General features: G+C 59.3%; 69 protein-coding genes and 1 tRNA gene. 51 read left to right on the top strand and 19 right to left on the bottom strand.

Annotated features, from left to right (window positions below; translation table 11 throughout):
- Window positions 1-125: 125 nt before the first annotated feature.
- Window positions 126-851, bottom strand: a complete 726-nt coding sequence (gene hutC, locus WDZ78_RS03985; RefSeq protein ID WP_020009240.1) for a histidine utilization repressor — start codon at window positions 849-851, stop codon at window positions 126-128.
- Between the two features lie 51 nt (window positions 852-902).
- Entirely contained in the window at window positions 903-2249 is a 1347-nt protein-coding gene (locus WDZ78_RS03980) for a formimidoylglutamate deiminase (protein ID WP_425672380.1), read from the bottom strand.
- 114 nt (window positions 2250-2363) lie between these two features.
- Here WDZ78_RS03980 and hutI point away from each other — a divergent pair, with 114 nt between their 5' ends.
- The 5 genes from hutI to WDZ78_RS03955 all read left to right on the top strand — a co-directional run bounded on the left by hutI (window position 2364) and on the right by WDZ78_RS03955 (window position 8283).
- Window positions 2364-3623, top strand: coding sequence for an imidazolonepropionase (hutI, locus tag WDZ78_RS03975; protein ID WP_425672379.1), 1260 nt, complete (start codon window positions 2364-2366; stop codon window positions 3621-3623).
- The gene (hutH, locus tag WDZ78_RS03970; RefSeq protein WP_425672378.1) at window positions 3620-5164 is read left to right on the top strand and encodes a histidine ammonia-lyase; all 1545 of its coding nucleotides are present in this window, start codon (window positions 3620-3622) and stop codon (window positions 5162-5164) included. Before hutI ends, hutH begins: the two co-directional genes overlap by 4 nt.
- Window position 5165: 1 nt before the next feature.
- Window positions 5166-5966, top strand: coding sequence for an N-formylglutamate deformylase (gene hutG / locus WDZ78_RS03965; protein WP_425672377.1), 801 nt, complete (start codon window positions 5166-5168; stop codon window positions 5964-5966).
- Between the two features lie 11 nt (window positions 5967-5977).
- Window positions 5978-7651 (top strand): urocanate hydratase, encoded by a 1674-nt coding sequence (hutU, locus tag WDZ78_RS03960; protein WP_020009235.1) that lies wholly within the window; start codon window positions 5978-5980, stop codon window positions 7649-7651.
- A gap of 62 nt (window positions 7652-7713) precedes the next feature.
- Window positions 7714-8283: a HutD/Ves family protein gene (locus WDZ78_RS03955; protein ID WP_425672376.1), complete on the top strand. Its 570-nt coding sequence runs from the start codon at window positions 7714-7716 to the stop codon at window positions 8281-8283.
- 58 nt (window positions 8284-8341) lie between these two features.
- On the opposite strand, the gene WDZ78_RS03950 is transcribed toward WDZ78_RS03955, so the two are convergent.
- The 4 genes from WDZ78_RS03950 to WDZ78_RS03935 all read right to left on the bottom strand — a co-directional run bounded on the left by WDZ78_RS03950 (window position 8342) and on the right by WDZ78_RS03935 (window position 13178).
- Window positions 8342-9820, bottom strand: coding sequence for a M81 family metallopeptidase (locus tag WDZ78_RS03950; RefSeq protein ID WP_425672375.1), 1479 nt, complete (start codon window positions 9818-9820; stop codon window positions 8342-8344).
- 71 nt (window positions 9821-9891) lie between these two features.
- Window positions 9892-10980, bottom strand: coding sequence for a D-TA family PLP-dependent enzyme (locus WDZ78_RS03945; RefSeq protein ID WP_425672397.1), 1089 nt, complete (start codon window positions 10978-10980; stop codon window positions 9892-9894).
- 31 nt (window positions 10981-11011) lie between these two features.
- The gene (locus WDZ78_RS03940; RefSeq protein ID WP_425672374.1) at window positions 11012-11407 is read right to left on the bottom strand and encodes a RidA family protein; all 396 of its coding nucleotides are present in this window, start codon (window positions 11405-11407) and stop codon (window positions 11012-11014) included.
- Window positions 11408-11792: 385 nt separating this feature from the next.
- Complete coding sequence (locus WDZ78_RS03935; protein ID WP_425672373.1) at window positions 11793-13178, bottom strand: FAD/NAD(P)-binding protein; 1386 nt, start codon at window positions 13176-13178, stop codon at window positions 11793-11795.
- Window positions 13179-13611: 433 nt separating this feature from the next.
- Here WDZ78_RS03935 and repA point away from each other — a divergent pair, with 433 nt between their 5' ends.
- From repA to WDZ78_RS03905, 6 genes are all read left to right on the top strand, one after another.
- On the top strand, window positions 13612-14826 hold the full coding sequence (gene repA, locus WDZ78_RS03930; protein WP_026363408.1) for a plasmid partitioning protein RepA: 1215 nt from the start codon (window positions 13612-13614) through the stop codon (window positions 14824-14826).
- Window positions 14823-15836 carry a plasmid partitioning protein RepB gene (gene repB / locus WDZ78_RS03925; protein ID WP_425672372.1) on the top strand — a complete coding sequence of 338 codons (1014 nt, stop codon included), beginning with the start codon at window positions 14823-14825 and terminating at the stop codon, window positions 15834-15836. The genes repA and repB overlap by 4 nt, the downstream gene beginning before the upstream one ends.
- Before the next feature lie 185 nt (window positions 15837-16021).
- Window positions 16022-17299 carry a plasmid replication protein RepC gene (gene repC / locus WDZ78_RS03920; RefSeq protein ID WP_425672396.1) on the top strand — a complete coding sequence of 426 codons (1278 nt, stop codon included), beginning with the start codon at window positions 16022-16024 and terminating at the stop codon, window positions 17297-17299.
- A gap of 456 nt (window positions 17300-17755) precedes the next feature.
- Window positions 17756-17968, top strand: a complete 213-nt coding sequence (locus WDZ78_RS03915) for a hypothetical protein (protein ID WP_026363407.1) — start codon at window positions 17756-17758, stop codon at window positions 17966-17968.
- Window positions 17969-18033: 65 nt separating this feature from the next.
- Entirely contained in the window at window positions 18034-18318 is a 285-nt protein-coding gene (locus WDZ78_RS03910) for a hypothetical protein (RefSeq protein ID WP_026363406.1), read from the top strand.
- Window positions 18319-18369: 51 nt separating this feature from the next.
- Window positions 18370-19569: a low temperature requirement protein A gene (locus tag WDZ78_RS03905; protein WP_425672371.1), complete on the top strand. Its 1200-nt coding sequence runs from the start codon at window positions 18370-18372 to the stop codon at window positions 19567-19569.
- Between the two features lie 7 nt (window positions 19570-19576).
- Here the strand turns inward: WDZ78_RS03905 and WDZ78_RS03900 are convergent, their stop codons facing one another.
- Window positions 19577-21046, bottom strand: coding sequence for a glycosyl transferase family protein (locus WDZ78_RS03900; RefSeq protein WP_425672370.1), 1470 nt, complete (start codon window positions 21044-21046; stop codon window positions 19577-19579).
- A gap of 147 nt (window positions 21047-21193) precedes the next feature.
- Between WDZ78_RS03900 and WDZ78_RS03895 the strand changes: the two genes are divergently transcribed.
- Entirely contained in the window at window positions 21194-23302 is a 2109-nt protein-coding gene (locus WDZ78_RS03895) for a TonB-dependent receptor domain-containing protein (RefSeq protein WP_425672369.1), read from the top strand.
- 158 nt (window positions 23303-23460) lie between these two features.
- On the top strand, window positions 23461-23916 hold the full coding sequence (gene soxR / locus WDZ78_RS03890) for a redox-sensitive transcriptional activator SoxR (RefSeq protein WP_425672368.1): 456 nt from the start codon (window positions 23461-23463) through the stop codon (window positions 23914-23916).
- Window positions 23917-23945: 29 nt separating this feature from the next.
- On the opposite strand, the gene amyA is transcribed toward soxR, so the two are convergent.
- From amyA to WDZ78_RS03860, 6 genes are all read right to left on the bottom strand, one after another.
- Entirely contained in the window at window positions 23946-25433 is a 1488-nt protein-coding gene (gene amyA, locus WDZ78_RS03885) for an alpha-amylase (protein ID WP_425672367.1), read from the bottom strand.
- Window positions 25434-25544: 111 nt separating this feature from the next.
- Window positions 25545-27278, bottom strand: a complete 1734-nt coding sequence (locus WDZ78_RS03880; RefSeq protein WP_425672366.1) for an acetyl/propionyl/methylcrotonyl-CoA carboxylase subunit alpha — start codon at window positions 27276-27278, stop codon at window positions 25545-25547.
- Between the two features lie 17 nt (window positions 27279-27295).
- Window positions 27296-28891, bottom strand: a complete 1596-nt coding sequence (locus WDZ78_RS03875; RefSeq protein WP_425672395.1) for a 5-oxoprolinase/urea amidolyase family protein — start codon at window positions 28889-28891, stop codon at window positions 27296-27298.
- Between the two features lie 7 nt (window positions 28892-28898).
- Window positions 28899-29708, bottom strand: coding sequence for a putative hydro-lyase (locus WDZ78_RS03870; protein ID WP_425672365.1), 810 nt, complete (start codon window positions 29706-29708; stop codon window positions 28899-28901).
- 11 nt (window positions 29709-29719) lie between these two features.
- Window positions 29720-30487: a LamB/YcsF family protein gene (locus tag WDZ78_RS03865; RefSeq protein WP_425672364.1), complete on the bottom strand. Its 768-nt coding sequence runs from the start codon at window positions 30485-30487 to the stop codon at window positions 29720-29722.
- 19 nt (window positions 30488-30506) lie between these two features.
- Window positions 30507-31748, bottom strand: coding sequence for an NRAMP family divalent metal transporter (locus WDZ78_RS03860; RefSeq protein WP_425672363.1), 1242 nt, complete (start codon window positions 31746-31748; stop codon window positions 30507-30509).
- A gap of 266 nt (window positions 31749-32014) precedes the next feature.
- Between WDZ78_RS03860 and WDZ78_RS03855 the strand changes: the two genes are divergently transcribed.
- The 19 genes from WDZ78_RS03855 to glpK all read left to right on the top strand — a co-directional run bounded on the left by WDZ78_RS03855 (window position 32015) and on the right by glpK (window position 55466).
- Window positions 32015-32680, top strand: a complete 666-nt coding sequence (locus WDZ78_RS03855) for a GntR family transcriptional regulator (protein WP_020009214.1) — start codon at window positions 32015-32017, stop codon at window positions 32678-32680.
- Window positions 32681-32782: 102 nt separating this feature from the next.
- The gene (locus WDZ78_RS03850) at window positions 32783-33370 is read left to right on the top strand and encodes an ANTAR domain-containing response regulator (RefSeq protein WP_034500932.1); all 588 of its coding nucleotides are present in this window, start codon (window positions 32783-32785) and stop codon (window positions 33368-33370) included.
- Between the two features lie 35 nt (window positions 33371-33405).
- Window positions 33406-34701 (top strand): CmpA/NrtA family ABC transporter substrate-binding protein, encoded by a 1296-nt coding sequence (locus tag WDZ78_RS03845; protein WP_425672362.1) that lies wholly within the window; start codon window positions 33406-33408, stop codon window positions 34699-34701.
- A gap of 378 nt (window positions 34702-35079) precedes the next feature.
- Window positions 35080-36372: a CmpA/NrtA family ABC transporter substrate-binding protein gene (locus tag WDZ78_RS03840; protein ID WP_425672361.1), complete on the top strand. Its 1293-nt coding sequence runs from the start codon at window positions 35080-35082 to the stop codon at window positions 36370-36372.
- Window positions 36373-36485: 113 nt separating this feature from the next.
- Complete coding sequence (ntrB, locus tag WDZ78_RS03835) at window positions 36486-37379, top strand: nitrate ABC transporter permease (RefSeq protein WP_425672360.1); 894 nt, start codon at window positions 36486-36488, stop codon at window positions 37377-37379.
- Window positions 37380-37392: 13 nt separating this feature from the next.
- Window positions 37393-38190 (top strand): ABC transporter ATP-binding protein, encoded by a 798-nt coding sequence (locus tag WDZ78_RS03830; protein ID WP_035225183.1) that lies wholly within the window; start codon window positions 37393-37395, stop codon window positions 38188-38190.
- A gap of 5 nt (window positions 38191-38195) precedes the next feature.
- A complete protein-coding gene (nirB, locus tag WDZ78_RS03825) occupies window positions 38196-40643 on the top strand; it encodes a nitrite reductase large subunit NirB (RefSeq protein WP_425672359.1) in 2448 nt (815 codons plus the stop codon).
- Window positions 40644-40648: 5 nt separating this feature from the next.
- Entirely contained in the window at window positions 40649-40984 is a 336-nt protein-coding gene (nirD, locus tag WDZ78_RS03820) for a nitrite reductase small subunit NirD (protein WP_003505867.1), read from the top strand.
- A 211-nt stretch (window positions 40985-41195) separates the two neighbouring features.
- A complete protein-coding gene (locus tag WDZ78_RS03815) occupies window positions 41196-43844 on the top strand; it encodes a molybdopterin-dependent oxidoreductase (protein WP_425672358.1) in 2649 nt (882 codons plus the stop codon).
- Window positions 43816-45294, top strand: a complete 1479-nt coding sequence (gene cysG / locus WDZ78_RS03810) for a siroheme synthase CysG (RefSeq protein WP_020009206.1) — start codon at window positions 43816-43818, stop codon at window positions 45292-45294. The genes WDZ78_RS03815 and cysG overlap by 29 nt, the downstream gene beginning before the upstream one ends.
- Before the next feature lie 119 nt (window positions 45295-45413).
- Complete coding sequence (locus tag WDZ78_RS03805) at window positions 45414-46187, top strand: DeoR/GlpR family DNA-binding transcription regulator (protein WP_003505873.1); 774 nt, start codon at window positions 45414-45416, stop codon at window positions 46185-46187.
- Between the two features lie 107 nt (window positions 46188-46294).
- Window positions 46295-47818 carry a glycerol-3-phosphate dehydrogenase gene (locus tag WDZ78_RS03800; RefSeq protein ID WP_425672357.1) on the top strand — a complete coding sequence of 508 codons (1524 nt, stop codon included), beginning with the start codon at window positions 46295-46297 and terminating at the stop codon, window positions 47816-47818.
- Window positions 47819-47855: 37 nt separating this feature from the next.
- Complete coding sequence (locus WDZ78_RS03795) at window positions 47856-48926, top strand: ABC transporter ATP-binding protein (RefSeq protein WP_425672356.1); 1071 nt, start codon at window positions 47856-47858, stop codon at window positions 48924-48926.
- 12 nt (window positions 48927-48938) lie between these two features.
- Window positions 48939-50009, top strand: coding sequence for an ABC transporter ATP-binding protein (locus tag WDZ78_RS03790; protein WP_020009203.1), 1071 nt, complete (start codon window positions 48939-48941; stop codon window positions 50007-50009).
- Window positions 50010-50011: 2 nt separating this feature from the next.
- On the top strand, window positions 50012-50878 hold the full coding sequence (locus WDZ78_RS03785; protein WP_020009202.1) for a carbohydrate ABC transporter permease: 867 nt from the start codon (window positions 50012-50014) through the stop codon (window positions 50876-50878).
- 3 nt (window positions 50879-50881) lie between these two features.
- Window positions 50882-51805: a carbohydrate ABC transporter permease gene (locus WDZ78_RS03780; RefSeq protein WP_425672355.1), complete on the top strand. Its 924-nt coding sequence runs from the start codon at window positions 50882-50884 to the stop codon at window positions 51803-51805.
- Window positions 51806-51807: 2 nt separating this feature from the next.
- The gene (locus tag WDZ78_RS03775) at window positions 51808-52101 is read left to right on the top strand and encodes a DUF2160 domain-containing protein (protein ID WP_281038686.1); all 294 of its coding nucleotides are present in this window, start codon (window positions 51808-51810) and stop codon (window positions 52099-52101) included.
- Window positions 52102-52176: 75 nt separating this feature from the next.
- Window positions 52177-53898 carry an extracellular solute-binding protein gene (locus WDZ78_RS03770; RefSeq protein WP_020009199.1) on the top strand — a complete coding sequence of 574 codons (1722 nt, stop codon included), beginning with the start codon at window positions 52177-52179 and terminating at the stop codon, window positions 53896-53898.
- A gap of 68 nt (window positions 53899-53966) precedes the next feature.
- The gene (glpK, locus tag WDZ78_RS03765) at window positions 53967-55466 is read left to right on the top strand and encodes a glycerol kinase GlpK (RefSeq protein WP_425672354.1); all 1500 of its coding nucleotides are present in this window, start codon (window positions 53967-53969) and stop codon (window positions 55464-55466) included.
- Between the two features lie 55 nt (window positions 55467-55521).
- On the opposite strand, the gene WDZ78_RS03760 is transcribed toward glpK, so the two are convergent.
- Complete coding sequence (locus tag WDZ78_RS03760; RefSeq protein WP_425672353.1) at window positions 55522-56382, bottom strand: LysR family transcriptional regulator; 861 nt, start codon at window positions 56380-56382, stop codon at window positions 55522-55524.
- Between the two features lie 98 nt (window positions 56383-56480).
- Between WDZ78_RS03760 and WDZ78_RS03755 the strand changes: the two genes are divergently transcribed.
- Entirely contained in the window at window positions 56481-57500 is a 1020-nt protein-coding gene (locus WDZ78_RS03755) for a bile acid:sodium symporter family protein (RefSeq protein ID WP_425672352.1), read from the top strand.
- Window positions 57501-57563: 63 nt separating this feature from the next.
- On the opposite strand, the gene hspL is transcribed toward WDZ78_RS03755, so the two are convergent.
- Window positions 57564-58046: a heat shock protein HspL gene (gene hspL / locus WDZ78_RS03750; protein ID WP_020009195.1), complete on the bottom strand. Its 483-nt coding sequence runs from the start codon at window positions 58044-58046 to the stop codon at window positions 57564-57566.
- Between the two features lie 161 nt (window positions 58047-58207).
- Here hspL and WDZ78_RS03745 point away from each other — a divergent pair, with 161 nt between their 5' ends.
- Both WDZ78_RS03745 and WDZ78_RS03740 read left to right on the top strand, forming a co-directional pair.
- Entirely contained in the window at window positions 58208-58453 is a 246-nt protein-coding gene (locus tag WDZ78_RS03745; protein ID WP_020810333.1) for a hypothetical protein, read from the top strand.
- Window positions 58425-59366 (top strand): alpha/beta fold hydrolase, encoded by a 942-nt coding sequence (locus WDZ78_RS03740; RefSeq protein ID WP_425672351.1) that lies wholly within the window; start codon window positions 58425-58427, stop codon window positions 59364-59366. Before WDZ78_RS03745 ends, WDZ78_RS03740 begins: the two co-directional genes overlap by 29 nt.
- A gap of 20 nt (window positions 59367-59386) precedes the next feature.
- Here WDZ78_RS03740 and hisN read toward each other — a convergent pair whose 3' ends face one another.
- Window positions 59387-60163: a histidinol-phosphatase gene (gene hisN / locus WDZ78_RS03735; RefSeq protein WP_020009193.1), complete on the bottom strand. Its 777-nt coding sequence runs from the start codon at window positions 60161-60163 to the stop codon at window positions 59387-59389.
- A 319-nt stretch (window positions 60164-60482) separates the two neighbouring features.
- The gene (locus tag WDZ78_RS03730) at window positions 60483-61367 is read right to left on the bottom strand and encodes an N-formylglutamate amidohydrolase (protein ID WP_020009192.1); all 885 of its coding nucleotides are present in this window, start codon (window positions 61365-61367) and stop codon (window positions 60483-60485) included.
- Between the two features lie 181 nt (window positions 61368-61548).
- Here WDZ78_RS03730 and cpdR point away from each other — a divergent pair, with 181 nt between their 5' ends.
- From cpdR to WDZ78_RS03670, 12 genes are all read left to right on the top strand, one after another.
- Window positions 61549-61911 (top strand): cell cycle two-component system response regulator CpdR, encoded by a 363-nt coding sequence (cpdR, locus tag WDZ78_RS03725; protein WP_003497910.1) that lies wholly within the window; start codon window positions 61549-61551, stop codon window positions 61909-61911.
- An 81-nt stretch (window positions 61912-61992) separates the two neighbouring features.
- Window positions 61993-62067, top strand: a tRNA-Val gene (locus WDZ78_RS03720).
- Window positions 62068-62383: 316 nt separating this feature from the next.
- Complete coding sequence (locus WDZ78_RS03715; RefSeq protein WP_020009191.1) at window positions 62384-63397, top strand: substrate-binding domain-containing protein; 1014 nt, start codon at window positions 62384-62386, stop codon at window positions 63395-63397.
- Between the two features lie 70 nt (window positions 63398-63467).
- Window positions 63468-64988, top strand: coding sequence for a sugar ABC transporter ATP-binding protein (locus WDZ78_RS03710; protein ID WP_020009190.1), 1521 nt, complete (start codon window positions 63468-63470; stop codon window positions 64986-64988).
- Window positions 64989-65000: 12 nt separating this feature from the next.
- Window positions 65001-66002, top strand: a complete 1002-nt coding sequence (locus WDZ78_RS03705) for an ABC transporter permease (protein ID WP_003505919.1) — start codon at window positions 65001-65003, stop codon at window positions 66000-66002.
- A 41-nt stretch (window positions 66003-66043) separates the two neighbouring features.
- On the top strand, window positions 66044-67018 hold the full coding sequence (locus tag WDZ78_RS03700; RefSeq protein WP_020009189.1) for a sugar-binding transcriptional regulator: 975 nt from the start codon (window positions 66044-66046) through the stop codon (window positions 67016-67018).
- Entirely contained in the window at window positions 67015-68013 is a 999-nt protein-coding gene (locus WDZ78_RS03695) for an aldo/keto reductase (RefSeq protein WP_020009188.1), read from the top strand. The genes WDZ78_RS03700 and WDZ78_RS03695 overlap by 4 nt, the downstream gene beginning before the upstream one ends.
- A gap of 119 nt (window positions 68014-68132) precedes the next feature.
- A complete protein-coding gene (locus WDZ78_RS03690; protein WP_020009187.1) occupies window positions 68133-69857 on the top strand; it encodes a glycerol-3-phosphate dehydrogenase/oxidase in 1725 nt (574 codons plus the stop codon).
- A 2-nt stretch (window positions 69858-69859) separates the two neighbouring features.
- Entirely contained in the window at window positions 69860-70702 is an 843-nt protein-coding gene (locus tag WDZ78_RS03685; RefSeq protein ID WP_026363399.1) for a class I fructose-bisphosphate aldolase, read from the top strand.
- A complete protein-coding gene (locus tag WDZ78_RS03680) occupies window positions 70695-72194 on the top strand; it encodes an FGGY-family carbohydrate kinase (protein WP_026363398.1) in 1500 nt (499 codons plus the stop codon). The genes WDZ78_RS03685 and WDZ78_RS03680 overlap by 8 nt, the downstream gene beginning before the upstream one ends.
- Window positions 72195-72473: 279 nt before the next feature.
- Window positions 72474-74678: a methyl-accepting chemotaxis protein gene (locus tag WDZ78_RS03675; RefSeq protein WP_425672350.1), complete on the top strand. Its 2205-nt coding sequence runs from the start codon at window positions 72474-72476 to the stop codon at window positions 74676-74678.
- Window positions 74679-74792: 114 nt separating this feature from the next.
- Window positions 74793-75698, top strand: coding sequence for a LysR substrate-binding domain-containing protein (locus WDZ78_RS03670; RefSeq protein ID WP_003505935.1), 906 nt, complete (start codon window positions 74793-74795; stop codon window positions 75696-75698).
- Window positions 75699-75761: 63 nt separating this feature from the next.
- On the opposite strand, the gene WDZ78_RS03665 is transcribed toward WDZ78_RS03670, so the two are convergent.
- Both WDZ78_RS03665 and WDZ78_RS03660 read right to left on the bottom strand, forming a co-directional pair.
- Window positions 75762-76454 (bottom strand): SDR family NAD(P)-dependent oxidoreductase, encoded by a 693-nt coding sequence (locus WDZ78_RS03665; protein WP_026363397.1) that lies wholly within the window; start codon window positions 76452-76454, stop codon window positions 75762-75764.
- A 10-nt stretch (window positions 76455-76464) separates the two neighbouring features.
- Window positions 76465-77667 (bottom strand): pyridoxal phosphate-dependent aminotransferase, encoded by a 1203-nt coding sequence (locus tag WDZ78_RS03660; protein ID WP_425672349.1) that lies wholly within the window; start codon window positions 77665-77667, stop codon window positions 76465-76467.
- Between the two features lie 426 nt (window positions 77668-78093).
- Between WDZ78_RS03660 and WDZ78_RS03655 the strand changes: the two genes are divergently transcribed.
- Genes WDZ78_RS03655 through WDZ78_RS03640 form a run of 4 tightly spaced genes read left to right on the top strand, consistent with a single transcriptional unit; the run spans window position 78094 to window position 82042 of the window.
- Window positions 78094-79026, top strand: coding sequence for an ABC transporter permease (locus WDZ78_RS03655; protein WP_425672348.1), 933 nt, complete (start codon window positions 78094-78096; stop codon window positions 79024-79026).
- Window positions 79023-79826 carry an ABC transporter permease gene (locus WDZ78_RS03650; protein WP_425672347.1) on the top strand — a complete coding sequence of 268 codons (804 nt, stop codon included), beginning with the start codon at window positions 79023-79025 and terminating at the stop codon, window positions 79824-79826. Before WDZ78_RS03655 ends, WDZ78_RS03650 begins: the two co-directional genes overlap by 4 nt.
- A gap of 25 nt (window positions 79827-79851) precedes the next feature.
- Window positions 79852-80928, top strand: coding sequence for an ABC transporter substrate-binding protein (locus WDZ78_RS03645; RefSeq protein WP_425672346.1), 1077 nt, complete (start codon window positions 79852-79854; stop codon window positions 80926-80928).
- 10 nt (window positions 80929-80938) lie between these two features.
- Window positions 80939-82042, top strand: a complete 1104-nt coding sequence (locus WDZ78_RS03640) for an ABC transporter ATP-binding protein (protein ID WP_425672345.1) — start codon at window positions 80939-80941, stop codon at window positions 82040-82042.
- Window positions 82043-82102: the final 60 nt, after the last annotated feature.

The raw sequence follows: 82102 nt of genomic DNA, 5'->3' as shown, positions 1-82102 counted from the left end.
GAGATTTATCGTACAGATTAACGGATTTTAACGACTTTCGGCCATGCGAACGGAAAGCAGGACAAGTCTCTCCCTGTATAGGGTTTCCATTTCGCGATTAAAGGATGCGGGCGACCTTGCGGATATCAGTCGGAAGACGGGCTGAAACGGGCCACAAGGGCATGCGCATTGCCGGGATAGGTGAAGCGCACATAGGTCACGGCGCCGGAATTGCTCCAGGTACGACGTTCGACCACCAGGCAGGCCTGCCTGTCGGAGATGCCGAGCAGGCGTGCGATCTCTTTCGACGGCGCCTCGGCGCTGATCCGATGTTCGGCAGTGCTCCACGGGACATGGCCGAGCAGCCAGGGCCCCGGCGCAATTTCGGTAAAGTCGGTTTCAGCCGCTTCCGGCACCGCCGTCAGACTGATGAGACGCTGCTCGACACAGAATTCGCGCGCACCGGCGAAATGGATGCAGAGAATCTCGAGCAATGACGTGCCGACGGAAACGTCGAGGCGCTCACGATCCCCGCTTTTGGCGCTGCGCCCTTTGCGCTCCAGGATCTTGAAGCCATATTCGAGGCCAAGGGATTCGACTTCCGCCCCGATGTCATGAATTTGCAGGACTGCAGACTGGATCTGCGGCTGGCGAACGAAACTGCCGGATTTCTTGCGGCGCTCAATCAAGCCGGCCTTGGCGAGCTGGCCCATGACCTTGTTCACCGTCATGCGCGAACAGTGATACTGATCGGCGAGGTCTACCTCGAAAGGCAGCCGGTGGCCCGGCGGCCATTCTCCTGAAACGATCCGGCCCTCGATGTCGCTGAGGATGCGCTGGTGCAGGGTTTGCCCGGCCGATGCTTTCGTCACGTCCGCAATGCCTTTCCCTACTGGCTTTTTCCCGTTTCTGCCGAGCCCATATCAGCTATCGAGAAGTTCGGCCATGACCTTGTTGAAGCGATCGGATATTTCACGGCGGTGGATATGCCGGCCGGCTTGCACGCGCTTTTTGCCGCGCATCCAAACGGAATCGACGCCAACACCACCGGCAAATATCCATTGATCGAGAATCTGGGATATCGGAAGATAAGAAACGGCGGAAACATCAAGAGCGACAAAATCCGCACTTTTCCCGCTTTCCAGACCATTTGGCGACGCCAGAGCCCTGCCGCCGCCTTCGAGCGCCTGCCGGAAGAGTTTTTCTCCCGTGGAATGGCCGGCATCGGCAATGACATTACGCGCCCGACGCGAGAGGCGCTGTGAATATTCGAGGGTTCGCAGTTCTTCCGGCACGGAAATCAGAATGTTGGAATCGGATCCGACGCCGTAATGGCCGTTTTCACCGAGAAAAGCCGGAGCCGGGAAGATGCCGTCGCCAAGATTGGCTTCGGTGATCGGGCAGAGACCGGCAACGGCGCCGCGTTTCGCCATATGCCGCGTTTCGTTTTCCGTCATATGTGTCGCATGGATAAGGCACCAGCGATCATCGACCGGCGCGTTTTCAAGCAGCCATTCCACCGGTCTCGCACCGGAAAAGGCAAGTGAATCGTCCACTTCCTTCGTTTGTTCCGCCACATGAATATGGATTGGCCCACCCTTTGCCAGCGGCTCGATGGCTGCCAGCTCGTCGCCGGTTACGGCACGCAGGCTGTGTGGCGCGATGCCGAGGGCCGCACCCGGCAATTTGTCCAGCACGGCCTGTGCGCCCTGCATCAGCGTTCCATAACTGTCGAGCGAATGGATGAAGCGTTTCTGTCCATCGATCGGAGCCTGGCCGCCAAAACCGGAATGGGCATAAAAGACCGGCAGCAAGGTGAGGCCGATGCCCGTCTGCGACGCGGCCGCGCCGATGCGTTCGGCCATTTCGGCGATATTGCCGTAATGCGAACCATCCCTGTCATTATGCAGATAGTGAAATTCGCCGACCCGGCCGAAACCGGCCTCCAGCATTTCCATATAGAGCTGGGCGGCAACGGCCTCGATATGGTCAGGCGTCATGGAGAGTGCGAATTTATACATGACAGTGCGCCAGCTCCAGAAACTGTCGTCACCCGGGCCGCGGATTTCGGCAAGCCCCGCCATGGCCCGCTGAAAGGCGTGGCTGTGGAGATTGGGCATGGCTGGAACGATGACGGCGTGACGCTCATCCTGCGGCTGCGGGGAGACGCCGGTTTCGACGGATGAAATAATGCCGTCATCGCAGATGATGCGAACATCCTTCGCCCATCCGTCCCCCAAAAGCGCTGCGCCCGCGTGAATTGCCGTCATGCCACCCTCTCCTTTGGTTCTGTCCGGCAAGGCCATTTCAAACACGAAAATGCAGCTTGCCAAGCCAATTATTATGTATATACATTTAACTCACAAAGGAAAGGCGAAAAGCAAATGCCAGGGAACAAATCTGCAAACGGAACGGCGACGGGGAACGCCACGGCTTTGTGGCGCAACGCCCGGCTGGCAACCTTCAATGCCGACATGGATGGCATCGGCGCCGTCGAAAACGCCGCGATTGCCGTGCGTAACGGCCGCATCGCCTTTGCCGGTCCTGAAAACGACCTGCCCGCCGATCTGGCGACAGCCGATGAGACCACCGATTGCGGCGGTCGCTGGATCACCCCTGCCCTGATCGACTGCCATACACATCTTGTCTTCGGCGGCAATCGCGCCATGGAATTCGAGATGCGGTTGAATGGCGCGACCTATGAGGAGATCGCCAAAGCGGGCGGCGGCATCGTTTCTTCGGTGCGCGATACGCGTGCGCTTTCGGAAGAGGTTCTGGTGGCGCAGGCGCTTCCGCGCCTTGACACCCTTCTTTCCGAAGGCGTTTCCACAGTCGAAATCAAATCCGGTTACGGTCTCGACATCGAAACCGAACTGAAGATGCTGCGTGTCGCGCGCAGGCTTGAGACATTACGGGCGGTGCGCATCGTCACCAGCTATCTCGCCGCCCATGCCACACCTGCAGACTATAAGGGCCGTAACGCCGATTATATTAGCGACGTTGTTCTGCCCGGGCTGGAAAAAGCCCATGCGGAAGGACTGGCGGATGCGGTTGACGGCTTCTGCGAAGGCATCGCCTTTTCCGTCGAGGAGATCGATCGGGTTTTCAAGGTTGCAAAACAGTATGGCCTTCCGGTCAAGCTGCATGCCGAGCAGCTTTCCAACCTCGGCGGTTCCGAGCTTGCGGCATCCTATAATGCGCTTTCGGCCGATCACCTCGAATATCTTGATGAGGCCGGCGCGAAGGCGCTGGCGGAAGCAGGAACCGTGGCCGTGCTTCTTCCCGGCGCCTTTTATGCGCTGCGCGAAAAGCAGCTGCCACCGGTACAGGCGCTGCGCGATGCCGGAGCCAACATTGCGCTCGCAACGGACTGCAACCCCGGAACATCGCCGCTCACCTCCCTGCTGCTGACCATGAATATGGGCGCCACGCTTTTCCGCATGACCGTGGAAGAGTGCCTGACGGCGACGACACGCAATGCGGCAAAGGCGCTCGGCCTGCTTGCGGAAACCGGCACGCTGGAGGCCGGAAAATCCGCTGATTTCGCCATCTGGGATATCGAGCGCCCGGCCGAGCTTGTCTATCGCATCGGTTTTAATCCGCTCCACGCCCGTATTTTCAAGGGACAGAAGGTTTCCTCATGACCATAAAAGCCATCACCCTTCATCCAGGCGCCGTGACGCTTGCCGAGCTTTCCACCATCTACTGGGAAAACGGCACGGCAAAGCTCGACCGCAGCTTCGATGCGGGCATTGAAAAGGCAGCGGCTCGCATCGCGGAGATTGCTGCCGGCAATGCGCCGGTCTACGGCATCAATACCGGTTTCGGCAAGCTTGCTTCCATCAAGATCGACGCGGCCGATGTGGCAACGCTGCAGCGCAATCTCATCCTGTCGCATTGCTGCGGGGTCGGCGCAGCGCTTCCTGAAAATATCGTGCGGCTGATCATGGCGCTGAAGCTGGTTTCGCTCGGCCGCGGCGCATCCGGCGTGCGGCTGGAACTGGTGCGGCTGATTGAAGCCATGCTTGAGAAGGGTGTCATTCCCGTCATTCCCGAAAAGGGTTCTGTCGGCGCTTCCGGCGATCTCGCGCCGCTTGCCCATATGGCAGCGGTGATGATGGGCGAAGGCGAGGCCTTTTATGAGGGAACGCTTCTGCCCGCCGGCCAAGCGCTTGCGAAAGCCGGATTGACCCCTGTTGTGCTTGCCGCCAAGGAAGGGCTTGCACTTATCAACGGCACACAGACCTCGACCGCGCTGGCGCTCGCCGGTCTTTTCCGCGCCCATCGCGCGGCACAGGCGGCGCTTGTCACCGGCGCGCTTTCCACCGATGCCGCCATGGGGTCGTCTGCCCCTTTCCATCCCGATATTCACAGCCTGCGCGGCCATAAGGGCCAGATCGACGCGGGAGCGGCGCTTCGTAATCTGCTGGAAGGTTCGGAAATCCGGGTCAGCCATATCGAGGGTGACGAGCGGGTGCAGGACCCCTATTGCATTCGCTGCCAGCCGCAGGTGGATGGCGCGTGCCTCGATCTTCTGCGGCAGGTGGCCCGCACGCTGGAAATCGAAGCCAATGCCGTGACCGACAATCCGCTGGTGCTTTCAGACAATTCCGTCGTCTCCGGCGGCAATTTCCACGCCGAACCGGTGGCATTTGCCGCCGATCAGACGGCGCTCGCCATTTGCGAAATCGGCGCGATCGCCCAGCGTCGCGTGGCGCTTCTGGTCGATCCGGCCCTGTCTTATGGGCTGCCGGCCTTTCTTTCCAAGAAGCCTGGGCTGAATTCGGGCCTGATGATCGCCGAAGTCACCTCCGCCGCGCTGATGAGTGAGAACAAGCAGATGGCGCATCCGGCCTCTGTCGATTCGACGCCGACCTCCGCCAATCAGGAAGACCATGTGTCCATGGCCTGCCACGGCGCGCGACGCCTGCTGCCAATGACGGACAATCTTTTCGCCATCCTTGGCATTGAAGCGCTTTCGGCCATTCAGGGTGTGGAGTTGCGCGGTCCGCTGAAAACCAGCCCCGAATTGCAGAAGGTGATTGCCGCGCTGCGCGCCACGATCCCGTCGCTGGAAGAAGACCGTTATATGGCGCCGGACCTGAAGGCGGCGGCGGAACTGATCGCTTCCGGCGCTCTGGTCTCGACGATCTCGGGCGGCATTCTGCCGAAGCTGGAGGTTTGAGATGCGTGTCTTTGACATCAAGGAAGGTTCATCGCCGATCATTCTCGGGCTACCCCACACCGGCACGGATGTGCCGGCGGATATATGGCAACGCCTGAACGACAACGGCAAATTGCTGGCCGATACCGACTGGCATATTCACGATCTCTATGCGGATCTGATCCCGGAAGCGACGACAGTGCGTGCCGCCTTTCATCGGTACGTGATCGACGCCAACCGCGACCCGGCCGGGGTGAGCCTTTATCCGGGCCAGAACACAACAGGGCTTGTTCCGGAGACCGATTTCGACGGGAAACCGATCTGGAATGAAGGGCAGGAGCCCACTCAGGACGATATCGCATACCGTCTGGAAACCTTTCATGCGCCCTATCACGCAGCTCTCGCGGCGGAAATAGAGCGGGTGAAGGCCATCCACGGCATCGCCATTCTCTATGATTGCCATTCGATCCGTTCGCATATTCCCTTCCTGTTTGAAGGCAAGCTGCCGGATTTCAATATCGGCACGGATATGGGCGCAACTTGCGACCCGGCGATCGAAAAAATCGCTGTCGAAGCGACCGCCGCTGCAGAAGGTTACGACAGCATTCTGAACGGTCGTTTCAAGGGCGGCTGGACGACGCGCCATTACGGAAAACCGCAGAACCGCGTGCACGCCATCCAGATGGAGCTGGCGCAGTCCACCCATCTTCAAAGCGAGAAGCCGCCTTTCGCCTATGACATGGACAAGGCCGACCGGCTTCGCTCCCATCTCAAAACCATTCTCACGCGCATGGAAAAATTTGCGCTCGACACGAAACGATAAGGGGAAAACACATGAACAATCCACGCCACAATATTCGTGAAGTCCGCGCACCACAGGGCAATGAACTCAATGCCAAGAGCTGGATGACGGAAGCGCCGCTGCGCATGCTGATGAACAATCTCGACCCCGATGTCGCCGAGCGCCCGCATGAGCTGGTGGTTTATGGCGGCATCGGGCGCGCCGCCCGCACCTGGGACGATTTCGACCGCATCGTCGCGACGCTGAAAGATCTGAACGAGGATGAAACCCTCATCGTGCAGTCGGGCAAGCCGGTCGGTGTATTCCGCACCCACAAGGATGCGCCGCGCGTCCTGATCGCCAATTCCAACCTCGTGCCGCATTGGGCGAACTGGGATCACTTCAACGAACTGGATAAGAAGGGCCTTGCCATGTACGGCCAGATGACGGCCGGTTCGTGGATCTACATCGGTACGCAGGGCATTGTGCAGGGCACCTATGAGACCTTCGTCGAGGCCGGTCGTCAGCACTATGACGGCAACCTGAAGGGCAAATGGATCCTGACCGGCGGTCTCGGCGGCATGGGAGGCGCACAGCCGCTCGCCGCCGTCATGGCGGGCGCCTGCTGCCTTGCCGTCGAATGCGATGAAACCCGCGTCGATTTCCGCCTGCGTACCCGTTATGTCGATGCGAAGGCGCATACGCTCGATGAGGCGCTGGCGCTGATCGACCAATGGACCAAGGCGGGCGAGGCGAAATCCGTCGGCCTGATCGGCAATGCGGCGGAAATCTTTCCGGAACTGGTCCGTCGCGGCGTCCGCCCCGATATTGTTACCGACCAGACCTCGGCGCATGATCCCGTCCATGGTTACCTTCCGGCCGGATGGACGGTTGCCGAATGGCGCGCCAAGCAGGAAAGCGACCCGAAGGCCGTTGCCGCCGCAGCGCGCGCCTCGATGAAGGTGCATGTTCAGGCCATGGTCGATTTCTGGAACGCTGGCGTTCCGACACTCGATTACGGCAACAATATCCGCCAGGTCGCCAAGGATGAGGGGCTGGAAAACGCTTTCGCCTTCCCGGGCTTCGTGCCGGCCTATATCCGCCCGCTGTTTTGCCGCGGCATCGGCCCGTTCCGCTGGGCGGCCCTGTCGGGTGATCCGGAAGACATCTACAAGACCGACGCCAAGGTGAAGGAACTGCTGCCTGACAACAAGCACCTGCACAATTGGCTGGACATGGCGCGCGAGCGCATCGCATTCCAGGGCCTGCCGGCGCGTATTTGCTGGGTCGGCCTTGGCGACCGTCATCGTCTTGGGCTTGCCTTCAATGAAATGGTGAAGAACGGCGAGCTGAAGGCGCCTGTTGTCATTGGCCGCGACCATCTGGATTCCGGCTCCGTCGCCTCGCCCAACCGCGAGACCGAAGCCATGAAGGACGGCTCGGACGCCGTTTCCGACTGGCCGCTCCTCAATGCGCTGCTCAACACCGCATCCGGCGCGACCTGGGTTTCGCTGCATCACGGCGGCGGTGTCGGCATGGGCTTCTCGCAGCATTCCGGCATGGTCATCTGCGCCGATGGCACCGACGATGCGGCCCGCCGACTGGAGCGCGTGCTCTGGAACGACCCGGCGACCGGCGTGATGCGCCATGCCGATGCCGGTTACGACATCGCCGTGGAATGCGCCAGAGAACAGGGCCTGCGCCTGCCCGGCATCCTCGGCAATTGATCCTGCCACGGCCGGAAATGGGGAACACCTTTTCCGGCCGCTTCTCTTAGAAGTGAACGACCATGACCCTGCTGCGCGCGAGCGACTACAAGCGAATGCCCTGGAAAAACGGTGGCGGCGAGACCGTGGAAATCGCCATCTTTCCGCCCGGCTCTTCCGTCGAGGACTTCGACTGGCGTATCAGCATGGCGACGGTCGCAAGCGATGGGCCGTTTTCGATCTTTCCCGGTATAGACCGCACCCTCGCCATTCTTGAGGGAAACGGCATGGCTCTGGAAATTGCGGCCGCCGATCCGCTGCTGCTGACCATGGAGAGTGCGCCCCTGCCCTTTCCGGCCGATGTTCCCGTCAATGCGACCCTACCCGACGGCGCGATCACCGATCTGAACGTCATGACCCGCCGTTCGACCTTTCGCCATGTCGTCATGAGGCGCTCGGGTCTGTTTGCGGGGAAAGCAGACGGAAACACGACGCTTGTCCTGGCGCTCGATCCGCTGATGGTTTCGACCGGTGACAGCAAGGACCGGCTGGGGAAGCTGGATGGTCTGCTGATCGACGGCGGTTTACAGTTCACCATTGAAACAGATCAAAACGAAAGCGCGTTTTTCCTGATCACGCTTGAGCGTCTCTGAAGCCTTTCCAGAAAAAGGCGTCACAGTTCCGTCCCGACAATGCTCAAACCGCTGCCGCTCAATCCAGACCCAGCGGATCAGCCACCCGTGGCCAAAGCTCGAGGCTCGCCTTGCGATAGGGCGTTTTTGCCGGGTCGGTCGGATAGGATGTCGGGGCCGCTATATAAACGATCTCGGAGGCGACCGGCGCAAACCCCGCATGGAAATGGTTGGTCGACTTGACCAGCAGCACATCTTTTTTCGCGAAATCGACGCCAAGATTGGAAAAGATATCCGGCTCATAAGTCTGCGTCCGGCTGGTGATGAGGATGATATCAATCTCCGTGCCCAGCGGCCGCACGACAGCGGCGCGGCCGAGCGTGACGCGGCTGTTGCGGAAACTCTGCCAGCCGGCCTCAGCCGTGCGCATTACCTTTATGCGGAAATCGAGCGGCTCGCCGCCCTCAGGGCTGGATTTGCCGCCGATGCGCAGATCGATCTCGGCACCCTCCCCCGCCGCGTGACAGAAAGACACAGCGATCGGGTCCCAGATCGTCGCGACAGCGAAATTGTCCATGCCGCGCCCCACCATGCGCCGCAGAATATGGGTTGCATCACCGGCGACACCGCCGCCCGGATTATCCCAGATGTCCGATACGACGACCGGCTTCTCCTGATTGTCGCTGCGAATGGCGAGAACCCGGTCGAGACCCGTTTCCGTATCCAGCATCGGCATGGCAGTCAGCTTGCGCATGGCATAGAGTTCGCGGCCGAGCTTTTCGGCCAGCGCGTCACCCTTTGCCCTGTCATTATCGGTGACGACCACGATGCGCGTTCCCATATCCGGTACGTCACCGGCCATGAAACCATGGATGACCGAAATTGACAGGATCCCGTCCCTGCCCTCCATCGCCTTCAACCGGTCGACATAAGAACGCATCGGCTCACGGCTGGTGGGATAAATGGTGATCATGCGGCAATCGAAAGTCGAGATGACCGGTTTGATCTCTCCCCGAAACGTGCGCAGCGCCATTTCCACCACATGTTCGCCGCGCTCTTCGAAATCCGTATGCGGAAACTCCAGAAACGTCGCCATGATGTCGAGATTTTTGACCCGGAGCGCCGTCAGATGGCTGTGGGGATCGAATTCCGCCGCGATCAGCACTTCCGGTCCAACCATCGCACGGATGCGGGAGAGGAAATCGCCTTCCGGATCATCGTAACCCTGCGCCACCATGGCTCCATGCAGGCCCAGAACCACGGCATCGACGGGCATGGCGGCGGCGAGTTCGGCAAGAATAGTATCCCGCAGCGTTTCATAGGTCTGGCGCTGGATAAGGCCCGCCGGTTCCGCCCAGCAGGAGGTTCCCTCGATCACCGTGAACCCTTCCGCCTTGCCGCGACGACGCAGGATCGGTACGGGCGAGGAGCAGAGCGTCGGCGTTTCGGGATGCTCGCCCGGCCCGGCATAAAAAGCCGCGCGAAAAGCGTCCATATCCGTCGGCACGGGTGAAAACGTGTTGGTTTCAGTGGCGAGCGACGCCGTGAAGATGCGCATTTTTCCAGATTCTCGTTGCCGGTCTCTGCATTCTCGCAGCTCCCGATTCCAATTTAATTAGCCGGGTAACCTTACCAGACGGTGCCGCGCGCTGCGACCTTCTCAACGCGCGTTACGACGCCGTTTCGATGAAAAACCATCCTGTCGAAAAGATTGCTGACGACGCACGTATGGTTAGGCACGACCTTGACCACATCACCTATTTCAGGCCGCCCGGAGGCGCAGCCGGACAGATCGACGACAGCGTGTTCTTCCGAAAGCGAGATGATTTTTGCGCCTTCATAACCTTCGATCAGCCCATAGTCGCTGAAACCCAGGAGATCTGAGGTCAAGGCCTTGGATCCGCTGTCCAGCACGGCCCGATCCGCCGTAGGTCTCGAAACCACGGTGGCGAGAACATGCATGGCGAGATCGCCGGCCGTGCAATGTCCCGCGCGCAGCATCGCCCGATCATTATAGACATAGGTGCCGGCCCGATGTTCGGTCGCGGAAGGAACGAGATGGGCGGAGTAAAAATCGGGCGAACCGCCACTGGAACGAACCGGGCAATCGATACCCTTTTGCGCAAGCGACGCCATGGTCTCGCGAAGGAATTTCTCTACCGTCTCGGCCCCGCCAGGCGCCGGATAGGTGAGAACGCCCTTGAATGTCAGACCGGGGGCCGCAACAATCTTTTCCGCAAGCGCCAATGCCGCTTGCGGCGTCTGCACGCCGCAGCGCTTGCCGCCCGTATCGCATTCGACAAGCACGGCAAGCGGCCTTGCCGCATCGAATGTATCGGCGAGACCGGCAATCGTGACCGCGCTGTCGGCAACCACGCTCAGCCCGTCGATGCGCGCATTCAGCGCTTTCAGCCGCGAAAGCTTTGCCGCGCCGAGAATATTGTAGGTGATCAGGATGTCATCAAAACCGGCATCCGCGAAAACTTCCGCCTCGCTGACTTTCTGGCAATTAATACCGATCGCACCGGCCTGAAGCTGCTGTTTTGCGACGGCCGGTATCTTGTGCGTCTTGATATGCGGACGGAACGCCTTGCCGTGTTCATCCAGATAGGACTGCGCCCTGAGGATATTGGCACTGAGCCTGTCCTCGTCAATGACAGGCATTGGCGTCGAAATCGCATTGAGTGGTGTGCCCGCATCAGGCCAGGGATAGGTCATCATCTACTCTCAAAAATAGGCAAATTGGGCTTCAAACCAGCGGCTTATAAGCGATAACGTCCATTTCCACCTTGGCATCGACCATTAGCGGTGATTGCACGGTCGAGCGCGCGGGTGGATGATCGATGAAATATTTCTGGAAAACGGCGTTGAAGCTCGAAAAATCCCGCGCATCATCCAGCCAGACATTGACCTTGACCACATCGGCAAGCGTACAATCCGCCAGCGCCAGAACATCCCTGATATTCGCAACAACCTGCTCGGTCTGCGCCACAATCCCGCCGGTCACGACCTCGCCATCAACAGTTGGCACCTGTCCCGAAACATAAACGAAATCACCGGCGCGAACGGCCTTGGCAAATGGCCGACGCTGCCCGCCAGCCTGACTGTCCGCCGTCTCATACCTTACCAGTTTCTGTTTTTGCATGGGCCCTCGCAAATTATTTTCATAATTTCGGAAATTTTCAGGATTTATAGCTTCTTTTATGATGAACTTCCATAAGCTATGTAAATTATTTAGCAATCCCGGATATTGCCCCGCAAAGACGGCTTTGGTCTTTTACCCCAGTTGACTGCGGGAATGCGCGCCTTGAAGGCAAAAAGCGGTACTTCACAAAAGAACTTTGCTTGCTATCGTACAGACAACCCACGCGGCATTCATCAGCCGTCTCGAATCCGCGAATTCGCGCTTCCAATAAATAGTCAGCATATTATTCAAAGAAAAAGTTTGCCGCGGCTAACATCAAAATAAAGAGACGCCGAGAGTGTCTTTTCTAACGGCACCTCCCGCGACAGCCGATTCTTTGGCCGCATCAGCCCTGCGCAGTAACCCGATCATTCGCGGTCACTCTGTGTGTGATCTCCTGCGCAATCTTCTGCGCCTGCACACGAATATCCGGAACAGCGGTTATCTCCCAGAACCGGCCCGCCGTCAGCGCACCCGCGGCAAAAAGACCGGGCCAGCTTCGTCCATCCGTCCGCAGCAAATGGGAGTGGTCGTCAACTTCGACCCCCAGCCCGAAGGGATCAAGCAAAATAACACCGTCGTCGCGCATGGTCTCAAGAAGGCGTGAATGACCGATGCCTGCTCGCTCCATGCCCGTGCAATTGATGACCCAATCGACCTGCAACTCCTTCAAGATCTGCGTATGCCTGCGGCGATAGTGAACGGCAATCCCCTCCTGCCGTTCCTCTATGGACCGAAGGTAACCGGCATGAATTTCCAGAATGCCTTCCGAAAGCAACTTCTCGAAAGCACCGGAAACCTCAGGCGCGATGCGGTGCCGATGGATATTCCACCAGGGCAAGGCATGCCGAAGAAACCGGCTGCGCTGCGCAGGTGTAAGGCGTTGCCAAAGCAATTGTGTTTTCGGCCGCAAACCATCCATGACGGTGCGCCACGGTGCGCCATCGCTGACCTGTTTGCGTAAAGACTGCAGCAACCGGCTGATCTCCGTCGAGCCATCGGGCAGATCTGGCTCCGTCGGGGGAGCAGGCGGGCTGACATGCGGATGCGGCGCCAGGCCGCGACGGGATAGAACATGGATCGGGCCTTGATGCCCTTTTCCCCGCAGGGTCAGAACCTGGTCTATCATCGTCAGACCCGAACCCAGAATACAGATGCGATCCCCCGCCTTGACTTTGGACAACCATCCCGGCTGCCAGCAGTGGCCGATGATACGTTGTGGCCCCTCTTCCTCCCTCGCGACAGTTTGCACCGGCAAACTCGCCGCGCCGACACCGAGACACAACACGACATTCCGCGCGCGCAGCTGCTCGCCATTCTCCAGAGCAAAAGAAAATCCACCCTTGCCATCCTGGCGACAGGCCGAAGCCTTGGCCCGAACGAAATCCACCCGCGCCCGTTGCTCCCTGCTCCTCAGCAAGCCTGCCAGCCGGTCACGGAGATAAAGACCATAGTCTCCGCGCGAGGCGAACAGCAGAGGATTCTCCGCTATCCCATTTTCCGTCAACCAGTCGACAAAATCATTGGGTCGGTCAGGGAAGACGCTCATTCTCCCGGCTGGCACATTCAGCCGATGATAGGGAAGCTCGGTACGGTAAGCGGTGCCGCGCCCAAAATCCGATTCATCGCCCACGATAGCGATCGAGGCTTCCGCCGGTAGGGACGATAAAAGATGAGCGGCGGTACAGATGGCCGAGAACCCCGACCCAACGAGAGCGACATCATAGGACATTCATTCCTCCAACCTGCGACAGCTTGAACAGCCAGACGACGGGCGTCGAACCCAACGATACTCTAGTCAATGAGTAGAGATTAAACATCCGCGAATGTCCACCCTTCACTTTTTGCCGCGGGATGATGGGATGTGCCGTGTGTCAAAACCAAAAAGTTAGCCGCGGCAAACTTATGCGCGGGCATACATTCCTTGTGTGAAAAGACGCGATCCGCGCCCGTCTGTCTGATCGTCAGGGCGAAGTTAGCCGCGGCTAACCGTCAAACTGTCACAAAAACAAAAGTGATTCTTCCACAATGCCTTAGCGGCACTTTCGCACCTGAGAAAAAAGCCTATTGCACCAAAAAGAGAATCGGCGCTTATATCTCAGTTGCGGAAAAAACCGCCTTTTTCGAAAAAAACCGCTACTGCAATTTCGAGCGAAAGAAGACCGATGACACAGAGTGCCGATCTAAGACGTGCCGCAGGAGCACCCGACCTGACGAGTCTTATACAACAGCATTCGGCTGCGTTGTCAGCCCAATTACAGGCTCATAATGCAAATACATTTTCTCCCCACACCGAAAAGAGCATGCGCCATTTCTCCCCGGCAGAAACTGCGCGGCTGATCGGTATTGGCGAGGCCTATCTTCGCCAGATCGCCGCCGAACGCCCGGAACTCGATGCAGCGCAGGCCTCCGGCCGCCGTTCCTATTCGGTTGAGGATATGGACGAGATCAGAAAATTCCTTGATCAGGGCGCACGCGGCACACGTCGTTATCTGCCACACCGCCGTGATGGTGAAGAGTTGCAGGTCATCGCCGTCATGAACTTCAAGGGCGGTTCTGGAAAAACCACAACGTCTGCGCATCTGGCGCAATATCTGGCGCTGCGCGGTTACCGGGTGCTCGCCATCGATCTCGATCCGCAGGCCAGTCTGTCCGCGCTCTTCGGTCATCAGCCGGAGATCGATGTCGGTCCGAATGAAACCCTCTATGGCGCCATCCGTTATGATGACGAACGCCGGCCGATCGCTGAAATCGTTCGTGGCACCTACATTCCCAATCTCCATATTGTTCCGGGCAATCTGGAACTGATGGAATTCGAACACGACACGCCCCGCGCTCTGATGCGTCGCGCGCCCGGCGATACACTGTTCTTTGCCCGTATCGGCCAGGCGATTGCCCAGGCGCAGAACTTTTATGATGTCGTCGTCATCGATTGCCCGCCGCAGCTTGGTTATCTGACGCTTTCGGCGCTGACCGCAGCCACATCCGTTCTCGTCACCGTACATCCGCAAATGCTGGATGTGATGTCGATGAACCAGTTCCTTGCCATGACCGGCGATCTTCTCGCTGAAATCGGCAGGGCGGGCGCACGTTCTGACTATAACTGGATGCGTTATCTGATTACCCGCTTTGAACCGAGTGACGGTCCGCAGAACCAGATGGTCGCCTTCCTGCGCTCGATTTTCGGTGAAAACGTCCTCATCCACCCGATGCTGAAGAGCACGGCCGTCTCGGATGCCGGACTGACCAACCAGACACTTTTCGAAGTGGAAAGAACCCAGTTTACCCGGTCCACCTATGACCGTGCGCTGGAAGCCATGAACAACGTAAACGCTGAAATCGAAGGACTGATTAAAAAAGCGTGGGGTAGGGCAGCATGAGCAGAAAACAGATATTCGCCAATCTTGGTACTCCGGCCGCCGACAGCAATGAGACCGCATCCGAGCGGTCGCGTCCGCGCATCAGGCCCATTCTTGGCTCTCCGGAACTCGTGACCGATGTTCTGAATTCCCCGGTGGGAATGATCGGCCAGTCGCTCAGCGAGGTATCGGAACGCGCCAAGCGTGCGGAAGAGATCGAAAGGCAGCTCGCAGAAGGTCTCACGATCGTTTCGCTCAATCCTGCCGATATCGATCCTTCCTTCATACCCGATCGCATGCCAGCCTCCGAAGAGGCGGATGCAGGTCTGATTGAAGCCATTCGTGAACAGGGCCAGCAGGTTCCCATTCTGGTGCGCCCGCATCCCGAATTCCCCGGCCGTTATCAGGTCGCCTTTGGTCACCGTCGCCTGCGCGCCGTCTCCAGCCTCGGTATTCCGGTCAACGCCGTCGTACGTGATCTCAGCGATGAGCAGCTCGTCGTTGCCCAGGGACAGGAAAACAACGAGCGTCGGGATCTCACCTATATTGAAAAGGCGCGCTTTGCCCAGAAACTGCAGATACGGTTTCCGCGGGATACGATCATGGCCGCCATGTCGCTGCACAAGGGCGATCTCTCCAACATGCTGTCGGTTGTCGGCCGCATTCCGGAGGATCTTGTCGATCTTATTGGCCCCGCCCCAACTGTCGGCCGTCGTAACTGGATGGACCTCGCCGATCAGCTTTCCTCTTCTCAGGTCAAGGAAGCTGCCCGTGCCTATGTGAGGGATGCCTCGGTTGCTGCCCTGCCATCGGAAGACCGTTTCAAGTCGCTTCTGGATTTCCTGAAGCCCAAGGCGCAGGCAAAAAAAACCGGTGTCTGGTCGTCCGAAACCGGCGGCCGGCTGGCGAAGGTGGTCGAGAGCGACCGCAAGCTGGATATCTCCATCGACAAGAACGAAGCACCGGAATTTGCCGAGTTCGTTCTGGAACATCTTCAAACGCTGTTTGCCGAATACCGGTCCAAGCAGTGAGTTTTAACTCGAACGACTAACAGGAGACGCATCACAAAAGAAAAAAGCCCCCGAACGTTGCCGCGCGGAAGCCTTTCTTTGATTTAAGCACCCGAAGAATCTCATTTCCGCGAATCATAGTCAAGAGTCTTGGCATCGAATTTTTCGGTGAGCGATTTTCTTTTGCCTTGTGAAAGGTGAAAGACATGGACAACACATGTGTAACGACGCCCTTTGGGCGGCGAGCGATGTCGTTTGGCGTCCTCGCGACTCAGTTTGCCGCGCAGAAAAACAAGAAGATCGAAGCGGTCGATAAATGGAAACTCTATCGTTCGGTCTGTGAAGCCCGGCCATTGCTTGGCGTGACCGATCGCTCGCTTGCGGTCCTGAACGCGCTTTTGAGTTTTTATCCCAAGAACGAACTTTCCAGCGAAGCCGGTTTGGTCGTCTTCCCGTCGAATGCGCAATTGTCGCTCCGTGCCCATGGCATGGCCGAACAGACATTGCGCCGGCATCTTTCGGCTCTCGTCGAAGCCGGCCTCATCATTCGCAAGGACAGTCCGAACGGAAAACGATACGCCCGCAAGCACCGGGGAGGGGAAATCAGCGAGGCTTACGGTTTTTCGCTGGCACCGCTTCTTGCCCGCAAAGCGGAAATTGAGGAACTGGCCGAACGTATCGTCAGCGAGCGGCTCGATCTTCAACGGCTTCGTGAAAGCATCAGCCTTTGCCGCCGCGATATCCAGAAACTCTGCGACATGATTGCTGCAAGCGGTCGGGTCGAAACCTTCGAAGGGTTTCAGACACGTTACAACGCCATTGCCCGCTCTCTCGGTCGCAATTCCAAACCCGCAGAACTCAAAGAAATCGCCGGTTTTTTGGCTTCTTTGCGTGCGGAAGTGACCAACTATCTGGAAAATATTGAAAAATCAGAAAATTTGGGCGGCAATGACTGCCAAAATGAGCGCCTCATAAAGAATTCAGAATCCGAATCCATATCTAAACGGCGGGATTTGCACGAGCCGGCAGCCGCTGCACCCGCCAGCACGGCAAGCGCCCAGCCAGCATATGCGGCGCCCGTCAGTGCAAAACCTTCGCCACCATCGCCAAAGCCTATGCTTCATAAGCAATTTTTTGTTCCTGATATTGTTTTGGTTTTGAAGGCTTGCCCTGACATCTCGCTCTATGCCCCAGGCGGAGCGGTTACAGGCTGGCGCGATCTGGAAGTAGCGACATCGGTCATCAAGACCATGTTCAATATCAGCCAGTCCGCCTATCAGGATGCGCTTGCTACATTCGGCCGACAGGGAACGGCAGCCATCCTCGCCTGCCTTCTGCAGAAAGCCGACCAGATAAGTTCGCTGGGCGGGTATCTGCGCAATCTGACCCGTAAGGCGCAGGAAGGCGGCTTCGACATGCAGACAATGCTTCTGGCGCAGTTGAGAGGGCGTAAGGACGCTATGGAGGCGAGCATGCTCTGCTGAGTTAACAGAGCCTGGAAAACGGTCTCAGCTTGCGGAAAAAGCAGACCGAAGTTACATTGACGCCGTTTCCGCAAGAAAAAGAGATTCGCATGAGGCTGCTGACATAAACAGTGCAGCCAAGGGGTTTCTATGGTTAATGCAGGGTAATGAAAACTAACTTCGAATTAGCTTTCGTTTGCGTTTTTCCATGATTGGTTTCAATCGCTTGAGTCAGGGATATTTTTCGTCGGAATTGCGCCGACAAGGGCAGAAAGTGCAATCTATATGCACCGATCACCCCCTCAAAGTGGGCATGTAGCACCGGATAAAAAGCATGTCCGGCTGCTGGAAAACCGGGGATGAAATCCACGGGAATGCACACACAGCGGCAATGGGACTTGGGTGGAGGCGGGCGACGTTGAACTTTCCGCAAGGTCCCGCGTTTGCGCTTCATTGCTTAAACGGATGGCTGAGCCGATGAATTTTCCGGACGATATGGAACTGGCCGTCGCTCTCTATATGGCGGACAACGCTTTGCCCCGGGACAGGGCCATTGAAAAGCTGCTAAGGGCGGAGCTCGAAAACGCTGGCCATCTTCCCGGCGGCCAAGGTCGACCGCCCGAAATCATCGACGGGCAACCGAGCGCGGACTATGTCCAATATAGCTCCTACCTTGATGAGGACACCTGAAAGGGGCGGAACCAAAGCGGGCGAGGGCTGTTTATGGCGCAAACAATTGTGCCAGGATGCGTCCCATGTTTCCAAGATCATTTTTTCTCGCAGCCGCGTTCGCCACCATGACCGGGCCGCCAGTAATTGCCCAACCCCTTGAGGTCAGTACGCTCGAGGTTTCCAGGGCGGATAGCACCACACTTCCGCCAAAGGTCTTGGCCCCGAACTACATCACCGATGTTTCGGGAAAAAAGGTTCGTCTGGTCGGGCCGCGTTTTTATCCCGACAGTGCGCGGTCGCTGGAGTTTCCCGGTCGAAAATTGAATCCGGTCGAAGCGGGCGGCGAAGAGATTTTCTCCCAACGGTGAGGCCATTGGTGAGCGGACGTATCGCGACGACCAACATTTGACGGGGATGGCATGAGAGCCAAGGGCGAGACTTATTCACGCAAGGCGGATGGGGAAAGCTGGATAAGGCAGGAGGGCCAGGATGCCGGAAAGGCCAGTTTCCCCGAACTGTTCTTCGATCTGGTCTTTGTTTTCGCGCTGATCCAGCTCTCCCACGCCCTCGCCAAGGATTTTGGGCCGACGGCCGCGCTTGAAGCGGGCATCCTGATATTATCGCTTTGGTGGTTATGGATACACACCACCTGGATTACAAACCTGCTGAACACGGAAAAGGAACCGGTCAGGATTTTGCTGTTTGTCCTGATGTTCGGTGGCGTTTTGCTCGCCATCGCGCTGCCGGAGGCTTTTGCGGAACAGGGCCTAGTCTTCGCCCTGATCTACAGCGTGATGCAGGTGGGGCGGAGCCTCTTTGCGCTATTTGCTTTCAAGGACGAAGACCGGCAGTCCTTTCTGGTCTTTGTGCGCGTGACAATCTGGCTCGCGGTATCAAGCCTGTTCTGGCTGGCCGGCGGGCTTGTCGATCTGGCGGATCGCATTCTCCTGTGGGGCATCGCGCTTGCAATCGAATATGCCGGCCCCGCCTGCCGTTATGTCGTACCGGGCTTGGCCTCAAGCGACGAGGACAGGCTACATCTTTCCGGCGAGCATCTGGCGGAGCGATGTGCGCTCTTCGTCATCATCTGTCTTGGGGAAACGATCCTCACCACCGGGCGCACGGCCACGGAATATATGAATTCGGGCCTGACATTCATCGTCTTCTGCTCGGCCTTCGTCAGCACCGTGGCGATGTGGTGGATTTATTTCCATCATGGGCAGGAAGAGGCTTCGCGAAAAGCCGAGAACGCCGAAGAAAAAGCGAAGATTGCCCATAATCTTTTTAACTACGGGCATTTGCCTATTGTAGCCGGCATTATTCTGACGGCAGTAGGTGAGGATTTCAGCCTTTCCCATGCGCGAGAGGGCGCAACGATGCGGGAGGCGATCGCCATTCTCGGCGGTCCCGTCCTGTTTCTGTCCGGCAATATCGGCGTCAAGATTGCCGCCGCCTATCAGCGGCCGGTTTCGCATTTTGCCGGCGTGGCGGCGCTCTGCCTGTTTTTGCCGGTGCCGGGTATTCCGCTTTTTGTGCTGCAGCTGGCAAGCACGGGAATTCTCCTGCTCGTCGCCCTCTGGGAATATCTGGCGCTGAAAAAAGCAGGCAGCAATGCCTGACGGCTAATCACCCATTGGCAAGATTACGCGCCCTGTCGTTCCAGAGCCGAAGGCTGCGCGCATAGGCTTCCTCAAAGGGCAGGGTCATATCATTGACCAGCATCAGCGCGATAGCGGCGGTGGAAATGATGATGGTTTCGGCTCTTTCGTCCCTCGCCGCCCCCGTCCAGACCGCCCGCCAATATTCGAAGGTGGTGAACATGGTCGGCATTTCGGCCGGCGGCGCCTCGCGGGCGGGAATGAGGAATTCCACATCCCTGCCCTTTGCAAGGCCAAAAATCCGGGTGGTGCGAAAAGGGGTAAATTGCGCAAAATCCCGCGTATTGCCGAGAATGGCGAGGTTTTCCACCGAAAGCAGCCGCGCCGTGTCCCGGTGAAGTTCCTGATAGGATGGCCGGGCGACGCCGATGATAGTGCTTCGGGCGCGAAGCGGGTTGAGAAGATGGACGACCGTGTTGAGCGGCAGGCGCATCTCCAGAATGCCATGCAGGCCGAGCAGGCTCTGAAATTGTAGAGATAAGCCACCGATCGGCAGATAGGCGATACGTTCTGAGGATGTAGCTTCGGCCGCCTGCGAAAGCGAGTGGCAAAGGGGAATGCCGCAGGCCTGTGCGGCAAGTTCAAGCTTGCCGCCATTTTCGCCCTGACCCACATGGCCGTGCAACAGAACGCTGTATCCCGCCATGGAAACCAGACGGGCGGAATGCAGGAACCACGGCGCATCGCGATGTTTCGGCGACATGTAGGCCGGCCAGTCGAGATCCGCCGCTGCCGGCTGCTGCCGATCTCTTTCGATATGTTGCCACATGGCCTCGATGAAACCGGCAAGTTCGGCTGCGGTCACACCGCGATAATGCATGGTGGCGAGCAGCGCGCCGATCTGTATGGGATCGGCATCGCCCTCGAGAATGATCGACAGCGCATCCATCGCCTCGTCTTGGGCGAGTGGCCGGCTGTTGCCGATGCCCATTGCCGAGGTCGCGATATATTTGGCAAGCCGGTGCCGCGGATCGGAATTGTGTCCGATGCGGGCGAGGCGGTCGGCAATATTTTCCGGTGTCGGCTGGCCTTCGAGAAGAACGCTGGGGCGAAGCGAAAGCGGCGGCGCCTTCATCAATACCGGCTGTTCCCAACCGCTTTTATCGAGGGCGGCCGGCGCCTCCGGTCTGTCCTGCGAATAGTCGATCAGATTTTCGGCCTCCGCCGCCAGCGATCGAATGCGCAGCCGCATATTCTCCGCAAAGGGGGTAGGGCGCAGGCCCTGGCCAGTACGCAAAAAAAGCTGGTCTCCGTATCTCTCCCGGAGCTGCTGCAGGATGCGGCTCATCGAAGATGTCGGCAGTCCCATGCCCGCAGCAGCGCGGCTGACACTGCCTTCCCGCAACAACGCATCAAAAGCGACAAGTAATTTCAGCTGTCCAAGCCTGTCGGGTTTTGTCGTGGAGGCTGGTTCTTCTTTTCTCTTGCCGGTTGTCATTTTGCGATTTTTTTACTCCGCCGCTCATTCGGGGAGCCCTTTTTGCAATTTCTGGAATTTAGAACTGTTCGAAAACAAACGCGTTGCGCCCGCACCCCCTCCTAAATAAGTGGGGTTAAATTCTCAAGTTAAATGCGGGGGCGTAACATGGAATTGAAGTACCGCGGTCAGAACAGAGCTGCGACAATAATAAAGACCGGTGTTTCTGCAGCAATGGCTGGCACGGCTTTGAGCCTTGCTCTGCCGGCATTTGCGCAGCAGGCGTCCGAGGGAACCACGGTTCTTCAGCAGATTGTGGTCACCGCATCCGGCTTCGAGCAGAATGTGAAGGATGCTCCGGCCAGCATAACGGTTGTCACGCGGGAAGATCTGGAAAAGGGCTCCTATCGCGATCTGACCGATGCCCTGCGCGAAGTTCAGGGCGTGTCCGTCACCGGCATTGCCAATGAAAAGGATATTTTCATTCGCGGATTGCCCGGCGCCTACACGCTGGTTCTGGTTGACGGCAAGCGGCAGAGCACACGCGATGCCCGAACCAACGGCAATTCCGGCTTCGAACAGAGTTTCGTGCCGCCGGTATCGGCGATCGAACGCATCGAAGTGGTGCGTGGGCCGATGTCCTCGCTTTACGGTTCGGATGCCATGGGCGGCGTCATCAACATCATCACCCGTAAGGTTGGCGATGTCTGGTCCGGCTCGGTCACCACCGAAGGCACGGTTCAGCAACATTCCAAGTTCGGTAATAGCGGCCAGGTCTCCTGGTATGCAAACGGACCGATCCTGAAGGACCAGCTCGGCCTGCAGGTCTGGGGCAGGGGCTTCACGCGCGGCGAAGACCGTATTCTGAACGGCACCACGGGCGCCAAGGAATATGATTTCAACGGCCGCCTGACATTCACGCCGAATGAAGATCATGACATCTATCTCGAAGGTGGCAAGACGCGGCTGCGTCGCGACGCCGAACCCGGCGAGACGCTCGCAGCGACGGATGCCAACGGCACCTACAACACTAATACGCGTGACCACTGGTCCCTGTCGCATACCGGCCGCTGGGGGCCGACCACATCCGAATTCTCGTTCCAGCAGGAATGGGCGGAGCGCACCAACTTCACCAGAAATATCCGCACGGGCCTCGTGACCGAAAACCCGCGCTCGCCGCAGGTGCGCAACACCGTTCTCGACGGCAAGTTCACCACGCCCTTCGAATTGTTCGGCAACCACACGCTGGTCACAGGCGGACAATATTTCGAGGCGCGGCTGACGGACCAGAACCCGGGACGCCGCACCGGTCGCGACGAGACATTTTCGGCGACGCAATGGGCGCTCTTCCTCGAGGATGAATGGCGCATTGTCGATAATTTCGCGCTGACGGGCGGTCTTCGTCTCGATAATCACGAGAAGTATGGCAATCATTTCAGCCCGCGCCTTTATGGCGTCTGGAGTGCAACCGAAGATCTGACCATCAAGGGCGGCATTTCCACCGGTTTCCGCGCCCCGGAAATCCGCCAGATCGCGCCGGGTTATGCTTATACGACGGGCGGCGGCGGCTGCAGCTATGGTCCGAGCGGCACCTGCGGCGTGATCATCGGTGATCCCAACCTCGAAGCGGAAAAGAGCACGAGCTATGAAGTCGCCGCCCTTTGGGACAATGGCGACGTCGCTCTCGGGGCCACCTATTTCTACACCGATTTCAAGGACAAGATCTCCAACGCGCTGGTGCTTAATCCGGATGGGACGCCGGCCCGCTGGAGCGAAGACCGCAACTATCGTCTCTGGTATAACTACAACATCGACGATGCGGTCATTCAGGGTGTGGAGCTGACGGCGACCTGGTATGCGACGCCGGAACTGACGCTACGCGGCAACTATACCTATACGCATTCCGAACAGAAGACTGGTGACTATGAAGGTTTCCCGCTAGCACGGACACCTGAACATATGGCCAATCTGCGCGGCGACTGGGTGACCCCGATCGATGGTCTGGAAGCCTGGGCCTCGCTGAATTACCACGGATCGGAAATCAATGCCGGCCCGCGCATCGGCACGAACGGCACGCCGGTGACGATCAATGGCAAGGCCGGTCGCAAATATGACGCCTACACCACGCTGGACATCGGGGCGAAATATGCGGTCGCCGAAAATGTCGACCTCAATGCCGCCATCTACAATGTCTTCGACAAGGATGTCGGCACCGATGATTTCAACACCGTCATGGAAGGCCGCCGTTTCTGGATCAGCATGACAGCCAAGTTCTGATCTGGACACAGTCACAGAGATTCAGAGGCGCCCTTGGGCGCCTCTTTTTTTGAACGTTCGTCTATTGACCTCAACTATGGTTGAGGAATTATACCGGCTGCTCTTCACTGTGTTTCCGCGTTTTCCGAGCGGAAATCGTGCCGGAAGCAGGAGCCAGAATGGAAAATACCGTATTCAAACACAGTCTGACGGTCGGTGAGGTTGCCCGTCGCAGCGGCATCGCCGTCTCCACAATCCATTTTTATGAAACGAAAGGATTGATCGAGGGCTGGCGCACCGCCGGTAACCAGCGTCGTTATCATCGTGCTGTTCTGAGACGCATCGCCATCATCCGCATCGCGCAGCGCGCCGGGATACAGCTCAGCACTATCAGGGACGCGATGGCCGATCTGCCGCAGGATCGGGTGGCGACGACGGCCGATTGGCGCAGGTTCTCCCAATCCTGGCGGGAAATGCTCCAGCTTCGCATCAACAACCTGATCATGCTGCGCGATCAGCTGACCGGCTGTATCGGTTGCGGATGCCTTTCGCTGGATGATTGTCCGTTACGCAATCCGAATGATGTTCTGGCCGATGACGGCGCGGGTCCGCGCCGTCTCGTGTCCGCCGAGTGAGCAGAAGTTTCGGGATGGGACGATTGTCCTCACTCGGATTCGGCTGGAACCCAAACGCTGACGCTGCCGCCATTGGTGGGAAAGACGCCCTTGCCGCTCTCATCAAGGGTAATATGTTCTTCCCGGTGCCCCAGAAAGTCGCGCCAGACCGCCCCGGCGTGATCGGGACCGAGATCGATCTGCTTTTCCGCCGGCTCGCCATTCGACATCACCACCACGCAGCCCGGCGCATCGGCGGTACCGTTGCGAATAAAGGCAATGCAGCTCGGGTCGTCGAAAATATCCGTCTGGGCTCCGTTGGCGAAACGGCTTCGGGCCTCGATAAGCGCCGGCAGGCATTCGATGGCGGGAATGATGATCTCGTGTTCGTTGCCGTCATTGCCGGTGTCGGTATAACCAGTGCCGAACAGATCCGGATAAAAGACGCAGGGCACGCCCTCTTCGCGCAGTAGAATGATAGCGTAAGCCAGCGGCTTGAACCAGGGTTCCACCGGTGCTTCCAGCGATTGCAGCGGCTGCGTGTCGTGATTATCGACGAGCGTGACGGCATGGTCGGGAACGGCGGAGACAAGCGAGCCGTCGAAGATGCTGCGCATGTCGAAATCACCACCCTGTTTCGAGGCGTCGTGAAAGCGGTGATGAAGGGCGACGTCGAAAAGCATGAGCTGCTTGTCGACCAGCTCAAGATAGCTTTTCAGCGCCTCGAGATCGGGGTGCCAATATTCCGCCACGACGAACAGATCCGGATCGACCGTTTCGCGCATATGGCCGACCCAATCGCGGAAGAACCAGGCCGGGATGTGTTTTGCGGCGTCCAGACGAAAGCCATCAACCTGTACCTGCTCGGAGAGCCAGCGGCCCCAATATTTGAGTTCCTCGTAAACCGCCCGGTTTCTGAACTCGACATCCGCGCCCATCAGATAGTCGAAATTGCCGTTTTCCTGATCGACTTCCTCATTCCATTCCCCATCGCCATATTCGTTGACGAGGCGGAAAATGCCGTCTTCGGTCGGCTCCTCGATATGGTCGACACCGCTGAAGCACTTCAGGTCCCAGATGAATTTGGAATGTTTGCCGTTGCGGCCGGGAAAGGTGAAGCGTGTATAGGCAAGCGCCTGAAAGTCTTCATCGTCTATTTCGGTGCGGTCTTCGGGATTGACGCGGCGAACCCGTACCTTTTCCTTCTCGTCGGCACCCATCTTGTGATTGAGAACGACATCGTGAATGACACGGATGCCATTCTCCTTCAGCGTCTTGCCCGCATGTTCAAGGGCGGCGCGATCACCATATTTGGTGGCGACGGTGCCCTTCTGGTCAAATTCGCCGAGATCAAAGAGATCGTAGGTGTCATAACCCACCGAATAACCGCCGGCGGCGCCCTTGTAGGCGGGCGGCAGCCAAACGTCGGTGATACCCATTTTCGCAAGGCTTTCGGCCTTTTCCGCCACCTCGCTCCATAATTTCCCTCCGTCCGGATAATACCAATGGAAGAACTGAAGCAAGGTGCGTCCGGCCATATTTCCCTCACGATGGTTAGCAGGTCGCGCCATAAACGGCCCGGCGGCGAAAGGGTTCCGCCGCCGGCGATGCGCGATCTGCAATTGTGAGGCCGATGGCCCGGCCGTATATTAGCCGGCTATGTCGATAAGGGTGGCACCCGCCTGCAGATAGTCGCCTTCCTTGACGATCAGACGGACTTTACCGGCCTTGGGGGCGACAATCTGCGTCTCCATCTTCATGGCTTCCATCACGGCCAGAAGATCGCCTTGCGAAACCGTGTCGCCGTCTTCCACCTTGAAGGACTGCAAGGTGCCGGAAACCGGGGCGAGGATTTCACCTTCCTTTTCCTTGGTGGCGGCGGTGTCCGGAACAGCCGCGCTGCTGCCGCTAACGGCACCGAGACTGGAAAGCAGCAGGCTGGGCAGGCCAACCGATACGCGCTTGCCGTCGATTTCCAGAAAAGTGCGAGTAACGGAAGGGTCGTCGGCCTGTGCCGGTCGTTCCATCGCATCCGGCATGGCGGCGAAATCGGTCTCGATCCAGCGGGTATGAACCTTGAACCCATCCGTGCCGATGAAGTCTTCGGTTTCGATCGCGGCGCGATGAAATGGCAGCACCGTGGCGATGCCTTCGATGCGGAACTCCTTCAGCGCGCGGCGGGCGCGACGCAGGACCTGATCGCGGTCGGCACCGGTGACGATCAGCTTCGCCATCAGCGAGTCGAATACGCCAGGCACGCTGGAGCCGCTGACGACACCGCTATCCACACGAATCCCGGGACCTGAAGGTGCGTCGAAAACCGAGATCGAGCCGGGTGTGGGCAGGAAACCCCGGCCGGGATCTTCGGCATTGATGCGGAACTCCATGGAGTGGCCACGCGGTTCCGGCGTTTCGAGCACCCGTAGCTTGTGGCCTTCGGCAATGCGGAACTGTTCGATGACGAGATCGATGCCTGTGGTTTCCTCGGTAACCGGATGTTCCACCTGCAGGCGCGTATTGACCTCGAGGAAAGAAATCGTGCCGTCGACGCCGAGAAGGAATTCGACGGTGCCGGCGCCGGAATAACCTGCAGCGGCGCAGATCGCCTTGGCGGCCGCGTGGATTTTCTGACGCTGTTCGGCGGACAGGAAGGGGGCAGGGGCTTCTTCGATCAGTTTCTGGTTCCGGCGCTGCAGCGAGCAGTCGCGGGTGCCGAGTACCAGCACATTGCCGTGCTTGTCGGCGAGAACCTGCGCCTCGATATGGCGCGGCCGGTCAAGGAAACGTTCGAGGAAGCACTCGCCGCGGCCGAAAGCGGCTGTCGCCTCGCGCACGGCGGATTCGTAGAGATCGGCGATCTCTTCCATCTTCCACGCAACCTTCAGGCCGCGACCACCGCCGCCATGCGCTGCCTTGATGGCGACGGGCAGGCCGTGTTCTTCGGCAAAGGCGGTGACTTCGGCGGCGGAAGAGACCGGGCCGTCACTGCCCGCAACCAGCGGTGCTCCTACGCCAGTGGCGATGCGCCTCGCCTCGACCTTGTCGCCCAATGCTTCGATAACCTGCGGGTTCGGGCCGATCCAGATCAAGCCGGCATCAAGCACGGCCTGCGCGAATTCAGCACGCTCGGACAGGAAGCCGTAGCCGGGATGCACGGCATCCGCGCCGGCACGTTTGGCAATCGCGATCAGCTTGGTGATATCGAGATAGGTCTCGGCCGGGCGCACGCCTTCCAGCGCATAGGCTTCATCCGCCAGCCGGACGAAAAGCGCATCCTGATCGGGATCGGCATAAACGGCGACCGATTGCAGGCCATAATCGCGACATGCGCGGATGATGCGCACCGCGATCTCGCCGCGATTGGCAATCAGCACTTTTTTCATCGCTCTTCTCCTCGGAATTATGTGTTCTTGGCCGCGATTTCGGCGAATGGGCCGATCGGGCGGAATTTGATTTTGGCGTTGACGGGGATCTGCCCGGCAAGATCGAGATGATATTCCGCCACCGCGCCGATGACGGGATAACCGCCGGTCAGCGGGTGATCGGCAAGGAAGAGAACCGGCTGGCCGCTATGCGGTATCTGGATCGCCCCCGTCGCCGTGCCTTCGCTCGGCAGTTCGGCGCTGTCCTTGCGTTCCACCGGCACTTCGCCGGCGAGGCGGATGCCGACGCGGTTCGACTGCGGTGTGACCTGCCAGAGCTGGCCGGTCAGCGTCTCGATACCCTTCTGCGTGAACCAGTCGGTGCGGGGGCCGAGAACGACGTCCAGTGTCACGACTTCACCGGTTGCCGGCGGTTCGAAGGCTGGAACCTCGTTGATCGATACACTGGAAAGGCCGGACTTCTCACCCTTGAGCGAAAGGACGGCGCCAGCGCCCACCGGCTCGGGACCGACGACAGCCAGCGTGTCCGTCGCGAAACTGCCAAGTACCGGCTCAACATCAAAGCCGCCGCGTACCGCAAGATAACAGCGCATGCCCTTCGGCGGCTGGCCGAAAGTCACGACATCGCCGGGTTCGAGGGATACCGGGCCATCGGTCGTTGCCGCGAAGCTGCCATCCGCGGTGTTAATGGTGACGGGGCAGGGCGCACCGGCAATGCCGATGACAGTGCGGCTCGAACTCCTGAAGGAAAAACCGCCGAGCGTCAGTTCAAGGCACGGCGTATTAACCGGATTGCCGACGATGCGGTTTGCGGCGTTGAACGCACCGCGATCCAAGGCGCCTGAAGCCGATACACCCTGCCCGGTCTGGCCGAAGCGGCCGAGATCCTGGAAAATGGCCGGCATGGGTGCGGCGAGTACCTCGAAATGTGGGTCGTCCCTTGTCGGTTCTTTTTGGGAACTACGCGGTGCCGAGACTGGAATATTGACCGTCTTGCCGGCCTTGTTCACGTCGAAGAAACGCACCCGATAGCCGGGCTGGAAAAGTGCGCCGGGATCGCGGTCAATATCCCACATTTTCACCGGCGTCGTGCCGATGATCTGCCAGCCGCCGGGGCTGTTTTGCGGATAGACGCCGCTGAAGGCTCCAGCCAGTGCTACCGAACCCGCCGGAATGCGGGTGCGCGGGCTTTGACGGCGCGGCACATGCAGGGCCGGATCGCCGCCGACCAGATAACCGAAGCCGGGAGCGAAGCCGCAGAAGGCCACGGTGAATTCGCTTTCGGTATGGCGGCGGATGACCTCCTCGACGCTCATGCCGGTCAGTTCGGCAACATCGGCGAGGTCTTCGCCATTATAATGGACGGGGATTTCGACGAGATTGTCCGAAGGTGCAATTTTCGCCGAGAGATCGCGGCTTGCGAGCTGCGCGGCCAGCATCTCCGCGCCGATCTTTTCGGGGCGGAAACGGATCATCAACGTGCGGGCCGCAGGCACCGTCTCTTCGATGCCCTCGACCGGATCACTCTGAAGCGAGGCGAAAAGCGCCAGCGTTTCATCGAGATCGGCAAGTTCAACAAGAATGGTGGTGAGGCTGACGGGGAGAAAACGCATCATATCCTCACGCGTGATAGGCGGTGTCGGGAATATCGGTGATGAACATGTGCCCCGGCGCATGGGTAATCGCAAAAGGTACACCGGACGCCATGACCGCGGCCTGAGGGGTCACACCACATGCCCAGAAGACCGGGACCTCGCCCGGCTCGATCCGCACCGCATCACCGAAGTCGGGTTTGGCAAGATCGATGATGCCGATCTCTTCCGGCGCGCCAACATGCACGGGCGCGCCATGCACCGCCGGAAAACGTCCCGAAATGGTTGCCGCATCGGCGACACGCGACGCCGGGATCGGTCGCATGGAAACGACCATATTGCCCTTCAGCCGACCGGCCGGACGGCAGGGCCGGTTGGTGAGATACATCGGAACGTTGCTCTTGTCGGTCATGTGGCGGATTTCGATACCCGCTTCGACCATCGGCGTTTCGAAGGTGAAGCTGCAGCCGATCAGGAAGGCGACGAGATCATCGCGCTCCGCCCAGGCGGCAGTGGCATCAGCCGTTTCCTCGGCAAGCTTGCCGTCCCGCCAGATGCGGTAGAGCGGAAGGTCTGTCCTGAGATCGGCGCCGGGAGCCAGAAGCGTGGTGGGCGAGCCGGGATCGGAGACATCAAGCACCGGGCAGGGTTTGGGATTGCGCTGCGCATAAAGCAGGAAATCGAAAGCCCAGTCGCGCGGCAGCACGATCATGTTCGCCTGCGTGAAGCCGGGTGCGATGCCAGAGGTTGGGGCGACGAGGCCGTCGCGATAGATGGCGCGGGCCTTTCGCGCGGTCTCCGCGTCCGTGTGGTTGAGATAGGATGTCGGTATCGTCATCGGCTACCCTTTCAGCGATTGGATGCGAAGGAGCGGATGTCGATGCCATCAGCCTCGAAACGGCGGCGGATTTCCTGGGCGATGGCAACCGCGCCGGGGCTGTCGCCATGCACGCAGATGGATTGCGCCTCGATTTTTATGATGCTGCCATCGATTGCCTCCAGCGTGCCTTCGCGGGCGAGCTGCACCATACGGTCGGCGATCTTTGCCGCATCATGCAGGACGGCACCGGCTTCCCGGCGGGAAACGAGCTGGCCCTGAGGCGTATAGGCACGATCCGCAAAGGCTTCGGCAACGACGGCAAGACCGGACTTGCGGGCGAGATCGAGGATGGGCGCGTTGGCAAGGCCCATCAGCACCAGCGAGGCATCGACCGCCTTGATGCCGTCGATAACCGCCTGCCCCTGTTTTGTGTCGTTGGCGATGCGGTTGTAAAGCGCGCCATGTGGCTTGACGTATCGCACGGTGGTTCCGGCAGCGGCGGCAACGCCCTTCAGCGCGCCGATCTGGTAGATGACATCGGCAATGAGCTCTTCCGAGGTCACGTCAAGATCGCGGCGGCCGAAGCCGACGCGGTCCGGATAGGAGACATGGGCGCCGACGATCACGCCCTTTTCGGCGGCGGCCTTGACGGTGCGGTAAATGCCGGCCGGGTCGCCGGCGTGAAATCCGCAGGCGATGTTGGCGCTGGAAACGATGGCGAGCATCGCCTCATCGTCCCCCATGCTCCACGCACCGTAACTTTCGCCAAGATCGCTGTTGAGATCGATAGCGGCCATGTTTGCCTCCCTTTGTTTATTACAGGCCAAGCAGGCCGAAGATGGTGCCAGCGGACTTGTAGCCCATGTACCAGGTCAATGCGCAAGTCAGAACGCCGAGCAACAGCAGGATGCGCGGATAGCGGTAGCCACCCATCAGGTCTTCGCGTTTCCATGCCGCAAACAGGAAGATGCTGAGGCCGATCGGCAGGATGAGGCCGTTGAGGCCGCCGACGAAGACCAGCATGGCGGCGGGCGGGGTGGTGATCAGCAGGTAGCAGACGAGCGAGACTGCGATGAAAATGACCGTCGCCATATTGCGGGCACGCTCGCTCATATCCTGCTTGAAGACGGGCAGGAATGAAACGGAGGTATAGGCTGCGCCGATGACGCTGGTAATGGCCGCCGCCCAGAAGATGATGCCGAAGAGGCGGAAGCCGAGATCGCCGGCAGCCGAACGGAAGGCCTGCGCGGCGGGGTTGGCGGCCTGGCCCGACGTATCGATGATGACGCCGCTGGCGACAACGCCGAGAATGGCGAGAAACAGCACGTAACGCATGATGCCGGTGACGGCGATGCCGGTCAAAGCGGCGCGGTTGACGGCAGGCAGGTTTTCAATGCCTACCATGCCCCGGTCCAGCAGGCGGTGTGCGCCGGAATAGGTGATGTAGCCGCCAACGGTGCCGCCGACGATGGTGGTGATGGTTGCGAAATTGATCGTATCCGGCAGGAAGGTCTGGCGGAAGGCGTCGCCCACCGGCGGAGCGGAGACGAAGGCCACATACAGCGTCAGCACTATCATCAGAATGCCGGCGAAAATGATGAACCGGTCAATAGCGAGACCTGCCCGCTTGGAAACGAAGATGGCGATGGAAAATATCGCGCTGATGGCGCCGCCGATTTTCGGGTCCAGCCCGAAAATGGCGTTCAGGCCAAGGCCGGTGCCGCCGATATTACCGATATTGAAGAACAGGCCGCCGATGATGACGAGAATGGCGAGCAGATAGCCGGCGCCGGGAATGGCGGCATTCGCAATATCGGATGCGCGCATGCGCGTCAGCGTCACGATACGCCAGATATTCAGCTGGACGACGAAGTCGATGACGATGGAGGCAAGAATGCCGAAGGCGAAGGCTGCGCCGAGTTGAGTGGTGAATGTCGCCGTCTGGGTGATGAAGCCGGGACCGATGGCGGATGTCGCCATCAGGAAGATCGCTCCCATCAGGGACGCGCGTTTAGACATTTTCATATCGGCAGTCGGGGTGAGCTTTTTTTGCTCCATGGATTTTCTCCGCTCCTGTCGCAATCCGCCCCTCGCGGATGCTTTATGCGGCCGATCTTGTCCTGTTCCGCGAAATTGTCAATATTGTTCAACAATAAATAATAATCGTTCTCTTATTCTGTCTATTTGTTGGACGTTATGCGCATGAATTCATCACGTTTTTTTCGTGCTTTGCTAATGCTTTGTGCTATGGGCAATCATGCCGTGTCCGAAGATGCCTGTCACGGAATTCCCGATGCTGCATTGCTCTTAAGGAAAGGAGCGTCATGACGGAAACGATAGAGGGTCTGCCGCTTGCGGATCGATTGGCCAAGGGTATCCGCACCCTGCTGATCTCTGGCGAGTTGATGCCGGGGCAGCGCCTTTCAGAGGCAGCTTTCAGTGAACGTTTCGACGTCTCTCGCAATTCGCTGCGCGAAGCCTTCCGGCTTCTGACCAAGGACGGGCTTCTGCGCCATGAGGCAAATCGCGGCGTGTTCGTCGCCGTTCCCACCATGTCCTCGGTGATCGATATTTATCGGGTGCGACGCATGGTGGAATGCGGCGCGCTGCGTCAGGCCTGGCACAAGCATCCGGCTATCCGGACCATGCGCGCGGCGGTCGAGGATGCCAAGGTCAAGCGTGACGATGCCGACTGGCTGGGCGTGGGCAGCGCCAACATGAAGTTTCATGCTGCCGTCGTCGATCTCCTCGACAGCGCCCGTCTCAGCGATTTTTACGAGCGCATCGCCGCTGAACTCAGGCTTTGTTTCGGGCTTTTGAAAGATCCCGAACAGCTTCATTCCCCCTTTGTGGACATGAACAGCAAGATACTGTCGCTGATGGAAGAGGGAAAAGCTGGAGAGGCTGGCGACGAGATGGAAATTTATCTCAATCTTTCCGAACGAACGGTTTTGAAGGCGCTTGAACGCGCCGTAGAACACGCATCGTGACATGATGGGCGGCAGGGGAAAAAAACGGCCCTTGCCGCTCCATCCATTTTTTGCATCCGCAGCCGATTGCCAAGTTTGCTGCGCTGCGTCATCAATGCTGACATGACGCTTCGCGACCTGACCATTCTCGTTATAGACGAAAACGCGATCCGCGCCTCCATCATCGAGGAGGGGCTGCGGGAGGCCGGATATCACCGCGTCACGGTCATCCACGAGGTGAACGGGGTGGCGCGCACCATCGAGACGCTGCAGCCCGATGTCATCTTCATCGATCTGGAAAATCCCAATCGTGACATGATGGAGCATCTGTTCCAGCTCACCCGCACGGTCGGCCGCCCCATCGCCATGTTTGTCGATCGTTCGGACACCGCCTCCATTGAGGCCGCCGTCGAGGCGGGTGTTTCCGCCTATGTCGTCGACGGGCTGAAGAAAGAGCGGGTCAAGCCCATTCTCGATATGGCGGTCAGCCGCTTTAATGCTTTCAGCCGCCTGCAACGGGAACTTGCCGACGCCAAGTCGGCGCTTGAGGAACGCAAGGTCATCGAGCGCGCCAAGGGTATCCTGATGAAGATGCGTGGTCTTTCCGAAGAGGAGGCCTTTGCGCTTTTGCGCCAGACGGCGATGAACGAGAAAAAGAAGATTTCCGAGATCGCGCAAAGCGTGGTCACCGCGGCCGGTTTGTTGATGTGACGAACCGCCGGTCGGACAGTCAAGGAGTGCATGATATGGCGGCACCGGAAAGAACGGCCGGATCAGACAGCGGAGTAACGAAAGCCCCAGGCGCGCCGGCAATCGTCGGCAGCGACCGGCAAAAAATCCTGCGTGCCGGCTTTATCCCGCTTGTCGATGCATCAGTGCTGATCGCCGCTGCCGAATTCGGTTTTGCCGAACGCGAAGGACTTTCGCTCGATCTCGTCAAAGATGTCTCCTGGGCGAATGTGCGCGATCGACTGGCGTTCCGGCAATTTGATATCGCCCATATGCTGTCGCCGATGCCTGTCGCCTCCATGCTCGGGCTCGGCTCCAACCCATCGCCGACGATCACGCCTTTTTCGCTCGGACGCGGCGGCAATGCGATCACGCTTTCGACCCGCCTGTTTGCCCGGATGAAGGCTTTGACAGGGCTTTCCGAAATGGCGGGAGCACTCGAAAATGCCGAGGCGTTGAAGCGGGTGCTCGATGATATGCGGGCGCGCGGCGAACCGCCGCCGACACTGGGCATGACCTATCCGTTTTCATCGCATAATTACGAATTTCGCTATTGGCTCGCCGCCGGCGGCATTCACCCTGATCACGACGTCAAGCTTGTGGTGGTGCCGCCGCCATTGACGTCGGACGCGTTGGCCGCAGGGGCTATCGACGGTTTCTGCGTCGGCGCGCCTTGGAACATCGTCGCCGCCGAGCGCGGTGTCGGCCGTATCGTCGCCGCCAAGCAGGATTTATGGCCTTCCGCGCCGGAAAAGGTGATCGGCATGCGGCCCGATTGGGCGGAAAGCCAGCAGGACACGGTCGGTCGGCTGTTGACGGCGTTGGATGCCGCCGCTCGCTGGTGCGACCTTGCGGACAATCACGACGAGCTGAGCAGGGCGCTGGCCGATCCCCATTATATCGGCGCGCCGGAAAGCATCATTCGCCATGTGCTTGCCGGGGAGTTTAACATCGACAGTCAGGGCAACCGCCGGGTCATCGACAATTATTTCATCTTCCATGGCGGCCATGCCAATTATCCACGCCAGAGCCAGGCATTGTGGATTTACAGCCAGATGATCCGTTGGGGGCAGACGGAATTTTCTGAAGCGGGTGTGGAAGCTGCCCTGTCCGCCTACCGGCCGGATATTTATCGGGCGGCGCTGGGTGACGGCAATGCACCTGATGATGCCGATATCCGCATCGAAGGGCAGGAAGAGGAAGACCGTTTCGTGGACGGTTTCGTGTTCGATCCCGCCGATATCGCAGGCTATGTCAGCGGCTTTTCCGTGCGCACATCCGCGCCGTTTTCCCCGAATTCGGGAGAGGCGTGATTGGCGCCATGCCTCGCAGGCTGCGCAAATTTCAAGCGCGGTTTTTTTGCTTTGCACAATCGGAAGACAAAAAAGGTGCTGATTAAAATTTAATCACACGATGATATCTCAAAAATTATCTTTCATTTTCAATGATATAATACTTATTACGCAAACTGGCACGCCTCTTGCTTCTTTCTGTTTGCACCGGTCAACGGCGATCGGGGCGAGCAGGGCGCGGCATAGGCGCTTTCAAAGACATAGACGTCGCAAGGTTTTGCTGCCTGGAACACCTCCCGTTCCGCAGGCGCAAACACCGAGCGGCGTTTTTTTATTTTCAGGTTTTTTCGCAAGCGAAAGCGTCACCCGCAAAGGTGGCCCAATAAGGGGAACATGCGAATGAAAAAGATATTCTCGGGCGATATCAGCCGCCGCACGATACTGAAGACGACAGCCACCGCAGCCCTCGTCACCGCCGTGCGCACTGCCTTTCCGTCAGGTGCTTTCGCAGCCACCACCGAACCGGAGGTGAAAGGCGCGAAAATCGGCTTTATCGCGCTGACCGATGCCGCCCCGCTCATCATCGCGGCGGAAAAGGGCCTGTTTGCCAAACACGGCATGCCTGACGTCGAGGTTCTGAAGCAGGCATCCTGGGGGGCGACGCGCGACAATCTCGTGCTTGGCGGCGCATCCAACGGCATTGACGGCGCGCATATTCTGACGCCGATGCCCTATCTCATGCACACCGGCAAGGTGACCCAGAACAATGTGCCGGTGCCGATGACCATCCTCGCTCGCCTCAACCTCGACAGCCAGGGCATTTCCGTCGCCAGGGAATATGCCGAGACCGGCGTTCAACTCGATGCTTCCAAATTGAAGGCTGCTTTCGAGAAGAAGAAGGCCGAAGGCAAGGAAATCAAGGCCGCGATGACCTTCCCCGGCGGCACGCATGATCTGTGGATCCGCTACTGGCTCGCCGCCGGCGGCATCGATCCGGATAAGGACGTCTCCACCATCGTGGTTCCGCCGCCGCAGATGGTTGCCAATATGAAGGTCGGCAATATGGACGTCTTCTGTGTGGGCGAGCCGTGGAATGAACAGCTCGTCAATCAGGGCATCGGTTTTACTGCCTGTACCACCGGCGAACTCTGGAAGGGCCATCCGGAAAAGGCGCTCGGCATGCGCGCCGACTGGGTGGAAAAGAACCCGAACGCCACCAAGGCGCTGCTGATGGCCGTGATGGAGGCGCAGCAATGGTGCGATGAGATGGCGAACAAGGAGGAAATGTCCGCCATCCTCGGTAAACGCCAATGGTTTAACGTGCCGCCGAAGGATGTTCTCGGTCGCCTCAAGGGCAATATCAATTACGGCAACGGCCGCGTGCTCGAAAATACCGGCCTGCAGATGAAGTTCTGGCAGGACCATGCCTCCTATCCCTTCCGCAGCCATGACAGCTGGTTCATCGCGGAAAACATCCGTTGGGGCAAATTCGCGCCCGATACGGATGTGAAGGCGCTGGTTGCGAAGGTCAATCGCGAAGATATCTGGCGCGCGGCGGCCAAGGATCTCGGCGTTGCCGATCTTCCCGCCTCCACCTCGCGTGGCAAGGAAACCTTCTTCGACGGCAAGGTCTTCGATCCTGAAAATCCATCCGCCTATCTCGAAAGTCTGTCCATCAAGGCGGCCTCCTGAGGAGGAGACCCGGGCGTCGCTCCTCATCCGCCAGCAGCTCTGCCCAACCGGCGCTGCTGAAGACCGGATGAGGGGCGAGCCCAGACCGCAACCGAAATCAAGAGGAAATGCCCATGTCCGCATTGGCCCGAAAATTCAACGAAGAGCCGCAGCAGCCGGCGGCGCAGAAGGCAAACGTCGTGGCGCTTGCACCGAAACAGTCGCCGCGGATCGATCTGCGCAAATGGGGTGCTGCGGCGGCTCGTAACATCATACCGCCGCTTGTCGTTCTCGCCATGCTGCTCGGCGTCTGGCAGCTGCTCTGTTCCGCGCCCGGCTCCTCGCTGCCGCCGCCGAGCCAGGTCTTCGAGGAAAGCTACGATCTCATCGTATCGCCGTTTTTCCAGAATGGTTCGCAGGATATCGGCCTTGGGCTGCGCGTTCTGGTCTCGCTTGAGCGTGTGGCCTATGGTTTCGGCCTCGCCGCCATTGCCGGCATCATCCTCGGCGCGGTGATCGGCCAGTCGGTCTGGGCAATGCGCGGCCTTGATCCGATCTTTCAGGTGCTACGCACCGTGCCGCCGCTCGCCTGGCTGCCGCTTTCGCTGGCCGCCTTTCAGGACAGCAATCCATCGGCTATTTTCGTGATCTTCATCACTTCCATCTGGCCGGTCATCATCAATACGGCGGTCGGCGTGCGCAATATTCCGCAGGACTACCGCAATGTCGCCCAGGTGCTGCGGCTCAACCAGCTCGAATTTTTCTTCAAAATCATGCTGCCATCGGCCGCTCCTTACATCTTCACCGGCCTGCGCATCGGCATCGGTCTTTCATGGCTCGCCATCGTGGCTGCGGAAATGCTGACAGGCGGCGTCGGCATCGGCTTCTTCATCTGGGATGCGTGGAACTCCTCGCGCCTGCCCGACATCATCGTGGCGCTCGCCTATATCGGCGTTGTCGGCTTCATGCTCGACAAGCTTGTGGCGGCGCTCGGCAAGGTCATCACCCGCGGCGCTGCGGCGAATTGAGAGGGCCAATATTATGAACGCTTATCTGAAGCTCGATCACATCGACAAATATTTCGACAAGGGCGGCTCGCGCGCCGAGGTGCTGAAAGGCATCAACCTCACCATAGAAAAAGGCGAATTCGTCTCCGTCATCGGCCATTCCGGCTGCGGAAAATCCACCATGCTGAACCTCATCGCCGGGCTGACGAAGGTTTCCGCCGGTGCGGTGCTTCTCGAAAACCGGGAGGTTAATGAGCCCGGTCCGGAGCGCGCCGTCGTGTTTCAGAACCACAGCCTGCTGCCCTGGCTTTCGGTCTATGAAAACGTCAACCTCGCCGTGGAAAAAGTCTTCCGCAACACCAAGACCCGCGCCGAGCGGCATGACTGGGTGATGCGCAATCTCGATCTCGTGCAGATGGCCCATGCCAAGGACAAGAAACCTTCGGAAATTTCCGGCGGCATGAAACAGCGCGTCGGCATTGCCCGCGCGCTCGCCATGGAGCCGAAAATCCTGCTGCTGGATGAGCCCTTCGGCGCGCTGGACGCGCTGACCCGCGCTCATCTTCAGGACGCGGTGATGGAAATTCACGCCCGTCTCGGCAACACCATGGTCATGATCACCCATGATGTGGACGAGGCGGTGCTGCTTTCCGACCGCATCGTGATGATGACCAACGGGCCTGCCGCCCATATCGGCGAAGTGCTTGACGTGCCGCTGGCACGCCCGCGCAACCGCATCGAGCTTGCCTCCGACAAGACCTACCTTAAATGCCGCGAAGCCGTGCTGAAGTTCCTTTACGAACGTCACCGCTTCGTCGAAGCCGCGGAGTAACGACTATGGCGCAAAAACTCGTCATCATCGGCAATGGCATGGCGCCGGGGCGCATGCTGGAAAACCTGTTCGAAACCGCCCCCGGCCTTTACGACGTCACGATTTTCAACGCCGAACCGCGCGTCAATTACGACCGCATCATGCTCTCGCCGGTGCTTTCAGGCGAAAAGAGCTATGAGGACATCGTCATCCACAATGACGAATGGTATGCGGCTAATAATGTGACGCTGCACAAGGGCGCGAAGGTCACCGGCATCGACCGCGACAGGAAAACCGTGACCAGCGAAAACGGCATCACGGCCTCTTACGACAGGCTGGTGATCGCCACCGGCTCCCTGCCCTTCATCATCCCCGTTCCCGGCCATCAGTTGCCTGGTGTGCTTGCCTATCGCGATCTCGACGATGTGACGAAGATGCTGGAAATCGCCGAGGGCAAAGGCCGCGCCATCGTCATTGGCGCGGGTCTTCTCGGACTGGAAGCGGCTTACGGCCTGAAGCGTCAGGGCATGGATGTCACCGTCATCCATCTGATGCCGACGATCATGGAGCGCCAGCTCGATCCGGCAGCGGCCTATCTTCTGGAAAAGGCGCTGAACGAGCGCGGCATCGACATCATTACCAAGGCCAACACCAAGAGCATTCTCGGCGAGGAGAAGGTCGAAGGAATCGAGCTGGAAGACGGCCGCGTCATAAAAGGCGACATGGTGGTGATGGCGGTGGGCATCCGCCCCGCCTCCGGCCTTGCCAAGGAAGCCGGCATCGCCGTCAATCGCGGTATCGTGGTGGATGACGGCATGATGACGTCGGACGCTTCCATCTACGCACTCGGCGAATGCGCCGAGCATCGCGGCATGTGCTATGGCCTCGTTGCACCGCTTTATGAATCGGCCCGCGTGCTGGCCGATCGGCTTTGCGGCGGTTCGGCCGAATATCACGGCTCCGTCACCAATACGAAGCTGAAGGTCACCGGCATCAACCTGTTTTCCGCCGGCGATTTCGCGGAGGGCGACGACCGCGAGGAAATCGTGCTGCGTGACGCCACCGCCGGTGTCTACAAGCGCCTCATTCTCAAGGAAAACCGCATTATCGGTGCGGTTCTCTACGGCGAGACGGCGGATGGTTCGTGGTTCTTCGATCTGATGAAGAAATCGACCGATATTTCCGCCATGCGCGAAACCCTGATCTTCGGCCAGGCCTATCAGGGAGGGTCGCCGCTGGACCCTATGGCGGCCGTTGCAGCCTTGCCGGATGATGCGGAAATCTGCGGCTGCAACGGCGTCTGCAAGGGCAAGATCACCTCAGCCATCACCTCCAAGGGGCTGGCTTCTCTGGATGATGTGCGCGCTCACACAAAAGCCTCCGCCTCCTGCGGCAATTGCACCGGCCTCGTCGAACAATTGATGACGCTGACGCTCGGCGACAGCTACAATCCCGCTGCCGTGCAGCCCATGTGCAAATGCACCGATCTCGGCCATGACGATGTCCGTCGTCTGATCAAGGCCAAGGGCCTGAAGACCATTCCCGCCGTGATGCAGGAGCTGGAATGGAAAACCTCCTGCGGCTGCGCCAAGTGCCGCCCGGCACTCAATTATTACCTCGTCTGTGATTTTCCGGATGAATATGCCGACGATTATCAGTCGCGTTACATCAATGAGCGCGTTCACGCCAATATCCAGAAGGACGGCACCTATTCCGTCGTGCCGCGCATGTGGGGCGGCGTCACCTCTTCCTCCGAACTCCGGGCAATTGCGGATGTGGTCGACAAGTTCGAAATCCCGATGGTGAAAGTCACCGGCGGCCAGCGTATCGATCTTCTCGGCATCGAGAAAGAGGATTTGCCGGCGGTCTGGGCCGATCTCGGCAAGGCCGGTTTCATTTCCGGTCAGGCCTATGCCAAGGGACTTCGCACGGTGAAGACCTGCGTGGGCCAGCAATGGTGCCGTTTCGGCACGCAGGATTCCACCGGGCTTGGCATCCGCATCGAGAAATTCATGTGGGGTTCGTGGACGCCGGCCAAGCTTAAGCTTGCCGTTTCGGGCTGTCCGCGCAACTGCGCGGAGGCGACCTGCAAGGATATCGGCGTTATCTGCGTCGATTCCGGTTTCGAGATCCATTTCGCCGGCGCCGCCGGTCTCGATATCAAGGGCACGGAAGTCTTGGGCCTCGTCAAAACCGAGGACGAAGCGCTGGAGTATATCGTGGCGCTGACCCAGATGTACCGCGAACAGGCGCGTTACCTTGAGCGCATCTACAAATGGGCCAAGCGTATCGGCTACGACGAAGTCCGCCGCCAGATCATGGACGATGCTGACAAGCGCAAGGGCTATTTCGACCGCTTCGTCTTCAGCCAGAAATTCGCGCAGGTCGATCCCTGGTCCGAGCGTGTGTCCGGCCATGACAAGCATGAATTCAAACCGATGGCGGCAATCGGTTTCAGTGAGGCGGCGGAGTAAGAACGATGGACAGCAACTGGATCGATATTGGCGACATCTCCGACATCCCGCTGCGCGGCGCACGTTGCGTGAAAACGCCGATGGGCAAGATCGCCGTGTTCCGCACGGCGGAAAATCAGGTCTTCGCGATTGAGGATCATTGCCCGCATAAGGGCGGGCCGTTGTCTCAGGGCATCGTGCATGGGGCGTCGGTGACGTGTCCTTTGCACAATTGGGTCATTTCGCTGGAAACCGGCAAGGCTTTGGGGGCGGATGAGGGTGAGGTGAAGACTATCCCTGTCCGTAATCTCGATGGCCGGCTTTCCATCGCGCTTGAAACTCTGATGATTGCGGCGGAGTGAATTGCGATGGCGGCGATGGTACCCTCCTCTGCCCTGCCGGGCATCTCCCCCTCAAGGGGGGAGATCGACAAGGTGAATGCTCCCAGCATCTCTACGGGCGGCGGTGTACGCTGTGAATGGAGGGCGGTGCCGCAATTGATCTCCCCCCTTGAGGGGGAGATGTCCGGCAGGACAGAGGGGGGTAACCGCCACTCACTGAGAGGGCAGCCTCATGCCCGTTGAAACCAAAACCACCTGTCCCTATTGCGGCGTCGGCTGCGGTGTCATCGCCACCGTCAATGACAATGGCCTCGTTTCCGTCAGGGGCGATCAGGATCACCCCGCCAATTTCGGAAGGCTCTGCTCCAAGGGTTCGGCTCTCGCCGAAACCATCGATCTCGACGGACGCCTGCTTCATCCTGAAATCAGCGGCAAACGAGTTGAATGGGACGAAGCGCTTGACCTCGTCGCTTCCCGTTTCGCTGAAGCCATTGCCGAGCATGGCCCGGATTCGGTCGCCTTTTACGTCTCCGGCCAATTGCTGACGGAGGATTATTACCTCGCCAACAAGCTGATGAAGGGTTTCATCGGCTCGGCCAATATCGACACCAATTCAAGGCTCTGCATGTCGTCTTCCGTCGCCGGCCATCGCCGTGCTTTCGGTGCTGACACGGTGCCGGGCACCTATGAGGATATGGAGCTTGCCGATCTGGTGATCCTCACCGGCTCCAATCTCGCCTGGTGCCACCCGGTCCTTTATCAACGGCTTGCCGCCGCCAAGTCGGCGCGACCGGAGATGAAGGTCGTCGTCATCGATCCGCGCCGGACGATGAGTGCCGATATTGCCGATATGCACCTTGCCATTTGCCCGGATGGAGATGTGGCGCTGTTTACCGGTCTCTTGGCGCATCTTTTCCGCAGTTCCGTGATCGATCATGCTTACGTCCAAAACCATACGGCCGGATTTGACGCCGCGATGCAGGCAGCAACCGGACACAGCCTGCCTGATATCGCCGAGGCGACCGGCCTGACAGTTGCGGAACTGATTTCCTTTTACGACTTGTTCGAACGCACGGAAAATACCGTCACCTGTTACAGTCAGGGCGTCAACCAGTCGCGGAGCGGCACCGACAAGGTCAACGCCATCATCAATTGCCATCTCGCCACCGGCCGCATCGGCCGGCCGGGCATGGGGCCGTTTTCGCTGACCGGCCAGCCGAACGCCATGGGTGGGCGCGAGGTTGGCGGGCTGGCAAACATGCTGGCCGCCCATATGGCCATCGAAAGCGCCGAGGACCGCGACCGTGTGCAGCGCTTCTGGGCCTCACCCGCCATTGCGCAAAAGCCCGGGCTGAAAGCGGTGGATATGTTCCGGGCGGTGGCGGATGGCCGCATCAAGGCGCTATGGATCATGGCCACCAACCCCGTCGTTTCCATGCCGGATGCCGGTGCCGTCGAAGCGGCGATAAAGGCCTGTCCTTTCGTCGTCGTTTCCGATGTCATGGCCAATACCGATACAGCCCGCCATGCCCATGTCCTTCTGCCATCGCTTGGCTGGGGGGAAAAGGACGGCACGGTCACCAATTCCGAACGGCGCATTTCCCGCCAGCGCGGTTTCCTCGATGCGCCCGGCGAAGCAAGGGCCGACTGGTGGCAAATGGCGGAGGTGGGCAGGCGCATGGGTTTCGACGCCGCCTTCGCTTATGGCCAGCCATCGGAGATTTTTGCCGAACATGCCGCTCTGTCCGGCTTCGAGAATGCGGGAAGCCGCGATTTCGATATCAGCGGGATCGACCAGCTCTCCTACGAAACGATGCCGCCCTTTCAATGGCCGAAAGCCCGACCTGGCGAGGCCGCCGTTACCCGCTTTTTCGCAGACGGCCGTTTTTACCATGCCGATGGAAAGGCGCGATTCATCGCCACCGCCTTGCCGAAAACCGGCAGGACATCGCCCGATTATCCGCTGACACTGAATACCGGCCGCATCCGCGATCAATGGCATACCATGACCCGCACCGGCAAAAGCGCGCGGCTTACCGCCCATATTGCCGAACCTTTCGCCGAACTTCACCCGCGCGATGCGCAGGCGCTCGGAATTGAAAGCGCCGATCTGGTGGAGCTGGAGAGCCCGCATGGCAAGGTTCTGCTGCGGGCGCTAGTGAGCGAAAGGCAGGCGCGCGGCTCGGTCTTTGCGCCGATGCACTGGAACGATCAGTTCGCCTCGCGGGCGCGCATCGATGTGGTTGTGGCACCTGTCACGGATCCGCATTCCGGCCAGCCCGCCTCGAAAAACATGGGCGTGAAGGCAAGGCGTTTTGCGGCGAAGGCCTATGGTTTCGCCATCTCCCGCACCCGGCCGGATGCGCCGGATTGCGCCTACTGGGCCATCGCCAAAGCCGATGGCGGCTATCGCATGGAGCTTGCCTTCGAAGATGAGCCGCAGGACTGGACGCTCTGGGCGCGGCAGGTTTTCGGCATCGATATCAGGATCGAGCCGCTGGGTTACAGCGACCGGCAGACGGGCGATCTGCGCCTCGCCTTCTTCGACGGCGATATTCTGCTGGCGGCGCTGTTCATCGCCAAGGAGCCGGTGGCAGTCGCCCGCAACTGGGCGATATCGCAGCTTTCCGAACGCCATGAAGATTTGCGCATGCGTTTCGCGCTGGTCGCCGGGCGTCCCGGTGCCGGTCGGGCCGACCCGGGCGCGACTGTCTGCTCCTGCTTCAACGTCGGGGTGAACCAGATCACGACCGCCATCCGTGATGGCTGCCACAGTGTCGAAGCCATCGGCAAGGCGTTGAATGCCGGAACCAATTGCGGCTCCTGCCGCGCTGAAATCAGGGGGATCATCGATGGATGCCTTAAATCCGCAGCGGAATGAACCGGCCCGCATGGAAAAACTCGCCAAGCTGCCGGTCTTCTGGGGGCTTGAGGGCAAGCGCGTGGTGCTAGCGGGCGGATCGGATGGGGCGGCCTGGAAGGCGGAACTGCTGCTGGCCTGCGGGGCGGAACTTCGTCTTTATTGCGAGGAAAGCGAGCTTTCGGAAAGCTTCGCGGCGCTCGTCGCAAAAAGCCCGGCGCTGACATGGCATGACCGTTCATGGGGTGCGGATATTTTCAAGGGCGCGGAACTGGCGCTGGCGGATTGCGAGACGGATGAAGAGGCGGAAAGATTTTACCATGCCGCACGAGCGGCCGGTATTCCCGTCAATGTCATCGACAAGCCGGAGTTCTGCCAGTTCCAGTTCGGCTCCATCGTCAATCGCTCGCCGGTGGTGGTGTCGATTTCCACCGATGGCGCCGCACCCATTCTGGCGCAGGCCATTCGCCGGCGCATCGAAACCTTGCTGCCGCTGGCCCTCAAGGACTGGGGCGCGCTTGCTCAGCTAATCCGCGAGCGCGTCAATCTGCGGCTCGCTCCGGGTCCGGCGCGACGCTCTTTCTGGGAAAAATTCGTCGATCGGGCGTTTACCGAAAGGCTGGATGAAGGCAGCGAAGAACGGCTGCTTGCGGATATCGGAACGCAGGCCAGGCGAGGGGGATCGGGTCGCGGCCTTGTGACGCTTGTGGGTGCCGGACCGGGCGATGCCGAACTGCTGACCCTGAAAGCGGTGCGCGCTTTGCAGGCGGCCGATGTCATCCTGTTCGACGATCTTGTTTCAGCCGAGGTGCTGGAACTGGCGCGGCGGGAAGCGAAGCGCCTGCTGGTCGGCAAACGTGGCGGCCGGGAAAGCTGCAGGCAGGAAGACATCAACGAGATGATGATCCGCCTCGCCAAGGCAGGCAAGCGGGTGGTGCGGCTGAAGTCCGGTGATCCGATGATTTTCGGGCGTGCTGGTGAGGAGATCGCGGCGCTGGAGGCCGAAAATATCCCGGTCGAAGTCGTGCCCGGCATCACTGCCGCAAGCGCCATGGCCTCGCGCCTGGGTGTGTCCTTGACCCATCGCGACCATGCCCAGTCGGTGCGCTTCATCACCGGTCATTCCCGGCAGGGCAAGCTGCCGGAGAATATCGACTGGCAGTCTCTCTCGAACCCCTCCGTTACCACTGTCTTTTATATGGGCGGACGAACCGCCGGTGATATTCAGTCCTGCCTGCTTGCCCAGGGAATGCCCGCGTCAACACCCGTGGTGGTGATGATTTCCGTCAGCCGCGCCAATGAGCAACGATGGTGCGGTTCGCTTGCGCAACTGGCTGCGGCAGTCGAGAGACTGGGCGTGAACGAACCTGTGCTGATTGGCATCGGTGATACGTTCCATACCGCTTCCGCGGCATTTTCCGTTACCCGCAGCGAGGGAGCGGATGCTGTGCCTGCCCAAAAAGCCGGCTAATAAGATTTTTGATGGTTTCCGCTAACCGGCGATCCTTCCGCCCGCAAACCCTCCCTTGACATTGGTTTTTCGTTCGCTCTTCAATAAAACGAAAAAATTGAAAGAGGAGGGAGGGTGAAATGCTGCTCACACCGCGTCAGGATGAAATCGTTGCGCTGGCGAAAGCGAACGGCCGGGTGCTGGTCGATGAACTGGCGGCGCGGTTTTCGGTGACACCCCAGACGATCCGCAAGGATCTGAACGATCTCTGCGATACGCGGGTGCTGACCCGCATCCATGGCGGCGCGCTCTTTCCAAGCGGCAATGAAAACGTCAAATACGAGGCGAGGCGCGCGATCGCCTCATCGGAAAAGCAGGCGATTGGCGCCGCCGCCGCCGCGCTCATCCCCAATAACTCGTCGCTTTTCATCAATATAGGCACGACGACCGAGGCAGTTGGTGAGGCGCTCGCGGATCATCACGAGTTGATGGTTATTACCAACAACATCAATGTTGCCAACAGGTTGAGGGTCTTCCCCGGCATCGAAGTGGTGATTGCCGGGGGTGTCGTGCGCGGTTCCGATGGCGGTATCGTCGGCGAGGCGGCGGTGGATTTCATCCGCCAGTTCAAGGTCGATTTTGCCGTCATCGGCGTGTCGGCCATCGATGAGGATGGCGCTTTGCTCGACTTTGACTTCCGTGAGGTCAAGGTGGCGCAGGCGATCATCTCCAACGCGCGCCATGTCATTCTGGTATCGGATTCGCTTAAATTCGAGCGCACGGCCCCCGTGCGTATCGGTCATCTTTCGCAGGTTCATACCTTCATTACCGATCATTGTCCTGTTGATTCCATCCGTACCATCTGTGCTGATCACGATGTCCGGCTGATCGAAACCGAGGGCCGCGACGCCTGATTAAAGGGCTCTTGGATTTCGTTTGACATTCGTTTTGTCTTCGAATTAGATGGCTGTGCTTTCAATATATCGATGAGGAGAGCGTCGATGAAAGCGCGGGAGGGTCCATGTCTGACGAGGCAATCCACGATGTTTTCGTGATCGGCGGCGGCATCAATGGCTGCGGCATTGCGCGTGACGCCGTCGGCAGGGGCTATTCCGTCGCACTTGCGGAAATGAACGATTTTGCCTCCGGCACCTCGTCCGCCGCCACCAAGCTCATCCATGGCGGTTTGCGTTACCTCGAACATTACGAGTTTCGTCTGGTGCGCGAAGCGCTGATGGAACGGGAAGTGCTCTGGGCCATGGCGCCGCACATCATCTGGCCGATGCGCTTCGTGCTGCCGTTCCAGAAGGGCGGCGTGCGCCCGGCCTGGCTCGTGCGTCTCGGGCTTTTTCTTTACGACCATCTCGGCGGCCGCAAGCTTCTGCCTGCCACCCGCTCACTCGATCTGCGCCGTGATCCAGCCGGAAAACCGCTAAAACCGGTTTTTGCCAAGGCTTTCGAATATTCCGATGGCTGGGTGGACGATGCCCGGCTGGTGGTGCTGAACGCCCGGGATGCGGCCGATCGCGGCGCCCTGATCCTCAACCGCACGCAGGTCGTTTCGGCGCGGCGTGAAGGCGCCTTCTGGCGGGTCGAAACAAAAAGTGCGGCCGGAGAAACCGCGACCTATCGGGCGCGCATGCTGGTGAATGCCGCCGGCCCTTGGGTGGACAAGGTTCTGGCGTCGACATTCGGCAAGAACAATGTCCACAATGTTCGCCTCGTGCAGGGCAGCCACATCATCGTGCGCAGGAAGTTTTCCGATCCGCGCGCCTATTTTTTCCAGAATCCGGACGGCCGCATCATCTTCGCCATCCCTTACGAACAGGACTTTACGCTGATCGGTACGACGGATCGCGACTATACCGCCGACCCCCGTGCTGTTAAGATCAGCGATGAGGAGATCAGCTATCTTTGCAGCGCGGCGAGCGAATATTTCGCTGAGCCGGTGACGCCGGCCGATATCGTCTGGACCTATTCCGGCGTGCGGCCGCTGTTTGACGACGGCGCATCGAAAGCGCAGGAAGCCACCCGCGATTATGTGCTGAAAACCGAGGGTGCGGAAGGCGAAGCGCCGCTTCTCAATATATTCGGCGGGAAGCTCACGACCTATCGGCGGCTTGCCGAACATGCTCTTGAAAAAATTGGCGATGCGCTGGGTGAAAAGGGCTCGCCATGGACGGCGGGTTCGCATTTGCCGGGTGGAAATTTTGGTGCCGAGGCCTATGCGGGGGAGGTTGCGGCCTTGCGGTCGCGTTATCCTTTCCTTGATGAGCGTCATGCCAAGCGGCTCGTCCGCTGTTATGGAACGGATGCAATGTCGATAATCGGCAATGCGGGGGAGATCGCAGCGCTGGGACGGCATTTCGGCGGTACGCTTTATGAGGCCGAGGTGCGCTGGCTGATGACGCGGGAATGGGCGCTGACGGCGGAAGATATTCTGTGGCGCCGCACCAAGCAGGGACTGTTTTTAACCCCCGAAGAGGTGCGTGGGCTGGAGGATTATATCGAAGACATTGCAGGTGAACGCTTGAAGGCAATCTGACGATCCGATCGAAAAGCGGAGGAGGCTTTGGATCACCATGCTTGAATTGCGAAACGTCTCGAAGATGGTTGGCGGTGAATATCATATTCACCCGATCGATCTGACGTTGCAGCGCGGAAGCCTGAACGTCCTGCTTGGACCGACACTTTCGGGCAAGACGACGCTCATGCGGCTGATGGCCGGGCTGGACAAGCCGAGCGCCGGCTCGATCTTTTTTAATGGCGAGGACGTGACGGGCTGGCCGGTGCAGAAGCGCAACGTCGCCATGGTCTATCAGCAGTTCATCAACTATCCGGCGCTCTCCGTTTATGAAAATATCGCTTCGCCGATGCGGGTTGCCGGCAAGGATCAGGCGACCATCGACAGGGAAGTCAGGAAGGCGGCCGAGCTTCTGAAGCTGACGCCCTATCTCGACCGCACGCCGCTCAATCTTTCCGGCGGCCAGCAGCAGCGCACAGCACTTGCCCGCGCCATCGTCAAGAACGCCAATCTGGTGCTGCTAGACGAACCGCTGGCCAATCTCGATTACAAGCTGCGCGAAGAATTGCGCGAGGAACTGCCGCGCATTTTCGCGGAATCCGGCGCGATCTTCGTTTATGCCACGACCGAACCGTCCGAGGCGCTGCTGCTTGGTGGCAACACCGCAACGCTTAACGAAGGGCGGGTGACGCAGTTTAGCCGCACCATCGAGGTCTACCGGCGTCCGGTGGATATCGTGACCGCGGAAATCTTCGCCGACCCGCCGCTCAACACCATCGAGGTCATCAAGACGGGTGGGGCTTTCACCCGTGCCGACCAGGCCGTTGTCGCGGTGCCGGCGCATCTTGCGGCCGTGCCGGATGGACCTTTGACCATTGCTTTCCAGCCGCATCATCTTTTCCCGTATGCAAAGGGTGAGGCGCGGCAATCCATCCGGGCGCGGACACTGATTTCGGAAATCGCCGGATCGGAGAGCTTCGTGCATGTGGAGTTTTCCGGCAGGCGCTGGGTTATGCTGGCGCATGGCATCCACGACATCGAACCGGACAGAGATATCGAGCTCTTTCTCGATACAAGACACCTGATGGCCTTTGACGCGAATGGCCGCGCCATCGGCGAAGCGGCGTAAGGGAGATCGGTCATGGCACGCATCACGCTCGATCATATCCGCCACGCCTATAATGCCAAGGCGCAGGCTGCCGGCGAATATGCTCTGAAGGAAGTCCATCACGAATGGGAGGACGGCGGCGCCTATGCGCTGCTCGGCCCTTCCGGCTGCGGCAAGACCACGTTGCTCAATATCATTTCCGGGCTGCTGCGTCCGTCGGAAGGCCGTATCGCCTTTGACGGAACTGACGTGACCGATTTTGCCACCGAAGACCGCAATATTGCGCAGGTGTTCCAGTTCCCGGTCGTCTACGACACGATGACGGTCTACGACAATCTGGCCTTTCCGCTGAGGAACCGGCATGTGCCGGAGGCCGAGGTTGACCGCCGGGTGCGGGAAATTCTCGAAATGACCGATCTTTCCGGCATGGCCAAACGCCATGCGCGGGGGCTGACGGCAGACCAGAAGCAGAAGATTTCGCTGGCGCGGGGCCTGGTACGTTCCGACGTCAATGCCATCCTTTTCGACGAACCGCTGACGGTGATCGATCCGCATATGAAGTGGGTGCTGCGCTCGCAGCTGAAGCGTCTGCATCGCCAGTCCGGTTTCACCATGGTTTATGTGACCCATGACCAGACCGAGGCTTTGACCTTCGCGGACAAGGTGGTCGTCATGTATGACGGGCAGATCGTCCAGATCGGTACGCCCGCCGAACTCTTCGAACGGCCGGGACACACTTTCGTCGGTTATTTCATCGGCTCACCGGGCATGAACGTTTTGCCCGCCAGCATCGAAGGCGCGACAGCTGTTGTCGGTGGCCTCGGCGTGCCGCTGGCAGGTGCGCCAAAGGTTGACGGGGCGCAACGCATCGAGATCGGTATCCGCCCGGAATTTGTCCGGCTGGAACGGGGCGGTATGCCCATCACCGTCGACAAGGTGGAGGATATCGGCCGGCAGAAGATCGTGCGCGCCCGGTTCGCCGGCCAGAAGCTCGCGATTGTCGTTGCGGAAGACGAGGAAATTCCGGCGGAAGCGGGTGTTCGCTTCGATCCGGCCGCGATCGGCGTCTTTGCCGATTCCTGGCGCGTGAAGATGGGAGCCTGACCATGGAAAAGAGCTGGAACAACAAAGCGTGGTTCTTGGTGCTGCCGGTGCTGGTGCTGGTCGCCTTTTCCGCCGTCATTCCGCTGATGACGGTGGTGAACTATTCGGTACAGGACACCTTCGGCAACAACCAGTTCTTCTGGGCGGGAACGCAATGGTTCGAGGAAATCCTCAGTTCCGATCGCTTCTGGAACGCTCTCGGACGAAACCTGGTGTTTTCCGGCATCATATTGGCGATCGAAATTCCGCTCGGCATATTCATCGCGCTCAAGATGCCCAAATCCGGCATCGGCGTGCCGGTCTGCCTCGTGACGATGGCGCTGCCGCTGCTGGTGCCTTGGAATGTTGTCGGCACGATCTGGCAGGTGTTCGGCCGCAGCGATATCGGACTGCTCGGTTATTACGCCAATCAGCTTGGGCTTGACTATAACTACGTCAACGATCCCGTCGACGCGTGGATTACGGTCATCATCATGGATGTGTGGCACTGGACAAGCCTTGTCGTGCTGTTGTGCTACGCCAGCCTCGTCTCCATTCCGGACGCCTATTATCAGGCGGCAAGGATCGATGGCGCGTCACGGTTTGCGGTGTTCCGGTACATCCAGCTGCCGAAGATGAAGCGGGTGCTGCTGATCGCCTTCCTGCTGCGCTTCATGGACAGCTTCATGATCTATACCGAGCCTTTCGTCGTCACCGGCGGCGGCCCCGGCAATTCCACGACCTTCCTGTCCATCGATCTCGTGAAGGTCGCGCTCGGCCAGTTTGACCTCGGGCCTGCGGCGGCCATGTCGCTGATCTACTTCCTCATCATCCTGCTGCTGTCCTGGGTGTTCTACACCGTCATGACCAGCCACGACGCGGAGACTTGAGACATGAGCGCCTCGAATGTCACCACAAGCGTGGAACGCAACGGCATCGGCAATCCGTCGGCGAGAGCGTCAGCGGCGGCCCTAGCCAGCCTTGCCGCGAATTCGCGCTCGCGCCGCCGCCATGGGCCGTCGCGTTTTTCATGGCTGGTGCCGACGATCTACATCATCCTGCTGCTCGTGCCGATCTACTGGCTCATCAATATGAGCTTCAAGACGAATTCGGAAATCGTCTCATCCATGACGCTTTATCCGCACCAGCCAACGTTGCAGAACTACAGGACGATCTTCACGGATTCATCCTGGTATTCGGGTTACATCAATTCGATTACCTACGTCGTGATGAATATGGTGATTTCGGTCGCGGCGGCGCTTCCAGCGGCTTACGCCTTCTCACGTTACCGTTTTCTGGGCGACAAGCACCTGTTCTTCTGGCTGCTGACCAACCGCATGGCGCCGCCCGCCGTCTTCGCGCTTCCCTTCTTCCAGCTCTATTCGGCCTTCGGCCTGATCGACACACACATTGCCGTGGCGCTGGCGCATTGCCTGTTCAACGTGCCGCTGGCGGTGTGGATCCTCGAAGGTTTCATGTCCGGCGTGCCGAAGGAGATCGACGAGACAGCCTATATTGACGGTTACTCCTTCCCGAAATTCTTCGTGAAGATCTTCATGCCGCTTATCGCCTCCGGCATCGGTGTCGCCTGCTTCTTCAGTTTCATGTTCTCGTGGGTCGAGCTTCTGATCGCCCGCACGCTGACGACGACCGACGCCAAGCCGATTGCCGCGACGATGACACGAACCGTTTCCGCCGCCGGCATGGACTGGGGCCTGCTTGCCGCCGCCGGGGTGCTGACGCTCATTCCGGGTGCGCTGGTGATCTGGTTCGTGCGCAATTACATCGCCAAGGGCTTTGCGCTGGGGAGGGTTTGACCATGACGAAGATGCCCGATTTTACCTGGATGGCCTGGACCTGGCAGACGGCCGCGTTTTTCGGCGCCATCGCCGTGCTGCTCGTCGGCATGTGGTTCTGGGAATATTTCTCGCCCGGCGGCAATCCCCGCTTCGGCCTCTTGCGCTTCGAGACAACGCGCGGCGACCGGCTGTTCATCTCGCTGCTCGGCAGCGCCTTCATTCATCTCGCATGGCTCGGGCTGGTCGGCCCGAACCTGTGGTGGGCTCTCGCTCTGTCTGCGGTCTACGCCATCGGCGTTTTCCGTTTTGTCTAGAGCAGGAAAAAGGTGCGGCGGAGGAAAACCGCACCAGCAGACTTCATGCAATCGCAAACCCTTGGGAGGACTGACATGCGACGGCATCTGATGACGACGACGGCGGCCATGCTGCTGGCAATGACGGGTTCCGCTTTCGCCGGAATGGAGGAAGCAAAGCAGTTTCTGGACAAGGAAATCGGCGATATGTCGTCGCTTTCGCGTGCAGATCAGGAAAAGGAACTGCAATGGTTTATCGATGCCGCGAAACCTTTCGCAGGCATGGACATCAAGGTCGTTTCCGAATCCCTGACCACGCATGAATATGAATCGAAGGTTCTGGCGCCGGCCTTTACCGCCATCACCGGCATCAAGGTCACGCACGACATCATCCAGGAAGGTGACGTCGTGGAAAAAATCCAGACCCAGATGCAGACCGGCCAGAACCTTTATGACGGCTGGGTGAATGACAGCGACCTTATCGGCACGCATTGGCGATACCAGCAGGTGCGCAACCTGACCGACTTCATGGCCAATGAGGGCAAGGACGTTACCAATCCCGGCCTCGACCTCAAGGATTTCATCGGCAGCGCCTTTACGACGGCGCCGGACAAGAAGCTCTACCAGCTTCCCGACCAGCAGTTCGCGAACCTTTACTGGTTCCGTTACGACTGGTTTAATGACGACAAGAACAAGGCCGATTTCAAGGCCAAGTACGGTTATGACCTCGGTGTTCCCGTCAACTGGTCGGCCTATGAGGATATCGCCGAATTCTTCACCGGCCGTGATGTTGGCGGCAAGAAGGTCTTCGGCCATATGGACTACGGCAAGAAGGACCCGTCACTCGGCTGGCGCTTCACCGATGCCTGGCTTTCCATGGCCGGCAACGGCGACAAGGGCCTGCCGAACGGTCTGCCGGTCGATGAGTGGGGTATCAAGGTCAACGACAAGTCGCAGCCGGTCGGCTCCTGCGTGGCGCGCGGCGGCGATACCAACGGTCCGGCCTCGGTCTATTCCATCGAGAAATATCTCGAATGGCTGAAGAAATATGCGCCGCCGGAAGCACAGGGCATGACCTTCTCCGAATCCGGTCCGGTGCCGGCGCAGGGCAATATCGCCCAGCAGATCTTCTGGTACACAGCTTTCACCGCCGATATGGCCAAGCCCGGCCTGCCTGTCGTGAACGAAGACGGTTCGCCGAAATGGCGCGTCGCACCTTCGCCGCATGGCGTCTACTGGAAGGACGGCATGAAGCTCGGTTATCAGGATGTGGGTTCGTGGACGCTGATGAAATCCACCCCCGACGACCGCGCCAAGGCCGCTTGGCTCTATGCGCAGTTCGTGACCTCGAAGACGGTCGATGTGAAGAAGAGCCATGTGGGTCTCACCTTCATTCGTGACAGCACCATCCATCACCAGAGCTTCACGGATCGTGCCTCCAAGCTCGGTGGTCTCATTGAGTTCTATCGCTCGCCGGCCCGCGTGCAATGGTCGCCGACCGGCACCAACGTTCCTGATTATCCGAAGCTGGCGCAGCTCTGGTGGCAGGCAATCGGCGATGCGTCGTCGGGTGCGAAAACCGCTCAGGCTGCGATGGACTCGCTCTGCGCCGAGCAAGAAAAGGTCATGGCCCGTATCGAGCGCGCCGGTGTGCAGGGTGATATCGGCCCGAAACTGGCGGAAGAACATGATATCGACTACTGGAACAAGGACGCCGTTTCGAAGGGCAATCTGGCGCCGCAGCTGAAGATCGCCAACGAAAAGGAAAAGCCGGTCACCGTCAATTACGACGAACTGGTCAAAAGCTGGCAGAAGTAATGTCTGCGTGAAATCTTAAACCGGGGCGGCTTTGCCGCCCCGTCATTGCGTCTGAAAGGGAGTGACATATGGGCGGTTATATTCTGGCGATCGATCAGGGAACGACATCGACAAGGTCGATGGTCTTTGATCGCGACATGCGGGTCATCGGTGTCGGGCAGCGAGAATTTCCGCAGCATTTCCCGGCCTCCGGCTGGGTCGAACACGATGCCGAGGATATCTGGAAAAGTGTGCTGGAAACCATCCGGCTGGCGCTTGCCGATGCCGGCCTCGCCGCATCCGATATCGCAGCGATCGGCATCACCAACCAGCGCGAAACGACTGTGCTTTGGGACCGCAACACCGGCGAGGCCGTGCATCGCGCCGTCGTCTGGCAGGATCGGCGCGCCGCGCCTGTCTGCGAGGATCTGAAACGCCGGGGACTGGAGCCGCTTTTTTCAAAAAAGACCGGGCTGCTGCTCGACCCCTACTTTTCCGGCACGAAGCTGAAATGGCTCCTCGACAGCGTCAGCGGCCTTCGCGAAAAAGCCGTGAAGGGAGACATCTGCTTCGGTACGGTGGACAGTTTCCTGATCTACCGTCTCACTGGCGGCCGCCGCCATGTGACCGACGCCACCAATGCCTCGCGAACGCTGATCTACAATATCGAAAACAACGCCTGGGATGATGAACTCCTGTCCATCCTCGATATTCCGCGCGCCATGCTGCCGGAAGTGCTGGATTGCGCTGCCGATTTCGGCGTGACGGACAAGTCGCTGCTGGGTGCGGAAATTCCGATCCTTGGCGTCGCCGGCGACCAGCAGGCGGCTGTGATCGGCAACGCCTGCTTCGAGCCGGGCATGATGAAATCAACCTATGGCACCGGCTGCTTTGCGCTTCTCAACACCGGCACTGATCGCGTCGCCTCCACCAACCGCCTGTTGACGACGATCGCTTACCGCCTTGATGGCGTCACGACCTATGCGCTCGAAGGCTCGATCTTTATCGCCGGCGCCGCCGTGCAATGGCTGCGTGACGAGCTTGGCTTCATCTCGGTTGCATCAGAAGTCAGTGCGCTTGCCGAAAAGGCCGATCCCAGGCAGCGCGTTTATCTCGTGCCGGCCTTTACCGGTCTTGGCGCGCCTTACTGGGACGCCGACGCGCGGGGTGCGATCTTCGGACTGACACGCGGCACCGGCCCCGCGGAATTCGCGCGTGCGGCGCTGGAAAGCGTTGCCTACCAGACCTTCGATCTGCTGGACGCCATGCGCAAGGACTGGGAGGGTGACAATGGCAAGACGGTGCTGAGGGTCGATGGCGGCATGGTCGCTTCCGATTGGACCATGCAGCGACTGGCGGACATTCTCGCAGCACCCGTCGATCGTCCTGTCTTCCTCGAAACGACCATTCTTGGCGCTGCATGGCTCGCAGCATCGCGCGCTGGCATCTGGCCGGACCGCAAGGCCTTTGCCGACCATTGGCGGCGTGACCGCCGTTTCAGCCCGGATATGGAGGAGGGTGAGCGGAAGAACGCCATTGCCGGCTGGCGCGACAGCGTCGGCCGTTGCCTCTCGAAACGGGAAAACTAGAGCATTTCCAGCAAAATTGCGAAGCGGTTTTGCGTTCGGAAATGCGCCAGGAAGTCTATACGAAGCTGCCGGGTGCGATGCTCTTGCTCGACACGAGATCGGAAAGGGCGCGCACCAGCTTCGTATCCGCGCCCTTGCGGGGCTGAAGCACGAATTCCACATCTTCCAGCACTGGCAGCACACCCGCCGCAATCTCCTTGAGACCGGCCGGCGCCATGCTGCGTGGCTGCACCAGAATGCCCATGCCCGCTCTTGCCGCAGCGGTCAGCCCGCTAAGGCTGCCACAGGTGCAGACGATCCGCCAGGAGAGGCCGGCTCGGTCCAATGCTTCCTGCGCCGCCTTTCGGGTGATGCTGGGCGGCGGGAAGGCGATCAGCGGCAGGGCGTCCGGCTGGTTCAGCATGCGTTCCGGGTCGCGCGCCAGCCAGACCAGCGGTTCGCGGTAAAGGAAGTGACCCAGCTTGTCGCCGAGGCGGCGTTTGGCGAGCACCACATCCAGCTCGCCATTATCCTGCATCTGGTAAAGCACACCGCTCAGCGAGACCGTCAGCTCGAGATCCACCAACGGATAAAGGCGGATGAATTCCTCCAGAATGGCCGTCAGCCGGCTGGCGACGAAATCCTCGGAAACGCCCAGCCGCAGCCGCCCGCGCAGACGAGTTTCACTGAAGAGCGATGAGACCTTGCTGTCGATCTCCAGCATGTTGCGGGCATAACCAAGCAGCGCCTCGCCCTCACCGGTCAGTTTCACCTGGTGGGTGCTGCGGGCGATCAGCCGGCGGCCAAGGGCTGCCTCAAGCCTTTGAATATGCTGGCTGACGGTGGATTGGCCGATACCCAGCCGCTCGGCAGCAAGCGTGAAACTGCCGGTTTGCTGAAGCATGACGAAGCTGGCAAGATGTTGAAGGTTCAGCATTATCTCAAATCGTGATAACTGTTAATCTTTGCATCCGAAATCATGATGAGGGATAGTGGCGACCGTTTCAAGCAAAACCGATGCCGGAAAGACCTCCCATGACCCGCTTCCTGCCCGATCGTTTCACCATGATGCTGGTGGCCACCGTGATTTTGGCTTCCATCTTGCCAATCAGCGGCGAGCCGGCGGAATATTTCGGGCTTGCGACGAAACTGGCGATCGCGCTTCTTTTCTTTTTGCATGGCGCGCGGCTTTCGCGGGATGTGGTGATTGCGGGCATCCTGCACTGGCGTCTGCATCTGGCGATCCTGCTCGTCACCTTCGGCCTTTTCCCGCTTCTTGGCGTGGCGATCGGTTTCATTCCCGAAAGCATCCTGCCGGCGCCGCTTTATATGGGTGTGCTGTTTCTCTGCGTGCTGCCATCCACCGTGCAGTCTTCCATCGCCTTCACTTCCATGGCGGGCGGAAACGTGCCAGCGGCAATCTGTTCGGCCTCGGCCTCGAATATCTTCGGCATGTTCCTGACACCATTGCTGGTTGGCCTGCTGTTTACGGTGGGCGGCCATGGCGGCGGCTTTTCGCTGGACGCGTTCCTGCAAATCTTCCTGCAGCTTCTGTTGCCGTTCATCGTCGGGCAGGCTCTGCAGCCTTGGATCGGCGACTGGATCCGGGCGCGCAAGAAGCTGCTGTCCCCGGTCGACCGCGGCTCGATCCTGATGGTGGTCTATCTCGCATTCTCCGACGCAGTCATCGAAGGCATCTGGCACACGTTTTCGATCAGGGATATCGGCGTTGTCATCCTCATCAACATCGTGCTTCTGGCGCTTGTTCTGTGCGTAACCATGTTCGGCAGCCGTCTGCTCGGTTTCGAGAAGGCCGATGAAATCACCATTACCTTCTGCGGATCGAAGAAGAGCCTCGCAAGCGGTGTTCCCATGGCAGGCGCGATTTTCGCCGGCCAGAGCATAGGCGCGATCGTTCTGCCGATCATGCTCTTCCACCAGATACAGCTGATGGTCTGTGCGGTTCTTGCCCAGCGTTATGCCCGCAAGGCGCATGAAAAGGCAGCGATCGCGGAAACCGCTGCCGCAGAGGGTGCGGCGGCCTCCGCTCGCTGACAGGATTTCCGCAAACAAAAACGGCCCCGTAAAGGGGCCGTTCTTTTTGCATGTCAGAAAAGCTTAGTTGACCTGAGCCGGGGAAATCTGGGCTTCGATCGTCTTCGGCGCATCGGCGCTGTCGGACGAGATCGCGATGCGGCGCGGCTTCATTGCTTCCGGAATATTGCGGACGAGGTCGATGTGAAGCAGGCCGTTCTTCAAGGAAGCGGTCTGGACTTCGACGTGGTCGGCAAGCTGGAAGCGGCGTTCGAAAGCGCGTGTGGCGATGCCGCGATACAGGAATTCTCCCTCGGCCGTTTTTTCGTCCGTGGCCTTCTCGGCCTTCACCGTCAGCGTATTGGCGCGGGATTCGATGCTGAGTTCGTTCTCATCGAAACCGGCAACGGCCATGGTGATGCGATAGGTGTTTTCACCGGTCCGCTCAATATTGTAGGGCGGATAGGACTGGGCCTGTTCGGGCTGGCCGAGGCCGTCAAGCATCGAAAAAAGACGGTCGAAGCCGACGGTGGAACGATAGAGGGGGGAAAAATCAACGTGACGCATGGTGTCCTCCTTAAGAAGCGACTGTTTGCGGTTAAGTCCGGCGTCCCGTTCTGGCTACGGCCGGACATCTGGCGCGGTCCCGTTCTGGCGACCGCATGAATGAGATGGGAATGGCTTGCCGCCCCGTCAAGGGGCGTAAAAACGTGAAAGCAACATGAACCATGGCTGAACGTCAGGTTCCGGCATCGTTCAGTTTGAGAGCCATAAAACATCGGTCATCGGAGACATTCTCCGTGGACAGAAGCAATAACGTCCCTTCTTCTTCTGTCTTATTCGCCGGAACCGCGACTGCTTTAACCGACGGTTCCGGCAATTTTTTCTTTGACCTTCCCGCGCCGCCGACCTATCCCGAAAAGGCACAAAAGCCGGAAAAGACCGATGATCGAAGCCACATTGCGCGCCAGTGAAGACAACCCGGTTCCCGGCAACCATACCGTCGGATATTTTGCCGGCCATGGCGGCAAACAGCTTCGATATGCGATCTTCCGCGCCAGCCGCCAGATTGCCCGCGGAACCGTGGTTCTGCTGCATGGCAGGAATGAATGTATCGAGAAATATTTCGAAACGGTTGGCGATCTTACCGCCATGGGTTTCTGGGTTGCGACCTTCGATACACGCGGGCAGGGCGGTTCCGAGAGGCTGCTGAAGAAGCCGGGCGCCGGGCATGTGCGGCGGTTCTTCGACTACCAGCATGACATCAGCCTTTTTCTCGAGCAGGTGGTGCTGCCGGATACGCGGCTGCCATTCTTCATGATCGCGCATTCCACCGGCGCGCTTGCAGCACTTGCGGCTGCTCCCGGCCTGTCGAACCGCATTGACCGTCTGGCGCTTTGTTCGCCCTTCATCGAGCTGGATAGCCAGCAATCGGTTCCCTCACCCGTGATCCGGATTGTTGCGACGGCGTTGAGTCTTGTCGGTCTCGGCAGGGTTCAGCTCGGCAGGGACCAGCGCGAGCGGGATTTCGACGGCAACCCGCTGACCTCGGACGCCAGGCGTTTTGCCAGAAATCTGACCCTGCACCGGCAATTTCCGGAACTTTTCATCGGCGCACCGACGGCGCGCTGGGTCTATGAGGCGCTGAAGACCATGGGCCGCGTGACCCGCCAGGATCACCTGACGAACATTACCGTACCGACGCTTATTCTGGCCCCGATGCTGGATACGATCACGCCCTATAAGGCGCAGGAAGAGCTCTCACGCAATTTCCGGGCGGCGCAGCTTCTTCCGATAACCGGCGCGCGCCATGAATTGCTGCATGAGCGCGACGTTTTCCGCAAACAGGCGCTGGCGGCCATCGACGCGTTTTTCGCGCCGGAGTGATGGCCGCCCAAGCGGGCTGCCTAGAGTTTGGACAGAATGGCGAGCGCCTGTTCGTGCACCGCTTTTGAGCCGGCTGCGAGAATGCGACCACCATTTTCAGGACGCCCGCCATCCCAGGTGGTCATGATGCCGCCGGCCTGTTCGATGACGGGGATCAATGCGCCGACATCATAGGGCTTCAGGCCGGATTCGATCACCAGATCGACGTGGCCGGCCGCAAGCAGGCAATAGGCGTAACAATCCACGCCGTAGCGGAAAAGACGGACCTGATCCTGCACTTCTTCGTAAAGGGGCTTTTCTTCCGCAGTGAAGATGTGGGGAGTCGTTGTGAACAGCACGGCGTCCGATAGCGAAGCGCAGTCGCGTGTGCGGATCTTCCGCTCGCCATCCGGCCCGAAATACCACGCCGCCTCGCCATCGGCGAAATAACGCTCTTTGGTGAAGGGCTGGTCCATGATGCCCATCGTGGCGCGGCCGGCCGACTGGAAGCCGATCAGCGTGCCCCACACGGGCACGCCCGAAATGAAGGCGCGGGTGCCGTCGATCGGGTCGATGACCCAGATATGGTCGCGGTCGAGGCCGACATTGCCGTGTTCTTCGCCGAGAATACCATGCTGCGGAAAATTTGCCTCAATCAGGGTGCGAATGGCGGTTTCCGCTGCCTGATCGCCTTCCGTCACCGGGTCGTAGCCACCATCCTGCTTATTGGTGACCGCAATGCCCGTGCGGAAGCGGGGAAGCGTCTCGGCGCTGGCGGCATCGGCAAGTTTGAAGAAGAAATCCCGGTCGGGCAGCATGCGAAACCTCATCGCCTGAATATTGGGTTTGAATTCTGTGGCGCAATGCATAGACCGGAATCACATCCGCCGTCCACTCATACGGATAACGGGAACGGCGTTTCCATATTTTCAGCAAAAGCCTAAAAAATATGCATAAAATAAAATGATTGACAATTGTGCATATACTGCGTAGCGTGACCCTGCAGTCTTTGACTGTAAATACCCTCCTTGGGTGTTTCCTCCCTAGACTTGACCGCGCCAAGGCGCGGTTTTTTTTGCCCGGCAGGCCGCCAGGTGATCCGGGATAAAAGATTGAATTAGCGGGTGATTAGAGCTGCTACTCGGCAGCGAGCGAGGTTTCTATCGCGTATTCGGAAACGAAGACGCCGAGCTGGCGCATGAAGATTTCAAGCGATGCCTGGATGGCCGGAAAATCGGTTTTCTTCAAAAGCGTCTTTTCATCGACGTAAAGTGCGCGATTGACTTCAATCTGCAGCGCATGCAGCGAGCGGATCGGCCGGCCATAATGTTCGGTGATGAAGCCGCCGGCATAGGGTTTGTTACAGACCGCGACAAAACCCAGTTCCTCGAGAAAATGCAGCGCGGCGCGGGAGACTTCTTGGGATGCGCTGGTGCCGTAGCGATCGCCGATGATCACATCCGGCCTGAGATTCGAGCCGGCGACGCGGATATTGCCCGGCATGGAATGGCAATCGATCAGTACCGCCATTCCGAAATTGGCGTGGGTGCGTGACAGCAGGCGGCGCAGGCAGGCATGGTAGGGCTTGTAGATCGTCTCGATACGCGAGAGCGCCTCGTCGACCGGCAGGCGGTGGGCATAGATATCCATATTCTCGGCGACGATGCGCGGCACGGTTCCGAGACCGCCGGCAACCCGCATGGAGCCGATATTGGCATAAGGCGGCAACGTGCCCTCGAACATGCGGGGATCGAGTTCGTAGGGTTCGCGATTGACGTCCAGATAGGCGCGCGGAAAATTCGCCTTCAGAAGCGGTGCGCCGATCTCCGGTGCTGCCGCGAACAGCTCGTCGACGAAGTGATCTTCGGAGCGGCGTATCTCGTGCGAATCGAGCCGTGCCGATTCCAGGAAGGAAATGGGGTAGCAGCGGCCGCTATGGGGGGAATTATAGACAAATGGCAGGGTTTGAACGGCAGGTTCCGTTACCTCAAAAAGCTCATATTCACCCGTTACCCAGTCCATTCAGTGCCATTTACCATGTCGCAAACAATCGGGATGTTCATGTTGCCAGTTACGGTGCGGCAAGTCCATACTGTCGCCCAAGCAGCGCTATACCGATTCACGCGTTCACAGGATATTTACCGTGAAAATCCTATAATCGGGCTAGGGTATTCCAAACATTGAGTAGTTACGGTCACTTATGATGAATCAGAAAATTCTTCTCGCTGAAGACGACAACGATATGCGCCGCTTTCTCGTCAAGGCGCTGGAAAAAGCCGGTTACAAGGTTTCTTCCTTCGACAATGGCGCCAGCGCCTATGACCGGCTTCGCGAAGAGCCCTTTTCGCTCCTGCTGACCGATATCGTCATGCCCGAAATGGATGGCATCGAGCTCGCACGGCGCGCGACCGAACTCGACCCGGATCTCAAAGTCATGTTCATCACCGGCTTTGCAGCCGTTGCACTGAACGCCGATTCGAAGGCTCCGAAGGACGCCAAGGTGCTTTCCAAGCCGTTCCATCTGCGCGATCTGGTGGATGAGGTCAACAAACTCCTTGTGGCGTAAGGCCTCTCAAAAAACCTTCACAAAACCGAAAAAAAGCAGTTGACGCATCAACCGGTTTTGTGGTCTATCCGCCGCCACGGAGGGCGTGTAGCTCAGCGGGAGAGCACTACGTTGACATCGTAGGGGTCACAGGTTCAATCCCTGTCACGCCCACCATCCGAATTCATGAGAAGGGTTTCTGAGCGATCAGAAACCCTTTTCTCGTTTCTGGCCTGCGCTTACGGCTGCCTCTTTTCTCAAGCCCGAGAGTTTCCTTGCGACCTGGCCAACTTCAGGAAATCGACAAAGCGGGAATCGGTTGCGCTGATTTCAATCTTGGCCGCACTCGCGCTTCGCAATAAATTTCACTGCACAAAATAAAATTCAAACTACGTTGACGTGACCTGGGTTTCCAGCTATCTCAAGTGACATGCAATAAATTACAGTAGATAAAATTTATTGCGGACTAGGTCATTGTCCTTGGGAGGGGAATATGTTGGCTTTTCTGAAATCGACCGCTGCCGCGGGTGTTATAGCCGTGGCAATTTCCGCTAGTGCCGGTTCTCAGGCCGTCGCTGCGGGCAAATTCGCCTGCGAGCCGGGCGAGACCTATGTGATGAACGTCATGGTTTCCAGCCACCCCTATTGGGTACCGGTCTTCGAGGGCTTCAAGCAGGCTGCGAAGGCACTCGGCTGCGAGGCCGTTTTTACCGGTACGCCGGAATATGACATCACCAAGCAGATCGCGTCCTTCGAGCAGGAGCTTGTGAAAAAGCCGAAAGGCATCCTGCTGCACCCGATGCAGGCCGATCCATTTATCGAACCCATCAACAAGGCGATTGGCTCCGGCGTTTCGGTGACGACGTTTGCGGCGGATTCTCCGAAGTCGAAGCGCACCGCCTACATCACCTCTGATAATGTTGCCGAGGCGAAATTCGCGGCTGACGAAATCGTCAAGAAGCTTGGCGAGAAAGGCGAATATGCCGTTCTGGAAAATCCGGGACAAAGCAACCACGATCTGCGCGTCACCGCCCTCATCGACTATATGGGGCGCACCTATCCGGAAATGAAGCTGGTCGGCCGCCAGGCGACCAACCAGGATGCGAATGTCGCCTATCAGGCGGTTGGCGCCCTGCTGCAGGCCAATCCAAATCTCGGCGCATTATGGATCCCCGAGGCCGGTTCGGCTGAAGGCGCGACCACCGCTGTTCTCGAGGCAAAAAAGAAGGTCCTGATCCTGCATGCGGATATCACGCCCGCGACGCTGGAGCACATCAAGCAGGGCAATATCTACATGTCCATCAATCCCAATCAGGGCGTTCAGGGTTTCATGGGTTTCATGAACACCTTTCTCGGCGCCCATTCGGATCTGATCGACCCGTTCAACGACTACAAGGTTTCCGGCTTCAACCCGATGCAGGTTCCTTCGATGGACAATGGCTTCGCCGTCATCACCAAGGCTAACGCCGCTTCCTTCGATCTCAACGACTACATGAAGGGGCGCTGACGCGTCGCTCTGGACCCGGCGAGGTTTGCGCCTCGCCGGCCATAAGGGGAAGCAGGTTCGGGAGGGCGTTATGGGTGAGGTCATCCTCAGCATGACGAATATTCACAAGGCGTTCGGCCCCGTGCGGGCGCTGCGCAATGCGGCATTTGAGCTGCGGCGCGGCGAAATCCACGCGCTGGCGGGTGAAAACGGCGCCGGCAAGTCGACGCTGATGCATATCATCGACGGCATTTTGCAGCCGGATGGCGGGGAAATCCTGCTGGATGGCAAACCGGTCAAGATATCCTCGCCCAATGCGGCGAACCGGCTTGGCATCGGCTTCGTGCATCAGGAGATCGCGCTCTGCCCGGAGATTTCGGTTGCCGAAAACATGTTCATGTCGCAGACCGGCCAAAGCCGTTCCTGGTTCATGAACTATCGCGACCTCGAAAGGCAGGCGGCAATCGTGCTGCGGGAAATCGGCGATATCGATCCCACCCGCCGCGCCGGCGACCTTTCGATTTCGCAACAGCAGATCGTCGAGATCGCCAAGGCGCTGACGCTGGATTGCCGTATCCTCATCCTTGACGAGCCAACGGCGGCTTTGACCGAGACCGAAGCCCAGACGCTTTTCAGGATCATGCACCGGCTGGCCGAACGGGGCATTGCCATCATCTATATCTCGCATCGTATGGCGGAGATTTTCGACCATTGCGACCGCATCACCGTCATGCGCGACGGCTGCCATATCAGGACGGAGAATATTGCCGATATTTCCCCCGAGGAAGTCGTCAACAGCATGGTGGGACGTGTGCTCGACAAGCTCTATCCGCCAAAGCTTTCGGACGACGAGAAATCCGATGACGTTATTCTTTCAGTCCGTGCCTTGAATGAAGGAAAGCGCGTTTTCGATGTCAATTTCGATCTGCGTCGGGGCGAAATCCTGGGGTTGGCGGGGCTGATCGGTGCGGGAAGAAGCGAGATCGCCCGGGCGGTCTGCCGGCTGGAGGGGAAACCGCGAGGCGAGGTTACGCTGCGTGGCCGGCCGCTGAGGCTGAAAGACTACCGCGACAGCATCCGCGAGGGGTTGGTCTATCTTTCCGAGGACCGCAAAGGGGACGGGCTGTTCCTCAATATGTCCATCGCCTCGAATGTCTCCGCGCTCGATATCGGCAGGGTATCGAACGGCATGGGATTCATCGAACGGCGCAAGGAAATGAAGCGGGCAGATGAGCTGGGGCGCCGGCTGAAATTGCGGGCGAACAGTGTCGGCGATGCGGTGTCTACCTTGAGCGGCGGCAACCAGCAGAAAGTAGCGCTGGCGAAGATGCTGTCGGTGGAGCCCGAGGTCATCTTTCTGGATGAGCCGACACGCGGGGTGGATGTGGGTGCGAAAGCCGAAATCCACCGCCAGATCCGGGAGTTGGCGCGCGAAGGTGTCGGCGTGGTCGTCATATCCTCGGAGCTGCCGGAACTCATCGGCGTCAGCGATCGCGTGCTGGTGGTGCGCGAGGGGCGGATCACGGGTGAGGTCGAGGGCGAAGACATGACGGAGGAAAAGATCATGCAGCTTGCATCGATCAATATTGTGCATAGCCCGGAAAGGGCCTGAGGGAGCGGGAAAATGGCAACATCGGAAACACCTTCAAGCCTTGCCGAAACGGCGGTTCGCCGCACCGCCTGGTGGGAGCCGGCGCTCAAGGCGCGGGAAACCGGGCTGATCGTCATCATCCTCGCGCTTTTCGCGGTGATGTCCTTCATATCCCCGTATTTCCTGACCGTGGATAATCTGCGGGCCATGGCGATGGTCTTCGCCATCGAAAGCATCGTCGTGGTGGGCATGACGATCCTGTTGATCTCGGGCGGCATCGATCTTTCCGTCGGCTCCGTCACCGCACTTGCGATGGTGGCGGCCGGTTGGCTGTTCCTCAACGGCGTCGACCCTTGGGTGGCGGCGGGGCTGGCCATCTGCCTGACGACATTGGTCGGCATGGCCATGGGATTCCTGACCACGGTCATCGGCCTGCATCATTTCATCGTGTCGCTGGGCGTCATGGTGATTGCGCGCGGTGTGTGCCTGCTGGCAACCGGCGGGCGGCCACTGGGGCTCTATTCCCTGCCGCCCGAATTCAAGTTCATCGGTCAGGGTGTGATTGGCGGCATTCCGCTGGTGCTGATCATATTTGCGGTGGTGGTCGTCTCTTTCGATCTGCTGCTGCGGCGCACGACCGCCTTCCGTAAGGTGTTCTATACCGGCAGCAATCCCAAGGCCGCAGCCTATTCCGGCATCCGCGTCGGCCGGGTCGTGTTTGCCACCACCACGCTTTGTTCGATGCTGTGCGGTGTTGCAGGCGTTATCTACATGGCCCGCTTCGGTTCTGCCCAGCCGAGCTTTGGCGTCGGCATGGAACTCAACGTTATTGCGGCGGCGGTTATCGGCGGCGCGAGCCTTTCGGGCGGCTCGGGCACCATTCTCGGTGCAATCCTTGGGGCGATCCTTCTCTCGGTCGTTTCCAGTTCGCTTGCCTTGCTCAATGTGTCTGTCTACTGGCAGGACATCATCAGGGGAAGCATATTGCTGACTGCGGTTCTGTTCGACCACTATCTGGTCAGGCGTCGCCGCTGAGCGCCCATTGAACGCCCATGGGTAACTGGAGAAAGACGATTATGCTGGATATCAAGGACGATTTCGATCAACAGAGACAGATGTATTCCGTCCTGGTGCTGCATTTCATCGAGGGGGTGAAGCAGTCAGAGATCGCCGAGCGGCTCAATCTTTCCCATACCAAGGTGAACCGCATGATTGCGGCCGGCCGTAAGGCGGGCATGGTGAAGATCACCATCGCCAGCCCCTATCAGAGGCTGGTGGATCTTGAGAGCGAGATCACCCGCCGTTTCGGCCTCAGGCAGTCGGTGGTCACGCCAACGGTATCCGATAATCCGGAAACCGCCTTGCAGATGGTGGGTCGGGTGGCCGCCAACCATTTGCTGGAGACGATCCGTGACGGCGACGTGATTGCGATTACGGGCGGCAAGGCGGTGAGCGCGGTTGTCGACAATCTGCAGGCGGAGCGCCGTTTCGATGTGCGGGTGGTGCCTTTGACGGGCGGCGTCCAGGGCAAGCACTATACGGATGTCAATCATCTCGCCACGCAACTGGCGGAAAAGCTGGGCGGCAGCGCCTCGCTCGTGCATGCGCCGCTGTTTGCCGAGGATGAGGAGCAGCGCGATCTGCTGATGAATGTCGCATCGATCCGCGAGGTCTTCGATCTGGCGCGTCAGGCGCAGGTGGCGCTGGTCGGCATCGGCTCGGTGGAAGCGCCGGGCTCCGGTTATTACGATCTTCTGCCGGATGCCGCCCGCGGCGGGCAGGCGCTGGTTGATGCGGGCATTGCCGGGGAGTTTCTCGCCCACCTCACCATGGCGGACGGGCAGCTGGCGCGGATCGATCTCAACTCGCGCGTCGTGGCGCTGGACCCCGGGCAGCTTGCCCGGTGCCCGAATATCATCGGCGTGGCGGCGGGCGCAATCAAGGCCGGCCCGGTGGCTGCCACGCTTGCCGGCCGCTATCTGACCTCGCTCGTCGTCGACGAGGCGATAGCCGGCTATTTACTGGATCATGAAGAAGGGGAAACCTCGTGACGGACGATGCAATATTGACCCGGACGATCGGCGGCAGCGCCATCAGCGCATCCGCCGTGGGGCTTGGCACCTGGGCCATCGGCGGCTGGATGTGGGGCGGCACCGACGAACGGCAGTCCATCGCCGCTATCCAGGCCTCCATCGATGCGGGCATTTCCCTCATCGACACCGCGCCGGCCTATGGCATGGGGCTTGCAGAAACCATCGTTGGCAAGGCAATTGCCGGCAGGCGCGACAAGGTCGTGCTGGTCACCAAATGCGGGCTTGTCTGGCATGTGAATGAGGGCTCTTATTTCTTCCATCAGGATGGCAAGCCGGTTCACCGCTATCTCGGTGCAGCATCCATAAGGCACGAGGTCGAAGAGAGCTTGAAACGGCTCGGAACCGACTATATCGACCATTACGTCACCCATTGGCAGGACGCCACGACACCGATTGCCGAGACAGTCGGGGCTTTGGTGCGGCTGAAGGAGGAGGGAAAGATCCGTTCCATCGGGGCAAGCAACGTCTCGCAGGACGATCTCGAAGCCTATATCGCAACCGGCGCGCTGGATGCCATTCAGGAAGAATATTCCATGGTGAAGCGCGGTATCGAGACGACGCTCCTGCCGCTTTGCCTGGAGAATGCCGTCTCGGTTCTCAGCTATTCGTCCTTGGCGCTCGGTCTCCTCTCGGGCAAGGTCGGGCCGGAGCGGGTTTTTGCGGAAGACGACCAGCGTCACGGAAATCCGCGCTTCAGCCAGGCGAACCGCCAGAAAATCGCACGGTTGATGGGGGTGCTGGAACCGGTGGCGGCCAACCATGAGGCTTCGGTCGCGCAGGTGGTGATTGCCTGGACGATTGCGCAGCCCGGCATAACATTTTCGCTGTGTGGCGCGCGCGATCCGGCTCAGGCGGTTGAAAACGCCGCGGCGGCGCGTCTTCGCCTCACGGAGAGTGAACTGGCGCTTATCAGCGCCGGCGTCGCGGAGCATCTTGTGGGGCTCGATACCTGATTATGTAAGCTGAGACGGGGCTTCAGGCGACAGCGCATCATTTTCGTCCCGTCTCTCATGTCGCTTTAAACGGTCAACAACATTGGGACGCTGGTCATCAGCCAGCGAACGGTATTTCTATGCCCAGTTTTCGCGAGGACGCTCTGCGCCGCATCCGGCACGATGGTGATTTTGATGCCGTCGTTATCGGCGGCGGCATCAACGGAATTGCCGCCTACCGCGATCTCGCCTTGCAGGGGCTGCGGGTGCTGCTGGTCGAGCGGAACGATTTTTCCTCAGGCTGCAGCGCCGCACCCTCGCGCATGATCCATGGCGGCCTGCGTTATCTCGAAAACGGCGAATTCGGCCTTGTGGCAGAGTCCTTGCGGGAGCGGGATGCACTTCTGAGGCTCGCGCCGCATATGGTTCGTCCGCTGCCGACAACGATCCCGATTTTTTCGACTTTCAGCGGCCTCTTCAACGCAGCGGCAACCTTTGCCGGCTCCGGCGGAAAACCTGCAAGCCGGGGCGCTCTCGCCATCAAGACGGGCCTTATGCTCTATGATTTCGTCACCCGTAAAAACCGCATCCTGCCCCGTCACACGTTTCGTGGTGCGCCCGGAACTTTGCAGCATTGGCCGGATCTGACACCGGACATCAGATATTCCGCCACCTATTATGATGCGTGGATAAGCCAGCCCGAACGGCTTGCGCTGGAGCTTCTGATCGACACCTGTGCCGATGCACCGCAAAGCATTGCGCTCAACTATGCCGAACTTGTTCGTCTAGGCGATGAGTACCGTCTTCGGCTGGAGGGCGCGGATGAAACCCTGCCCGTCCGCCCAAGGATCATCGTCAATGCGACCGGCGCATGGATCGACGAGACGATAGGAGCGCTGGCCGCCGGACCAGTGGCGGAGAAAGCAAAACCGACCGTCTCTGGAACCAAGGGATCGCATCTGATCATCGCCAACGAAGCGCTTCTCAAGGCCCTGAATGGCCATATGATCTTTTTTGAGAATGCCGATAATCGCGTCTGTATCCTCTTTCCCTATCTCGGCCGGGTTCTCGCGGGGTCGACCGATATCAAGGTGGATCGTCCCGAACGGGTGCGCTGCGAGCCCGAGGAACGGGATTATATTCTGGACGCGATCCGGCAGGTCTTTCCGCAGATTGACATCGACCATTCCGACATCGTCTTCAGTTTCAGCGGCATACGCCCGCTGCCGCGCAGCGACGCCGCCTTTACCGGAAAAATATCCCGCAGCCATTTCATCCACCGCGTTGCGGGCGATCCGCCGCAGCTCTGCATGATCGGCGGCAAGTGGACCACCTTCAGAGCCTTTGGGGAGCAGGTAACCGACGAGGTTCTGGCCTTTCTTGGGCGCCGACGGCTGACTGGCACCATGGATCGCCCAATCGGCGGCGGCAGGAATTTTCCTGCCGGTGCAGGCAGCCTGCCGGCCTTGCTGTCCGAGGAGTTTTCGATCGCCGGAGACCGGGCGGCGCATCTGGCTCTGGCTTACGGCTCCCGCGCCTTCGATCTGATGGGCTTTTGCCGGGACCGTGCGGATGATGCGCCGCTTTCAGAAAAATCGCCGATCACCGCCGCAGAGGTGATCTGGCTGATCCGCTGCGAACACGTGCGACACCTGACCGATCTCGTGTTGCGGCGCACGACGCTCGCCATCACCGGCGTCATCGATGCCGATCTGATCGACGCGATCTTGGACGTCGTGGCACGCGAGCTGGGCTGGCCGGCCGCCCAGACGGCGGCGGAACGGCAACGGCTTACCCATGAGCTGGAGACTTTTTACGGCGTCACGCCGGCAATGCTTCAACACAGATGCAAGGAGAATGCATGATGATGCGGATTTCGAAAAAGGCGCGCATGAACCGGCTGTTTCGCAATGGCGGCTGCCTTGATGTGGCCATCGATCACGGGGTTTGCAACGAGCCGAGCTTCCTCGTCGGACTGGAGGATATGGCGCAGACCGTGGACAGGCTGGTCGAGGCTGGTCCCGATGCGATCCAGATGGCCTATGGGCAGGCCGATCTGCTGCAGCAGCGGCCGGAGCGCGACAAGCCGGCTCTCGTCATGCGTATCGATATGGGCAATCCCTATAATTCCACCCGCCACAGAAACATGTGGTCGCAGCTCCAGAACCATCACGATCCGATCATCGGTGCGCTGGAGATGGATGCCGCCTGCGTCGTCGTGAACCTGTTCATGCTGCCGGACGAGCCGGACCTGTTTCGTCAATGCGTCGAAAACATCAGCCGCGTGCGGGCGGATTGCCACCGTTTCGGCATGCCGCTGATGATCGAACCTTTGGTGATGCTGCCCAATGATGTGCGCGGCGGTTATCAGGTGGATGGCGATGCCGAAAAGATCGTCACGCTGGTGCGTCTTGCCTCGGAAATGGGAGCCGATATCATCAAGGCCGATCCGACCAGCGATCCACGCGATTTTCACAAGGTGATCGAAGCCGCGCGGTGCCCGGTGCTGGTGCGGGGCGGGGGGCGTGAGGACTTGCGCAATGTACTGGCAAAATCGGCGGCTCTGGTGGCCGAGGGTGCGAACGGCATGGTCTATGGCCGCAATATCTACCAGCACGACAATCCCAAGGCCGTCGTTGCAGCGCTGATGGCCATCATCCATCAGGGTGCGGGTGGCGAGGAAGCATGGGATATCTATAATCGTGGCTGACAAAAATCACATATTGGGTCTCGATGTCGGCAACACGGTCATCAAGGCCGTGCTGTTCGACACGGCGGGCCGGCAGATCGCGCAACACGCCATCGACGGACAGTCGACATTCCCTCAGCCCGGCTATGTCGAGCGCGATCTTGAGGAATTATGGCAGAACGGCTGCGAGGCGATCCGCCAGCTGCTGGTAAAATCCTCTGTCGATCCCTCCAGCATTCTGGCGGTGGGCTGCGCCGGCCACGGCAATGGTCTTTACCTTCTGGACAAGAACCAGCAGCCCCTGATCGGCATCCAGTCGCTCGACAGCCGCGCCGCCGATGTGGCGGCCGAGCTTGACCGGAAAAGCGGAGCGCAGTTGCAGGCTCGCTGCCTGCAGCGGCCATGGCCTGCGCAAACACCCAGCCTGCTTGCCTGGGTCAAACGGCATGCGCCCGATCTATACGGGCAGATCGGCACGGTCCTGTTCTGCAAGGATTTCGTCAATTTCCGCCTGACGGATTGCCTTGCCAACGATATTTCGGACCTCAGTGGTGCGGGGCTGCTGGCCTTGCCGGAAGCGCGGCTCGACCGCGAGCTCCTGTCACTTTACGATCTTGAGGACGGGTTCGCGTTCTTCCCCCGTCTCGTGGAATCGGCTGATATTGTCGGCCATGTGACAAGCGGGGCTGCTGACATCACGGGGCTGCCCGAAGGCATACCCGTCATTGGCGGTTTCTTTGATGTGGTCTCCAGCGCCATGGGGTCGGGCGTCATCAATGCCGGGGAAGCGTCCATCATCGCTGGCACCTGGAGCATCAATCAGGTTTTCGCAGACAAACCGGTCATCAGTCCCGACGTCTTCATGGTCACGACCTTTGGCCGTGACCGCTATGTCAATATCGAATCCAGCGCCACCTCCGCCGCCAATCTTGAATGGTACGTGCATCGTGTTCGCGGCGACCATGGCGACCATGCCTTCGAGCGCTGCAACGAATTGGTCGGCTCCGTCACGCCGCGCGCCGACGATCCTTTCTTCCATCCGTTCATTTTCGGATCGCGGCTGGGTGCGGAATTTCGGGGCGGCTTTTACGGCCTCGCGGGGTGGCATGGCGAGGGCCACATGTTGCGCGCCCTGTTCGAAGGGGTGTGTTTCGAACATCGCCGTCATATCGGTGTCCTGCGCGAAGCGGGATTGCCGGTGGAAAGCGCCGTGATGTCCGGCGGCGGTTCCCGCAGCCAGCATTGGCCGCAGATCATGGCTGATGTTCTGGAAATTCCGCTGCGTGTCGCGGAGGCCCGCGAGACGGGCGCGCTCGGTGCGGCCATTGGCGCGGCCGTGGCGATTGGGCTTTATCCTGATTATGAGGAGGCGGTTGCGGCGATGACACGGGTTGCGAATACTTACCAGCCGAATGCTGCGCAAATCTCGCACTATGGGCGGCGTTATGGTCTCTATGCGGAATTGACCGCACAGTTGCGTGGCTTCTGGAGCGCCTTGAGGTTACCGCAATAGTTCCCGGCTTCGGCAGAGCGTAATTGCGCACTGCATCAAGCAGAGCCCCTGCGCAGAGGAAGTATCTATGCAGGGGTAAAATATCGCGTAATAGTTTGTATATACTTCAATATTACAACTTTATAAAGTATTGGTGTTCTTTAATTGCACGTGAAAAACAGATCTTAAAGTAAATCTTAAACATAAATTCTTAAGCTCACTCTCCAGCCCGGTCGCCAACAGTTGCGCACACACCCGTAACTCCCGCCACCGTCGCAGCATAGTTTTGGGGGATGGGACATGCTTTTTAAATCGACGACGGGTCGGAATATTTTTGCGGTCGCCGCGTGCGGTGTCCTTGCGACGATCACGGCCTCGGCCGTGCTGTTTTATCGGTCCATGGAGGATACGAGGGCCAACAATCTCGAGCGTATTCGGCAGATCGCCCATGCCGAAGCGCTAGCGACCGAAAAGACTATCGGCGGCACCATTCATATCGTCAACAGCCTCGCCTCGGTTCTGGAGGCGATGAAACAGTCAGGTGATGCGGACCGGGGCAAGGCCGATCAGATCATTCACCAGATGCTGGCCAATAACCCTGATATCCTTGGTCTCTGGACCGGATGGGAGCCAAATGCGTTTGACGGCAAGGACGCGGATTTCGCTAACAGGCAAGGCCATGATGCGACCGGCCGGTACATACCCTATTGGGTGCGCAGCGGCGACAAAATAGGTAATACCGCTTTGACCGACTATGCCACCGCAGGCCCGGGCGATTATTATCAATTGCCCTTCACCCTGAAGAAAACGGTCGTCGTCGAACCCTATTCTTATGCAATCGACGGCAAGGAGGTTCTTATTACCTCGATCGCCAAGCCGGTTATGGTTGATGGCAAACCGCTGGGGGTTGCCGGCCTCGACCTGTCGCTTGATGAAACAAGCAAGGCGCTTTCGACCGTGCGGCCCATGGGAACGGGTTTCGTCAGTCTCGTCAGCGGCGGCGGCAAGATCATCAGCCATCCGGATGCGGCGATCATGGGAAAAAGCCTTGCGGATGGCGGTGCGCAGACCGCCGGCTGGGACCAGCTGATTGCAAACCCCGGTGCGGAGCGGGAGATCACTGCACAGGACGGAACGGCGTCCTTCGCCATCGCCTTGCCGGTCATGCTGACACAGGACATGAAATGGTACGCAATCATCTCGGTGCCGGAAGAAACGGTGTTTGCGCAGCTGCATGCAATGATGCGTGACGCCGCCGTGACGATCGTGACGGCCACCGTGCTGCTGGCGCTGGCGGGATGGTTCATTGCGCGGCGGTTCATCGGGCGCATCGCCAATATCATCGGTGAGACCGCCCAGATCGCACAGGGAAATCTTCAGCTGACCCTGAAGGATATCGAGACAAGGGACGAGATCGGCGATCTTGCCCGCTCACTTGACGTTTTGCGCGAAAACAATCGACAAAAGGCTGCGCTGGAACAGCAGGCGGAAAGCAACCGCACGCTTGGCGAAGAAGAGCGCGCGGTTCGGGAACGCACGGCCGCTGATGAGGCGAGCAGCATTCGCTTTGCCGTCGACAGTCTGGCCTATGCGCTGGCGAAGCTCGCCGATGGCGATGTGTCCTGCCGCATCGACGATCCCTTTGTCGAGCAGCTCGATGCGGTGCGGAGCGACTTCAACGGCTCGGCCGGGAAATTGCAGGATGCGCTTCTGCGGGTATCGGAAAATGCCTCCGGCATCGATGCCGGCGCCAATGAAATCAAGGCGGCGTCCGATGATCTGGCGCGGCGAACCGAGCAGCAGGCGGCATCCGTTGAAGAAACCGCTGCCGCCCTTGAGGAGATCACGATAACGGTAAAGGATGCCGCGAACCGTGCACATGAGGCGGGCCGGCTCGTTTCCCGCACGCGCGTCGGCGCGGAACGGTCGGGTGAGGTCGTTCGGCAGGCCGTGCTGGCGATGGAGCGGATAGAGAAATCGTCCAACGAGATTTCCAGCATCATCGGCGTGATCGACGAGATCGCCTTCCAGACGAATTTGCTGGCGCTGAATGCCGGGGTGGAAGCGGCGCGTGCCGGCGAGGCGGGCAAGGGTTTTGCCGTGGTGGCGCAGGAAGTGCGTGAGCTTGCCCAACGCTCCGCCGGTGCTGCGAAAGAAATCAAGTCGCTGATCAGCAAGTCGAACCAGCAGGTCGAAGAGGGCGTGCATCTTGTCGGCGATACCGGCAAGGCGCTCGATGTCATCGTTGCCGAAGTGCAGGAGATCAACCAGCACGTCGCCGCGATCGTGGAATCCGCGCAGGAACAGTCGTCCGGCCTTCAGCAGATCAACGTTGCCGTCAACCAGATGGATCAGGACACGCAGAAAAATGCCGCGATGGTCGAGGAGATGACCGCCGCAAGCCATACGCTTGCGACGGAGGTCGATGCGCTGAACCGGCTGCTCGGCCAGTTCGAACTCGGTCAGGGAACAGGTGCCCATCGGGGTTCTCTCAGGGCGGCCTGATCGGACGCCTTCGCCATCGGCGCTGTTGGGGCCGACGGGGAAATGGAAGATGGACTTTGTCTGCAAATTGAGCATCTTATTCCTGCAAGCAAGTAATGGGATGATCAACAGCAGATGGATATCAGGCGCCTGAAATCGTTTATCACGATTGTCGACATGGGTAGCATAACCAGGGCGGCCGATGTGCTGCATATCGCCCAGCCGGCGCTTAGCCAGCAACTGGCAAGCATCGAGGAGCATTTCCGCCAGAAACTGCTGACCCGAAGCCAGCAGGGCGTGGTCATGACCGATGCCGGCAAGGTCGTCTACAGGCATGCGCAGGTCATTCTGCGACAGATGGAGCAGGCGCAGGCGGAGGCTCTGGAAGCCGGCGCTGTGCTTTCCGGCAAGGTATCGGTGGGGCTTGCGCCCTTCAGCAGCGCCGCCACGCTCTCGCTGCGTCTGATGGAAGAAACCAAGCGGCTTCATCCCGGCATTCTGCTGCACATCACGGAAAGCGTCAGCCAGCCCTATAGCCAGATGATCATGAATGGGCGTTTGGAAATGGGCCTGATTCACGGAACCGGGCCGATCCGGGGCGTCAAGTTCACGCCGCTATTGCGTGAGGAATTTGTGCTGGTCGTGCATCGCAGCTTCGGCGTGGAACCGGGCGATGCGCCGATCACGGTTGCTGATCTGGCGTTTCTCCCTTTCCTTCTACCGCCGACCTATAATTTCGTACGCCGCGCCATCAATCTCGCTTTCACCCGCAGCCGCAAGGATTTGATCGTCATGGCGGAGCTGGAATCGGTAAGGACCATCGCGCGCGGCGTGGATGCCGGGCTTGGCGCGACCATAACGCCCAAGGCCATCGCTGACCGTATCGTGGCGGAATCCAATGAAGAAATCGTCGTCAGGCAGATCGCCAGCCCGATGATCGAGGAAACGCTGTCCTTCTGCGTATCGGACAATACGCCGCTCTCCGAGCCGGCGCTGGCCGTCAAGGAGATATTGTTGCAACTGGCGGAGACCCTGAAATAAAAGGGTCAGGCCGGTTTTAAAGCTGCGCGCGGCATGGTCTTTCCGTACCGCGCGCAAAAAAGCTTAAAGCATTGATTCTTTGCGGCAATTCACTAGCAGTTCGGCCACTGAAAGATTGTTCGGCAGGCGAAGCAGGGTTTCCACCATTTCGGCGAGATCGTCCGGCTGGGTCATATCCTCGCGGCTGACTTCCGTTTCGCCTGCTGTCATATCGGTTGCGATATAACCGGGGCAGAGGGCGGTGGCGCGCACGCCGCTGTCCCACAACTCCTGGCGGATTCCGTGGGTGAGGGCGACGACGGCGAATTTCGTCATTGCATAACCGACATTGGAGCCAACGCGGCGACCAGCCAGCGAGGCGACGTTGATGACCCTGCCCTGTCCGGACCTGACGAGATGGGGAATGGCGGCGCGCGTTACTCTCAACGGCCCCTTGACGTTGATGCGCCACATCTGGTCGAGGCTTTCTTCGCCCGCATCCATGACCCGGACCTTGGGGTTGATGCCGGCGCAATTTACCAGACCATCGATCCGGCCATATCTTGTTGCGACGGCTTCAACCCAGGCCTCGGCCGAGCCCGTCTCTTCCGCATCGTATCGATCAGCTGAAAGCCGGTCCTTTACCGCAACAGCGGCCGGACTTCGCGCTCCCGCCGCGACGGTGAAACCGGCTTCGTGAAGCCTCTTGGCGATCGCAAGGCCAAGGCCCCGCGATGCGCCGGAAACCATGATGACACGGCCACTTCCTCCCAACATATTGCTCTCCCTATTTCATTCCATTGCAGAATTCGGCGATGCGGGCGCAGCCTTCGGCCAGGTTCTCCATGCTGGTGGCATAAGAGAGCCGGAAGAAGGGGCTCATGCCATAGGCCGCGCCCTGCACGGTCGCAACGTGATGCTCGGCGAGAAGCGCCATGACGAAATCGGTGTCGTTCTCGATCTTCGTGCCGCCCTTCGTCGTCTTGCCGATCAGCGCCCCGATGTTCGGGAAGATGTAAAAGGCGCCTTCCGGCTTGTGGCAGCGGATGCCGTCGATCTCGGCGAGCTTGCCGAGCACGAAGTCGCGGCGCGTCTTGTAGATATCGGCGCGCTCCTTCAGCAGATCCTGCGGACCGTCGAGAACCGCGACGGCGGCAGCCTGCACAATGGTTGCGACACCGCCGCTGTTCTGGGTGTTGACGTTGCTGATGGCCTTGATGAGATCCTTCGGCCCACCGCAGTAACCAAGACGCCAGCCGGTCATGGCATAGGCTTTCGATGCGCCGTTGACGGTCAGAACCCGATCATAGAGCCGCGGTTCGACTTCGGCGATGGTGCAGAATTCGAAGTCGTCATAGATCAGATGCTCATACATGTCGTCGGTCATGATCCAGACATGCGGATGCCGCAGCATGACTTCGGCGATCTCTTTCATTTCCGCTCGCGAGCAGGCGGCGCCGGTGGGGTTGTTGGGGAAGTTGAAAAGCAGCCATTTGGTTTTCGGGGTGATGGCGGCTTCGAGATCTTCGGCCCGCAGGCGGAAACCGTTATTTTCGGGGCAAACCACCGGCACCGGCACGGCGCCCGAAAACTTGACGATATCGGCATAGCTGATCCACGACGGTGCGGGGATGACGACTTCGTCGCCCGGGTCGCAGGTGGCCATGATGGCATTGAAGATGATCTGCTTGCCGCCGCCCGCCACCAGAATCTGGCTCGTATCGTAATCCAGATTGTTATCACGTTTGAACTTCCGTTGGATGGCGGCGCGCAGGGCAGGCGTTCCGTCAGCGGGCGGATATTTCGTATCGCCGGCAAGGGCTGCCGCATGCGCCGCTTCCACCGCGTGGGCAGGGGTCGGGAAATCCGGCTCGCCGGAAGACAGGCTGATAACCTTGATACCCTTCGCCGCGAGGTCGCGGGCTTTCTGGGTCATGGCAAGCGAGGCTGAAACGGTGACGTTGTTAAGGCGTTGGGCAATAGCGGGCATGGATCGTTTCCGATTGTAACGGTGAAGGCAGGCATCTTCGTGGTGCCAGTGCATGACAAAGAGGTTACGGGAAATTTCCGCCGTTTCCCCAATACGACTTCGATGTGAGGTCATACGGGATTTTGATGCATCGCTCTGAGAGGGCGCAGGTCCATACTCGTATGCGATGACCTAAGAGCAATAAACTATTATGCAGCGCGTCGGCTTAGCCCCTAAGCTCCTGACAACAACAAGGGAACGACGCATCGGACAATATTACCCAAAGAGGTAACCGGCGCGAAAATGCAGAAACATGCGACAGGGGCCGGCAAAAGACCGGATACCTCGACAGGGAGCACACCCAGCAAATTCTAGTCATAGGGCCTGGACGATTTCGTTCGGCTCAACGCGATGCCTCGTGCCGTATTCAACGCGACGGGAGTATAGATGTCGGATATTGCGATCATGGAACCACATGCCCCGCCACGCCGTGGAGTTTCCGGCTGGAAAGCCATCGAGCGCCGGCTGTTTTCGCCCGGTATACTCATCCTGCCGCTCCTGATCTTTCTCACGATCTTTTTCTTCTGGCCGGCAATTCGGTTGATGACCTTCAGCGTCATGACGCAGAATTCGCAGGGGTTGATCGGTGCCCCCTTCACGCTTGCCCACTATGCGAGGTTTTTCGAGGTCGATCTTTACCAGAAAGTGCTCTGGGCGACCATCCGCATCAGCCTGATCACTTCGGTTCTCGCGGCCATACTCGCCTATCCGGTCGCGACCGTACTGGTGCGCGGCAATATCGCCACGACACGTATCATCACCTTGATCGTGATCGCACCATTGGCCGTCAGCGTCGTGGTCCGTGCCTATGGCTGGCAACTGATCCTCGGCAACGGCCCGACAGGGCTATTAAATTACGTCCTGATGAATCTCGGGATCATAGAGAGCCCGCTGACGCTGCTGTTTTCGGATGCCGCCGTCATCATCGGTTCTCTCCACATCTTCTTCCCGATGATGGTGCTGCCGCTGTCGTCCGCTCTTGGCAAGATCGATCCCAATCTTCAGCAGGCCGCCCGCACACTCGGAGCGCCCGCCTGGAAGGTGTTCCTGCGGATCACCTTCCCGCTCAGCCTTCCCGGTTTGGTGGCGGGCTTCACGCTGGTCTTCTCTCTGGCCTCGGCATCCTACGTCATTCCCGCTCTGATCGGCGGTCCCGGCTCGCAGATGCTAGGCAACATGGTCGAACAGCAGGTTCTCGCGGTCTATGACTGGCCGTTCGGCGCCACCATCGCCACCATCCTCGTTTTCATCGTCATTCTGATCAACGCCGTCTCGATGCGGCTGCTCGGCGGGCGTCGTATCAAGGCAAGCGCGTCATGAACAACAAGCTGACCGGCACTTCCGCCATCGTCCTTTACGCGATCACCGCCGCCATGATGGTCTTCATCCTGGCTCCTATCATCCTCGTTGTCGCCATCTCGTTTTCCGACAGTTATTTCGTCACCTTCCCGCCGCAGGGTTTCACCTTCCGCTGGTATGCGGCGGTAATGCAGAACGAGGAATTCACCGCTGGTCTCACCTTCAGTGCGGCGCTGGCGGTGGCGACCACCATCCTTTCACTGGCGCTCGGCGTTCCGGCTGCCTTCGCGCTCTCCCGCGGAAAGTTCATCGGCCGCTCGTTGATGAAGGGGCTGCTGCTTTCGCCGCTGATCTTCCCCGTGCTGGTGACCGGCCTTGCGCTGCTGCAGCTCTTCTCCGGCTTCGGCTGGATGGATACCAAGCTGAAGCTTCTGATCGCCCACACCGTCGTGACGTCGCCCTATGTGATCCGCACGGTGCTGACCAGCCTCCAGCTCGTCAATGTCAGCCTCGAGGAGGCGGCGCGCACGCTTGGCGCCACCCGCTGGAAAACCTTCACGCGGGTGATCTTTCCGCAGATCGCGCCCGGCGTCGCCTCCGGCTCGATCTTCTGCTTCATGGTTTCTTTCGACAATTATCCCGTTTCGATGTGGCTGGCGGATTCCGCGAACCTGCCCGTGCCCATCGTTCTCTATCGCCAGATCGGCACGGTCTTCGATCCTTCGGTCGCGACCATGTCCACCATCATCATCGCTCTGGCGGTTACCGTCGTGCTCGTCCTCGACAGGCTGGTGGGTCTGCGCCGGGCAATGGCTATGTAAATCAACAACAAGAGGGGTACCGGAAATGACAGACAAGTCCATCATCATGAAACGGCGCAGTTTTCTGACAGTCACCGCAGGCGCGCTCGCCACACCCTATTTCTACACCGCGGCTTCCGCGCAGGACCGCACCATGTATGTCGGCGTCTATAATTCGGCGCAGGGCGGGCTGATCAAGAAGGAAGTGATCCCGGCTTTCGAGAAGGAATATAAATGCCGGGTATTGACCACCGAAGGCGCAACGCTTGCCAACATTGCGACGCTGCGCGCCACCCGCGAAAATCCGCAATATAGCGTGATGTCGATGGATGACGTCGGCGTTCCCCAGGCCAAGGAGGAAGGCCTGATCGAGCAATTGCCGGCCGACGAAATCCCCAACCTCAAGAACGTCTATTCCCGCTATCTTTTCGAAGACAATTTCGGTGTTGGTTTTGCAATTTCGATCGCCGGCCTGTTCTACAATCCGACGACGGGCAAGCCGTTCGAAAGCTACGAACAGATGTTCGACAAGAAATATGCCCGCCGCATGCTTTTGAATACGCCGAAGAACACCCAGAGCGTTCTGATGCTGATGGTGGCGGCCGCACTTGCGACCGGCAAGCCACTGAAGGAAGCGCAATATGATACGGATGCCGGCTGGGCGAAACTTGCCGATCTGAAGCCGAATGTCCTGTCCATCTATGATGCGGAAGCCCAGACGATGATGGTCGCGCAGGGCCAGGCGGATTTCGGCGGCATCGAATATTCCAAGGCCGTTTATCCGCACACCAAAAAGGGCGTGCCGCTGGACATGACCTTCCCGAAGGAAGGCGCATTCACCGGCATCAACTCCATCGCGCTCGTCAAGGGCGGGCCGCACCGGGATCTTGCGCTTGCCTATATCAACCGCATCCTCGATCCGGGCGTGCAGAAGATGCTGTCGGAAGCGACGCTCAGCGCCCCCTCGGTCAAGGGCATCGAGTTCAGTGAAGAGACGGCGAAGTTCCTTGCCTATCCGGAAGCGAAGATGGAATCTCTCAACCTCTTCACGCCGGACTGGAAATACATCATTCCGCGCCGCGCTCAGTGGCTCGAAAAATACAACCAGACCTTTAACGGCTGAGGGAACGCAGATGAAATCCGTAGAAGTTCGCCTGGAAAGACTGACCAAGCACTACAGCGGTCAGGTCGTTGCCGTCGATGATGTTTCGCTTACCGTCAAAGCAGGGGAAATCCTGGCGCTTCTCGGTCCGAGCGGATGCGGGAAAACGACGTGCCTTCGCATGATTGCTGGGCTCGTCGATCCCACCTCGGGTGAAATCGTGGTCGGCGGCAAGCCGACCACGCGCACCCCGGTTCATCGCCGCAATGTCGGTATGCTCTTCCAGAACTACGCCCTCTTTCCCCATATGACCGTTGCCGAAAATGTGGCTTTCGGCCTCGAGATGCGGGGCGTTTCCAAGGCGGATCGGCAAGGACGCGTGAAGCAGGCGCTCGATCTCGTTCAGCTGCACGCCTTCGGCGACCGGCTGCCGGCGCAGCTTTCCGGCGGCCAGCAGCAGCGCGTGGCGCTGGCGCGTGCGCTGGTGATCGAACCTTCGATGCTACTTCTGGACGAGCCGCTTGGCGCACTTGACAAGGGCCTGAGGGAAAGCATGCAGGTTGAAATCCGCAGCCTGCAGCAGCGGCTTGGCCTCACCACCATCATGGTGACGCATGACCAGGATGAGGCCCTGACCATGGCGGACCAGATCGCCGTGATGCGGGACGGTAATCTCGAGCAGATCGCACCGGCAGGCGAAATCTACCAGAAGCCGCTGACGCGCTTCGTCGCCGGTTTCATCGGCGCCTCGAACTTCTTCGAGGCGAATGTCAAGGAACGCAACGGCCGCGCCGCGCGGCTTGTGACCGGATCCGGCGTGCAGCTCGATGTCGATGACATGGGGGCGGTCCAGGGCGACAAGGTCGTCGTGACGGTTCGCCCGGAGGCGATCTCCGTCTCGCCGCTTGCTTCCGACGCGGGTGAAAACGCCGCCAATTCCACGACGGCACGGGTGGAGCAGGTCGTCTATCGCGGCTTCATGCTCCACTATTATCTGCGGCTTGATAATGGCGAGCCGATGATCGCCTACCGGCAGACCCAGACGGAAGGGTTCACCAATGCCGTCAGCGCTGCTGGCGACCGGGTGAGGCTGAGCTGGACGAACGACAGCAATCACGTGATCCAGCTGAATTGATGCTTCGTCGGCCGGATCGGTTCACCAGTCCAGCCGACGAACAATACCTGAAAATGTAAC

Source organism: Agrobacterium sp. M50-1, from assembly GCF_049843495.1.
Classification (GTDB): domain Bacteria; phylum Pseudomonadota; class Alphaproteobacteria; order Rhizobiales; family Rhizobiaceae; genus Agrobacterium; species Agrobacterium radiobacter.
Note: the sequence above shows the minus strand (reverse complement) of the source record. Positions and strands in the feature narration are given on the sequence as shown.

Bases quoted from the DNA above. Each gene is read 5' to 3' on its own strand.
- WDZ78_RS03675 (WP_425672350.1), top strand. From the start codon at position 72,474: ATGCTTTTTAAATCGACGACGGGTCGGAATATTTTTGCGGTCGCCGCG.
- hspL (WP_020009195.1), bottom strand. From the start codon at position 58,046: ATGCGTCACGTTGATTTTTCCCCCCTCTATCGTTCCACCGTCGGCTTC.
- cysG (WP_020009206.1), top strand. From the start codon at position 43,816: ATGGATGCCTTAAATCCGCAGCGGAATGAACCGGCCCGCATGGAAAAA.
- WDZ78_RS03850 (WP_034500932.1), top strand. From the start codon at position 32,783: ATGACGCTTCGCGACCTGACCATTCTCGTTATAGACGAAAACGCGATC.
- WDZ78_RS03865 (WP_425672364.1), bottom strand. From the start codon at position 30,487: ATGGCCGCTATCGATCTCAACAGCGATCTTGGCGAAAGTTACGGTGCG.
- WDZ78_RS03955 (WP_425672376.1), top strand. From the start codon at position 7,714: ATGACCCTGCTGCGCGCGAGCGACTACAAGCGAATGCCCTGGAAAAAC.
- nirD (WP_003505867.1), top strand. From the start codon at position 40,649: ATGGACAGCAACTGGATCGATATTGGCGACATCTCCGACATCCCGCTG.
- WDZ78_RS03700 (WP_020009189.1), top strand. From the start codon at position 66,044: ATGCTGGATATCAAGGACGATTTCGATCAACAGAGACAGATGTATTCC.
- WDZ78_RS03875 (WP_425672395.1), bottom strand. From the start codon at position 28,891: ATGCGTTTTCTCCCCGTCAGCCTCACCACCATTCTTGTTGAACTTGCC.
- WDZ78_RS03800 (WP_425672357.1), top strand. From the start codon at position 46,295: ATGTCTGACGAGGCAATCCACGATGTTTTCGTGATCGGCGGCGGCATC.
- repC (WP_425672396.1), top strand. From the start codon at position 16,022: ATGGACAACACATGTGTAACGACGCCCTTTGGGCGGCGAGCGATGTCG.
- WDZ78_RS03915 (WP_026363407.1), top strand. From the start codon at position 17,756: ATGAATTTTCCGGACGATATGGAACTGGCCGTCGCTCTCTATATGGCG.
- WDZ78_RS03845 (WP_425672362.1), top strand. From the start codon at position 33,406: ATGGCGGCACCGGAAAGAACGGCCGGATCAGACAGCGGAGTAACGAAA.
- WDZ78_RS03645 (WP_425672346.1), top strand. From the start codon at position 79,852: ATGACAGACAAGTCCATCATCATGAAACGGCGCAGTTTTCTGACAGTC.
- hutH (WP_425672378.1), top strand. From the start codon at position 3,620: ATGACCATAAAAGCCATCACCCTTCATCCAGGCGCCGTGACGCTTGCC.
- repA (WP_026363408.1), top strand. From the start codon at position 13,612: ATGACACAGAGTGCCGATCTAAGACGTGCCGCAGGAGCACCCGACCTG.
- hutU (WP_020009235.1), top strand. From the start codon at position 5,978: ATGAACAATCCACGCCACAATATTCGTGAAGTCCGCGCACCACAGGGC.
- WDZ78_RS03650 (WP_425672347.1), top strand. From the start codon at position 79,023: ATGAACAACAAGCTGACCGGCACTTCCGCCATCGTCCTTTACGCGATC.
- ntrB (WP_425672360.1), top strand. From the start codon at position 36,486: ATGTCCGCATTGGCCCGAAAATTCAACGAAGAGCCGCAGCAGCCGGCG.
- WDZ78_RS03935 (WP_425672373.1), bottom strand. From the start codon at position 13,178: ATGTCCTATGATGTCGCTCTCGTTGGGTCGGGGTTCTCGGCCATCTGT.
- WDZ78_RS03895 (WP_425672369.1), top strand. From the start codon at position 21,194: ATGGAATTGAAGTACCGCGGTCAGAACAGAGCTGCGACAATAATAAAG.
- WDZ78_RS03880 (WP_425672366.1), bottom strand. From the start codon at position 27,278: ATGAAAAAAGTGCTGATTGCCAATCGCGGCGAGATCGCGGTGCGCATC.
- WDZ78_RS03690 (WP_020009187.1), top strand. From the start codon at position 68,133: ATGCCCAGTTTTCGCGAGGACGCTCTGCGCCGCATCCGGCACGATGGT.
- hisN (WP_020009193.1), bottom strand. From the start codon at position 60,163: ATGCTGCCCGACCGGGATTTCTTCTTCAAACTTGCCGATGCCGCCAGC.
- WDZ78_RS03770 (WP_020009199.1), top strand. From the start codon at position 52,177: ATGCGACGGCATCTGATGACGACGACGGCGGCCATGCTGCTGGCAATG.
- WDZ78_RS03830 (WP_035225183.1), top strand. From the start codon at position 37,393: ATGAACGCTTATCTGAAGCTCGATCACATCGACAAATATTTCGACAAG.
- WDZ78_RS03870 (WP_425672365.1), bottom strand. From the start codon at position 29,708: ATGACGATACCGACATCCTATCTCAACCACACGGACGCGGAGACCGCG.
- WDZ78_RS03860 (WP_425672363.1), bottom strand. From the start codon at position 31,748: ATGGAGCAAAAAAAGCTCACCCCGACTGCCGATATGAAAATGTCTAAA.
- hutI (WP_425672379.1), top strand. From the start codon at position 2,364: ATGCCAGGGAACAAATCTGCAAACGGAACGGCGACGGGGAACGCCACG.
- WDZ78_RS03665 (WP_026363397.1), bottom strand. From the start codon at position 76,454: ATGTTGGGAGGAAGTGGCCGTGTCATCATGGTTTCCGGCGCATCGCGG.
- amyA (WP_425672367.1), bottom strand. From the start codon at position 25,433: ATGGCCGGACGCACCTTGCTTCAGTTCTTCCATTGGTATTATCCGGAC.
- WDZ78_RS03715 (WP_020009191.1), top strand. From the start codon at position 62,384: ATGTTGGCTTTTCTGAAATCGACCGCTGCCGCGGGTGTTATAGCCGTG.
- WDZ78_RS03840 (WP_425672361.1), top strand. From the start codon at position 35,080: ATGAAAAAGATATTCTCGGGCGATATCAGCCGCCGCACGATACTGAAG.
- WDZ78_RS03905 (WP_425672371.1), top strand. From the start codon at position 18,370: ATGAGAGCCAAGGGCGAGACTTATTCACGCAAGGCGGATGGGGAAAGC.
- WDZ78_RS03815 (WP_425672358.1), top strand. From the start codon at position 41,196: ATGCCCGTTGAAACCAAAACCACCTGTCCCTATTGCGGCGTCGGCTGC.
- WDZ78_RS03730 (WP_020009192.1), bottom strand. From the start codon at position 61,367: ATGGACTGGGTAACGGGTGAATATGAGCTTTTTGAGGTAACGGAACCT.
- WDZ78_RS03855 (WP_020009214.1), top strand. From the start codon at position 32,015: ATGACGGAAACGATAGAGGGTCTGCCGCTTGCGGATCGATTGGCCAAG.
- nirB (WP_425672359.1), top strand. From the start codon at position 38,196: ATGGCGCAAAAACTCGTCATCATCGGCAATGGCATGGCGCCGGGGCGC.
- WDZ78_RS03900 (WP_425672370.1), bottom strand. From the start codon at position 21,046: ATGACAACCGGCAAGAGAAAAGAAGAACCAGCCTCCACGACAAAACCC.
- WDZ78_RS03760 (WP_425672353.1), bottom strand. From the start codon at position 56,382: ATGCTGAACCTTCAACATCTTGCCAGCTTCGTCATGCTTCAGCAAACC.
- WDZ78_RS03910 (WP_026363406.1), top strand. From the start codon at position 18,034: ATGTTTCCAAGATCATTTTTTCTCGCAGCCGCGTTCGCCACCATGACC.
- WDZ78_RS03790 (WP_020009203.1), top strand. From the start codon at position 48,939: ATGGCACGCATCACGCTCGATCATATCCGCCACGCCTATAATGCCAAG.
- WDZ78_RS03945 (WP_425672397.1), bottom strand. From the start codon at position 10,980: ATGACCTATCCCTGGCCTGATGCGGGCACACCACTCAATGCGATTTCG.
- WDZ78_RS03740 (WP_425672351.1), top strand. From the start codon at position 58,425: ATGATCGAAGCCACATTGCGCGCCAGTGAAGACAACCCGGTTCCCGGC.
- WDZ78_RS03660 (WP_425672349.1), bottom strand. From the start codon at position 77,667: ATGCCCGCTATTGCCCAACGCCTTAACAACGTCACCGTTTCAGCCTCG.
- WDZ78_RS03745 (WP_020810333.1), top strand. From the start codon at position 58,208: ATGGCTGAACGTCAGGTTCCGGCATCGTTCAGTTTGAGAGCCATAAAA.
- repB (WP_425672372.1), top strand. From the start codon at position 14,823: ATGAGCAGAAAACAGATATTCGCCAATCTTGGTACTCCGGCCGCCGAC.
- WDZ78_RS03775 (WP_281038686.1), top strand. From the start codon at position 51,808: ATGACGAAGATGCCCGATTTTACCTGGATGGCCTGGACCTGGCAGACG.
- WDZ78_RS03755 (WP_425672352.1), top strand. From the start codon at position 56,481: ATGACCCGCTTCCTGCCCGATCGTTTCACCATGATGCTGGTGGCCACC.
- WDZ78_RS03710 (WP_020009190.1), top strand. From the start codon at position 63,468: ATGGGTGAGGTCATCCTCAGCATGACGAATATTCACAAGGCGTTCGGC.
- cpdR (WP_003497910.1), top strand. From the start codon at position 61,549: ATGAATCAGAAAATTCTTCTCGCTGAAGACGACAACGATATGCGCCGC.
- WDZ78_RS03640 (WP_425672345.1), top strand. From the start codon at position 80,939: ATGAAATCCGTAGAAGTTCGCCTGGAAAGACTGACCAAGCACTACAGC.
- soxR (WP_425672368.1), top strand. From the start codon at position 23,461: ATGGAAAATACCGTATTCAAACACAGTCTGACGGTCGGTGAGGTTGCC.
- hutG (WP_425672377.1), top strand. From the start codon at position 5,166: ATGCGTGTCTTTGACATCAAGGAAGGTTCATCGCCGATCATTCTCGGG.
- WDZ78_RS03705 (WP_003505919.1), top strand. From the start codon at position 65,001: ATGGCAACATCGGAAACACCTTCAAGCCTTGCCGAAACGGCGGTTCGC.
- WDZ78_RS03795 (WP_425672356.1), top strand. From the start codon at position 47,856: ATGCTTGAATTGCGAAACGTCTCGAAGATGGTTGGCGGTGAATATCAT.
- WDZ78_RS03950 (WP_425672375.1), bottom strand. From the start codon at position 9,820: ATGCGCATCTTCACGGCGTCGCTCGCCACTGAAACCAACACGTTTTCA.
- WDZ78_RS03780 (WP_425672355.1), top strand. From the start codon at position 50,882: ATGAGCGCCTCGAATGTCACCACAAGCGTGGAACGCAACGGCATCGGC.
- glpK (WP_425672354.1), top strand. From the start codon at position 53,967: ATGGGCGGTTATATTCTGGCGATCGATCAGGGAACGACATCGACAAGG.
- WDZ78_RS03685 (WP_026363399.1), top strand. From the start codon at position 69,860: ATGCGGATTTCGAAAAAGGCGCGCATGAACCGGCTGTTTCGCAATGGC.
- WDZ78_RS03980 (WP_425672380.1), bottom strand. From the start codon at position 2,249: ATGACGGCAATTCACGCGGGCGCAGCGCTTTTGGGGGACGGATGGGCG.
- WDZ78_RS03940 (WP_425672374.1), bottom strand. From the start codon at position 11,407: ATGCAAAAACAGAAACTGGTAAGGTATGAGACGGCGGACAGTCAGGCT.
- WDZ78_RS03670 (WP_003505935.1), top strand. From the start codon at position 74,793: ATGGATATCAGGCGCCTGAAATCGTTTATCACGATTGTCGACATGGGT.
- WDZ78_RS03785 (WP_020009202.1), top strand. From the start codon at position 50,012: ATGGAAAAGAGCTGGAACAACAAAGCGTGGTTCTTGGTGCTGCCGGTG.
- WDZ78_RS03655 (WP_425672348.1), top strand. From the start codon at position 78,094: ATGTCGGATATTGCGATCATGGAACCACATGCCCCGCCACGCCGTGGA.
- WDZ78_RS03805 (WP_003505873.1), top strand. From the start codon at position 45,414: ATGCTGCTCACACCGCGTCAGGATGAAATCGTTGCGCTGGCGAAAGCG.